Here is a 115,343-nt window from a genome sequence, read left to right on the forward strand (position 1 = left end):
TTCCCACTGGCGGTATCCGCTCGCGCGCCATCAAGCTGACCGAGTACCGCGTGGCGGACGGCAAGGAGGACGATGCTTTCGTCCACGTCACGCTCAAGATCGGAGCGGGCCGCACGCCTGAGGTCAAGAAGGCCGCGTGCGACGCGCTGTTCGAGGCCATCAAGGCACATTTTGCGCAAGCCTTTGCGCGCCGCTATCTGGCGCTGTCGATGGAATTGACCGAGTTCGACGAGGGCGGCAGCTATAAGCACAACAACATCCACGCGCGTTTTCGCAAGGCTTGACCCATGCTCGACACCACGACCATCCAGACGATCGCGCGCCGCTTGCACCAGGCCGAGATCGACCGTAAGCAGATTCGCCAGGTTTCGCTTGAGTACCCCGACATCACCATCGATGACGCCTACGCCATCCAGCGCGAATGGGTCGCGATGAAGCTGGCGGAAGGGCGGCGTCTGAAGGGCCACAAGATCGGATTGACGTCACGCGCCATGCAGCAGTCTTCACAGATCGACGAGCCGGACTATGGTGCGCTGCTCGACGACATGTTCTTTTCCGAGGGAAGCGAGATTCCCGCTAGCCGCTTCATCGTGCCGCGTGTGGAAGTGGAACTTGCCTTCGTCCTCGGTAAACGACTTGAAGGGCCGGAAGTGACGCTGTTCGACGTGTACGACGCGGTGGACCACGTGATACCGGCGCTGGAGATCATCGACGCGCGCTCGCAATCGATCGATCCCGACAGCGGGCGCCCGCGCAAGGTGTTCGACACGATTGCCGACAACGCTGCGAACGCCGGCGTCGTGATGGGTGGCCGTCCCATCCGCATGCGCGATGTGGACCTGCGCTGGGTCAGTGCCATCTTTTCACGCAACGCCGTCATCGAAGAGACAGGCGTGGCAGCCGGCGTGCTGAACCACCCGGCCAACGGTGTCGTCTGGCTGGCCAACAAGCTGGCGCCGCATGGCGTCGCGCTGGAGCCGGGGCAGGTGATCCTTGGAGGATCGTTCACGAGGCCGGTGCCTGCCCGGCCCGGTGATACATTCCATTGCGACTACGGTCCGCTTGGCAGCATTGCCTGTCATTTCGTCTGACCGTCTAACCGTCTAACGCTCAAAGGATGCACTTGCGATGCAACTCCCGGTGAACAACTTCAAGTGCGCGCTGGCCGAGCGCCGGCCGCAGATCGGCCTATGGCTTGCAATGACGCATCCGTACCCGGCGGAGATCGTCGCAGGCGCCGGCTTCGACTGGCTGCTGATCGACAACGAGCATGCACCCAATCAACTGCAATCGACGCTCGCGCAATTGCAGGCGGTTGCGCCGTATGCCTCGCATCCCATCGTGCGGCCAGCCTGGAACGATCCGGTCGAGATCAAGCGGCTGCTGGATATCGGCGCGCAGACGCTGCTCGTGCCGATGGTCCAGAACGCCCACGAGGCGCGTGCGGCGGTGGAAGCCATGCGCTATCCACCGAACGGTATTCGCGGCGTTGGCAGCGCGCTGGCTCGCGCATCGCGCTGGAACCGCGTAGACGATTACCTCCACCAGGCCGACGCACAGATGTGCACGCTGATTCAGGTCGAAACTGCAGAGAGCCTGGAGCATCTCGACGCGATTCTTGCCGTGCAAGGCGTCGACGGCGTCTTCATTGGCCCTGGCGATCTCGCGGCATCCATGGGGCATCTGGGCGCACCGGGGCATCCAGAAGTCCGCAAGACGATCGAAGGCGCAATTCAACGCATCGTTGCGTCCGGCAAGGCGGCGGGCATTCTGTCAGCGGATCAGGCGCAGGCGAAGCATTACCTGTCGCTCGGAGCGACCTTCGTTGCGGTCGGGACGGATGTCACGCTGCTGGCGCGCAGCGCCGAACAACTGGCGCAGGCATTCAGGGGGGAGAACGCTGCCAAGCCGCAGGCCGGCAGCGTGTATTGACGGGCGTTACTCGTCGCCTGTGAAACGCCCCATCGGCGCATGTGTTTCCATGACGTGGATCGACTCGTCGATGGTGGTGTAAAGCGCGTCCAGCCGTGCGCGGCCAAGCTGCGCCTCGATGCGCGCATACTCCGCATCCACTTGTGGCTCCACGTCGGCCAGAAACTGACGGCTCTTGGGCGTGAGCGAAATCACCTGCCGGCGCTGGTCCACCGACGACTTTGTCCGCACGATCATCTCGGACTGTTCCATCGCGGCCAGCATGCGCGTCAGGCTCGGGCTCAGGATCAGGCACGCATCGGCGAGCTGGTTGGGCTCCATGTCGCCGGTATCGTTGAGCGTACGCAGCACGCGCCATTGCTGCTCGGTAATGCCGTGCTCGCGCAGGATCGGCCGAAAGCGCGCCATGAAGGTCTCACGGGCGCGCAGCAGCAGATGTGGGAGATTGCGGTGTTTGAAGGCAGAAGCCATGCGGGGCGCTCCTTATGCGCGGCGCAAAGCGGCGACCACGGGCGTGTGGTCTGATGGCTGCTCCCACGTGCGCGGCACGCGGTCGATATGGCACGACTCGCACAGCTTGGCGAGTTCCGGCGACAGCATGATGTGGTCGATCCGGAGGCCGGCGTTGCGCTTGAAGCCGAACATGCGGTAATCCCACCATGAGAACAGTTTGTCTTCCTGCTCAAACATGCGAAACGCATCGACCAGCCCAGCGCCTTGCATCGCTCGAAACGCCGCCCGCTCTTCCGGCGACACCAGGTTCTGACCCTCCCACTTTTTGGGGTCGTGCACATCGCGGTCTTCGGGAGCGATGTTGAAATCGCCCAGCAGCATCAGTCGCGGGTTTGCTGCCATCTCGCTCGTCAGCCACGCCTGCAGTGCCTCCAGCCAGCGCAGCTTGTAGGCGAACTTGTCGGAATCGAGCGCCTGCCCGTTCGGAATGTAGGCAGAAATCACGCGCACCGGGCCGCCGTCGACGTCGTATGTGGCGGCTACGATGCGCTGCTGCTCGTCGGCAAAACCAGGGATGTTCTTCACCACATCGCGGCCTTCAGGCACCGACGCCTTGCGCGCGAGGATGGCGACACCGTTGTACGTCTTCTGCCCCGTGAACAACGACGCATAGCCGGCGGCGTCCAGCTCGGCCAGGGGGTAACGGTCATCGGGCAGCTTGAGTTCCTGCAGGCAGAGCAGGTCGATCGGCGTGGCGTCGGCTTCGCGCTCGCCCAGCCATTGCAGCACGTGCGGTAGGCGGACCTTCAAAGAGTTAACGTTCCAAGTTGCTACGCGCATGAGGGCTCGGTCCTTGCAAATGGCGACGGCGCACAGTTTGGCGCCGTTCAGGGGTGCGATATTGTGCCATCAAGCGCTGCGGGCTCGAATGAAAAACGCCGCTTCGGCGTTGGCACGAAGCGGCGTTGTCACGGCTGGCGCAGCAGTCCTTACGCGGCTTCCACCATCATGCCGCCATGACGCAGCAGTGCATCGATGCTAGGGGCGCGGCCGCGGAAAGCCGTAAACGATTCGATGGCCGGGCGGCTGCCACCCACGGCCAGCACTTCACGGCGATAGCGTGCGCCGGTTTCCGCATCGAGCACCGAGCCGCCCAGCTTGCTGGCTTCTTCAAACGCCGCGTAGGCATCTGCCGATAGCACCTCGGCCCACTTGTAGCTGTAGTAACCCGCCGCATAGCCACCCGCAAAGATGTGGCTGAACGTGTTCGGCCAGCGCGACAGCTCGGCCTGCGGCACCACGTGGAAGCGATTGTTGATCTGGCGCGACAGCTCCAGCACCGACGTCGTGCCCTTGGGGTCGAAGTCCGTATGCAGGTGCATGTCGAACGTCGAGAACACAATCTGGCGCAGCGTCGCCATGCCGTTCTGGAAGTTCTTCGCGGCCAGCATGCTGTCGTACAGCTTGCGCGGCAGCGGCTCGCCGGAATTCACGTGGCGCGTCATGCGCGAGAGCACTTCCCATTCCCAGCAGAAGTTCTCCATGAACTGCGACGGCAGCTCCACCGCATCCCATTCCACGCCGTTGATGCCCGAGACGCCCAGCTCATCCACCTGTGTGAGCATGTGGTGCAGGCCGTGGCCGAACTCGTGGAAGAGGGTGATCACCTCGTCGTGGGTGAACAGCGCGGGCTTGTTGCCGACCGGGCCGGAGAAGTTGCAGGTGAGGTAGGCCACCGGGGTTTGCACGCCTGCTTCGCCCAGCAGCTTGCGGCCGCGCGCGTCGTCCATCCACGCGCCGCCACGCTTGCCTTCGCGCGCGTACAGGTCGATGTAGAACTGTGCGAGCAATTCGCCCTGGGCAGATTCGACGCGGAAGAAGCGTACGTCCGGGTGCCATACCTCAGCCGCCTCCGGCTGGATCTTCACCGAGAACAGCGTTTGCACGACATTGAACAGGCCATCCAGCACGGCGGGTTCCGGGAAATACTGCTTCACCTCCTGCTCGGAGAATGCGTAGCGTGCCTCGCGCAGCTTTTCCGAGGCGTAGGCCATGTCCCACGGTTCGAGCTTGTCGATGCCGAGCGTGGTTTTGGCAAAGGCCTGCAGCTCTTCCCAATCCTTCTCGGCAAACGGACGGGCGCGGTCGGCCAGCTCACCCAGGAAGCGCAGCACGTCTTCGGGCGAATCGGCCATCTTCGGCACGAGCGACACCTCGCCGAAATTGCGATAGCCGAGCATGTGCGCTTCTTCAGTGCGCAGCGTGAGCTGTTCAGCCATGTTGGCGGTGTTGTCCCATTCGGCCTTGCCGCCGCCGTATTGGGCGCCAAGTTCGGATGCGCGCGTGACGTTGGCTTCGTACAGCGTGCGGCGCAGCGCGCGATCGTCTGCGTATTGCAGCACCGGGAAGTACGACGGGAAATGCAGCGAGAACTTCCAGCCCGTCGCGTCGGGATTGTCGCGTCGAGCCGCTTCCTGTGCCGCCTGCTTGGCGTCGTCGGGCAGGCCGGCGAGCCGCGCTTCATCGTCGATGACGAGCGCGTAGGCGTTGGTCGCATCCAGGACGTGGTCGCTGAACGCCTTGGTCAGTTGCGCCTGCTGCTCCTGAATGGCGGCAAAGCGCGGTTTCTGGTCTTCGGGCAGCTCTGCCCCGCCCAGGCGGAAACCGCGAAGTTCGTTCTCAAGCAGCTTCTTGCGCGCGGGCGACAGCGTGGCGTATTCCGCGCTGTCGGCAATCGACTTGTACTTCTCGAATAGTTCAAGATCCTGACCCAGGCCCGACCAGAATTCGGTCACGCGCGGCAGGTTGGCGGCGTGGGCCTCACGCAGCTCCGGCGTGTCGGCGACGGCGCTCAGGTGGCTGACGATGCCCCAGGCGCGGCCCAGCGGCTCGGTCGCGTCTTCCAGTGCGGTAACGACGGTGTTCCAACTGACAGGCGTGGCCGGGTCTTTGACCTGCGCCACCGCCGAGGCAGCGCGCTCAAGGAGCACGTCGACAGCCGGCGTGATGTGTTCGGGGCGGATGTCCGCAAAGCGCGGCAGACCAGAAAAATCGAGCAGCGGATTGTTGGCCGGGGTGGCAACCTTGGGCGAAATATCGGTCATGGCGGGCTCGGTAGAAAAATTCGGGGGACAAAAAAAGCGTCCGATCCAAGAGGTGGGGACGCTTTTTCCGTTTCCAACTGGATCAGGGTGAAGCTTACGCCGCCAGAGCGGCTCCTTCAGCAGCGCGCTCGGCGGCTTCCAGGGTGTTGATCAGCAGCATGGTGATCGTCATCGGGCCGACACCGCCCGGCACCGGGGTGATGTAGCCAGCGACTTCCTTGACGCCGGCAAAGTCGACGTCGCCGCACAGCTTGCCGGCATCGTCGCGGTTCATGCCCACGTCGATGACGACGGCGCCCGGCTTGACCATGTCGGCGGTGATGATGTTGCGGCGGCCCACGGCGGCCACGATGATGTCGGCCTCACGCGTGTGCGCGGCCAGATCGCGCGTCTTGCTGTTGCAGATGGTGATGGTGGCGCCGGCCTGGAGCAGCAGCATCGCCATCGGCTTGCCGACGATGTTCGAGGCGCCGACCACCACCGCATTGGCGCCGCGCACCGGGTAGTTGATCGATTCCAGCATCTTCATGCAGCCGTATGGCGTGCACGGGCGGAACAGCGGGGCGCCCGTCATCAGCGCGCCGGCATTGGCCACGTGGAAACCATCGACGTCCTTTTCAGGCGCGATGGCTTCGAGCACCTTGTGGCTGTCGATGTGCTTGGGCAGCGGCAATTGGACCAGGATGCCGTGGATGCGCGGGTCGCGGTTCAGCGCGTCGATGCGGCCGAGCAGGTCGGCTTCGGACAGGTCAGCGGGGTAGCGGTCGAAGCTGGACAGGAAGCCGTTGTCTTCGCACGCCTTGATCTTGTTGCGCACATAGACCTGGCTGGCCGGGTCTTCGCCGACGAGGATGACGGCGAGGCCGGGCTGGTGGCCACGCGCGGTCAGGGCGGCGGCGCGTTGTGCGGCCTCGGCGCGGAGTTGTTTGGCAAGCGCGTTGCCGTCAATGAGTTGGGCGGTCATGGCTGGGCGGAGGAGGGAGAGGGCAAACCGCGATTATAAATCGCCGCCTTCCTTCCAGCCGCCCTGATGAACACTTTGCCGTCCCTGCGGCCAATTAGGCGTTGCGCGACAGGGCCAGGCGCAGCAGGTCTGCCACCGTGTTCACGTTGAGCTTTTCCATGATGTTGGCGCGGTGCGCTTCCACCGTCTTGATGGAAATGCCCAGATCGTCGGCAATCTGCTTGTTCAGGCGGCCAGCGACGATGCGCTCCAGGACTTGCTGCTCGCGTGTGGTCAGGCGGCCGAGCAGGTCCTTGGCGGCCTTTTGCTCGCGGGCGACCGAGTCTTCGCTGCGGGCCTTGCTGAGCATGCGTTCAACCAGCTCGCGCAGTTCGGATTCGTCGAACGGCTTTTCAATGAAGTCCACCGCGCCTTTCTTCATGGTCGACACGGCCATCGGCACGTCGCCGTGGCCTGTGACGAAAACGATCGGCATGCGGCTGTTTTCGGCCAGCAGGCGATCCTGCAGTTCGGGGCCGCTCATGCCCTGCATGCGCACGTCGAGGATCAGGCAGCCGACGCCTTCGCCACGTTTGTCGTCGACCAGGAATTCTTCGGCACTGCGATAGGTGCGGACGGTGTAGCCGTTGCCTTCGAGCAGCCACGTCAACGAATCACGCATGGCTTCATCGTCATCGACGACGAACACGGTTTCGTTGCGCGGCGCAACTGCGGCGGGCGTTGTGCTCATGGAGGAGTCCTCGGTCTACGTTCTATGTTTTAAAAACGATTACAGCGGATTCAGCGGCAGGATGATTTTAAACGTACAGCCGATGCCATCGGCGTTGTTTTCTACCCAGAGCCTGCCGAGGTGGGATTCTATGATGGAGCGGCAGATATTCAGCCCCATCCCCATGCCGTCGGATTTTGTACTGAAGAACGGCTCGAACAGCCGCTCCTTGGTGCTGTCGTCCACGCCCGGGCCCTGGTCGATCACTTCGATCAGCACGGAATTTTCCGGGTCGTTGATCAGGTTGGCGTGCAGGCGCAGGACGCTGGCGGCGCGCAGGCGCGGGTGGGCGGCCATGGCTTCGGCGGCATTCTTGAGGAGATTGACGAGCACCTGCTCGATCAGCACCGGATCGACGTACAGATGCGGCAGGTCGCCCGGCAGGCGCGTGAGGATGGTGATGCCGCGCCGAGTGGCCTCCAGTTCGGCCAAGCCCACGGCGTCGGCGACGATGTCGCGCAGGTCGGATTCGCGCCGCTGCGGCTGGCTGCGTTTCACGAAGCCGCGGATGCGCTGGATGATGGTGCCGGCACGCACGGCCTGGGCGGAGGTCTTTTCCAGCACCGGAATCAACTCTTCCGGCGTGCTGCGCCCCGACTTCAGGCGGCCGACCGCACCCATGCAGTAGTTGTTGATAGCAGCGAGCGGCTGGTTCAGTTCGTGAGCGAGCGACGAGGCCATTTCGCCCATCGTCGTCAGACGGCTAGTGAACTGCAGACGCTCTTCGTGCTGGCGCGTCATCTCTTCAGCGGCTTTGCGCACGGTGATGTCGGTGGCGATCTGCATCTGCGCAAGATGGCCGTCGACCCACTGAATGTAGCGGCGCCGCACTTCAAACCATTTCTGCATCGACGGCACGTAGATTTCCCGCGCATCTGCCGCGTGCGGCGTCAGTTCGGAGGCGGGCAGGCCAGCGTAAGCGTCCACCAGGTCGAGCGCATCGCTGGAAACGTCTTCCGTGTTGACGTCGTTGCCGGAGAGCTGCAGGTGGCCGAACGCCTCCCAGCCAAAAAGCTGGCGGTAATAGCGGTTGGCGAACAGCAACTCGGCCTTGTCGGTCGAGAGCACCGACACGGCGGCGTCCAGGCTCTCAAGCACCGTGGTGAAGCGGTCGTGCGCGGCGGCCAGGTCTTCGCGGGCGCGCTTGGGCTCGGTGATGTCCGTGATGGAGCTCATCCACCCCGTGTGCCGGCCGCGTGCATCGATCAGCGGCGAGACGTACATCCGCGCATAGAAACTCGTGCCGTCGCGGCGCATCATGCGCAATTCCATGCCGTTGGCCGGCGCCTTGCCGCGCAGGGTCAGCTCGATGTGCTTCTGCATCTCGCCGATCTCATTGGGCGGCCAATACGGGAACGGCGGCATGCGGCCGACCAATTCGGCCTCCGTCCAGCCGATCATGCGGCAGAACGCGGGGTTCACATAGGTGATGCGGCCGTTGAGGTCGAGCGAGCGCATGCCGATCACCATGGAGTTCTCCATAGCGCGGCGGAACGACGTCTCCGCCAGCAATGCGCGCTGCGCCTCCGAGCGGCGGCTGGTGTGGCGCCATACGCTCCACAGGCTCCAGATCACGAAGCACGACAGGCCGGCCACCAGCCACATCAGCATGTTGTTGGGCAGGTTGGACGGTGCCGGATACGCCTCGGCACGCAGCGACAGCGAATGCCCCGGCGGATCCAGCAGCACTTCATACGACGCGGCGGCCTTGGGCACTGGCCGCAACGAAGTGCTCGCGCGGATCACGTTGTTCTTGTCGACCAGCGAAAACCGATAGCGGTCGGTCAACTCGCCCGGCAGCAGCTGCGTGAGGATGCCCGTGACCGAATACATGGCGCCCACCGTGCCCAGGAATTCGTTGTCGCGCACGATCGGCACTTCCATGAGCATGAAGCTTTCGCCGCGCTCGTTCTGGATGGGGCGGGAATAGACGGCGCGCTGCGTTTCACGGGCGGCGTCGTAGGCAGACTGGATTTCGGGCTCCAGCGGATGGTCGCGCGTTTCGCGCACGCGCGCGGTGAACTCGGAAGTGGCCGGGAACGCCCAGCGCGGGCGGCGCGTGGCATCGAGCCAGTTGATGAAGACGAGTTCAGGGTTCTCGCGCAAGAGCTGGCGGGCGGCATCGCGGTAGGCGCTCGGATCAAGCTGCGCGGCACCGATATCGCGCGCCAGGGCGGCCACTTGATCCTGATTGCTTTGCAGCGACAGGCGCACCTTCTGCTCGGCCCAAGCGGCATCTCGATAGAGGGCATCGCGCTGCTGCTGCACCTCGGTAGCGTGCAACTGATACAGGATGAAAATCATCGCGCCGGCAAACAGGACGATTGCCACCAGCGGGATGAACATGAACCAGTTGGTCGACCACAGCCGCCCCAGGCGCGTCAGCCACAGGCGGCGGGGCATGTTCGGGCGCACGATTTCGTCTGAAGGCAATTCAGACGCGTTTGCGGAAATGGGCGCAGGCGCAGCAGGCGTTGACGGCTCGGGCTTGGTGGCCGGGTCCTGCGAAGCGTGGGAGGGGGCAAGCATGATGGGCGGACGAACGCCGGAATTCTGCGGAGGTAAAGGAGTGGGCATCTGTGCAACTGCGCAAAACTAAGTGTAACGGCAATCAACTTGCGGGTCGCTTGGGGAAACCGCTTGGTGAGCTGTCTGGATCGCTCGAAAAATGCTGCAGTGCAATGTCAAAAGTGGTTTGTTTTGCGTTGCGGCAATATTCCACATTATAAAAAACCATATCGCAATTTGAAAATTCCGCTTGTGCTGCGTTTGCCGGTGCCCATAGAATCAGCGCAAAAGTCGGGGTGGCTCCCTGCGTGCGTGCGGACGCGCGTGGCAGGTGGGGTGCCTCACAAGAGACGCAACTACCGTTACTGCTACCAAGGAGACCGCCATGTCGGCCGTACCAGAACAAGTCCTGGGTGCCACGAGCGCCAGCGACGCTGATCCCCAGGAAACCAAGGAATGGCTGGAGGCGCTGCAAGGCGTCATCGGCGCGGAAGGCCCGCAACGTGCGGCGTTCCTCCTCGACAAGCAGATCGAATACGCACGCATTAACGGCGTGACGTCTCCGCTGCACGCAGAAACCCCCTATATCAATACGATCCCGGTCGAGAACCAGGACCGCATTCCTGGCAACCAGGAAATCGAGCACCGCATTCGCTCGTATACGCGCTGGAACGCCATGGCGATGGTGCTGCGTGCGAACAAGGACACCAACGTCGGCGGCCACATCTCGTCGTTCGCTTCGGCGGCCACGCTGTATGACGTCGGCTACAACCACTTCTGGCATGCCCCGTCGGACAAGCACGGCGGCGACATGGTCTTCGTGCAGGGCCACTCGGCGCCGGGCGTGTATTCGCGCGCCTTCCTGCTGGGCCGTCTGAGCGAGGAACAACTCGACAGCTTCCGTCAGGAAGTCGACGGCAAGGGCATCTCATCGTATCCGCACCCGTGGCTGATGCCGGATTTCTGGCAATTCCCGACCGTGTCGATGGGCCTCGGCCCGATCATGGCGATCTACCAGGCGCGATTCACCAAGTACCTGGCCAGCCGCGGCCTGATCCAGAACTGGGAAAACCGCAAGGTCTGGGCCTTCCTGGGCGATGGCGAAACCGACGAGCCGGAATCGCTGGGCGCGATCGGCATGGCCGGCCGTGAAAAGCTGGACAACCTCGTCTTCGTGATCAACTGCAACCTGCAGCGCCTGGACGGTCCGGTACGCGGTAACGGCAAGATCATTCAAGAACTGGAATCGGAATTCCGCGGCGCTGGCTGGAACGTCATCAAGGTCATCTGGGGCAGCCGCTGGGATCAACTGCTTGCCCGCGACACGAAGGGCCTGCTGATGAGCCGCATGATGGAATGCGTCGACGGCGAATACCAGACCTTCAAGTCGAAGAGCGGCGCTTATGTGCGCGAGTTCTTCTTCAACACGCCGGAGCTCAAGGCCATGGTGGCCGATTGGTCCGACGACGACATCTGGGCGCTGAACCGCGGCGGTCATGATCCGCACAAGATCTACGCGGCGTTCCAATCGGCGAGCAATCACAAGGGCCAGCCGACCGTCATTCTCGCCAAGACCATCAAGGGCTATGGCATGGGTGAGGCCGGCGAAGCGATGAACATCGCCCACCAGCAGAAGAAGATGCCGGTGGACGCTATCCGCAAGCTGCGTGATCGCTTCAACATTCCGGTTGCCGACGACCAGCTCGAGCACGTTCCGTACGTCAAGTTCGAAGAAGGCTCGAAGGAACTCGAATACATGCGCAAGGCTCGCATGGACCTGGGCGGCTACCTGCCGGCTCGCCGCCAGAAGGCCGACGCGCTGCAGATTCCCGCGCTGGCTGCGTTCGACGCGTTGCTCAAGGCCACCGGCGAAGGCCGCGAAGTGTCCACGACGATGGCCTTCGTGCGCATTCTGAACATCCTGCTGAAGGACAAGAACGTCGGTAAGCACGTCGTGCCCATCGTGCCGGATGAGTCGCGTACGTTCGGCATGGAAGGTCTGTTCCGTCAGGTCGGTATCTGGAACCAGGAAGGCCAGAAGTACGTGCCGCAGGATCACGACCAACTGATGTTCTACAAGGAATCGCAGACGGGTCAGGTGCTGCAGGAAGGCATCAACGAAGCTGGTGCCATGTGCGACTGGATTGCTGCCGCCACGTCGTATTCGACGCATGGTGTGGCGATGATCCCGTTCTACATCTACTACTCGATGTTCGGCATCCAGCGTATTGGCGACCTCTGCTGGGCCGCTGGCGACATGCGCTCGCGCGGCTTCCTGCTGGGCGGTACTGCTGGCCGTACCACGCTGAACGGCGAAGGCCTGCAGCACGAAGACGGCCACTCGCACGTGTACCACGCTGCCATCCCGAACTGCATCTCGTATGACCCGACCTTCCAGTACGAACTGGCGGTGGTGATGCAAGACGGCCTGCGTCGCATGTATGTCGAGCAGGAAGACGTCTATTACTACCTGACGGTGATGAACGAAAACTACGAGCACCCCGAAATGCCGGCGGGTGTCGAGGGCGACATCATCAAGGGCATGTACCAGTTCAAGAAGGGCGTCGAAAACAGCAACGCACCGCGCGTGCAACTGCTGGGTTCGGGCACGATCTTCCGTGAAGTGATTGCCGCTGCGGATCTGCTCAAGAAGGACTGGGGCGTCGAATCCGACCTGTGGGGCTGCCCGAGCTTTACCGAGCTGGCCCGCGAAGGTAACGCCATCGCACGCTGGAACCTGCTCAACCCGACCGAGCCGCAACGCGAGTCGCACGTCGAGAAGCTCCTCAAGAACGCACGCGGCCCGGTCATCGCTTCGACCGACTACGTTCGTACTTTTGCCGAGCAGATCCGCGCCTTTGTGCCGCGTCGCTACGTGGTGCTGGGCACCGACGGCTTCGGTCGCTCGGATACCCGCGAGAAGCTGCGTCACTTCTTCGAAGTGGACCGCTACTGGGTGACGGTCGCGTCGCTCAAGGCGCTCGCCGACGAAGGCGTGTTGCCGCGCGAAAAGGTGGCCGAGGCACTGAAGAAGTACAACCTCGATCCGAACAAGCCCAACCCGATGACCGTATAACGGAGCCGCCGGGCGCGTGGGCGTCCGGCCGGGCACCGCCCCGACAGACTTCCCGCAACGTGCATTTGCCTGCACGATGCGGTAGCCTGCGGGGCAACGCGTGTCCGCCGCCGGATGCTCTCGCCGCCAGACCCTCTGGAGACAGAAGAATGAGTCAAGTCGTAGAAATCAAGGTGCCGGACATCGGCGACTACAAAGACGTCCCGGTGATCGAAGTGCTGGTCAAGGCGGGCGATACCGTCAACGCCGAAGATTCGCTGGTTACGCTGGAATCGGACAAGGCGACCATGGACGTGCCCTCGCCCAAGAGCGGCGTCGTCAAGGAAGTGAAGATCAAGGTGGGTGACACCGTGTCGGAAGGCTCGCTGGTGCTGCTGCTCGAAGAGCAGGGCGCTGCCGCCGCGCCCGCCCCGGCGCCTCAAGCGGCACCCGCACCGGCTCCGGCCGCTGCGGCGCCGGCGCCCGCACCTGCCGCACAAGCTCCGGCCCCTGCGCCGGCTGCTGCGGGTGGCGGTACGGTTGAGGTGAAGGTGCCGGACATCGGCGACTACACCGACGTACCGGTCATTGAGATCAGCGTAAAGGTGGGCGACAAGGTTGAAGCCGAGCAGTCGCTGATTACGCTCGAATCCGACAAGGCCACGATGGATGTGCCGTCGCCGGCTGCCGGCACGGTCAAGGAAATCCGCGTGAAGGTTGGCGACGCCGTGTCGCAAGGCACGCTGATCGTCGTGCTGGAAGGCGCTGGCGGTGCCGCCGCTGCGCCCGCACCCGCACAAGCCCCGGCACCCGCACCGGCTGCCGCTGCACCGAGCCCGGCTCCCGCGGCTGCGCCCGCAGCTGCTCCGGCCGCAGCGCCCGCTACGTACACCGCCGACACCGTCGGTACGGTCGGCAAGGCGGCCCACGCCAGCCCCTCGGTGCGCAAGTACGCGCGTGAGCTGGGCGTCAATGTGAATCTCGTGGGCGGTACAGGTCCGAAGAATCGCATCACGCAGGAAGACGTGCAGCGCTACGTCAAGGGTGTGATGAGCGGTCAGGCCGCGGCACCGGGCAAGGCTGCCGCGGGTGCACCGGCCGGCGGTGGCGAGCTGAACCTGCTGCCATGGCCGAAGGTCGACTTCACCAAGTTCGGTCCGGTCGATCCGAAGCCGCTGTCGCGTATCAAGAAGATTTCCGGCGCGAACCTGCACCGCAACTGGGTCATGATTCCGCACGTCACCAACAACGACGAAGCGGACATCACCGAGCTGGAAGCCTTCCGTGTGCAGATGAACAAGGACCACGAAAAGGCCGGCGTGAAATTCACGATGCTGGCGTTCGTGATCAAGGCAGTCGTGGGTGCGCTGAAGAAATTCCCGACCTTCAACGCGAGCCTGGACGGCGACAACCTGGTCTTCAAGCAGTACTTCCACGTCGGCTTTGCGGCCGATACGCCCAACGGGCTCGTGGTGCCGGTGATCCGCGATGCGGACAAGAAGGGCCTGATCGACATCGCCAAGGAAATGGCCGACCTGTCGAAGGCGGCCCGCGAAGGCAAGCTCAAACCGGACCAGATGCAGGGCGGCTGCTTCTCGATTTCGTCGCTGGGTGGTATTGGCGGCACGAACTTCACGCCGATCATCAACGCACCGGAAGTGGCCATCCTTGGCCTGTCGCGTGGTTATCAGAAGCCCGTTTGGGACGGCAAGCAATTCGTGCCGCGCCTGACGCTGCCGCTGTCGCTGTCGTACGATCACCGCGTGATCGACGGCGCGGAGGCTGCACGCTTCAACGCGTATCTGGCCAGCGTGCTGGCGGACTTCCGCCGCGTCAGCCTGTAAGCCCACGCGGGCGCGGCACGCATCTGGCTTCGGGCCTGTGCGTGCCGGCCCGGTTGGGTTTGCAGCGGTCGGCGGACTGGTCAGTGGACTGATGGCGAGGACGACATGACGACGTGCGTGGTGGTCAAGAAAGACGGCGAAGTGGCGATTGCGGCCGATTCACTGGTGACGTTCGGCGATACGCGCCTGGCGCGTGGCTACGAGCAGAACCAGAAGATCTTCCAGGTGGGCGATTCTTTGATCGCGCTGGCGGGCACGACGGCCCACTTCCCGGTCATGCGGAGTCTGCTGGCGGGTCTGGCCGATGAGTGTCGCCTCGGCACGCGTGACGACGTCTTCCGGACCTTCCTCAAGGTGCATGAAAAGCTCAAGGACGAGTATTTCGTCAACACCAAGGAAGACGACGACGACCCCTACGAGTCGTCGCAGATCACCTGTCTGATCGCCAACGCAACCGGCATCTACGGCGTGTATTCGTACCGCGAGGTGTTTGCGTTCGACCGCTTCTGGGGCATCGGTTCGGGGCGCAACTTTGCGCTGGGAGCCATGTCGGCGGTATTTGATATGCCGGGCAAGTCCGCGGCGGACGTTGCACAGGTGGGCGTGTCCGCAGGCGTGGAGTTCGACAAGAGTTCGGGCGGCCCGATCGAGGTGCACACAGTCCGTCTGCAGGATTGAAAAGCGTCAGCGGGCCCAGGCGATGCCGGGTGCCGGCGACAAGAACAAGGAGTCAGGAATGAGCGTGGTGGAAATCAAGGTGCCGGACATCGGCGACTACAAGGACGTGGACGTCATTGAAGTGATGGTGAAGGCGGGCGATGCCGTCACCGTCGATCAGGCGCTGATTACGCTGGAAACCGACAAGGCCACCATGGACGTGCCGTCGGATGTGGCCGGCAAGATCGTCGAAGTCAAGATCAAGGTGGGCGACAAGGTCAGCCAAGGCACGGTGATTGCAACGGCGGAAGCTGGCGCGGCTGCGGCTCCGGCGCCTGCTCAAGCACCGGCTCCGGCCGCTGCACCTGCTGCCGCACCTGCAGCGTCGGCCCCCGCACCGCAAGCTGCCAAGCACGCCGGCGGCGCCGACATCGAATGCGACATGCTCGTCCTGGGCTCCGGCCCGGGCGGCTACTCGGCAGCCTTCCGCAGTGCGGACCTGGGCATGAACACTGTGCTGGTGGAGCGTTTCTCCACGCTTGGCGGCGTTTGCCTGAACGTGGGTTGTATCCCGTCGAAGGCGCTGCTGCACACGGTGGCAGTCATGGACGAAGTCAAGGCCATGGCCGCGCACGGCATTGTCTACAGCGAGCCCACGGTCGATATCAACCAACTGCGCAAGCACAAGGAATCCGTCATCGGCAAGCTGACCGGCGGGCTGGCCGGCATGGCAAAGGCTCGCAAGGTGCAGGTCGTGCGCGGCGTCGGCACGTTCCTCGATCCGAACCATCTGGAAGTCCAGCTGACGGATGGCGCTGGCAAAGCGACCACCGGTGAGAAGAAGGTCATCCGCTTCGCCAAGGCGATCATCGCTGCGGGTAGCGAGGCCGTGAAGCTGCCGTTCATTCCGGAAGATCCGCGCATCGTCGATTCCACCGGCGCGCTGGAGCTGCGCGAAGTGCCGGCCAAGATGCTGGTCATCGGTGGCGGCATCATCGGCCTGGAAATGGCCACGGTGTACAGCACGCTGGGCGCCCGCATCGACGTGGTGGAAATGCTCGACGGCCTGATGCAGGGCGCTGATCGCGACCTCGTCAAGGTGTGGGACAAGATGAATAAGGGTCGCTTCGACAAGGTCATGCTCAAGACCAAGACGGTCGGAGTGGAAGCCAAGCCGGACGGCATCTACGTCAAGTTTGAAGGCGAAGCTGCACCGGCTGAGCCGCAACGCTATGACACGGTGCTGGTGGCCGTGGGTCGTGCTCCGAACGGCAAGCGCATCGGCGCGGAAAAGGCCGGCGTGGCCGTAACCGACCGCGGCTTCATCGAAGTGGACAAGCAGCAGCGCACGAATGTGCCGCACATCTTCGCGATCGGCGACATCGTGGGTCAACCGATGCTGGCACACAAGGCCGTGCACGAAGGCCACGTGGCGGCCGAAGCTGCGCACGGCGAGAAGGCGTATTTCGACGCCAAGCAGATTCCGTCGGTCGCCTATACCGATCCGGAAGTAGCGTGGGCAGGCCTGACCGAAGACCAGTGCAAGGCGCAAGGCATCAAGTACGGCAAGGGCGTGTTCCCCTGGGCTGCATCGGGCCGCGCGATTGCCAACGGCCGTGACGAGGGCTTCACCAAGCTGATCTTCGACGAGGAAACCCACCGCATCATCGGTGGCGGCATCGTTGGAACGCATGCAGGCGATCTCATCGGCGAAATTTGCTTGGCCATCGAGATGGGCGCAGATGCCGTGGATATCGGCAAGACTATCCACCCGCATCCGACGTTGGGTGAATCGGTGGGGATGGCTGCAGAAATCTACGAAGGCGTTTGCACGGACGTGCCGCCCGCCCGTAAGCGCTGAAATGCAATTAACCGTCAGGTTTTAGGAGCCACCCTAAAATCCGGCTGGCAAAAAGGAAGGGCCGCTCGATTGGGCGGCCCTTTTTTTTGGGGGGGCGATGTGGCGGCGCGTCAGTGCCGAGGCTCAGCTGGACGCCGATGCCGACGTAGCAGACGCAGGGCTGCGATCAGGCGGCGCCATATCTGTTGTAACAACCCATGTCGACGGGCACGCCAGACGGCAATTCGTACCTGCAGGGCTTGCCAGGTCGGTGTTGCCTGCAGAGTGGCAACCATGCGCTGCTTCCAAGCCAGGAAGGCGGATTCCCAGCGGGCATACCAAGCGATCGTGTGCAATTGCGGTCGCACGGCGGCATAGATGCGTACACCCAGCCCCGTGCTGACGATTTTCGCTGCGACCAGAACTAAGGTGCCTGCAATGAGATGGCCCCGCGCGAGCACGTAGACGGCCGCCAGCTTGAATGGCAGCAACGCCAGCATAGGCAGGGCAAATGCGCAGAGAGCTTCGATAGGCTCCAGTTCTGCCAACTTTCGCTCCGCTGCTTGGACCCAGGAGTGGGCCACCAAGCGAGCGGTCGCCCGCTGCATGACGTTCCAGATCCACTCTTCTAACAGCAGGATGAGCGCAGCCGCGACGATCAGACTTCGCTTGGCGAGGGATTCGCGAGACATTGGGAAGGGGGAGGGGCGGTGGGCTGCAATACAGAATGGAGCGTCGGCCGCCTGCAAAGTTCGCAATTTGAAGGGCAGAGACGTTTCAGGCGCACATAAAAAACCCGGCCGAAGCCGGGCTAAAGGTACCCACTGATCACCACTGAGGACAGGTTTCGGTAGCGGGACCGAGGAGACAATCTAACGAACACGGTGGAATGGACCGCGGGGCGTGCGTTTCGGTTCCGCGCAAATGCGCGCAAACGACGTGTTTGGAGGAGTGGCTCGATGGCCAAAACAAAACGGGCCTCCCGAGGGAGGCCCGCTTGAACAACCGGGTAACTACGCTAGCCTAGCGCTTAGGCAGCAGTCGTTGCCGACTTCTTGCCGGTAGCAGCGCGCGCTTGGGCCGAAGCTTGGGCGGTTGCCTTGCTGGCGGCGTTGGCAGCAGCGTGGAAGTTGCTTTCAGCCAGTTCCACGGCTTGCTTGGTGGCCTTCTGCACCGAGTCGTAGGCGTTGTTGGCAGCCGACAGAGCCGACTTCACCAGGGCAACTGCCGATTCCGAACCGGCCGGAGCGTTCTTCGACACGTTGTCGACCAGCGCTTGCAGCTTGCGGCTGTTTTCAGCGATTTGCACTTCAGCAGCCTTGCTGAATTCGGTTTGCGTGTCCGAAGCGATTTCGTACAGGTGGCGGCTGTAAGCCAGAACCTTTTCAGCCAGCGGCTGCACAGCGGCGGTTTGCACCGACAGCAGCTCTTGAGCATCCTTAGCGGTCAGCGCCTTCTTGGCGTGTTCGACGTTCTCGGCCAGGGTAGCCTTGACGACTTGCAGGTTCAGCTCGACCAGCTTTTCGACGCCTTCAAATGCCTTGTTGGTCAGGCCGAAGAACGTTTCCAGGTTGGCCTTGTGCGCCGCAGCGATCTGTTCCTGAGTCAGCATGTTGTCTCTCCAAATACAAAGGTGGGTCGGGGAATCAAAATGAAAATTTAGATCGCCCAGATGTACAAAGCATGACGGTCAGCGTCGGGCCTTCCAGGCGACATCGCGATGAATTAGGGATGGTGCATCGCAACAATTTCATTGTTGTTGAATGTCAAACCAGTGTCAAGCGTCCTTTGTGCATCGCACAAAAATCAGAATTCGTTGATTTTTCGTGCACAGGAATTGCGCGACCAACCGTTTGGCGTAATTTTTTGTGGCAGAAAAATGCGCGTCCGTGGTGCAGGTGAAATGCATTTGACCACTTCGGGCGGTAATTCCGTCTCAAAAAACATACGAGTGCAGCGTAGGTTAGGATGCGCCCGAGTGCCATTTTTGTTGCGTTGCGATTTGTTATTCACATGCGGGCCTTCTACACCGACCATTTTGTTTTGCCGCTGCCGCCGGGCCATCGGTTTCCGATGCGCAAATACAGCGACCTGCGGGCACGGGTTTTGGCCGACGTGCCGGGGTTGTCCCTACATGAAGCGCCGCGCGCCGAGGACGACGCGTTGCTGCTGGCGCACACGCCCGAATATGTTGAGGCGGTAAGCGCCGGTCGGCTTGACCCGGTGCGCCAGCGCGAAATCGGCTTTCCCTGGTCGCCGGAAATGGTGGAGCGCAGCCGCCGGTCGGCCGGCGCCACGATGGCCGCGAGCGAGGCCGCGTTGGCGGATGGGATTGCTGTCAACCTGGCGGGCGGGACGCACCACGCCTACGCGGAAAAGGGCGGCGGATTCTGTGTATTTAATGACGCAGCCATTGCCTCGCGCTGGATGCAGCGCCAATCAGGCAGGACGCCGGCGGATTTTCCGGTCGCCATCATTGATCTGGATGTACATCAGGGCAACGGCACGGCGTCGATCCTGCGCGATGACGCCACCGTTTTCACCTTGTCGCTGCACGGCGAGAAAAACTACCCGTTCCGCAAGGAGGCGTCGGACCTGGACGTCGGCCTGCACGATGGCTGCGGCGACGAAGACTATTTGCAAGCGCTGACCGGCGCACTCGACATCCTGGCTGGGCGCTTCAAGCCGCAGTTGATGATCTATCTGGCCGGCGCGGATCCGCACGAGGGCGATCGGCTCGGCCGGCTCAAACTGACGCTGCAGGGCTTGGCCCGGCGCGACCAGGAAGTCTTCGATTTCGCGTATCAACGGCGCATACCGATTGCCGTTACCATGGCGGGCGGCTACGGCAACAATATCGACGATACCGTGGCCGTCCACGCGCAGACCATCGCGCTGGCTGCCCGGCACGCACAGCGTTGGGCGGCTCGCGACGAGGCCGCCGCCGCATCGAATTCTCTTCCGCTTTCCGCATGACCCAAGCGTCTTCCGTCGCGCCAGCCTCAGCGCGTGGCTCTCTGTTTTTTGTCGCCATGCCGTGGCTGTTCGTGCTGATCTGGAGCACGGGCTTTATCGTGGCCAAGTACGGGATGCCGTACGCCGAGCCGATCACGTTCCTGTTTTTACGCTTCGTGGGCGTGCTGGTGTGCCTGCTGCCGCTGGTCTGGCTTGCGCGCGTACCGCTGCCGCGCCACGCCGGAACAGGCGAAACCGACTGGGCGGCCGTCGGCCACATCGCTGTGGCCGGCTTGCTGATGCAATGGGGCTACCTGGCGGGCGTCTGGGCAGCGGTCAAGCTCGGCATGCCGGCAGGCATGACGGCGCTGATCGTCGGCATGCAGCCGATTCTGACTGCGCTGTATGTATCAATGCGCGGCGAGCGTGTGTCGAATCGCCAATGGTTGGGATTGCTCTGCGGCATCGCCGGCGTGGGTCTGGTCGTGGCCAACAAGCTGCATCTGGCGGGCGTCGGCGTGACGACGCTTGCGCTTTGCGTGGGCGCGCTGCTGTCGATCACCGTCGGCACGCTGTATCAAAAGCGCCATTGCCCGGTGTTCGACCTGCGGATGGGGGCGTGCATTCAGTTCGGGGCATCGGCGCTGCTGTGTCTGCCGTTCATGTTTGTGTTTGAGACGCGTGAGGTGCATTGGACGCTGCCGATGATCGGCTCGCTGGTCTGGTCGGTGCTGGCGCTGTCGATTGGGGCGATCTCACTGCTGTTTGTGCTGATCCGCAAAGGCGCGGCCACAAAGGTGACGTCGCTCCTGTATCTCACACCGCCGACGACCGCTGTGATGGCCTGGGCGCTGTTTGGCGAACGTTTTCCGCCGCTCGCCGCGTTGGGCATGGTGATTGCCGCGTGCGGTGTGGCGCTCGTCATCCGCAAGTGACCGAGGCTCAGCGGCTGGCGTATCCTGATCACTTTCCACCGCCACCTGCCCGCTGCCCATGAGCACGCCACGCCAGACGCGCGACGACTATCGCCACTTCCAAACCATCACCACGCGCTGGATGGACAACGACGTCTACGGCCACGTCAACAACGTCGTCTATTACAGCTACTTCGACACCGTGGTGAACGCCTACCTGATTGAGCGGGGCGTGCTGAACCCCGAGCGCAGCGACACCATCGGCCTTGTCATCGAGACGCAATGCAATTACTTCGCGCCGTTGTCGTTTCCCGACCCGGTTGTGGCTGGGCTGCGCGTTGCGCGCCTTGGCAATACGAGCGTGCGCTATGAGGTAGGCTTGTTCCGCGGCGACGCGCAAGAGGCCGCAGCGCAGGGCCATTTCGTGCACGTCTACGTTGACCGCGAAACGCGTCGGCCGGTGGCGCTGCCGGGTGCACTGCGTGCTGTGCTCGAGCCGCTTGCCTCCAATATCACTGCTTGAAATTTTGCGCATCGCCATGACCGACCGACGGTCCACCTCCGCAGAAGTCGAACTTGTCGATCAGGCCATCACGTCGCGTCGGTCTGTTCGCGCGTTCCTGCCTACGCCGGTGGCGCGTGAAGACATCGAATCGATCCTTGATGTCGCGCGCCGTGCGCCGTCAGGCAGCAACACGCAGCCATGGAAGGTGTATGTGCTGACGGGCGAATCGAAGGCGCGCTTGTCCGAATCTGTATTGGCGGCGTATGAACACCCGGAGGCCAATACGCTGCATCGCGAGGAGTATCCGTACTACCCGCGCACATGGATTGATCCGTACCAGAGTCGGCGCCGCAAGGTCGGTTGGGATCTCTATGGCTTGCTCGGCATCGAGCGCGCCAACAAGGAGCGCATGCACGCGCAGCACGCGCGCAACTTCCGCTTCTTCGATGCGCCGGTCGGCATCATCTTCACGATCGACCGGGTGATGGAGCAGGGCAGCTGGCTGGATTACGGCATGTTTCTGGAAGCCGTGATGGTGGGTGCGCGTGCTCGCGGCATCGATACGTGTCCACAGGCTGCTTTCACCCAGTTCCATCGGATCATTGCCGAGCATCTGCGGTTGACCGATGACGAAATGGTCGTCTGCGGTATGTCGATGGGTTACGCGAATCCTGCAGCCATCGAGAACACCCTCGTCACCGAACGTGCACCTGTCTCCGACTTCACTCGCTTCCTCGACTGACGTCGTCATCCCGCCGCAGCCTGCACGCTACAGCGCACATCTTCGCGCAAAGCGAGAATTGGCGGTGAAAAGTCCTCGAATTATGTCAACAGATACGACCGATCCATCGTTAGACTTTGATCTGCGACTCTGCGTATGACGCGCGCGTGTTGTGAGGAAGTGTTGGGGCTGGTTGTAAACCGTGATTGTCGGCATCTGCGACGGAACTCACGGGGTACCTTCAGCGTCCGTTGCTGATTCCGCACCGCACATCATGTGCGGCCTAAGCAACTTTCTTCGCGATTGGAACTTTGCCACAGTAGACAATTGCGTCGAAATGATGACCGAATGATAAGGCTCCAGAGGTCAAACTTTAAGGCCGTGAGCTAAGTCCTTCATCTTGCTAAGAATTTTGTTTTTGCCTACACTTGCGCCATCTCACGCGCGGGTGATCGAACCATGTCACGGTCTGTTTCCTCATTTTTTCGACGTCTCGGCTTTATTTCGCTGATGACCGTCGCGCTCGCCGCCGTCTCCGTCGCTACCGTGGCCAACGCCGCCACGACCGACAAAAAGCCCGCCGCCAGCAAGAAAGCCAAAGTCAAATCCACGGGCAAGACCGTCGTCAATCGCAAGGCCAGCGCCAAAGTCGCGGCTGCGAGCAGCGATGACGTCGCGTCCTCCAAAGTCCGCAAGGTCGTCACCGTCAAAGGCAAGCGCCGTGTGATCATGGTCGAGCGCGGTGCACGTCCGGTGCGCGCAGCCTTTGTGCCGGCGTCCCCGACGCTTGGCGAGGCGATGGGTCTGCGTTCGACGCCCGACGCGCTGGCGCTGCGTTCCTCCGTCGCGCTGGTGATGGACCAGAACAACGGCGAGGTGCTGTTCCAGAAGAATTCGTCGGCCGTGCTGCCGATTGCCTCGATCACGAAGCTGATGACTGCGCTGGTCGTGACCGACGCTCATCAACCGATGGACGAGCTGCTTGAAATCACCGATGAAGATCGCGACTACGAGCGCAACACCGGCTCGCGTCTGCGCTTCGGCACGATGCTCACGCGTGAGGATCTGCTGCTGCTGGCGCTGATGTCGTCGGAAAACCGCGCAGCCTCGGCGCTGGGCCGTAACTATCCGGGCGGTCGTCTGGCATTCGTTGCCGCCATGAACCGCAAGGCGCATGAGCTGGGCATGAACGACACGCACTATGTCGATTCGAACGGCCTGTCTAGCAGCAACGTGTCGAGCGCGCAGGATCTCGCCAAGATTGTGATGGCTGCCTATAAGGTGCCGACCATTCGCCAATTCACGACCACGCCCGAACATACGGTCAATGCCAACGGCCGCACGCTGCACTACGTCAACACCAATCGTCTGGTGCGTGGCGGCGAATGGGATATCGGTCTTCAGAAGACCGGTTTCATCAACGAAGCCGGCCGCTGCCTCGTGATGCAGGCCAACGTGCACGGCCGCAACGTTGTAATGGTGTTCCTGGATTCGGCTGGCAATCTCACACGCTTTGCGGATGCCACACGCGTGCGCAATTGGCTGGAGCGCAATCCGCACATCGAGCCGGCCACGCAAGCTGCTGCGCCGTTGCGGAATGTACCTGTGTCGACGCAGCCCACAACCGTGCTGGCATCGGAGCAGCACGGCGCGTGAGCCTCGGCGTCACCTAACAAAAAAGCGCGTCATCGAACGCGCTTTTTTGTTGGCTAAACCGGCGGCTCACTCTGCGCGTACGGCGTCCTCGTCGTACGTGTAACCCATGCCTTTGGAAATCTGTAGCGCGGTGTCCTTGAGGTTGTCGAGCCAGCTGTCCTGCAAGCGGTCTGCCGGTGCAGACAGCGATAGACCTGCTACCAGCCGCCGCGAATCGTCATAAATACCGGCAGCGATGCAGCGTACGCCGAGTTCCAGCTCTTCGTTGTCGCGTGCGTAGCCGTTGGTGCGCACCCAGTTGAGTTCGCGTTCGAGCTTGGGCAAGTCCGTGATCGAGGTGCGAGTGTGACCAGACAAACCGGTACGCGTGGCATAGGCTCGCACACGGCCGAGTTCGTCTGCAGCCAGGAACAGCTTGCCAACCGAAGTCAAATGCAGCGGCGCGCGGCCACCGATAGCGCGCACCACCTGCATGCCCGAGCGCTCGGAATAGGCGCGCTCGATGTAGACGATCTCATCGCCCTGGCGTACCGAGAGGTTGACGGTCTGGCCGGTCAGACGATGCAGGGCACGCATGGGCGCGAGCGCCGCTTCACGTACCGAGAGGCGTGCCTTGACGAGGTTGCCGAGCTCCAGCAAACGCATGCCGAGCCGGTAGCTGCCCGGGTCGGAGCGATCGACGAAGCGGCAAGCCACCATGTCGTTCAGGATGCGATGCGCGGTCGACGGGTGCAGGCCGGTGCTAGCGGACAGCGCTTTCAGGCTGACCGGATCGGCGTGATCGGCAAGCGCGTCGAGCAGCATCATCATGCGTTCGATGACCTGGATGGACGTCTTGCCGGGGTCCTTGTCTGCTTCTGCCATGGGTGCAGTGGGTTGCGGATGCGATGCAAAATTCTATCCCACGATGTGAAAATGCGCACCATCCCGACGCATGATTCTGTGTATTTTCGAGGGCTTTTTCAGTCGGCCGCAGGCTGTGCTTGGTAGGGCCTCGTGAAGCACACTCACCGCTGACATGAAGAAGTTCTGTGCCTTGAAGTCCGCGTTGGACGGGGCGGCGGGCGCATAATGGCGGCTTCCCGCAGAACACAAGAGACTCCCATGCGCGTAGGTTTGTTCGTCACTTGCCTCATTGATCTGATGCGGCCCGACATCGGGTTTTCGGTGCTCAAGCTGCTGGAAAAGGCTGGCTACGACGTCGTTGTGCCGCCTGCGCAGACCTGCTGCGGCCAGCCCGCCTACAACTCGGGCGATCGGCCGCTGGCGCGCGATCTGGCGGAGAAAACGCTCAAGGAATTCGAACAGTTCGATTACGTCGTCATCCCGTCTGGTTCGTGCGGCGGCATGATTCGCAAGGGCTACGCCGATCTCTTTCGAGACGATCCAGAGCTCGCGGGCCGCTACGAGCGCTTGGCGCCGCGTGTGTATGAGTTAACTGACTTTCTCGTCAACGTGGCGCGTATCGAGACGCTCGATTCCGAATTTCACGGCCACGTGACGTATCACGATTCGTGCTCCGGCCTGCGCGAGTTGGGCGTGAAGGCGCAGCCGCGCGAACTGCTCGGCAAACTGCCGGGTGTGCAGCTGACCGAGATGCCCGCATGCGAAGCGTGCTGCGGTTTCGGCGGCACGTTCTCGATCAAGTACGGCGATATCTCCACTGCCATTGCGGATGAGAAATGCGCCAACATCAAGACCAGCGGCGCGGATGCGGTGGTGCTCGGCGACGTTGGCTGCATGCTCAACATCGAAGGCCGGCTGCGCCGTACGGGCGACACGCAGACGCGCGTGCTGCACATCGCGCAAGTCCTTGCCGGCGACGCGTAAATCGCAACGCCAAGAACACGACGGAGACGCAATCGCATGCAAGTCCGCAGCATGGAATTCAAGGCGCGCGCCGGGCAGAAGCTCGCCGACAAGCGCCTGCAACAGAACCTCACCAAGCTCTCAACCAAGTTCGTCACCGCGCGCGCGGCGGCCATCCAAGACATCGATTTTCCAGCCACGCGTGAAGCGCTGAAGGAGCGCCGCAACCGCGCGCTGGAAAACCTCGACGTCTGGCTCGCCACGTTCGAGGCGGAGGCCACGCGCCGTGGCGCCAAGGTCCTGTTTGCGGAAACCACGGCAGATGCCGCGCGCCTAGTCGCAGAAATCGCCCGCAAGCATGAGGTGAAGAAGGTCATCAAGAGCAAGTCGATGGTGACCGAAGAGATGCGCCTGAACCAGGTGCTCGGCGAGATGGGCGTGCAGAGCATCGAGACCGATCTGGGCGAGTACATCCTGCAGATCAATGACAGCGAGCCGCCGTCGCACATCATTGCGCCGGTGGTGCACAAGGACAAGGAGGAGATTGCTGATCTCTTCGCCAAGACGCACAACAAGCCGCGCCTGACGGACATCCCTGAGATGACGCGCGAGGCCCGCGAAGTGCTGCGGCCGCAGTTTCTGTCCGCTGACATGGGCGTGACCGGTGGCAACTTCATCATTGCCGAGACGGGTTCCGTTGCCGTCGTCACCAATGAGGGCAACGAAGGCATGTGCACGATTCTGCCGCGCGTGCACGTTGCCGTGACGGGCATCGAGAAGGTGCTGCCGACGCTCGAAGATCTGGCCACCGTCATGCGCCTGCTGCCGCGTTCGGCCACGGGGCAGGCGATCTCGAATTATTTCTCGCTGCTCACAGGCCCGCGCGCGCCCGGCGAGAAGGATGGCCCCGAGCATATGTATTTCGTCATCGTCGACGGCGGTCGTAGCGGCCTCATCGGCGGCGACTTCCAGGAGATGCTGCGCTGTATCCGATGCGGCGCGTGCATGAACCATTGCCCGGTCTATCAGAAGATCGGCGGCCATGCGTACGGTTGGGTGTATCCGGGCCCGATGGGCAGCGTGCTGACGCCAAGCTACGTTGGGCTGTCTAACGCGTTGGACCTTCCGCAAGCGGCCACGCTGTGCGGCGAATGCAACCGCGTGTGCCCTGCGTCCATCCCGTTGTCGGATTTGCTGCGCACGCTGCGCGAGAAACAAATGGAGCGCGAACTGCGCCCGCAATCGGAGCGCCTTGGCTTGCGCATGTGGGGCTTCATGGCACGGCGACCGGCACTGTACTCAGCCGGCACCTGGGTTGCCGCACGCGTGCTGCGCTGGATGGGCGGTGACAAGAAGCTGATCCATTCGCTGCCCGTCGGAAAAGGTTGGACCGACACACGTGACATGCCGGCCCCCCCGGGTAAAACGTTCCGCGAGCTGTACCGTGAAAAGAAGGCCCGAGCATGACCACCGCCGAATCCCTCCAGACACTGCGCGACGCGCTTGATCGTCACGCAAAGTCGCCCGACCTGCCGCGCTTGCTCAACCAGTGGCGCGACGATGCCGTGCTCGCGCCGTTGGCGGTCTTGCCGCCGGCGTACGACCAGGTGCGGCGTTCCTTGCTGCAGCGGCTGGACATGGCGGTGTCGTTTGGCGAGGAAAGCTGCTCGTTCTCGCCATCGTCGTTGCTCGCGGAAATGCGGTTGTGGACGGACAAGGCTGAGGCCAAGCTCGCCAGCATGTAATCGAGAGGCGACATGGAACGCGGGATGCGTGCTAGTGTCTGAGAGCTTATTCCCGTGTCAACCCAGGCCATGAATCAGATCGCTCGCGAAATCATGTTGTACGACGCCCAGAAGAAGAGTTCTGGCGTGGCCTATCTCTGGTGGTTTCTGCTGGGCTTCCTCGGGGCGCACCGCTTTTATCTGAAGCGGCCGGGCAGCGGCGTCGCACAGGCCATTGCCAACATCGGGGGCACATGGCTGGCGTTTCGCGACATGGGTAACACTGCTGGCTGGGTGCTGGCCGTCATCGGGGGGCTTTGGGTGCTGGTGGACATGTTCCTGATCCCGGGGATGGTCCGCGCATACAACACTGTGCTCGCCGAGCGGCTTTCGACCGCGCCCTGAGAGGAATCGACCTATGAGCAAAATGACTTGGTGGAAGCGCGCCGCATTGTGGGCGGCAGGTTTGGCTTGCGTGGGCGGCGCCTTGGCAGGTTGTACGACTTCGCGCGATCAATACAGCCAGAGTTCCAATATCAGTACGTATGGTGTGGTCGACGTGGGAATCGAGCGCACGTCGCGCTGATCATTCCGTGGCCGGTGGCGCCACGTCTTCAAACCGCCGCCACTCGCCATTGACGAGCAGTTCCAGCGGCTGGAACAGCGCTTTATAGGCCATCTTCCGACTCTGTTCGATCCAGTAGCCGAGATAGACGTAGGGCAGGTCCAGCGCCTGCGCCTGGGCGATTTGCCACAGGACGTTGTACGTCCCGTAACTGGCCTTTTGCTCGATCGGGTCGTAAAACGTGTAGACAGACGACAACCCATCTTCCAGCACGTCGATCATGCTCACCATGCGCAGCTTGCCCGCCCATGGCGATTCGGGCGGCTCGCGAAACTCCACCAAACGCGAGTTCACCCGGCTCTGCAACAGGAACTGCTCGTACTGATCGCGGCTGTCGTGGTCCATACCACCGCCCGCATGGCGGACCGATTGGTACAGCAGATAGAGCTGATAGTGCTCTTCGACATAGGTGAGCGGTGCCACCAACGCTTCCAGCCCTTGATGCCGCTCGGCGGCGCGGCGTTGCGCTCTCGTCGGTGAATATTGATCAACGACGACGCGGCATGGCGTACATGCATGGCAGTCGTCGCAATGTGGACGGTAGGTGAAGATGCCGCTACGCCGGAAGCCAGCGCGCACGAGCTTCGAATAGACGTCTGCATTGATCAGGTGCGCCGGCGTGGCGACCTGCGAGCGCGCCAAGCGGCCATCGAGATAGCTGCATGCGTAAGGCGCGGTGGCATAGAACTGCAATGCCGAGAGGGGGAGTTCCTTAAGCTTGCTCATTGCGCACGGTCCACCGGCGGAGCACCGATTTGTCGAAGTGCCACGGCACAATGGCCGGCGCGTTGGCCGCCTCCCGCACATGTGCAAGAAACGCCTCGCGCGGCACCGGGGCACCGCCCAGCGACGCCAAATGCTCGGTCTCCTGCTGGCAGTCTATCATCGCGACGCCCCGATCGCCGAGGAAGGCGCACAGCGCCGCCAGCGCGATTTTCGAAGCATCGGTGCGGCGGGCGAACATCGATTCGCCATAGAACATGCGGCCAAGCGCCACGCCGTACAGGCCGCCCACGCGTTGCCCGGCGTGCCACGTCTCGACGCTGTGCGCATAGCCGCGGCGGTGCAGGGCGGTATACGCCTGAATGACATCTTCGGTGATCCACGTGCCATGTTGCCCCGGGCGGGCCGTGGTGGCACAGGCGACCATCGTTTCACGGAAGCCGTGGTCGATACGGATTTCCCAAGCCGGGTCGTCAAGCACGCGGCGCAGCGTCTTGCGAAAGGTAGTTGAGACGCGAAAATCTTCGGGGCGAAGCACCATGCGCGGGTCGGTGCTCCACCACAGCACCGGCTGGCCCTGGGCATACCACGGAAAAATGCCTTGCCGATACGCAATCAGCAGCCGTTGGGGCGATAGCTCTGCGCTGGCGGCCAGTAGCCCCGGCGCTTCAGACTCTGGCCCGAGCGCGCGATCGACCGGCGGGAAGGGATCGTGCGGATCCAGCCAGGCGATCATGATGCAGACAACGTGAGGTAGGCGTTACGGCGTCGTGGCCGGCGTATCGATCGCAGCCGAGCGCATCGGCTTGTAGATGTCGAGCGTGTGGAGGCGGAAGCTGCCGTCGGCCAGTTTGCCCGCCGCGCGGTCGGCAAAGAAGCAACGCAGCGTGTGGATGACAGTCGGGAAGGCCAGATCATCCCAGGGGATATCGGCTTCATTAAAGAGTGCGACTTCCAAGCTTTCTTCCCCCGGCGCGAAATCCAGATCGTTCAGTTTGGCCAGGTAGAACAAGTGCACTTGATGCACATGCGGCACGTTGAGCACCGAGTACAGCTCGCCGATTTCGACATTGGCGCCTGCTTCTTCCTGTGTTTCGCGGTTGGCGGCCTGCGCGGTCGTCTCGCCGATTTCCATGAAGCCTGCTGGCAAGGTCCAGAAGCCGTAGCGGGGTTCAATGGCACGCTTGCACAGGAGGATCTGATCGTTCCAAACGGGCACGGTGCCGACCACGTTGCGCGGATTCACATAGTGAATCGTATTGCAATGGTCGCAAACGTCGCGCAGTCGGTTGTCACCGGCAGGAATGCGCGAGACGACTGACTGGCCGCAGTTGGAACAGAATTTCATGGGGAATCGTCGCGGGTGGAATGTCTCAGTGTATCACCGCGGCGAAGCGTCTCCGCGCGGCGCAGGGTGGGCCGGGAGTATCGACTGAGTTGCACGCAAAACGGTGCGTTAGGAACGTAGAAAAACAAAAAGCCCGCTGTATGCGGGCTTCATGATTCGGCTCAGGTCTTGGAGCGAGCCGTTCTACTTTGGTTGGTTGCGGGGGCAGGATTTGAACCTGCGACCTTCGGGTTATGAGCCCGACGAGCTGCCAGACTGCTCCACCCCGCGTCCGTAGAAACGCATTCGACTTTCTGGCTGGTTGCGGGGGCAGGATTTGAACCTGCGACCTTCGGGTTATGAGCCCGACGAGCTGCCAGACTGCTCCACCCCGCGTCCGTCGAATAAAAAATTATAGCGAGATCCGTGCGGCGATGCAACACTTTTCTCGTGCTGCATGCATTTTGATGGTGCGTGTTGCCCCTGTAATGGGCCGCAAAGGCAGGCGCGGACTGATGTTTGGACACATCGTGCGCGGCCATGTTCGAAAGCGGCGCGCACGGTGCATTGCGGCGTGCTGGCCGTTTACAATGCGGCCCTTCGCGTCCTTCTCTTGATTCCGATCGTGCTCAACGCCCTGTACCCGCTTGCCCGCCCGCTGCTGTTTTCGATGGATCCCGAAGACGCGCATCACTTCACGCTGAACCAACTCAAGCGGGCACACGCGATGGGGCTTTCGGGCTGCATTGGCGGACGCGTAGCCCCGCAGCCGCGCACGGTGATGGGCGTGAAGTTTCCCAATCCCGTCGGGCTGGCTGCTGGCCTGGACAAGGATGGCGCGTATATCGATGCGCTCGGCGCGCTCGGCTTCGGCTTCATTGAAGTTGGCACGGTCACACCGCGCGCGCAGCCGGGCAACCCGCGCCCGCGTATGTTCCGCCTGCCGGCGGCCAACGCGCTCATCAATCGCATGGGTTTCAACAACGGCGGTGTCGATGCGTTTATCAATAACGTAAAGGCGTCGAAGTGGCGCGAGGCGGGCGGCGTGCTCGGCTTGAACATCGGCAAGAACGCCGACACGCCCATCGAGCGCGCTGTCGACGATTACCTGCATTGCCTCGAGCGTGTGTATCCGCATGCGAGCTACGTGACAGTCAACATTTCGTCGCCGAACACGAAAAACCTGCGTCAACTGCAGGGCGCGAGCGAGCTGGACAGCCTGCTCGGTACGCTGCGCGATGCGCAGCAGCGTCTGGCAGATCTGCACAAGCGCTACGTGCCGGTGGCACTGAAGATTGCGCCCGACCTGGATGACGACCAGATTGCCAACGTGGCCGACGCGCTGTTGCGCCACAAGATGGATGGCGTGATTGCGACCAACACCACAATCAGTCGTGAGGCCGTCGCCGGCCTAGCGCATGCGGAAGAGGCGGGCGGACTGTCCGGCCAGCCGGTGCGTGAAGGCTCGACGCGGGTGATTCGCGCATTGCATGGCTTGCTAGGCGATGCAGTGCCCATCATCGGCGTGGGCGGCATCCTCGCTGGCGAGCACGCCCGCGAGAAGGTCGACGCTGGCGCGCAGTTGGTACAGCTGTATACGGGGTTGATCTATCGCGGCCCGGCGCTTGTGGCGGAATGCGCTCGCGCACTCGCGCGGTGACGGACGCGCTCAGCGGCGAAGCAGGAAGATGATGATCGCGCTGGCGGCCACCACCGCGGCTGCCAGGTCGTACGGACCAGCGTAATCGGCCCACACAGTGGGGTCGAGCTGCTGCACGAAGGCCGATTGCGCCCAGGGCAGGATCATGCGCGGAATCGCAAACAATAGGGCGGCCACGACCAGCAGCACAATCAGTGCGGTCAGCGAAGGCTTGGAACGCCCCAAGATGCGAATAGATGAGTGGGGCAAGGCCATCCCCGAGTCAGAAGCGTTGGGCTAGCCGGGCGCTAGCCGCTCAACGTTATTTTGCAATAAAGGTTTGTCAGGCATTTTCCTACAAAGTTCTGTCGGCTGCAGTCCTACTTTCGGCTATGTGCAGCACAGCATGCACGACATGTTGCCAGCGCACCAAGGCGCCCGCCCGGCGCTGCACAATGTGCTTCATTGGGGGATGTGCGTGCCTGGGCAACGTTCTTTCAACCTTGCAGAACGCTTTACCAATATGGCTGTGCATCGTGATGCACTGCGGCAACGAATGCCCGTTTGAGGGGTTGGCGTGCTGGAGGCGGGGAGTACAATCCGCCCTCATTGTGCAATGCACGATTTTTTGAGCGGCTAGCAATTCGGCCGATTTCCAAGTTCATGAGTCAAGCTCTTACAGCAACAGGGTCGCCCCAGACCAACGTGAACCTGCGCGCCATGGTGATTGGTGCCGTGGGTGTGGTGTTCGGAGACATCGGCACCAGCCCGCTGTATTCGCTCAAGGAGTGCTTCAGCCCTGAGCACGGCATTCCTTTCTCCAGCGGGGCGGTGCTGGGCATCATCTCCATGCTGTTTTGGGCGATGGTGATCGTGGTGTCGCTCAAGTACGTGCTCTTCGTCATGCGCGCCGACAACAACGGCGAGGGCGGCATCCTCGCGCTGATGGCGCTATCGCTGCGTACGGCCAATACCAATTCCAAGCGCATGTCGCTGCTGATGATGCTGGGCGTCTTCGGTGCGTGCATGTTCTACGGCGATGCGGTGATCACGCCGGCCATCTCGGTGCTGTCGGCCATGGAAGGTCTGGAGATCGCCGCGCCTGCATTGTCGCCGTTCGTGCTGCCCATCACGATCGTGATCCTGGCGGCGCTGTTCCTGATTCAGCGCAGCGGCACGTCGGTGGTCGGCAAGCTGTTCGGTCCGGTGATGCTGCTGTGGTTTGCCGCGCTGGCCGCGCTGGGCATGATGAATCTGGTGAAGGCGCCGCAGATCCTCGGGGCCGTCAACCCGATGTATGCGATTTCGTTCCTGCACGACCATGCGCTGCAGGCGTTCATCGTGCTGGGCTCGGTGTTCCTCGTGCTGACCGGCGCTGAAGCGCTGTACGCCGACATGGGCCACTTCGGCGCCCGCCCGATCCGCTGGGCGTGGTTCTTCATCGTGGCGCCGAGCCTGTTGCTGAACTACTTCGGCCAAGGCGCGATGCTTTTGACCGATCCGAGCACCATCGAAAACCCGTTCTACCGTTCGGTGCCGGAAGCGCTGCAACTCCCCATGGTGGTGCTTGCTGCAGCGGCAACCGTCATTGCCTCGCAGGCTGTGATTTCGGGCGCGTTCTCGCTGACGAGCCAGGCAATTCAGCTTGGCTTTGTGCCGCGCATGCGCATTCGCTACACCTCGGAAGCCGAGATCGGCCAAATCTACGTGCCGATGGTCAACTGGATGCTGCTGATCCTAGTGGTGGGCGTGGTGCTGGCGTTCAAAAAGTCCGACAATCTGGCCGCCGCCTACGGCATTGCCGTGACCACAACGATGGTCATCACGACAGTGCTGGCGGCAGTGGTGATGCGCTCAGTCTGGCGTTGGCACCCGGTGCTGGTGACGCTTGTCAGCCTCTGTTTCCTGGTGGTCGACATGGCGTTCTTCTCGGCCAACCTCTTGAAGATCCGCGATGGCGGTTGGTTCCCGCTGACGCTGGGCGCCGGTGTGTTCTTCCTGCTGATGACCTGGTACAAGGGCAAGAAACTTCTGCGCGCCCGCAGCTTGGAGGACGGCATCCCGCTCGAGCCGTTCCTGGCCGGATTGCTGGCGCATCCGCCGCATCGTGTCGAGGGCACGGCCGTTTTCCTCACCGGCAATACAGAGTTCGTGCCGGTGTCGTTGCTGCATAACCTGAAGCACAACCGCGTGCTCCACGAGCGCGTGATCTTCATCAGCTTCGTCACGCGCGATATTCCCTACGTGGACGACAAGCACCGCGTGTCCGTGCGCGACTTGGGCAGCGGCATCTACATCGTCAAGGCGGAGTACGGCTTCAAGGAAACGCCGGACGTGTACCGTGTGCTCGAACTGGGTCAACCGCAGATTGGCACGCGCTGCGAGCTGATGGATACGTCGTTCTTTATTGCGCGTGAATCGGTGGTGCCGTCCAAGCTGCCGGGCATGTCGATGTGGCGCGAGCGTCTGTTTGCGTGGATGCATCAGAACGGCGCCAAGCCGTCGGACTTCTTCCACATCCCTGCAAACCGCGTGGTGGAGCTGGGCACGAAGGTCGAGATCTGACCGATCGTATCGCTGCATAACAAGCGGCCCGTGCGAGAGAGACGCACGGGCCGTTTTGTTTGGATGTCAGGCGATGTCCGGGTTAGATCTTCGAGGCATCGCGGTCGCGTTTGTGCACTTCGTGGTTGCGGGCGTGTACGTCGTGGTTGCGATCCTTGACGTCGGCGTGCAGGTCCTTGCGGTCCTGGTGCAAGTCACGGCGGTCGGCGTTGACTTGATGCTGATCTTGAGCGCGTTGCTTGCTCCAGTATTCGGCACCCTTGACGTTGCCATTCGCCAGATCGCGGTCTTCGCGGCGTTGCGCGGTATTGCGCTCGGCGCGTTCGTCAGCCAGGGCAGCCTTGTCTTTGCCGATATCGGCGCGGTCGTGGCGAATGTCGCGGTTATCGTGACGGATGTCACGGTTGTCCTGATGAATCTTCTGATTGTCTTGCTGGACTTGCGTAACAGGCGACACAGGAGCAGGCGGCGTCGTCTGTGCGAAAGCGGCGGTACCGGCAACAGCAAGCAGGGCAGCGATCAGGGTGTGGCTCGTCTTCATGGAGTTTCTCCTCGTGGGTGCCAGGCGGTGTGTGCCTGTGTCTCCATAACGGGCGGAAAAGACGTGGCGCCGACGCGCGAGTGTTAGAAAAGATCCATGCGCGTAAGGACGTGTAACGGGCGCGCACAGCCATGAAAAAACCCGCCGAGTCCGAAAACCGGGCGGGTTCCACTAAACAGAATCTGCGTTAGCGCTTGAGCTTGGCGAAGGCTTCCGCCATGGCGCCGGACGGTTCCGGCGCGCGACGCTGCTGGCCGCCGTGGCGATTGCCGCTACTGCTCGGGCGATCGCCGCCGCCAGCGCGCGCGGGCGCCTGGCCGGGCTCGTCGGACAGGCGCATCGTCAGGCCGATGCGGTTGCGCTTCACGTCCACTTCCATCACCTTGACCTTGACGATCAGGCCCGGCTTGACCACCTCGTGTGGGTCACGCACGAACTTGGTCGACAGCGCCGACACGTGTACCAGTCCATCCTGATGCACGCCGATGTCGATGAACGCGCCAAACGCCGCCACGTTCGTCACCACGCCTTCGAGCACCATGCCGGGCTGCAGATCCTTGATGTCTTCCACGCCGTCCTGGAATGTCGCCGTCTTGAACTCGGGGCGCGGGTCGCGGCCGGGCTTCTCCAGTTCAGAGAGGATGTCGACCACGGTCGGCAGGCCGAACTTCTCGTCGGTGAAGTCGCGAGCGGTCAGGCCGCGCAGCGCCTCGCGGTTGCCGAGCACGTCGCCGATGCCTTTCTTGATGCTGTCCAGGATGCGCTTGACCACCGGATACGCTTCCGGGTGCACCGACGAGCGATCGAGCGGATTGTTGCCGTCATTGATGCGCAGGAAGCCGGCGGCCTGCTCGAACGTCTTGTCGCCCAGGCGCGGTACTTTCTTGAGCGCGTCGCGGTTGTTGAACGCGCCGTTGGCATCACGATATTCGACGATGTTCTTGGCGAGGATCGAGTTCAGCCCCGATACACGCGCCAGCAGCGGGGCGGAGGCCGTGTTCACATCCACGCCGACCGCGTTCACGCAATCCTCGACGATGGCGTCCAGCGCGCGGGCCAGCTCGCGCTGGTTTACGTCGTGCTGATACTGGCCGACGCCGATCGACTTCGGATCGATCTTCACAAGTTCGGCCAGCGGGTCTTGCAGGCGACGCGCGATCGACACCGCGCCACGCAGCGACACGTCCAGCTCCGGGAATTCCTTGGCGGCGAGTTCCGACGCTGAATACACCGACGCGCCGGCCTCGCTCACCACGATCTTGGTCAGCTTCAGCTCCGGCGCGTTACGCATGAGGTCTTGCACCAGCTTGTCGGTCTCGCGGCTTGCTGTGCCGTTGCCGATGGAAACCAGTGCCACGCCGTGCTGTTTGGCCAGACGGGCCATCGTCGCGAGCGAACCGTTCCAGTCGCGGCGCGGTTCGTGCGGGTAGATCGTGGCGGTTTCGAGCAGCTTGCCGGTGTGGTCCACCACTGCGATCTTGCAGCCCGTGCGGATGCCTGGGTCGACGCCCATTACCGCCTTGGGGCCAGCCGGCGCGGCCAGCAGCAGGTCGTGCAGATTGCGACCGAAGATCTTGATCGCTTCGGCTTCAGCGGATTCGCGCAGTTGCGTGAGCAGTTCGGTTTCGATATGCGGCTGGACCTTCACGCGCCAGCACCAGCGGCACACGTCCGACAGCCACTTGTCGGCCGCGCGGCCTTTGTTTTCGATGCCGACATGGCGCGCGATCATGACTTCGCACGGGTGCGGGCTGAGTGCGTCCTGTTCTTCGCCCAAACCGAGCTTGACGAACAGCACGCCCGCGTTGCGGCCGCGGAATAGCGCCAATGCGCGGTGCGACGGTACGTTCCGGATCGGCTCGCTGTATGCGTAGTAATCGCGGAATTTCTCTTCTTCGGCAGTTTCCTTGCCTTCGACCACGGTGGACGAAACCTGGCCTTGGTTCCAGAGGTGGTCGCGCACCTTGCCAAGCAGCTCTGCCGTCTCGCCAAACTGCTCGGAGAGGATGTCGCGCGCGCCGTCCAGCGCGGCCTTCACGTCCGGCACGCCGCCATCGGCAGTCGGATTGCCGTTGACGAACTTGGCGGCTTCGGTTTGAGGGTCGAGCGTCGGGTCGGCCAGCAGTGCCTGGGCCAGCGGCTCCAGGCCGCATTCGCGAGCGATCTGGGCGCGCGTGCGGCGCTTCGGCTTGTAGGGCAGGTAGAGATCTTCCAGCACCTGCTTGGTCTCGGCCGCCTCGATGGCGGTACGCAGGGCATCGGTCAGCTTGCCTTGCTCTTCAATGGAAGCCAGGATGGCCGCGCGGCGGTCTTCCAGTTCGCGCAGGTACAGCAGGCGTTCTTCCAGGTTGCGCAGTTGCGTGTCGTCCAGGTTGTCCGTCACCTCCTTGCGGTAACGCGCAATAAAGGGCACGGTGGCGCCTTCGTCCAGCAGTTGCACGGCGGCGGCAACCTGCTGCGGCCTGACCGCCAGTTCAGTGGCGATGCGGGAGACGATCTTCTGCAACACGGAATCAGTCATTGCTTCCAGAGAGTGCGATGGAAAGCCGCGCATTTTGCCACAACGCGAACCCTGTTCCTGAGCTGAAATCCGTGGCCGCGCGGCGTTTGCCGCACAGGCGCGGTGATAAAATACGCGTTATGCCTACGCTCCTGTTTTCTGCCCGTCGCCGCGCTGTTGCGCGCCGCGTTTCCCGTTTGGTTCTGCCGGCGTCCGTCCTCAGTGCCGCGCTGCTTGCCGCGCCTGTATGGAGCCAGTCTCAGCCGGCCTCTGCGCCAGCCGCTGCGGTGCCCGCCACGCAGCCCGATTTCGGCGCCGAACACGATCGCATCACCAGCGCCAAAGCCTGGGCCGAATACCGCTATGCCCAGGCTGAGCGCGCCTGCTACGACAAGTTTCTCGTCACGCGCTGCATCGACAAGGCCAAGGATGTGCGCCGCACGGAACTCCACACCATCCGCGAACGCGAGTTGGCTTTGGACGAAGCCGAGCGTGCCGACCGCGCAGCTCGCCGCGACCAGGAGCGCGCCATCCGCGACGCTCAGTACAATGCCGAACGCCCCCAGCGCGAAGCCGCCGAGCAGAAGAACCGCACCGATTTCTCGAACAAGCAGGAGCAGCAGCGCCTGAATGAAGCGCAGCGCCAGGCTGAAGCGCCGCAGCGTGCCGCCAACGCGCAGGCCGCGGCCAAGAAACAGGCGGATTACGACGCCAAGCTGAAGGCTGCGCAGGAGCAGGGCGCAGCCAACGCCGCCAAGCGGGCCGAAAGCGCGAAGCAGTTCCAGGAAAAGCAGCAAGACGCCGTGAAGCGCCAGAAAGAACTGGAAGAGCGCCGCGAACAAACCAAGCGCCGCAACGAGCAAAACCAGAACAACACCAGTCCGCTGGGGTTCTAAACTTCAGCCAAGGCCGGGTTTCCGGGAGGAAAGCGATGGACAGCGATCTGAATACGATCTCGCGTCGCATCATTGAATTGCAGATCGAGCACCGCGATCTCGATTTCCTGATCGACCGGCTGGCGGCTACAGCCGATCACGACGAGTTGCAGCTGCGCCGCCTCAAGAAGCGCCGCCTGAAACTCAAGGACACCATCACCCTGCTACAGTTGCAGCTTGAGCCGGACGTGCCGGCTTAGCGCCTGCCCAAAGTTGGTTTGATTTTCATCCCGAGAGGCCGCAATCACGTGCGGCCTCCGTCATTTGACTCCACGGATTCCGCGTTGACTTCGCTTTCCCCGCTGGCCGAGCCGTCGGCTGATTCCGACGCCGATACCAGCGACGCTTCGGCTCCTGCAGCCTCGCTACCTGCCGATGCCCATCATGTCGAGCTGGCGACGCTCTTTGCCGATGACGGCACGCTGGCCAAGGGTATCGATGGCTACCGGCCCCGCAGTGCGCAGCTGACGATGGCGCAGGCCGTTGCCAACGCCATCGAAGCCGCCGATTCGATCATCGTCGAGGCTGGCACGGGCACGGGCAAAACCTACGCGTACCTTGTCCCCGCGATGCTCTGGGGCGGCAAGGTGATCCTGTCCACCGGGACGAAGAACCTTCAGGATCAACTCTTCCTGCGCGACATCCCGACGGTGCGCAAGGCGCTGAATGCGCCGGTGTCGGTGGCGCTGCTCAAGGGGCGCGCCAACTACGTCTGTCATTACCACGTGGAGCGCACGTCGCAGAACGGGCGCCTTTCTTCGCGCCAGGACGCCGCGTGGCTGCGCCAGATCAACCTCTTCCTGAAGACAACGAAAACCGGCGACAAGGCCGAACTTGCCAGCGTGCCCGAGAACGCGCCGGTGTGGAACCTCGTCACGTCCACGCGCGACAATTGCCTGGGTTCGGACTGCGCGTATTACAAAGACTGCTTCGTCATGCGCGCCCGCAAGGAGGCGCAGCAGGCCGACGTGGTGGTGGTCAACCATCACCTGTTCTTCGCAGACGTGATGTTGAAGGACACCGGCATGGCTGAACTGCTGCCCGCTGCCAACACGATCATCTTCGATGAAGCCCATCAGCTGCCCGAAACCGCCACATTGTTCTTTGGCGAAACCATCTCGACGAACCAGATTCTCGAGCTTGCGCGTGACAGCGTGGCCGAGGGCCTTTCGCATGCCCGCGATGCGATGGATTGGGTTGCGATTGCCGCGCCGCTGGAGCGTGCTGCGCGTGATCTGCGCCTAGTGTTCCGCCAGGACGGTTCTCGCCTGTCGATCAAGCAGATCGACAATGATGCGGCACTCGCCAAGCCGTTCTACGAGGTGCTGCCGAAGCTGGAGCAGGCGCTTTCCGACTTTACCGGCGCGCTGGAAGCCCAGGCTGAGCGCGCCGAGACCATCGAGCAATGCCATCGCCGTGCGGTGGCGCTGTGCGAGAAGCTTGAAGCGTGGGCCGATCCCAAACCGCCCAAGGCGCCAAAGAAAGAAGGGGATGACTCGGGCGCGGACAGCGAGAGCGCGGCGCCTGTCGACGAACGGGTGCGCTGGGTCGAGGTGTTTGCCAATTCCGTGCAGTTGCACCTGACACCGTTGTCGATCGCGCCGATTTTTTCGCGCCAACGTGCGGGCCAGCCGCGCGCGTGGGTCTTTACCTCCGCCACGCTTTCGGTGCGCGGCAACTTCACGCACTACGCTGCGCAGTTGGGCTTGGATCGTGATCGCTCGATGACGCTTGACAGCCCGTTCGATTACGCATCGCAAGGCTTGCTTTATGTGCCGCGCGATCTGCCGCAGCCGAGCGATCCGCGCTTTACCGATGCGGTGCTCGACGCTACCTTGCCGCTCATTGAGGCGGCGGGCGGCAAGACGTTCCTGCTATGCACGACGTTGCGCGCGGTGAATCGCGCCGCCGAGCGGTTGTCGGATGAATTCGCCCAACGCGGCTGGGATTTCCCGCTGCTCGTGCAGGGCCAGGCCAGCCGTACGGAATTGCTGGACCGCTTCCGCGCGCTGGGCAACGCCGTGCTGGTCGGCAGCCAGAGCTTTTGGGAAGGCGTGGACGTACGCGGCGAAGCGCTCTCACTGGTCGTGATCGACAAGTTGCCCTTCGCCCCGCCCGATGATCCGGTGCTGAGCGCCCGCATGGAAGCACTGGAGAAAAAGGGGCTGAGCCCGTTTGCCGTGCACCAGTTGCCGCATGCGGTCATTACGCTTAAGCAAGGTGCCGGCCGGCTGATTCGCTCGGAGACCGATCGCGGCGTGCTGATGATTTGCGACCCTCGCTTGGTCGAGAAAAACTACGGTCGCCAGATCTGGCAGAGCCTACCGCCGTTCAAGCGTACGCGCGAAGCCGAGACGGCGGCCGAATTCCTGCGTTCCCTGCGGCCGGATTCGGAGAATCCGCAGTCGATCGAAACGGATGACTGATCCGCACGCACAAACAAAAAGCCCGGCCAATCGACCGGGCTTTTTGCTGTGCTCTTCAAGCCTTGCTTACCACCATTGATACCAGGGCTTGTCTTTCTTGCGCTGGCCGTAGGCGAGGAAGTCGCTCTTCGGGTAGTTCTGCTTGATGATGCGTTCGGTGTCGTCGCGCATGTCTTTCATGCCCAGCGCTTCGTATGACTTCATCATGATGTACAGCGCTTCTTCCACAGCCGGGGCGCGGTCGTAATCCTTGATGGCGTCCTGTGCACGGTTGACGGCGGCAAGGTACGCGCCACGGCGATAGTAGTAGCGCGCGGCGCCCACTTCATGCTCGGCCATCGCATTTACGATGTACTGCATGCGCTGCGTGGCGTCCGGCGTGTACTTGCTGTTTGGGAAACGCGTGATCAGCGTCTTGAACGCGTCGTAGGCAGAGCGCGCGGCCTTCGGGTCGCGCTCGCTCAAGTCTTGGTTCGAGAAGCGGCCAAGCCAGCCCAGGTTGTCGTTGAAGTTGATCAAGCCCTTGAGGTAGTAGGCGTAATCCACGCTGGGGTGATTCGGGTGCAACTGGATGAAGCGATCCACCGCAGCCAGGGCGGCAGCCGTCTCGCCATCCTTGTAGTTGGCGTAGGCGGTTTCGATCTGGGCTTGCTGGGCGTACGGCCCGAACGGATAGCGGCTTTCGAGCTTTTCGTAGTACTTGACCGCCTTGGCGTAGTCGCCGCCGTCGAGCGAATCCTTCGCTTCCGAATATAATTTGTTGGCTGACCAGCCAGCAGTTTCGTCTTGCTGTTCCGGCAGGATGCCGCAGGCCGAGATAGTCAGACATGCAACGCCTGCCACCAACACTGCTCCGATTTGTGCGCGGATTCGACTGCCGATTCGACTGCCAATACGCGCCTGCTTTACGCTCGTGACCGACATGGGCACCTTTTCTGAATGAAAAATCGCATCAAGCATTATAGCCCAAGCCCTGTGTCAGACGACGCACTGGCTGACGTTTCCCTCGCTGCGCCGGAGACGGAAGACGCCCTCGATGATGAGGCGCTCGATTTGCCTGCCGCCGATGCGGCACCGGCGGCCGAGCCGATCATCGTCGAGATTCCCGAAGCCATGCACGGCGAACGCCTGGACAAGGCGCTTGCCAAGCTGCTGCCCGACTATTCGCGCAGCCGCCTGCAGCAATGGATTGACGCAGGTGCGGTGCGCCTGCGGGGTGAAGTCGTGCGCCCGCGTGCGGCCATCTCCGGCGGTGATCGCATCGAAGTCGTCCCGCAACGCGCGGCAGACGAAAGTGCCTTCGTTGCCGAGCCCATCGATCTGGATGTGGTGTACGAAGACGACACGCTGCTCGTCATCAACAAGCCTGCCGGGCTGGTGGTGCATCCGGCGGCCGGCAACTGGAGCGGTACGGTGCTCAACGGCCTGCTGCACCGCTATCCCGACGCGGTGGAGTTGCCGCGCGCCGGTATCGTCCACCGGCTCGACAAGGACACTTCCGGCCTGATGGTGGTCGCCCGCACGCTGCCTGCACAGACGGACCTCGTGCGCCAACTTCAGGCACGTACCGTCAAGCGGACTTATCTCGCACTCGTGTGGGGCGAAACGCCCGAAGAGGCCACGATTGACGCCCCGATCGGCCGCGACCCGCGTGACCGCACGCGCATGGCGATCATCGAGACGGCCAGCGGCAAGCCGGCGCGCACGCATTTCAAGACGCTGAACGTGGTGGACCTCGGGCGGGCGCAGGTATCTCTGGTGCGCTGCCAGCTTGAGACCGGCCGAACCCACCAGATCCGTGTGCATTTTGAATCGGAGGGGCATCCGCTGCTTGGTGACCCGGTCTACACGCGCAATTTCCGCCGTGGCAAGCCGCAGACGATCAAGGCGCCACTACCGGTGCCATTTACGCGGCAGGCGCTGCACGCTGTGCGCCTGGGGCTCGTGCATCCTGCGTCGGGCAAATCGGTGCATTGGGAAGCCGGCGTGCCCGATGATTTCGCCGACCTGCTGGAAGCCCTCGACCTGGATCCCGATGCCGATATCAACTGATTGGATCGTCCCTGACTGGCCAGCCCATCCGCATGTCAAGGCGCTGGCCACGACCCGCCTGGGTGGCGTCAGTGCAGGGCCTTACGGATTGGCCGGCGGCTTGCCCGGTGGCCTGAACCTTGGCCAGCACGTCGGTGATGCGCCCGAAGCCGTTGAACAGAATCGCCGCATCTTGCGTGTAGCGCTACCCGTCGAGCCGACGTGGATGGAGCAAGTACACGGCACCGGCGTGGCGGATCTGGATCAGCTCGTCGGCACATCTGCGCCTGTGGTTGCGGATGCGGCGGTGGCGTCGTGGCGGGATCGCGTCTGCGTGGTCATGACGGCCGATTGCCTGCCTGTCTTGCTGAGCGACGCTCGCGGCGTAACCGTGGGTGCGGCGCATGCGGGCTGGCGCGGTCTATGCGGTGGCGTGATCGAGCGCACGCTGGATGCGATGCTGCAACGGTTGCGCGCCAGCGGCCAGGAAGCCGATCCAACGTGGCTGGCATGGCTGGGGCCGGCCATTGGGCCATCGCGCTTTGAAGTGGGTGCGGAAGTGCGCCAGGCGTTTATCGACGCCGCTCAGCCTGGTGAATTACCTGCCACCCAAGCGGCTTTCGTGGAAGGCGCATCCGCCGGCAAGTTCTTCGCTGACCTGTATGCGCTGGCCCGGCTGCGGCTTGCACGCGTTGGCTGTACCGACGTGTACGGCGGCGGCCTGTGCACCATGACGGACGCCGAGCGCTTCTATTCGTACCGCCGGGAGCGCACCACAGGCCGCATGGCGACGCTGATCTGGCGCGCAGAGTGAGCGCTCAGACGGCGCCGTCGCCTGTGTCGCTGCTCAGTGTTGGGGAGGTGTCCGACTTGTCCTGCGCGGCTTCTTGGGCCTTGCGGCGGCGCCTGCGTGCCGGCGTGCCGACAATCCAGAGGAAGAGCGATAACGGGGCCACGCCGTAGAAGACAAATGTGCCGATGCCGGCAATCCAAGATTGCTCAGTCAAGGACATCATCAGTACGACGTAGAGCCAGGCGATGGCGACGATATACATGAGAAAAAGCGGTGCCCGGCATTGGCGCAATGCGGCAGTCTCGCACGAAATTGCGCAAATTGGACCATAGCCCCGGTTCTGCGCTTAGCCATTCGGTCGGAGTCGTTTTCGGCGAATGTGCCAAAACCCGCGCTGGCTGGGCGTTTCCGGCCGACCATTAACTAACTCCGATTGACAGCCTTGAAACGGCAAGGCAACAATGCCCCGCAATACTACGAGTTGCGCCGCCGTTCCAACCGGAGCGGCGCAATCGTCGGATCGAGGGCACTATGGCATCGCGTCAATCGACATCATCCAAAGCATCTAGCGCCCACACTCAAGCTCCCTGGCAGAGCTTGTCGGACCCTACGCAGTGGGCGGAGCAGTTCAAGCAATGGCAGGCCTTTGCGGGCGCCTTCGCACAACCCGGTGCTGCGGCGCAGGGTCTTGGCCAGTTCAACGGCGCAGCGATGGGCGAAGGCGCGGTTCCCTTCGCGCTGATCCCGCACGATCGGCTGGCCGAAATCCAGCAGAAATATCTCGAAGAGTGGCTCCAGATCTGGCGCCACATGAGCACCGGCGAAAGCGCCGAGGCCGTGGCGCCGTCTGATCGCCGTTTCTCGAACGATGCGTGGCGCAAGAGCCCGCTGTACGGCTACGCCGCTGCGTTCTACGTGCTCAACGCCCGCACCCTGATGGAAATGGCTGACGCCGTGCAAGCTGACGCCAAGACCCGCGAGCGCGTTCGTTTTGCCGTGTCGCAATGGACGGCCGCCATGTCGCCGTCCAACTTCCTTGCGACCAACCCTGAGGCGCAGAAGCATCTGATTGAATCGCGTGGCGAATCCCTGCGTACCGGCATCCTGAACATGCTGCAGGACATGGAGCGCGGCAAGATCTCGCAGACCGACGAAACGGCGTTCGAGATCGGCCGCAATGTCGCCAACAGCGAAGGCGCCGTCGTCTTCGAAAACGACTATTTCCAGCTCATCCAGTACAAGCCGCTGACGGCCAAGGTGCATGCGCGCCCGCTGCTGCTGGTGCCGCCGTGCATCAACAAGTTCTACATCCTGGATCTGCAGCCGGCCAATTCGCTCGTGCGCTATGCGGTGGAGCAGGGCAATACTGTGTTTCTGGTGTCCTGGCGCAATCCGGACGCGAGCATGGCGTCCCGCACGTGGGATGACTACATCGAAGGCGGCGCGATCGAGGCCATCCGTGTGGCGCGCGAAATTTCTGCGCAGGACCAGATCAATGTGCTGGGCTTCTGCGTGGGCGGAACGATCCTCTCGACGGCCCTGGCCGTGCTGGCGGAACGCGGCGAGCATCCGGCGGCAAGCCTGACGCTGCTGACCACGCTGCTCGACTTTACGGACACCGGCATTCTCGACGTATTCGTCGACCAGGCCCAGGTGGAAATGCGTGAGAAGACCATCGGCAGCAATGCGCCGACCGGCCCGGGCCTGCTGCGTGGCGTGGAGCTGGCAAACACGTTCTCGTTCCTGCGTCCGAACGACCTGGTCTGGAACTACGTTGTCGAGAATTATCTGAAGGGCAAGACGCCCGCGCCGTTCGACCTGCTGTATTGGAATGGCGACTCGACCAACCTGCCTGGCCCGTGGTACTGCTGGTACCTGCGCCATACATATCTGCAGAACGACCTCAAAACGCCGGGCAAGCTGAAGGTGAACGGCACGCCGGTGGATTTGGGCAAGATCGACGTGCCGGTCTACATCTACGGATCGCGTGAAGACCACATCGTCCCGTGGAAGTCCGCTTATGGCTCTGTGCCGCTGCTCAAGGGCAAGCGGCGTTTCGTGCTGGGCGCCTCGGGACATATCGCAGGCGTGATCAACCCGCCTGCGGCCAACAAGCGTTCGCACTGGATCAATGCCAAGCTGCCGGATACCGCCGATGCGTGGCTCGAGGGTGCCAAGGAGCATCCGGGCAGTTGGTGGCCCGATTGGTCAACGTGGCTGGCATCACACGCCGGCGCGCAGAAGGCTGCACCCAAGGGCTACGGCAATGCGGATTACCCGGCCATCGAGCCGGCGCCTGGCCGCTACGTCAAACAGAAAGCGTAAGATCGCGCGCATGACCCCCCGTTGCCGTCGCGGCTTCGGCCGCTGACGGCGTCCAACGACCCTCTCTTTCGACAGTGGAAGGTAAGCAAATGACCGATGTTGTGATCGTATCGGCGGTACGCACCGCCGTGGGCAAGTTTGGTGGCTCGTTGGCGAAGATCGCTGCGCCTGAGCTTGGCGCGGCCGTTATCCGCGAAGCGCTGGCGCGCGCCAAGGTGTCACCCGACCAGGTGAGCGAAGTCATCATGGGGCAGGTGCTGACTGCCGGCTCGGGCCAGAATCCGGCGCGTCAGGCCGTCATCAAGGCTGGGCTGCCGAACATGGTGCCCGGCCTGACCATCAACAAGGTGTGCGGCTCGGGCCTGAAGGCCGTGATGCTGGCCGCCAACGCCATTGTGGCGGGCGATGCCGAGATCGTCGTGGCCGGCGGCCAGGAAAACATGTCCGCCGCGCCGCACGTCCTGCCGGGCTCGCGCGATGGTTTCCGCATGGGCGATGCCAAGCTGATCGATTCGATGATTGTGGACGGGCTGTGGGACGTCTACAACCAGTACCACATGGGCATCACGGCCGAGAACGTCGCCAAGGAATACGGCATCACGCGTGAAGCGCAGGACGAGTTTGCCGTGGCATCGCAGAACAAGGCTGAAGCTGCGCAGAAGTCGGGCCGTTTCAATGACGAAATCGTTCCGATCCTGATCCCGCAGCGCAAGGGTGATCCGATTGCCTTTACGCAGGATGAGTTCGTCCGGCATGGCGCCACGCTTGAGTCGATGGCTGGCCTGAAGCCTGCCTTCGACAAGGCCGGCACGGTGACGGCTGCCAATGCCTCGGGTCTGAACGATGGCGCCGCCGCTGTCGTGGTGATGTCGGCCGCGAAGGCGAAGGAGCTGGGTCTGACGCCGCTGGCTACGATCCGTGCGTACGCGAGCGCTGGCCTGGACCCGAAGGTCATGGGCATGGGGCCGGTACCGGCATCGAAGCGCTGCCTGTCGCGCGCCGGCTGGTCGGTGGCCGATCTGGACCTGATGGAGATCAACGAGGCGTTTGCCGCTCAGGCGCTGGCCGTGCATCAGCAAATGGGCTGGGATACGTCCAAGGTCAATGTCAATGGCGGTGCGATTGCGATCGGCCACCCGATCGGCGCGTCGGGCTGCCGCATCCTGGTCACGCTGCTGCACGAAATGCAGAAGCGCGATGCGAAGAAGGGCTTGGCCTCGCTGTGTATCGGCGGCGGCATGGGCGTGGCGCTGGCGGTTGAACGTCCGTAAGTTTTTTGCAGTGGGATTGGCGTGGGGTGGAACGAATACCGCACACGCCAATCCGAGAAACCTGAGCATCCGCTGCCCGGCAAGAGGCCTGGCAGTTCTAACAACAAGGACTAGGAGTGGACATGACCAAACGCATCGCATACGTCACCGGTGGCATGGGCGGTATCGGAACGGCGATTTGCCAGCGCTTGGCGCGCGACGGCTTCACCGTTGTCGCAGGCTGCGGCCCGAACTCGCCGCGCAAGGCGAAATGGCTCGAACAGCAAAAGGCGCTTGGTTTCGACTTCGTGCCGTCGGAAGGCAACGTCGGTGATTGGGAGTCGACCAAGGCCGCGTTCGACAAGGTCAAAGCCGAAGTGGGCGAGGTGGATGTCCTGATCAACAACGCCGGCATCACGCGCGACGTGGTGTTTCGCAAGATGACCCGCGCCGACTGGGATGCGGTGATCGACACCAACCTGACTTCGCTGTTCAACGTGACCAAGCAGGTCATTGACGGCATGGCGGATCGCGGCTGGGGCCGTATCGTCAACATCTCGTCGGTGAACGGCCAGAAGGGGCAGTTTGGTCAGACCAACTACTCCACGGCCAAGGCCGGCTTGCATGGCTTCACGATGGCGCTGGCGCAGGAAGTCGCAACCAAGGGTGTGACGGTCAATACCGTGTCGCCGGGCTATATCGCCACCGATATGGTGAAAGCGATTCGTCAGGATGTGCTCGACAAGATTATTGGCACCATCCCGGTCAAGCGCTTGGGCGAGCCGACGGAGATCGCCTCGATCTGCGCATGGCTGGCATCTGAAGAGTCTGGCTTCTCCACCGGCGCGGACTTCTCCCTCAACGGCGGCCTGCACATGGGCTGACGCTCAATGCCCATGCTGCGGCGATGCTGCAGCATGGGTGCAGCAATTTTTCCCTTGCTTTGCCTGCATGCTGCGATGCTCGATTGCATCGCAGCAGGCTTTTTGCGTCCTCTCCGGACAACTGTCCGAGTGCGTGAGCCGCATCAAAATGCTGCGGGTTTTTACCGGGGGAGGTCGCCTTTTCTTTGCAGGGCGATCCGCATAGAATCCAGTCACGGAGGCGCTCCGCAGGGAGACACGGGGCGTCCGATCATAACCGGATGCATCTGCGCTGCTCTTGAATGCAGCATTCGCACGCAGATCGGAACAGCCGGGCAACCGCGTATTTTGCTGCATCGCTCGGTACAGTCATTTCGCACTGCATCGGCTGCACCGCAGCAGCATCGCCAACACGGAAAGGCACGATGGCCACCAGCAAGAAGGGCACCGAACGGCTGATCAAGAAATATCCCAACCGCCGGCTCTACGATACCCAAACCAGCACGTACATCACGCTGGCAGACGTCAAACAACTCGTGATGGAAACCGAAGAGTTTCGCGTCGTCGACGCGAAATCCGGTGAAGACCTGACCCGCAGCATCCTGCTGCAGATCATCCTGGAAGAGGAAACCGGCGGTGTGCCGATGTTCTCCGGCGCGATGCTCGCTCAGATCATCCGTTTCTATGGCAACGCCATGCAGGGCATGATGGGCACGTACCTGGAAAAGAACATCCAGGCGTTTGTCGACATCCAGAGCAAGCTGGCCGAAAACTCGAAGGATCTGTACAGCGGCAACTCCTTCAACCCTGACATGTGGTCGCAATTCATGAACATGCAGGGGCCAATGATGCAAGGCATGATGAGCAACTACATCGAGCAGAGCAAAAACCTGTTCGTGCAGATGCAGGAGCAGATGCAGAGCCAAGCCAAGAACATGTTCGGGACATTCCCGTTCAACCAGCCGCCCGAAAAGAAGTAAGTTCGGCGGGCTGGTAAAACGAGGCGAATCGCATGGCGGTTCGCCTTTTTTGTTGGGCGCACGCCGGAGCGGGCGGCAAGGTAAAATACCGGTCCTTCAGGTGAGGTGTACGCCTCACCGACGATCCCGCCCCGGTTTCCCCATGTTTGATGTCCGCCCTTGGCCTGCGTGCCGGCTGTCTTCCGTTTTGCCATGAGTCGGCTTTTGCTCGCCCCGATGGAGGGAGTTGCCGATTACGTCATGCGCGACGTGCTGACGCAAGCAGGCGGCTATGACGGATGCGTTTCGGAGTTCGTCCGGGTGACGGGCTCGCTGCTGCCAGCGCGCACGTACGAACGTGAGACGCCCGAGATCCGCAACGGTGGCTATACCGCCAGCGGCACGCCGATGACCATCCAGCTCCTCGGCAGCGATCCGGAATGGCTGGCTCGCAATGCGGCATACGCGGCGACCCTCACGCCGCACGGCATCGACCTCAACTTCGGTTGCCCGGCCAAGGTCGTGAACCGACACGGCGGCGGCGCCATGCTGCTCGCCACGCCGGAAGTGCTGTACGACATCGTGCACGCCGTGCGGGCTGCGGTGCCGGCCAACATTTCGGTGACGGCGAAGATGCGGCTCGGCGTTTCCGATACTTCCCGTGCGATTGACTGTGCGACGGCCCTGGCGGAAGGCGGTGCCGAATCGCTCGTTGTGCATGCCCGCACGCGTGACCACGGCTACCGGCCGCCCGCGCATTGGGACTGGATCGCACGCATCGCCGATGCGGTGAGCATCCCCGTGACCGCCAACGGCGAAGTCTGGACCGTGGCTGATTGGGAGCGCTGCCGGGCCGTCAGCGGCTGCAATGACGTGATGATCGGGCGCGGCGCCGTGTCTGACCCATTCCTGGCTCAGCGCATTCGCGGGCAGATGGATCAAACGCCGTCTGCGGCGGAATGGCCGGTTGTGCTGGGCTATCTCGCCGATTATCTGAAAAAGCTGCATGCTCGCATCTCGGCCAAACATGAGCATGGCCGCGTCAAATTGTGGCTCAGCTATCTGAAGCGGACGTGGCCGCAGGCCTCGGAACTGCACGATGCGATCCGCAGACTGCAAGACGCGCTGGAAATCGAGCGCGTGATTGAACAGATGCAGCTTCGGCTTGGCCGCCCCGGCGCGGCGAACGGTTAAAATACGCAACCGCGCGGCACACCCACGTGCGCAGCGCAAATCCTCTCCCACATCAGGTTGTTCCCATGTCCGACGTCAGTACCCAGAGCCCCAAGGTGGGGTTCGTCAGTCTCGGTTGTCCCAAGGCCTTGGTCGATTCCGAGCAGATCATTACCCAACTGCGCGCGGAGGGGTATGAGATCTCCGGCACGTACGGCGGGGCGGACCTGGTGGTCGTCAACACCTGCGGCTTCATCGACGAGGCTGTGCAGGAAAGCCTGGATGCGATTGGCGAGGCGCTGGCCGAGAACGGCAAGGTGATCGTCACCGGCTGCCTGGGCGCCAAGAAGGACGCCGCTGGCCAGGACATCATCACCAACGTACACCCGAAGGTGCTGGCCGTGACCGGCCCCCACGCGCTGGGTGAAGTGATGGAAGCGGTGCACACGCACCTGCCCAAGCCGCACGACCCGTTCATCGATCTGGTGCCGCCGCAGGGCATCAAGTTGACGCCCAAGCACTACGCGTATCTGAAGATTTCCGAAGGCTGCAACCACCGTTGCAGCTTCTGCATCATCCCGTCGATGCGAGGCGATCTCGTCTCGCGCCCGGTGGCCGAAGTGATGCTGGAGGCGGAAAACCTGCTGAAGGCCGGCGTAAAAGAGCTGCTCGTCATTTCGCAGGACACCAGCGCCTACGGCGTCGACGTCAAATTCCGTATGGGCTTCTGGAACGGCCGTCCGCTGAAGACGCGCATGACCGAGCTGGTCGGCGCGCTTGGCGAGTTGGCGTCGCAGTACGGCGCCTGGGTGCGCCTGCATTACGTGTACCCGTACCCGAGCGTCGATGAGGTGATGCCGCTGATGGCCGAAGGCAAGGTCCTGCCGTATCTGGACGTACCCCTGCAGCACGCCCACCCCGACGTGCTTAAGCGCATGAAGCGCCCGGCCAACGCCGAAAAAACGCTGGACCGCATCCGCGCTTGGCGCGAGGTCTGCCCGGAGTTGACCATCCGCAGCACGTTCATTGCCGGTTTCCCGGGCGAGACAGAAGAAGAGTTCCAGACGCTGCTCGACTTCATCGCCGAGGCCGAGTTGGACCGCGTGGGTTGCTTCGCGTATTCGCCGGTCGAAGGCGCCACCGCCAACGATCTGCCGGGCGCGCTGCCCGATGAGGTGCGCGAGGAGCGCCGCGCGCGCTTTATGGAAGTCGCCGAGCGCGTGTCTGCGCGCCGTCTGCAGCGCAAGGTTGGCAAGTCGCTGCGCGTGCTCGTGGATGAGGTCAATCAGGACGGCGGCATCGGCCGTTCGTCGGCGGACGCGCCCGAGATTGACGGCCTGGTCTATATCGCGCCGCCGTCGAAGCCTTACAAGCGCTACAAGGCGGGCGATTTCGTGTCGGTCAAGATTACCGGCGCGGATGGCCACGACCTGTGGGGCGAAGTCTGACCTACTTAGGTAGTCGTACCTAAATTTTGCGAACGGTCGTGCGTTTATACTGGCCGCCATCCAATTTCGATGGCACAGGAGACAGCAATGGCACGTGAAGTGGTGGTGGTAAGCGGCGTTCGTACCGCAATCGGGACGTTTGGCGGCAGCCTGAAGGATGTGGCGCCATGCGAACTGGGCGCGCTCGTCGTGCGCGAGGCACTGGCCCGCGCCGGCGTGAAGGGCGAGGAAGTCGGCCACGTGGTGTTTGGCCACGTGATCAACACCGAACCGCGCGACATGTATCTCTCGCGTGTGGCTGCGGTGAACGGCGGTGTGTCGGCCGACACCCCCGCATTCAACGTCAACCGCCTTTGCGGCTCGGGCTTGCAGGCTGTGGTGAGCGCCGCGCAAACCGTTCTGCTGGGCGACGCCGACGTTGCCATCGCCGGCGGTGCGGAAAGCATGAGTCGTGCGCCGTACCTTGCGCCCGCCGCCCGCTGGGGTTCGCGCATGGGCGACGCCAAGATGGTCGACATGATGCTGGGCGCGTTGCACGACCCGTTCCACGCGATCCACATGGGAGTGACGGCGGAGAACGTCGCCCGCGAATTCGGCATCAGCCGCGAGCAGCAAGACCAGACTGCGCTGGAATCGCACCAACGTGCATCGCGCGCCATCCAGGCCGGCTACTTCAAGGATCAGATCGTTCCGGTAACGATCAAGTCGCGCAAGGGCGATATCCAGTTCGATACCGATGAGCACGTCCGCCACGACGCGACCATCGACGATATGACCAAGCTGAAGCCGGTCTTCACGAAAGAGAATGGCACGGTCACGGCAGGCAACGCTTCGGGCCTGAATGACGCGGCTGCCGCGCTGGTGCTGATGGAGCGCTCGGAGGCAGAGAAGCGCGGGCTCAAGCCGTTGGCGCGGCTGGTCTCGTACGGCCACGCTGGCGTGGATCCGAAGATCATGGGTATCGGCCCGGTGCCGGCCACGCGCAAGGCGCTGGAGCGCGCAGGCCTGTCGGTCAAGGATCTGGATGTGATCGAAGCCAACGAGGCGTTTGCCGCCCAAGCCTGCGCGGTGACGAAGGAACTCGGCCTCGACCCAGCCAAGGTGAACCCGAACGGTTCGGGCATCTCGCTCGGCCACCCGATCGGCGCAACGGGTGCGCTTATCACGGTCAAGGCGCTGCACGAGCTGCAGCGCATCGGTGGTCGCTACGCGCTGGTGACCATGTGTATTGGTGGAGGACAAGGCATTGCGGCGGTGTTCGAGCGCATCTGAACCCATTTTTTCGATTGAACGCCTGATTTGGCCCACCGGCGCGCTGCTTGCGCTGGTGCTGGCCGCAGGCGTGGCGCCGGTGTCCGCGCAGACGCCGGCCGCCAACAACGGCTACGACGTATCGACCGGCAACACCAACGTGCAGCCAGGTGACCTGGGCCTGAACCGCGCCGTTGCCGATGGCGACAAGCGCCGCGCTCAGGCCAGGAAGGGCGACAACGGGTTCTCTGCCCAGACCGCGCCGCCCCGTTTGCTGCAACCGCAGCCCGACTACGCAAAATATCCCGTCTATACCGGCGTGATCGGCGACATGCCGATCCGCATGCGTCTTGGGCGCAAGGCCGGTGAAATCGACAGCGTCCACGGCGAATACGTTCCGGGCAGCGCGGCGGGCGTGCGCTTGGTGACCGGCGAATATGAAAACGGCGGTTTTCTCATGGAGGAGTCCGATGACGGCACGCACGTCACGGGTACCTGGGAAGGCGCTATCGACGGTCACGGCATTGTGCGAGGCACGTGGACGGACGTCGCCCACGACGGCCATACGCTGCCCTTTGTGCTCCGGCCCGTCGCAGTGGTGGTGATTCCGCCGTACGATGCCACAGCCAACAGCAATGCCGCAGTGCCCGCAACGCCAATGACGCCATTGGTTCCCGCCGCACCGGGTCAGATTGCGCCACCGTCCAGCAATCCGACGCGATCAAGCGCGCACTGGTAAGCAGCAGGAAATTGCTCATACGCCATCAAACAGGAAACCACGTGAACGACGACACCAAGCTCCCGCCGATGTTTCCCGCGACCCAGGCTGTCCATCCGGACTTGCATATCCCGCCAGGCTTCACGGCGTTCTCGCATGCCACGCATCGTGCATCGACGGTGGTGTTCAAGAATCTCGCCGATATGCGTGCCTTCGGCAGCGGCAGCGTGGTGCACTGGCGCTACGGCCTGCATGCCACGCCGACATCCGACACGCTGTGCCAAGCGCTGGCGCAGATCGAAGGCGGCTCGCACGCGCTGCTGCTCCCGTCGGGGCTGGCGGCGATTTCGCTGGTGTATTTCTCGCTCATCAAATCCGGCGACGATGTCCTGATTCCGGACAACGCCTACGGACCGAACCGCGACCATGGCGAGTGGATGGCGCGCCAGTTCGGCATCACCGTGCGTTACTACGACCCGATGATCGGTGCTGGCATTGCCGACCTGATGCGCCACAACACCAAGCTCGTGTGGCTCGAAGCGCCCGGATCCGTAACGATGGAAGTGCCCGACTGCACGGCCATCGCTGAAGTGGCGCGCAAGGCCGGCGCCATCACCGCCATCGACAATACCTGGAGTGGCGGCGTGTATTACCAGCCGTTCGAGCATGGCATCGACATCTCCGTGCAGGCGCTGACCAAGTACCAATCGGGCGGCAGCGATGTGCTCATGGGCGCGGCCATCACCAACGATGAAGCGCTGCACCACAAGCTGCTGGCCACGCGGATGCGCATGGGCTGGGGCGTTTCGGCAGACGATTGCTATTTTGTGCTGCGTGGCCTGCCGAGCCTGCCGACCCGCCTGGCTGCGCACGATGCGCACGCCCGCGAAGTCGCCGAATGGTTGGCAGATCGGCCCGAAGTCGTGCGCGTGCTGCACCCGGCGCTGCCCGATTGTCCGGGTCATGAAAACTGGAAACGCGACTTTACCGGCGCGAGCGGATTGTTCTCGATCGTGCTGCACGACCGCTATTCGCAAGCGCAGATCGATGCCTTTATCGAAGGCCTGCGCTACTTTGCGATCGGCTTTTCGTGGGGCGGGGCGCACAGCTTGGCGCTGCCATACAACATCCCGTCGATGCGCACGGCGACTGCTTGGCCGCCAGCCGATTGGGAGAACGCGGGCGGTTTCGTGCGGCTGTATATCGGGCTGGAAGATCCGCGAGATCTGATTGCGGATTTGAAGCAAGCAATGGAGACGCACCTGCGGGCGGAATAACGCGTTCCCGCAGGTGGGAATTCCCGTAGCGGCTTACTGCTGCGGGAACAGATTCAACAGCCCATCCAGGCCGACCACGTTGAACGCCACGTCCGCCTGCGCCTGCACGATGGGCTTGGCGCGGAACGCGACCGACAGACCGGCCACGCCCATCATCTTCAGATCGTTCGAGCCGTCGCCCATGGCGATGGCGTTGTGTGGCGACACCCCCAGATCCTGGCAGAACGCCTTGAGCGTCTGCGCCTTCACATCCGCATTGACGATCTCGCCCAGCACGCGGCCGGTGAGCTTGCCGTCGACGATCTCCAGCGTGTTGGCGCGCGTGCGGTCCAGGCCCAGGCGCTCCTGCAGGCGCGAGGTGAAGAATTCGAAGCCGCCCGATACCAGCAGCGTGCGGATGCCCAACGCTTGCACGGCCTTGAGCATCTTTTCGGCACCCAGGGATAGCTGCAGGCGCTCGGCGTAGACCCGCTCCAGCACGCTCGCGTCCAGGCCCTTGAGCAGTTCGACGCGGCGCGTCAGGCTTTCGTTGAAATCCTTGATCTCACCCCGCATCGACGCTTCGGTGATGGCCGCCACTTGCGGCTTGAGCCCGCAGAAATCCGCGATCTCATCGATGCACTCGATCGTGATGAGCGTCGAATCCATGTCCATCGCCAGCACGCGGAAATCGCCGAACGTCCATTCGTCGGGAATCCACGCGTAGTCCATCTTCAGGTTGGCGCAGATGGCATCAAGCTGGACGCGCAATTCGCTGGGCAGTTCGTGCACCCATTCGATGGCGGCGACGTTGGGCGCGCGCATCTCGTAGGCGGCGCTGCCGAACAGGCCGCGGACGGATTCAATATCACCGGTGGACAGCGGCGACGGGCTTTGCAGAATGACGGGCATGGAGTGAGAGGAGCGGGGGAGCGGGGCAGTTTCAGCGCTGAAGGAAGCCCGCTATTGTAGCGAACGCCCCGGGCAGAATGCGCCCCACCAAAAGGTGAGGCGTTGCTGTGTAAGCGTTAGGCGGACGCGGTTTCGACCATCAGGCTGCGCGCCACCTTGGCGAGGAAGCGGTCGCACGCGTCGAGTTGGGCGAGTTCGACATATTCGTTGGCCTTGTGCGCCTGTTCGATGTTACCCGGGCCGCACAGCACGGCCGGAATGCCGGCGCGCTGGAAGAGCCCCGCTTCAGTGCCGTAGGCGACTTTGCGCTTGTCGTTGTCTTCCGTCAGCACACGCACAAGCTGCGTGATGGCGGCTTGCTCCGAGGCGTCCAGCGACGGCGCGGCGGCAATCTCGTCAAGTTCGATGCGGGCGTCCGGGTGCTCGCGCTGCATGGCGGGCTCGATGGTTTCGCGCACGTAATGCTCGACGCGTGCGCGGATGGCCGGCGCATCCACGCCCGGCAGGTTGCGGAATTCAAACACCAGCTCGCACAGCGCGGGGATCGTGTTCAGCGCGATACCGCCGTTGATGAGGCCCGTCGATGCCGTGGTGAAGGGCACGTCAAACGCATCGTCGAACGGGCCCTTGGCGCGGAATTCATCGGCCAGGTCGCGCACGAAACAGATGATGCGCGCGGCGTATTCGATGGCGTTCACGCCCTGCGGCGTGAGCGACGAATGTGCGGCGCGGCCGTGCACGCGGCAGCGGTAGGCGTTGATGCCCTTGTGCGCGACGATGGGGCGCATGGCGGTGGGCTCGCCCACGATGCAGCCGGCAGGCCTGATGCCGCGGGCGATCAAATCTTCGATCATGCGCGGAGCGCCCACGCAGCCGACTTCCTCGTCGTACGACAGCGCAAGGTGCACAGGCTCGCGCAGCCTTGCCTGGAGCAGCGACGGCACCAGCGCCAGCGACGAAGCGATGAACCCCTTCATGTCGCACGTGCCACGCCCGTAGAGCTTGCCGTCGCGCACTTCCGGCGCAAATGGGTTGCTGTCCCATTTCTGGCCGTCCACGGGCACCACATCGGTATGGCCCGACAGCACGATGCCGCCTTGCACGCTGCCGTCCGCTGCCGGGATCGTGGCAAACAAGTTGGCCTTGTTGCCATCGTCGTTGTGCGACAGATGCGATTCGAGACCGACGCCGCGCAGGTAGTCGCGCACGGTTTCGATCAGCGCCAGGTTGGAGCCGCGGCTGGTGGTGTCGAAGCTGACGAGCTTGTTCGTCCAGTCGAGGGTGGAGAACGGTGTGGGGGCGGTGCTCATGATGGTGTCCTTGTTCTGATTGGCCGATCCTACTGGATCACGTCAATTGCCGCATGGCGTGGCGAATGGTCTGCGCCAGCGCGCCGAATTCGGCCGGAATGTTTTCGATACGCAGACGATCTTGCCCCGCCAGCTTGATCTGTCGGTTCTTCTGCACGAGATCGATGATCTTGATGGCGTCGACAGGCGGGTTCGGTATGAACTGCAGCGTGACAGCGTTCGTGCCCGTGTCAATCTTGCGGATGCCCAGCGGCGCGGCGGCAATGCGCAGCCGGTGCGTTTCGATGAGCGATTGCGCCTGAGGCGGCAGCTTGCCGAAACGGTCGATCAGCTCTTCCTGGATGTTGTCGATGGTCTCGCCGCTTTCGCAGTTGGCCAGGCGCTTGTACAGCGACAGGCGCTCCTGCACATCGCCGCAATAGTCTTGCGGCAACAGGGCGGGCGTGCCGAGGTTGATCTCGGTTGTGGCCGCAAGCGGCGCCATCAGATCGGGTTCCTTGCCGGCCTTGAGCGACTTCACCGCCTGGTTGAGCATGTCGGTGTAGAGCTGGAAGCCGATCTCGGAAATCTCGCCCGATTGCTTGTCACCCAGCACCTCGCCGGCGCCACGGATTTCCAGATCGTGCATCGCCAAGTAGAAGCCTGCGCCGAGCTCTTCCATCTGCTGAATGGCTTCAAGGCGGCGTTGTGCTTGCTTGGTCAGACCGTCGACGTCATGCACCAGCAGATACGCATACGCTTGGTGGTGCGAGCGCCCGACGCGACCGCGCAATTGATGCAGTTGCGCCAGGCCGAACTTGTCGGCGCGGTGGATCAGGATCGTGTTGGCGGTCGGCACGTCAATGCCGGTCTCGATGATCGTCGTGCACAGCAGGATGTTGGCGCGCTGGGCCACGAAATCGCGCATCACGCGCTCCAGTTCGCGCTCGTGCATCTGGCCGTGGGCGACCACCACGCGCGCTTCTGGAATCAGCTCTTCCAGTTTGGCGCGCTTGTTCTCGATGGTCTCGACCTCGTTGTGCAGGAAATAGACCTGGCCGCCGCGCTTCAACTCGCGCAGGATGGCTTCGCGCAGCACGCCGTCTTCCTCGCGGCGCAGGAACGTCTTGATGGCCAGGCGCTTTTGCGGCGCGGTTGCGATCACCGAGAAATCGCGCAGGCCTTCCAGCGCCATGCCCAGCGTGCGCGGGATCGGCGTGGCCGTCAGCGTGAGCACGTCCACCTCGGCGCGTAATGTTTTGAGCGCTTCTTTCTGGCGCACGCCAAAGCGATGCTCTTCGTCGATGATGACGAGCCCCAGCCGGTTGAACTTCACATCCGGCGAGAGCAGCTTGTGCGTACCGATCACGATGTCGATGGTGCCGGCGTTGATGGCTTCGATCGCGGTGTCGATCTCTTTCTTGTTCTTGAAACGCGAGATCTCGGCAATGCGCACCGGCCAGTCGGCAAAACGGTCGACCAGCGTCTGGTAATGCTGTTCGGCCAGCAGCGTGGTCGGCGCCAGAATGGCAACCTGCTTGCCGCCCATCACTGCAACAAACGCGGCACGCAGCGCGACTTCCGTCTTGCCGAAGCCAACGTCGCCACAGACGAGGCGGTCCATCGGCTTGCCCGACGTCATGTCGCCGATCACCGCTGCGATGGCGGCGGCTTGATCGGGTGTTTCGTCAAAGCCGAAGCTCTCGGCAAAGGTGGCGTAATCCTCGGGCGTGAGCGGGAAAGCGAAGCCCTGACGCAACGCACGTCGCGCGTAGAGGTTCAGCAGTTCGGCCGCTGTATCGCGAATCTGCTGCGCCGCCTTGCGCTTGGCCTTTTCCCATTGGCCTGAACCCAGCGAATGCAGCGGCGCGGTTTCCGGATCGGCGCCCGAGTAGCGCGAGATCACGTGTAACTGATGCACCGGCACGTAAAGCTTGCTGCCCTTGTCGTAGTCGAGGTGCAGGAATTCTTCTTCGCCGTTGCCCATGTCGATGGACACCAGCCCCTGATAGCGGCCGATGCCGTGTTCGCTGTGCACCACCGGATCGCCGATCTTCAACTCAGCCAGATCGCGCACCATCGAGTCGACGGCGGTGGCCTGTTCCTGCTTGCGGCGACCGGCGCGGCGCACGGTTTGCGCGTACAGCTCGGTTTCGGTGATCAGCGCGATGCGTTCGTCGCCGAGGATGAAACCCTGGTACAGCGGCGCCACGCCCAGCACGAACTTGGCATCGCCGCTCATCAGGTCGGCAAAGTCCGCGACGCCTTCAGGATGCAGGCCGCTGGCGGCAAGCATTTGCGCAAGCGTTTCGCGGCGGCCTGCGGATTCGGCGCAGATCATCACGCGGCAATTGCTGCGCATCAGGAACGATTCGAGATTGACGAGCGGGTCTTCTGCGCGGCGGTTGACGGCAACGTTCGGCAACGGCAACGAAAGCGGGGCGTCGCCGGGCTCGGCGCGCAACACCAGACGCGCGTGCGGCTTGGCAGCGACGAAGAACGCCTCTTCATCCAGATACAGCGCCGACGGCTGCAGCAGCGGCCGCTCGCGATCGTGGCGCATGAAGTTGTAGCGCTGCGTGGTGTCGGCCCAGAAGCGGCGCACCGCGCCTTCGATGTCGCCCACGAAGGCAAGATGCGTGGCGCCCGGCAGGTAGTCGAACAGCGTCGCGGTTTCTTCGAAGAACAGCGGCAGGTAATACTCGATGCCGGCGCTGGGCACGCCGTTGCCGATGTCTTTGTAGATGGGCGAGCGAGTCGGGTCGCCTTCGAACACCTCGCGCCAGCGTCCGCGGAAGGCGGTGCGCGAGGCCTCGTCCATCGGAAATTCGCGGCCCGGCAGCAGACGGACTTCGTTCACCGGGTAGAGACTGCGCTGCGTGTCCGGGTCGAACGAACGGATCGTCTCGATTTCGTCGCCAAACAGGTCGAGCCGATATGGCAGCGGTGAGCCCATCGGGAACAAGTCGATCAGACCCCCGCGCACGGAGTATTCGCCCGGGCGCATCACGGCGCTGACGTGCTCGTAGCCGGCCAGCGTGAACTGCGCTTTGAGCGCAGCTTCGTCCAGCTTTTCGCCCTTTTTGAAGAAGAACGTGTAGGCGGCCAGGAATGATGGCGGCGCCACGCGTTGCAGCGCCGTGGAGGCCGGCACGAGGAGGATGTCGCACGCACCGTTCTGCAGGTCATGCAGCGTCGCCAGCCGCTCGGAGATCAAATCCTGGTGCGGCGAGAAATTGTCGTATGGCAGCGTTTCCCAGTCCGGTAGCAGCTTCACGCGCGCCTGCGGGGCAAACCATCGCAGCTCTTCCGCCAGGCGTTGGGCGTCGACGGCATTGGCGCAAACCACCGCCAGCATCGGCACGGCGGCGCGATGCTGCTCCAGGTAGCGCGCAAGCAGCAGGGCGTCGGCCGCGCCCTGCAGGCCGCTGAAGACGAAGCGCGAGCCCGGTTTGACGGCGGGCAGGGCGGAGAACGAAAAATCGGACATGAGGTGTCAGGTTTTGTGGGGCACGACTGCAAGACAAAGCACGACACCCCGCCGGCATGTGCAGGCGGGGTGTCGTGGCGCAGACCGCTATTATAAAATCCGCGGCAGTCGCGCGCTTGGCGAGGGCCAAAAACCACGCAAATGCCGCGCCCACGTTCACATTCCCGCCTGCCATGTCGATTTCCTTCCCCGGCCGACGCCGTTTTGCGCTGATTCCCTCGGCGGGCACCGGCTCGCGTGCCGGCGGTGACCTGCCCAAGCAATATCAGGTGATCGCCGGGCGGCCGATGCTGTGGCACACGGCGCAGGCGTTCCTGGCCAGCCCCGAAATCGACTCCGTGCTTGTGGTGACAACGCCCGGCGCACAACCGCTGGTGCAGCGATTTCCCGACGGTGGTTTTGACGCGCCCGAGCTGGTGGAGGTCGATTGCGGTGGCGATTCGCGCCACGCATCTGTCGCCCACGGGTTGGCGGCGTTGCGAGGTTTGGGTGCGCACGACGACGATTGGGTGCTGGTACATGACGCGGCGCGCCCGGGCCTGACACCGGCCCTGATCGCACGTTTGGTCGCGGCGGTAGAGGCCGAAGGCACGCAAGCTGCGGGGGGCATCCTTGCACTGCCCGTGGCTGACACGCTCAAACGTGCCGATGCAGCACAGCACATCGGCGCGACCGTGCCCCGCGATGGACTGTGGCAAGCGCAGACGCCGCAGATGTTTCCGCTTGGCCAGCTGGAGCGCGCCTTGCGGGAAGCGCTGCTGCAACATCGCATCGTCACCGATGAAGCCAGCGCGATTGAAGCCGCCGGTCACTCGCCGCTGCTTGTGCCGGGGGCGCTGCGCAACTTCAAGGTGACGTATCCCGACGATTTCGCGCTCGCCGAGGCCATCCTCGCGCAGAGCGCACAACCCGACGAGGCATCGCAAGCATGAACTGGATGGACATCCGCATTGGCCAGGGCTACGACGTGCACGCGCTGGTGGAGGGCCGCAAGCTGATCCTGGGCGGCGTGGAGATTCCGCACACCCGCGGCCTGCTCGGCCACTCCGATGCTGACGCGCTGCTGCATGCGATTACCGACGCGCTGTTTGGCGCCGCCGGCCTGGGCGACATCGGCCGGCACTTTCCCGACACCGATCCGGCCTTTGCCGGCGCCGACAGCCGCGCGCTGCTGCGCGAAGCCGTGCGCCGCGTGCACAAGGCCGGCTATGCGGTCGGCAATGTCGACGCCACCGTCATCGCGCAGAAGCCCAAACTCGCGCCGCATGTGCCGGGCATGGTGGCCAACCTCGCAGAGGACTTGGGCATCGCGCCCGAGCGGTGCAACGTCAAGGCCAAGACCAACGAGAAGCTCGGCTTCGAAGGCAAGGAGGAAGGCATCGTCGCGCAGGCCGTGGTGCTGATCTATCGTGCGGAAGGCGCTGATCAGGACTGAGCCCGCAGCGTCGTCGCGTCAAGGCAAACGGCAGCAACGGAGCGATCCGGGCTGCCGTTTTCGTTTGCGGGATCGGCGTGGCTATTCGGCTGCGATGACCTGCGCGGCCGCGTTGATCACGGCCGCGATGCGCCCAACATCGCGCAATTGCTGCGCGCTCATGCCCTGGTGATTCTTCAGCAAGTCGTAGTGCGATTTGATGCAGAAATGGCATTTGCCGATGATGGACGCAGCCAAGGCGTACATCTCGAACCTGCGCTTGTCGACGCCGCCGTTGTTGGCGTAGGCGTTCATGCGTAACTCCGCTTTCTGCTGCGCGAGGTCGGAGTCGTCGGCCATCTCGACGTACGGATACCAGACGTTGTTCATGCCCATCAGGGCAGCGGCGGTCAGCGCGCCGTTCACCTCCTCGGGCGACAGCACCCCGGCATTGCGGATGGCGTCGGTCAGCACTTTGCTCTTCGTGGCAAAAGCGGCCGCTAACGCGACGCCCACCGCGTCATTGCCCTCGAGCGACGAGCGCGCGATCGTGCCGTCCAGGTTCAGACGGATGTCTTTGGCGTAGTCCGGAATGCGCCCCTTGAGTGTCTGCAGAAATTCCATGAATGCCTCCCGTCAGCGAGCACCGAAAAGGAAAGCCCGCAGCAAGGGCGGGCTTCGGCTGAGTAGGGCGCCGCGCGGCCGTTACAGCGTCGAGCCGCCGACTGCGCGGTTGCACGGGCACAGCTCATCCGTCTGCAGGCCATCGAGAATGCGCAGCACTTCGTCCGGATTGCGGCCCACGTTCAGGTTGTTGACCGATACATGCTGGATCACGTTGTCGGGGTCGACGATGAAGGTAGCGCGCAATGCAACGCCGGCCTCGTGCTCGCGTACACCAAGCTGGTCGACCAGCGCGCCGGTCGAATCCGCAAACGACCACTGATTCAGCTTGTTCAGATCTTTGTGCTCGCGGCGCCATGCGAGCTTGACGAATTCATTGTCGGTCGAACCACCGAGCACGATGGTGTCGCGGTCGGCAAAGTCATCGTTCAGTTTGGCGAAGGCAACGATTTCGGTCGGGCAGACAAAGGTGAAGTCCTTCGGATAGAAGAAGATGACTTTCCATTTGCCCGGGAACGAGGTTTCGGTGATGTCTTCGAACGCCGACTCGCCGTTCTCTTCGTGATTGTTGAATCCGGGCTTGACGCCGACGACCTTGAACGGTTCGAGCTTGTCACCAATGGTCTTCATGAGCTTCTCCTGGAGTTGTGTGGCAATGGGTGCGGAACCCAAACGGGGACTTGCAGACACACGCTGACCGGCCGCCCGGAGTCCGATTGGGAAAACGGACGGAGACGAAGAACGCGCAGGCGCGCAGCCTGGCGGCTGGAGTATTGGCGATGAACTCAAAACCGGCCAATTGATATTCTCAACGCCGGCCATAGCGCTGCCTGCCGCCGCACGTTATCGGCGGCGCATGACAGTGGTGGGAAGCAGGGGATATGCCCGGGGGGCGGATCGAGGCGGTGTGCCGGATCAGGCGCGCGCGTAACAGGCGCTCACGAGCAGCCCCGTTTCGGGCGGCGTGCGGTTCTCAAGCACGAGGCGACCGCCGCTGCGCTGCAAGATGCGATTGACGATCGACATGCCCAACCCGGCGCCCTTGGCTTCGCTGCGTGCCGATTCAAGGCGGTAGAACGGCCGCGTGAGCAGCGCAAGCTGATCGGTCGGCACACCCGCACCGCGATCGGCCACGCACAATACAACTTCGTTGCCTTGCAGGAAGGTGCTGACGGTGATCTCCGCGCGATTCGTGCCGGGGGTCTTGCCGTAGCGTCGTGCGTTTTCGATCAGGTTGTCGAGAATGCGCTGCGTTTCCATGCGGTTGCAGCGGGCGATGGCCTCGGGCGCGAGCTTGAGCGTCAGGTCGATATCGTCGTGTGCGGAGTAGACGGGCGCCGTGTCGCGCACGAGTTCGGTCAGGTCCACGTCTTCGAGCATCTCGCCGCTGGGGCGCGCGTAGTCCAGGAACTGGCCGATGATCGCGTCCATCTGTTCGATGTCGGCCACCATCAGTTCGCGCGTTTGCTCGTCGACGGGGCTCATCTCGGTTTCCAGGCGCAGGCGCGTGAGCGGCGTGCGCAGGTCGTGCGAGATGCCGGCCAGCATGACGGCGCGATCGGCCTCAAGCTGTTTGAGGTCGCGCACCATCTGATTGAAGCTATGGTTTGCCTGCGCCACTTCGGTGCCGCCGCCTTCGGGCAGCGCCTTCGGATCATCCCCCGCGCTGATGGCGCGCGCCGTATCGGCCAGGCGCTTGAGCGGCTGGTTTACGCGTGACGTAATGAACGCTGCGCCAAGCACCGACAGCACCAGCGCCGCCATCGACCACCACAGCCACTGCAGCCCAGGCACGTGCTCAAAACGGTCCGGGCTGATGGCGACCCAGTAGTCGTCGCCCTCGATCTGGAAGCTCACCCACACGCCCGGGATGTCGTTGACGGCCGTGGCGATTACCGCGTCGGCGCCAAGCCGGTTGCGGATTTCCTGTTGGACGAGCTGTGTCAGATACGGGTTGGTGTGCGGCTCGCGGTATTCGTCTTCCTTCTCGCGCGGGTAGACCTTGATGCCCTCGTTCTGCACGAGATCGAGCAGCAGGAAGCGGCGTCGCGACGGATCGGAATAGAGCAGCGCCGCCCGCGTGAGCTTGACCACGCTGACCACCTGCATGGCGATCTGCTGAGCGCGCGGTTCACGCTCGAAAATACGGAAGCTCTGGAACCACACGCCCAGAGAGATCGCGATGAGCAATGCGATCAGCATGAAGGTTCGCCAGAACAGCGAACCAAACACACTGATCAGCAGACGCCGCAACGCGGCCGGACGCGGGATGCGCAAGTCGGATGCGGAAAAGAAAGGTTGCTCGGGTGCTTACTTGGCGCCGTCGGGAATGAACACGTAGCCCAGGCCCCACACGGTTTGAATGAAGCGGGGGTTGCTGGCGTCCGGTTCGATCAGCTTGCGCAGGCGCGAAATCTGCACGTCCAGGCTGCGGTCGAACACTTCGTATTCGCGGCCGCGCGCCATTTCCATCAGTTTTTCGCGCGATAGGGGTTGGCGCGGATGGCGTGCGAACACCTTCAGCACGGAGAATTCACCCGTCGTGAGGGTGATCTCTTCGTCGTTTTTCTTGAGCGTGCGCGTGGCCAAATTGAGCACGAAATCGCCAAAGGCGAAGGTTTCGGGCGTCTCTGACGGCGCACCGGGGATCTCCGCCGGACCGCGGCGGCGCAGCACGGCGTGGATGCGGGCGATCAGCTCGCGGGGGTTGAAGGGCTTGGGCAGATAATCGTCCGCGCCCATTTCGAGGCCGACAATGCGGTCGACGTCTTCGCCCTTGGCGGTGAGCATGATGATCGGCGTCTGATCGTTTGCGCCGCGCAGGCGACGGCAGATCGACAAGCCGTCTTCACCCGGCATCATCAGGTCGAGCACGAGCAGATCGAAGCGCTCACGCAGCCAGAGTTTGTTCATGGCCGTGGCGTTTTCTGCCACCAGCACGGTGAAGCCCTGTTCCCCCAGGTAACGGCGCAGCAGGTCGCGTAGGCGAGGGTCGTCGTCGACGACGAGAATCTTTTGACCGGAATTTTCCATGGCGCTTATGGTAACGACAAAAACATGGGCCCAATCAACAACAGGAGGCAGTAAAAGCCCAATTGAAACAGACGGTTACATTATTTACCGAGTCACGCGAACAGTCTGTAGGACGCGCAGCTACACTGCCTTGGCAGTTCCTCGCAACGGTTTGGGGTCTGTTTCCCCCTGCGGAGGGGACTGGCGTGCAATGCGGTTGCCTGTTATCGATTGTCGCGCAATGATGCATGGCGCATCGGTTTCCAGCAACAAAGACGTGGCTTCTCAACTCCCTTTTTCGAATCGCTCAGTGATGTTTCGGCGGCGCGTGGCGCTGTTGACCTGTGTTCTTGCCCTCTGTGCGGCCGGCTCGCAGGCGCACGCGCGCGGTGATCGCGGTGGCTTTGGCGGATTCGGCGGCTTTTTCGGCGGCGGGCATGCGATGCAGGCCGGCGCACAGGAAAAAAGGGGCGGGCAGGGTCCGGCGCGCGGGCATGGCGGCGATGAACGCAGCCGCCGCGCCGCCGCGATGGAAAACCGCCGTGGTGAGAATGCTGATCGTGGGTCTGGGCAACGCAAGCTGTCTCCCGAGGAACGCAAGCAATTGCGTCAGAACATCTATGACGTCACGCGGGATATCTACCACCGTGGCGGCTAGGTAGGGGCCGAGGAAAGGCGCATGAGTCGCTGCCCCGGCAAAGCAGTAGGGTCGTTTCGGGGGACCGACATGCGAATCCGTAGCACCACGATCTTCTTGGCGCTGGCCGCAGCCGGCGCGCTTTCACTGCAGCCCGCGCATGCGGCAACGCAGAACAAGCCGCATCGCCACAGCGCGCAAGCCAAGGCGCCCGCCGCCGACGAGCAGCGCCTGGACCGAGACGATGCGCGCTATTTCCTCACCCGCGTCGGCTTTGCGCCTTCCGAAAGCGAACTCGACGCCTACGCCGGGCTTACGCACCGCGAAGCTGTCGACCGCGTCCTTGCCCAGACGGGCACCGTTGCCACGCAAGCGCCCCCAGCGTGGGTGAACGAGCCGATCATCCCGTACAACAAGCTGCCGGACGAAGACGCCCGCAAGGCGGCACGCCAGAAGAACGCTGCGCACGAGCTGGAGCTGCGCGCGTGGTGGATGGGCGAGATGATCAAGACGCCGTCACCGCTGACCGAGCGCATGACGCTGTTCTGGCACAACCATTTCGTTTCCAGTTCGCAAAAGGTGCCGTTTGCACAGTTGATGTACCGGCAGAACGTGCTGCTGCGGCAGAACGCGGTGGGCAACTTCGGCACGATGCTGCACGCCATCGGTAAAGACCCGGCGATGTTGATTTACCTGGATGGCGCCGAAAGCCGCAAGGGCAAGCCGAACGAGAATTTCGCCCGTGAAGTGATGGAGCTGTTCACGCTGGGAGAAGGGCATTACACCGAGCAGGACATCAAAGAGGCAGCGCGCACCTATACGGGCTGGAGCATCGACCGCGAGCACGATTTCGCCTACATCTGGCGGCCGCAGATTCACGACACGGGCGTGAAGACGGTTTTTGGCCAGAGCGGCGATTACGACGGCGACCAGATGCTCGACATCCTGCTGTCTCGCCCCGAGACGGCCAACTTCATCGTCACCAAGCTGTGGCATGAGTTCGTTTCGCCAGACGTGGACGCGGCACAGGCGCAGCGCGTGGCCGATGCGTTCCGGGCAAGCGGCTACGACATCAAGGTGGCGTTGCGCGAGCTGTTCCTGGCGCCGGCGTTCTGGGCGCCGCAATCGCATGCGACGCTGGTGAAGTCGCCGGTGGAGATGATTGTCGGCACGTTGAAGCAGTTCAATGTGCAGTACACCGACCCGACGCCGTTTGCCATCAAGTCTGCGCAGCTGGGGCAGAACCTGCTGGCCCCGCCCAACGTGAAGGGCTGGCCCGGCGGCGATGCTTGGATCAACTCGACCACGCTGCTGGGGCGCAAGCAGTTTCTTGATCAACTGTTCCGCTCGACGGAGATGAAGGCGCCCCCGGCCAAGCAACAGGCGCAACAGCAGAAGCCCGGCATGATGGTGGCCGCCATGCGCGAAGACCTGAAGCAGGGCGGTGCCGTGCAGGGCCTGGGTCAGGCGCTCAAGGGCATGGGGCAGGAAGGTCGCTTCAAGCTGGCGCAGTCGCAGACGATGGTGTCGTTCAACTCGGACAAATGGCTCGCGCAGTTCGGTGCGGATGGAGATGACCCGCCGCAACTTGCACCGCGCATCTCGATCCAGCGCGCGGTGTTGCCGATCGAGCCGACCGCGCCGATTCCCGTCAAGCTGGCCGGTACGGCGTACCTGCGCACGCTGATGATGGACCCGGCTTTCCAGTTGAAGTAACACCACCGCCGCAGGAGCACACATCATGGAACGTCGCGATTTTCTGAAGGCCGGCGCCATGCTCGGCATGGGTGGCGCAGTACCGGGGATTGTCTTTGCGCAAGGGCAAGACAAGCGCAAGGGCTATGGCAACCTGCTCATCCTCATCGAACTCAAGGGCGGCAACGACGGGCTGAACACCGTGGTGCCGTACACGAGCGCCCAGTACTACGCGCTGCGCCCGCGCATTGCCGTCAAGCGGGAGCAGGTGCTGCAGCTGGATGACCGTTACGGGCTGCATCCGTCTTTGCAGGCAATGATGCCGTTGTGGCAAGCGGGGGAGTTGTCGGTGGTGCAGGGGTTGTCGTATCCGCAGCCGAATCTCTCGCACTTTCGCTCGATCGAGATCTGGGACACGGCCTCGCGCTCCGACCAATACCTGCGCGAAGGCTGGCTGACGCGTGCATTTGCCGCGCGGCCTGTGCCATCATCGTTCGGCGCCGACGGCGTGATCATCGGCAGTGCTGATCTCGGCCCGCTCGACGGCGGCGCACGCGCCGTCGCGCTGGCCAATCCGGATGCGTTCCTCAACGAAGCCAAACTGGCGATGCCTTCTCACGCGATGGGCAACGCCACGCTCGCGCACGTGCTGAAGGTCGAGGCGGACATTGTCAAAGCCGCCGACGGGCTGCGTCCGAAGTCTGGCAAGTTCGCGTTCCGGACGCACTTTCCTGACGGCGGGTTCGGCAACTCGATCAAGGCGGCGATGCAGGTGGTGGCAGCTCCGGGCCATGGCGGTGCGGATGTTGCCGTGGTGTGCCTGTCGCTCGGCAGTTTTGATACCCATACCAACCAGCAGGGCACGCAGGCGAACCTGCTGCGGCAGTTGGGCGAAGGCATCGCTTCGCTCAAGAGCGCGTTGACCGAGCTGGGCCGCTGGAACGACACGCTGATCGTCACGTATTCCGAGTTTGGCCGCCGCCCGCGCGAGAACCTGAACAACGGTACGGATCACGGCACGGCTGCCGCGCATTTCGTGGCCGGTGGCCGCGTCAAGGGCGGGCTGGCCGGGCAGGGGCCAATGCTTGAACGCCTGGACGGCGGCGGCAATCTCGACCCGTCGGTTGATTTCCGGTCGCTTTACGCCACGGTGCTGGAGCGCTGGTGGGGGATGGATTCGCAGCCGGTGCTGGCGGGGCGGTTTGCGCCGCTGGATCTCATCAAAGCCTGATCAACCGCGGATCTGCGTCTTCCAGGCCAGCCACAGCTTGCGCAGTGGCGTCAGGTCCGTGCGCTGCGTGAGCACCTGAAAGCCGTCGGCTTCCACCTCGTCGAGCAGGCGCATGGCCAGCACGCCGCGAATCAGCGCTGAACGCTGCGCGCGCCGATCTTCTGCCGGCAGCGCGGCCAGTGCCTCCTTGTAGGTCGCGCGGGCACGCTCGGCCTGAAATGCCATCAACGGCTTAAAGCCCTCTGCATAGCGGCGGTTGAACAGATCGGCGGCCGGCACGTTGAAGCGCTGCAGTTCGTCTACGGGGATGTAGACGCGGTTGTGGCGCACGTCTTCGCCCAGGTTCCTGACGAAATGAACGAGCTGCTCGGCGAGTGCCATCAGCCGCGCGAATTCAAGCGTGCGCGCATGCGTTTGTCCGGCAATGCGAGCCGTCAGCCGACCTGCCACGCCCGCCACCTGATCGCCGTGGCGGCGCAGATTGGGCCAATCCAGATAGCGGTTCTGCATGGCGTCAGCCTCGACGCCGGCCAGCAATTCGCCCAGGTGCACCGCGCCGATATCGTAAGCGGCCAGATGCGGCTGCAATGCCCTGGCCGCCGGGTGTTCGGGACGACCGTCAAACAGCCGCACCAGCTCTTGCCGCCACCACTGCAGCTTTGATTGCACGACCGCCGGATCGCTCGCATCGCGCACGGCGTCTTCCAGCTCGCGGCGTACGGCTTCCAGGGCGATGGTCGCGCGGCGGCGTTCGGGTGCCAGAAACAATACGCTGTAGTACACGTCGCTGCCGGGCGGGGCCGCTTTGTCGGCGCAGTAATCGTCGGGGGTCACGGAAAGGGCCGTCGTGGTGAGGTTTGAAGCAGGGCGGCCATTCTACAGCGCGTTGCAGTGCAGCATGCCGTAAAGCCTTGCCTGAGCACTTGCCAAGAAAAGTCAATCAGACGCGGCCGTGTCGTTGACCCTGCGCATTGCCGTGGGTATATTACTGACCGGTCAGTTATTTACTGAGAGCGTGTCATGCCAGCGTTGCGTTTGCCGTACCCGCATTCCGACTCCACCGGTTTCTCCGACACGCGGTCTCGGCCGCGCACGCGTTCATTGCCGATGACGACATCGGCCGCCTTGTTGATCGGCGCGGCGCTGCTGGCCGGCTGCAGCAAGGAGGCGCCCAAGGCGCCCGAAGTGCGCCCTGTGCGCACCATGACGGTCACTAGGGAGCAGGGCGCCGGCACGGCCGAGTTCTCAGGCGACGTACGCCCACGCATTGAATCGCGCCTGGGCTTCCGCGTGCCGGGCAAAATCGTCGCCCGCCTGGTGGACGTGGGCGCCACCGTCAAGAAAGGCCAGGTGCTCGCGCGGCTGGACCCGACCGATCTCGCCCTCGCCCAGCAATCGTCCCAGGCTCAGTTGTCCGCCGCCAAGACCGACCGCGATCTGGCCGCGGCGGATCTCAAGCGCTATTCCGAGCTGTTCGCCAAGGGCTTCATCAGCGCGGCCGAACAGCAACGCCATCAAGCCAACTATGACGCCGCCCAGGCTCGCTACGAGCAAGCCGGGGCCGGCTATCGCAACCAGGTGAACCAAGCCGGATATGCCACGCTTGAAGCCGACGCCGATGGCGTGGTGACGGGCGTCGATGCCGAAGTCGGGCAGGTGGTTTCGGCCGGACAGCCGGTCGTGCGCGTGGCGCAGACGGCAGAGAAGGAAGTCGTGGTCGGCATTCCCGAAGACCAGGTCGATACGCTGCGCAAATCGCCCGAGGTGAGCGTCAAGTTGTGGGCGGATCAGTCGCGCAGCATTCCGGCCAAGGTACGCGAGATTGCACCGGCGGCCGACCCGCTCACGCGCACGTACACCGTGAAGATTTCGGTACCGAATCCGCCGCCTGAACTGAGGCTCGGCATGACGGCAGTGGCCACGTTTGTGCGGCCCGGCGGTGGCGCAGACAGCGGCGGCATGGGCGTACGCGTGCCGATCAGCGCGCTGCTGCAGGACCAGGGCAAGAACGTGGTGTGGCTGTACGACGCCGCATCGCAAACGGTAAAACCCGTGCCGGTGACGGTAGGCGCGCCGCGCGACAACGTGCTGCTGGTGACGAGCGGCCTGCAACCCGGCCAAACCATCGTGACCGCTGGCGTGCACCTGCTCAAGGCCGGCCAGAAAGTGATGCCGATGGCGCCGGCCGATCAGCCGTCGGCGCAGTCCGCCATCACGCCGCGCCGGTAAGCCACACCCGGCTTCCGCCCCAACACGCCAACCTTCGCGCGTATGGAACATTCCCGTTTCAACCTGTCACGCTGGGCGCTTGAACATCAGCCGCTCACGCGCTTCTTGCTGGTGGCGCTGTTGCTCGGCGGCATCTTTGCGTATTCCAAGCTGGGGCAGGATGAAGATCCGCCCTTCACCTTCCGCGCGATGGTCGTGCAGGCCTTCTGGCCCGGCGCCACGGCCGAGCAGATGTCGCGCCAGGTGACCGACAAGATTGAGAAGGCGCTGCAGGAAGTGCCGTACGCCTGGAAGATCCGCAGCTACTCCAAGCCAGGCGAAACGCTCGTGACCTTCCAGCTGGCCGACACGTCGCCCGCCAAGGAGACGCAGCAGCTTTGGTACACGGTGCGCAAGAAGGTGGGTGATATCGCGCCCACGTTGCCGCAAGGCGTGCGCGGGCCGTACTTCAATGATGATTTCGGCGACGTGTATGGCTCGATTTATGCGCTGTCCGCCGATGGCTTCACATACCGGCAGCTCAACGACTACGCCGATGCGATCCGCCAGCAATTGCTGCGCGTGCCCAACGTCGCCAAGGTCGAACTGCTGGGCGATCAGGACGAGAAGATCTACATCGAGTTCCAGCAGGCCAAGCTGGCGCAGATGGGGATGGACATCAACAGCATCGCCACGCAGATCAGCCAACAGAACAACATCGGCCCCAGCGGTGTGCTGGTCACGCCGACCGACAACGTGCAGATCCGCCTGTCGGGCCAGTTTTCGGACATCCGCGATCTGGAGAACCTGACGCTGCGCGGCCCTGGCGGCACGACAAACATCCGACTGGGCGACATTGCCACGGTCAAGCACGGCTACGTCGACCCGCCGCACGCCAAGATGCGCTTCAACGGCAAGGAGGTGATCGGTCTGGGCATCTCGATGACCAAGGGCGGCGACATCATCCAGCTCGGCAAGGACTTGCGCGCCACGGTCGACAGGATCCGCGCAAAGCTGCCGGTCGGCATCGAGATGCAGCAAGTGCAGAACCAGCCGAAATCGGTGCAGAGCTCTGTGGGCGAATTCGTGCATGTGCTGATCGAGGCAGTGGTGATCGTGCTGGGCGTGAGTTTTCTCTCGCTCGGCTTGCACACCAAGCCGAAGCTGCGCATTGACGTGTGGCCGGGTCTGGTGGTGGGCCTGACGATCCCGCTGGTGCTGGCGGTGACGTTCCTGTTCATGAACATCTTCGACATCGGGCTGCACAAGATTTCGCTTGGTGCGCTGATCATCGCGCTGGGCCTGCTGGTGGACGACGCGATCATCGCGGTGGAAATGATGGTGCGCAAGCTGGAAGAGGGCTTCTCTAAGATGGAGGCGGCCACCTTCGCGTACACCTCGACCGCCATGCCGATGCTGACCGGCACGCTCATCACCGCCACGGGTTTCCTGCCGGTGGGGCTCGCGCGCTCGACGGTGGGCGAATACACGTTCGGCATCTTTGCGGTGACGGCGCTGGCGCTGGTGCTTTCGTGGTTTGCGGCGGTGGTGTTCGTGCCGTATCTCGGCTTCCTGTTGTTGCGAACCACATCGCATGTGGATGGCGGTGGCCACCATGAGCTATTCGACACGCCGTTCTACAACCGTTTCCGCGGCTGGGTGAACTGGTGCGTGGAGTACCGCAAGACGGTGATCGTCATCACGCTGGTGGCGTTTGGGCTGGGCGTGTTCGGCTTCAAGTATGTCGAGAAGCAGTTCTTCCCCGACTCGAGCCGCCCAGAGCTGATGGTCGAGCTGTGGCTGCCGGAAGGCTCCAGCTTCAACCAGACAGAAGCCGAAGCCAAGCGCTTTGAAGCGCTGATGCGCAAGGAGCAGAACGTCGATAGCGTGACGCTGTTCATCGGCTCCGGCGCGCCGCGCTTTTACTTGCCGCTGGACCAGATTCTTCCGCAGACGAACGTGGCACAGGCCATCGTGATGCCCACTTCGCTGGAGGCGCGCGAGGGCGTGCGGCAACACGTCATCGGGTTGCTCAAGTCGCAATTTCCGCATCTGCGTGGCCGGGTGAAGCTGCTGCCGAACGGGCCGCCGGTGCCGTATCCGGTGCAGTTCCGCGTGATGGGCCCGGATATTGGCGGGGTGCGCAAGATCGCCGATCAGGTGAAGGCCATCATGAGCGCCAACCCGAACACGGTGGGCGTGAACGACAACTGGAACGAGAACGTCAAGGTGCTGCGCCTGGACATCGACCAGGACAAGGCGCGCGCGCTCGGCGTGTCGACCGGTTCCATCTCGCAGGTCACGCAGACGGTGATGTCCGGCGCGCCCATCGCCCAATACCGCGACGGCGACAAGCTGCTCGACATCGTGATGCGTCCGCAGGAGGACGAGCGCAACACGCTCGACGCACTGCAGCGCGTGCAAGTCCCGACCAGCAGTGGCCGTACGGTGCCCCTGACGCAAGTGGCGCGAGTTGGTTTTGCGTGGGAACCCGGTGTGATCTGGCGCGAGAACCGCGACTACGGCATCACCGTGCAATCCGACGTGGTGGACGGCGTGCAGGGCCCGACCGTGACAGCGCAGATCAACCCGCTGCTCGACAAGATTCGCGCTGACTTGCCGCCGGACTATCAGATCAAGATTGCCGGCGCGGAAGAGGAAAGTGCCAACGCGGGTGCGTCCATTGCTGCGCAGATGCCGCTGTGCATCTTCATCATCTTCACGCTGCTGATGCTGCAGCTGCACAGCTTCTCGCGCTCGGTGATGGTGTTCCTGACCGGGCCGCTGGGGCTGATCGGTGCGGCAGCCACGTTGCTGCTGCTGCGTGCGCCGATGGGCTTTGTCGCGCAGCTTGGCATTACCGCGCTGATCGGGATGATCATCCGCAACTCGGTCATTCTGGTGGACCAGATCGAGCAGGATGTGGCGGCCGGCGTCCCAACGTGGAATGCCATCGTCGAGGCAGCCGTGCGTCGGTTCCGGCCGATCATCCTGACCGCTGCGGCGGCGGTGCTTGCAATGATTCCGCTGTCGCGCAGCGTGTTCTGGGGTCCGATGGCCGCCGCCATCATGGGCGGGTTGATCATCGCCACGGTGTTGACGCTGCTGTTCCTGCCCGCACTGTATGCGGCGTGGTTCCGCGTCAAGCGACCCGAGGCGCAGGCGGCGGCACCGGCAGCCTGACGTTTGCGTTCTTTGACAGGTGCTAGGGAGGGGACTCGAACCCCTCTACCACGCCATGCGGGGCGGGGGATGGAAACCCCCGACCGACTGCGATATAATCGCGGGCTTCCTTTCCGGCGCCCCTAGCTAGGGGCGCCGCGATCCATCCGGCGAGGGTGGCGAAATTGGTAGACGCACCAGGTTTAGGTCCTGACGCCAGCAATGGTGTAGGGGTTCGAGTCCCCTCCCTCGCACCAAAACTCCTTTGAAGATCAACGATTTAGATTTTTAGGTCATTAAAAATCTAACCGTTCTCTTGCCAGATTTACACTCCATTTGCCCCATTTTTGGGGGCGGCCTTGAGCCGTTGCGCGTGCGAGGGCAGCATATCCGGCCCGCTGCGAGCCAAGAAAAAAGGGCGACCGACTCGTCGCCCTTTTTTCTTGGTCATCCGCTCGCCAGTTAGCGGGACTTCTTCGCAATATCCTTCGCTGCTTCCTTGACGTCTCCCGCATCCTTGCGCGCTTGGCCGCCAGCCTGCTGAAGGTCGCCCTTCAATTCCCGCGCAGGATTGTTCGTCGCTTTACCCAAGGTCTCGTTGACCTTGCCCTTCATTTTCTCGACAGTACCTTTCACTTGGTCCTTGTTCATGATCCGCTCCTTTGAAAATGCGCCCTTGCGCACTGCGGAGTGGTAGCAGCTGGCGTGCCCGGCGGCCAGAGCGTTACGTGCCCAGTTGCTCTGCGAGCCCGAGAAGTATTCCCTCAGGGCCTCTGATGTAGCACAACCGATAGACGTCGCCATATTGGACGACGTCCCCGACAATGGTGGCGCCGCGTTTCTCGAGCCGGGCGAGCGTATCGTCGATGTCGTCGACGGTGAACATGATCCGCAGATAACCGAGTGCGTTGACAGGCGCGACGCGATGATCGGCGACCACGGGCGGGTTCAGAAAACGGGAAATCTCCACGCGGCTATGACCGTCCGGGGTGCGCATCATGGCGATCTCAACGCGCATGCCGGGCAATCCCGTGACGCCATCTGCCCAGTCTCCCTCGATCGGGGTGCGCCCCTCAAGTTCGAGGCCGAGTTCGGCGAAGAATGCTATGGCGGCATCGATGTCGGCAACGACAATACCGACGTTGTCCATACGCGTCACGGTCATGCGGGTTCCTCGGCTGCAAGTCTGACTGGCCAGCACTTTGCCAGTGTTTCAGTTCTTGGCGCATGGGCAAGCCAAATCATGGGGGATTCGAGTCCCCTCGCGCCGCTCACCTCATTCTGAGATTTGTCCAGACAACGGCACTACGCATCCGGCGTTCCGAGCGCCTTATTGATCCGCAGCGCCACCAGCGTCCCCACCACGCCTGAGAGCAGGTACAGGCTGACCGCTCCGAGCCCGAACAGCGACGACAAACCTAGGGCCACGAGCGGCGCGAATGCCGCACCGAACAGCCATCCAAAATCGGTCGTCAGCGCAGCCCCGGTGTAGCGGAATCGGCTTTCGAAGTTGGACGTCACCACGCCGGCTGCCTGTCCGTACGACAGCCCCAGCAGGCCAAAGCCGACCAGAATGAAGATGTCCTGCCCAGCAACACCGCCATCGAGCAGCCACGGCGCGGCCAGACTGAAGATGCCGATCAGAACTGCCATGGCCGCCAAGGTGGTGCGTCGACCGAAACGGTCTGCGATCACGCCGGAGACCAGCGTACCCACAAACGCAATCGCTGCGCCGATGATCTGGACGGTCAGCACGGCAGGCACGGTTTGTGTCTTGCGCAGCGACACCCATGACAGCGGAAACACGGTGACCAGGTGGAATAGCGCGTAGCTTGCCAACGCGGCAAAGGCGCCCAGGAAGATATTGAAACCCTGGGCGTTCACCATCTGCAAAGTGCTGATGGGTTCCAGATCTTCTTCCTCAAGCAGTTGCGTGTATTCGTGCGTGACCACCAGCCGCAGCCGCGCAAACAGCGCCACCACGTTGATGGCGAAGGCGACGTAGAAGGGGTAGCGCCAGCCCCACTCGATAAATTCCTGAAAGTTCAGGCTGGTGTAGAGGAACAGGAACAGCGCGCCAGCGATGATGAAGCCGGTGGGCGCGCCCAGTTGCCCAACCATGGCGTACCAGCCGCGCTTGTTTTCCGGCGCGTTCAATGCCAGCAGCGATGGCAGGCCGTCCCACGAACCGCCAAAGGCGATGCCCTGCATGAAGCGGAACAGTGCCAGCAGATAGATTGCCGAATGGCCGATCGATGCATACGACGGCAAGAACGCAATGCCCACTGTGGCCGTGCCAAGCAAGAACAACGACGCCGTCAGCTTGGTGCTGCGCCCCCATCGGCGCTGGATCCGCATAAACAGCGCCGTGCCGAAGGGGCGGCCAATGAAGGCGAACGAGAACACCGTGAAGCTGAACAACAGCCCGGCCAGTTCACTCGCAAACGGAAAGTACACCGTAGGGAAAACCAGCACCGAGGCAATGCCATAGACGAAAAAGTCGAAGTACTCCGACGCTCGCCCGATCACGACGCCTATGGCGATCTCTGCCGGTGCAACGTCATGGTGACCTGGTGCCGGAGGTGCAGTGGGCGACGCGCGATGCTGGTGGGTCAGACTTGCCATCGTGGAGTCTCCATCGAGATTTCGGGGGAGGGGGATGTCGTACGGCGATCTAAAAGTCCGTCATCACAAGACCAGAATAGCGCCTAAACTGCAACGACAAGTCGAAAGATCGTTGGGCCATCCCAGCGCGACGTTAACCAAACGCCACTTCCGAGACCCATGCCACGCTTCAATGCAGTAGTGACACCCCTTGGAATTACGGGAAGGTCGCTTTGGCGAGGTGCAGCAATTGCCTTGTTGGTGACCCTAACTGGTTGTAGCAATGCCGTGCTGTTGTCGCCGGCTGGCGACATGGCGGTACGACAGCGGGACTTGATCATCATTGCAACATGCCTGATGTTGCTGATCATCGTGCCCGTGATCTTTCTCACGCTGCTGTTTGCGTGGCGATATCGGGAGAGCGCTGAAAACGCGAACTACAACCCCGATTGGGACCATTCCACCGTGCTGGAGCTGGCCATCTGGGCCGCGCCGCTGCTGATCATCATCACGCTGGGCGCCATCACCTGGGTCAGCACCCATCAACTGGATCCGTATCGGCCGCTAACCAGGCTGGATCAGCACCGTCCGGTGCCCGCCGAGACCAAGCCGCTCACCGTGGAAGTGGTGGCAATGGACTGGAAGTGGCTGTTCGTCTATCCCGAGCAAGGCATTGCCACTGTCAACGAGCTGGCTGCGCCCGTCGACCGCCCGATTGCGTTCCGGATTACGGCTACCACGGTCATGAACGCGTTCTTCGTGCCGTCGCTGGCAGGCATGGTCTATGCGATGCCGGGCATGGAAACGAAGCTTCATGCGGTGATCAACCGGCCCGGCGTGTATGACGGGTTCTCTTCCAACTACAGCGGCGCAGGCTTTTCGCACATGCGGTTCAAGTTCCATGGGCTGTCGAACCAGGACTTTGACCAGTGGGTTCAGCAGGTCAAATCGTCGGGCACGTCGCTGTCGAAGGACACCTACCTGAAGCTGGCCAAGCCCAGCGAGAGCGAACCCGTGCAGCGGTACGCCAGCGTGGCACCAGACCTTTATGACCGCATCCTGAACCGCTGTGTGGATGGCCAGGCATGCCTGGCAGACACCATGGCGAGCAACCGCAACGTGAGGCGCTTCGATCCGTCGGCGGAAATCTGTACCGCCAGCAATACGGCCGATGCCATGCCGATGTTTGCGCCGGATGCGGCCATCAACGATGGTCGAAGGCTGTTGCGGTAGCCGAGGGCCTTGCGTCGATCCGGCCCTTTGCGCTTTTCAGCTCTTTCAGTCCCTCTGACGTTTTTCGCCAACATTGATCGGCCAGAATTGGTCAATACAGGCCCAGGTGACATCCATGCCCGAGCGTTCCGAACTCGCCAACATGATCTTTGGCCGCCTGACGTGGGAGGCCATTCCGTATCACGAGCCCATCCTGCTCGCTACCTTTGCGGTCGTCGCGCTTGGCGGCCTTGTGGTGATCGGAGCGCTGACGTACTTCCGCGTCTGGGGCTACCTCTGGCGTGAATGGTTCACCAGCATCGACCACAAGAAGATCGGCATCATGTACGTCGTGCTGGGCATCGTCATGCTGCTGCGGGGTTTTGCCGATGCCGTGATGATGCGGATCCAGCAGGCGGTGGCGTTTGGCGACAACCTCGGCTACTTGCCGCCGCATCACTACGACCAGATCTTCACCGCGCACGGCGTGATCATGATCTTCTTCGTGGCCATGCCGCTGGTGACGGGGCTGATGAACTTTGTCATGCCGTTGCAGATTGGCGCGCGCGACGTGGCGTTTCCGTTCCTCAACAACTTCAGTTTCTGGATGACCACGGGCGGCGCCATCCTGGTGATGATGTCGTTGTTCGTGGGCGAATTCGCCCGCACCGGCTGGCTGGCCTATCCGCCGCTTTCCGGCATCCTTGCGAGCCCCGACGTGGGCGTCGATTACTACATATGGGCGTTGCAGATAGCAGGCGTCGGGACCGTGCTATCAGGCATCAATTTGCTGGTCACCATCGTCAAGATGCGTGCGCCCGGCATGACGCTGATGCGCATGCCGATCTTCACGTGGACGGCGCTGTGCACTAACGCGCTGATCGTTGCAGCGTTTCCAGTGCTGACGGCCGCTGTGACGCTGCTCGCATTGGACCGCTATGTCGGCACCCATTTCTTTACGGTCGAGCAGGGCGGCAGCGCGATGATGTATGTGAACCTGATCTGGATCTGGGGCCATCCCGAGGTCTACATCCTGGTGCTGCCCGCGTTCGGCATCTTCTCGGAAGTGGTGGCAACGTTTTGCCGCAAGCGCCTGTTCGGCTACGCGTCGATGGTGTACGCGACGGTCGTGATCACCGTGCTGTCTTACCTGGTCTGGCTCCATCACTTCTTCACCATGGGCTCCGGTGCCAGCGTCAACTCGTTCTTCGGGATCACGACGATGATCATCTCGATCCCGACCGGGGCCAAAATCTTCAACTGGCTGTTCACGATGTATCACGGCAAGATCCGCTTCGAGCCGCCGATGCTGTGGACTATCGGGTTCATGGTCACCTTCGTAGTGGGCGGCATGACCGGCGTGCTGCTGGCGGTGCCGCCCGCGGATTTCTCGCTGCACAACAGCCTGTTCCTGATCGCACACTTCCACAACGTGATCATTGGCGGCGTGCTGTTCGGTCTCATGGCAGGCATCACCTACTGGTTCCCCAAGGCATTTGGCTACCGCCTCGTGTCGTCGTGGGGCAAGGCTTCGTTCTGGTTCTGGTTTGTCGGCTTCTATTTCGCGTTCATGCCGCTGTATTGGCTGGGCATGCTTGGGGTGACACGCCGCATGAACCATTTCGATGATCCGTCCTTGCAGATCTGGTTTCAGATCGCTGCGTTTGGCGCGCTGCTGATCGCCATCGGCATCGCCTGCTTCCTGATCCAGCTTGTGGTCAGTTTCCGGCGCCGAGAGGAGCTGCGCGATACGACCGGCGACCCGTGGAACGGCCGCACGCTGGAGTGGTCGACCTCGTCACCGCCGCCGCAGTACAACTTCGCGTTCACGCCGCTCGTACATGACGCCGACGCGTGGTGGCAGATGAAGCAGTACGGCTACCGGCGTCCGCAGGAGGGCTTCAAGCCCATTCACATGCCCAAGGGCACCGCCGCAGGGATCGTGCTCGCGGGGCTGTCCACGGTGTGCGGCTTTGCGCTGATCTGGCATATCTGGTGGCTGGCCATCCTGTCGTTCGGGGCCACGATCGTCTCGGCAATCATTCACACCTTCAACTACAAGCGCGATTACTACATCCCGACGGAAGAGGTGATCCGGACCGAAGCATCGCGCACCCAACTGATGGCAGGCCATGGCTGACACGACCGCACCTTTGCATGTGACCGGCCCCACGGGTACCACCACGGTGGATGACGTACCGCCGGGCGGCTACCAGTTCCACGTCACCGAAGAACCGCATGTGCCAAATGGCACGCTGCTCGGGTTCTGGCTGTACCTGATGAGCGACTGCCTGATATTTGCATGCCTATTTGCCGCGTATGGCGTGTTGGGCCGCGAGTATGCAGGCGGGCCTACCGGGGCAGAGCTGTTCGAGCTGCCACTGGTGGCGCTCAACACATCGTTCCTTCTGCTGTCGTCCATCACCTACGGCTTTGCGATGCTGCAGATGCAGCAGAACAAGGTCTCCGCCATGCAGATCTGGCTGGCCATCACGTGGGTCTTCGGCGCAGCGTTTCTTGCGGTGGAACTTTACGAATTCGCACACCTGATACACGAGGGCGCGGGCCCCGCGCGTAGCGCGTTCCTGACCTCGTTCTTCTCACTGGTCGGCACGCACGGGCTACACGTGACGTTTGGCCTGATCTGGCTGATCGTGCTGATGGTGCAAGTGTCAAAGCACGGGCTGATCACAGCCAACAAGCGCCGGCTGATGTGCCTGTCGATGTTCTGGCACTTTCTGGACGTTGTCTGGATCGGCGTCTTTACCTTCGTCTACCTGATGGGAACGCTGCCATGAGCGCGCAAGATCAAACGATGAACGGACACGGTGATGCCCACGATGGTCATCACCACGAAGAAGAGATCGGACCGCACGCCACGCTGGGCGGCTACCTGACGGGTTTCGTGTTGTCCGTCTTCCTGACGGCGGTTCCGTTCTGGCTGGTGATGGGGAACGTCTTCGACAGATCATCGACCACGGCGGTGGCGATTCTGCTCATCGGCGCGGTGCAGATCGTGGTGCACATGATTTACTTCCTGCACATGAACGCCAAGTCAGAGGGCGGCTGGAACATGCTGTCGCTGATGTTCACGCTGGTGCTGGTGGTCATTACGCTCAGCGGTTCGCTCTGGGTGATGTACCACCTGAACGCGAACATGATGCCGCATATGCGTCCGCCAACGCAGTCGAGCCCCGTCAGCCTGCCGGCCCGAACACAGTAGGACCGTATGCACGTTCCGGAAATCATCGTCACCGATGCGGCGGATGACGAATCGATCCAGGTCATCGGCAAAGGGCTGAACCACTTCAACGATCAACACGTCGGCTATGGCGACCGGCAACCGCTTGCCGTGCTGGTCCGCGATCCGCAGAGCGGCGACGTGGTGGGCGGCGCGAGCGGGCGGACATCGCTGGGGTTGCTATTTCTCGATCTGTTCCATCTGCCCGAGACGTTGCGCGGCATGGGCCTCGGCACCGAGGTGTTGCGCAGGTTTGAAGAAGAGGGGCGCCGCCGCGGTTGCCGCTCGGCGGTGGTCTATACGATCAGCTTTCAGGCACCACAGTTTTACGAACGCAACGGCTGGGTGCGGTTTGGAGAGGTCCCTTGCGACCCGCCCGGTACGAGCCGGATCTTCCTCAGCAAGACGCTGTGAGTTAAGCCCTCAAGGCTTCACGTTCTCTTGCGCAGCGGCTTCGAGGTACTCGAGAAAGCGGCTTGCTACCGGCTCTGCATCGCCCGTGCGTCGTAATGACAGCACGGGCGATTCTTTTTTGCCGCCAGCCAGGGGCACAAAGCTGACGCGTGCGTCGCCGGCGTGCTGTAGCGTCTTGGGCACCAGCGCCACGCCCATGCCGAACCCCACCATCGTCACCACCGTTTGCCACAGCCGTGCCTCGTGACGAATCACGGGGCTGAAACCGGCATCTACGCACAGCGCGATGATCAGGTCGTGATAGTGCGGCGACACGGTGCGCGGAAAGAGGATGAACGGCTCTTGCGCAAGCGCATCCAGCCCCACGCTCTTGCGACGCGCCAGCGCGTGGCCAGCGGGCAAGCAGGCGACGAAGGGTTCCGAGAAGATCGGCGTGGAAACGACTTCGGTGGGAAACGTGCCCCAGTACGCGCAACCCAGGTCGATCTGCTGGCGCTGGATCGCCTGGACCTGCTCGCCGGTGTTCATCTCGCGCAGGATGATTTCCACGGCGGGGTGATCGGCCTCGAAGCGCTCCACCGCGCGTGGCAGGCCGCGATACAGCATCGAATTGACAAAGCCGACACGAAGCCGGCCCGCCAGCCCGTGCGCGGAGCGCTGCGTGATGCGCTCGACTTCCGCCGCTTGCTGCAACAGCTTGCGGGCCTCGTCCAATAGCACTTGGCCGGCGTTGGTAAGCGCCACGCTCTTGTTGGTGCGCGCGAGCAATTGGACGCCCAGTTGATCCTCGAACTTGCGGATGTCGAAACTCAGGGCGGGTTGCGAAATGAACAGCCGTTGCGCCGCACGCCCGAAGTGCAGTTCTTCCGCCACGGCAACGAAGTAGCGCAGCTGTTTCAGGTCCATGGCCGCCTAGTTGAACGATAAGAGATATTTATCGTACCGGATAAAACCTGTATTGGACGATTATCGATGGCGTTTCTATGCTGGCCGGACAAAACAGGAGACAGCGAGGCCCCCGCATGAATGACATCGCTCGCCAGCCGCTTACGACCCATCCGAGCGGCCATCAAAATATCCCCGACAGCCGGGGCATCAATTTCTTTCACGTCGATCCGGACCTCGGGCGTCTCTTGCGCCTGTATCTGGGCGACGCCCGATACCGCGAGCTGGAGCCGCAGCTCAAGTCGCTCGGCCAGCGCGCCTCGGACGAACTCGACGCCTGGGCCATCAGCGCGGATCACAATCCGCCGCAGCTTCGCCACCGCACCCGCCGCGGCGAAGCCTTGCAAAGCATCGACAAGCACCCCGATTACATTGCGCTCGAACGCGTGGCCTATGCCGAGCTTGGTCTCGCATCGATGAGCCATGCCGGCGACGCACCGCCGCCGCTGGTCAAATACGCGCTCACATATCTGTTCGTGCAGGCCGAGTTCGGCCTGTGCTGCCCCGTCAGCATGACGGATTCGCTCACGCGCACGTTGCGCAAGTTCGGCGACGCGGCGTTGGTGGCGCGTTATCTGCCGATGCTGACTTCGCGCGACTTTGATGTGCTGTACCAGGGCGCGATGTTCATGACCGAGCAGGCGGCCGGGTCGGACGTCGCACGCATCGCCACGCGTGCCGCCTTGGAAACCGCGCCCGACGGTACACAAACGTGGCGCCTGTACGGCGACAAATGGTTCTGCTCGAACGCGGATGCCGATCTCGCCATGGTGCTCGCCCGCCCGGACGGGGCACCATCCGGCATCAACGGCTTGGCACTGTTCCTGTTGTCCAAGACGCTGCGCGATGGCTCGCGCAACCACTACCGCATCGTCCGCCTGAAAGACAAGCTGGGCACCCGCTCGATGGCCAGCGGCGAGATCGTGCTTGAGGGCGCCACCGCATACCTGATCGGCGAGATCGGCCGAGGCTTCCACCAGATGGCCGACATGATCAACATGTCGCGCCTATCTAACGGCGTGCGCGCTGCGGGACTGATGCGCCGCGCCACCACCGAAGCGTTGCACATTGCGCGCAACCGCGAAGCCTTTGGCCGCAAGCTGATCGACATGCCGTTGATGCAGCGCCAGCTTCTGAAGATGCTGCTGCCGACGGAGCAGGCGCGGTCGATGTTCATGCAGATCGCGCAACTGATGCCGCTGGCCGATGCAGGCGACGCGCAAGCCGCCAAATGCGTGCGCATCCTGACGCCGCTCATCAAGTTCCGCGCTTGCCGCGATGCGCGCCGCGTGACCGGAGACGCGATGGAGGTGCGCGGCGGCACCGGCTACATCGAAGAGTGGAGCGATGCGCGCCTCGTGCGTGACGCCCATCTGGGCTCTATCTGGGAAGGCACGAGCAACATCGTCGCGCTTGACATTGCACGCGCTGTGAAGCGCGAAGGCGCGTTGGAGCCGTTGCGCGCTTATCTCATCGGCATGCTCGATGGCGTCACGCTGCCGCCGGAGAGCGACGCCTTGCTGCGCGCCACGCTCGATCGCGTATGCCGCGCAATCGCCAAGGTGGCTGAAGACGGCAGCGACGAACTGGTGCGCCAAGTCGGCTCCGCGCTGTATCACATCACCACGGCCATCTTCATGGCGGTGGAAGGCGTGCGTCTGGCGCCGGACCATCGCCGGCTGGCGCTTGCGCATCTGGTGCTGCGTCACAAACTGCTACCGGTCGATCCGCTGGCCTTGCTCGAGAACGATGACGCATTGCTGCTCGATGCACTCGTCAAGCAGCGCGAGGTGTCGTTTGCGCTCGCCGTGCAGGCCTTGCCGACTGGAGACGCGCAATGAGCGCAATCCACGGTGCATTGCACGGCCTGAAGGTCATCGACCTGAGCCGCGTGCTCGGCGGCCCATATTGCACGCAGGCGCTTGCCGATCACGGCGCGCAGGTCATCAAGCTGGAACCGCCGGTCGGCGACGAGACTCGCACCTGGGGCCCGCCGTTCGACGAGAGGGATACCGCCTGGTACTTCAATGGCGTCAACCGCAACAAGCTCGGTATCTCGGTCGACCTGTCGAACGAAGAAGGCCGCGCCGTGCTCTGGCAATTGCTGGAAGACGCCGATGTGCTGGTCGAAAACTTCAAGCCTGGCACGCTCGCCCGCTGGGGCATGGATTTCGAGCGCGACCTGCAGCCGCGCTTTCCGCGCTTGATCCACTGCGCCGTCTCGGGGTTCGGCCCTGACGGCCCGCTCGGTGGGCTACCTGGCTACGACGCCGCCGTCCAGGCCATGGCAGGCCTGATGAGCGTCAATGGTGAACGCGACGGCGGCCCGATGCGCGTCGGCCTGCCGATCGTCGACATGGTGACGGGGCTCAACGCGCTCGCCGGCATCCTGCTTGCGCTGGCCGAGCGCGAGAAGAGCGGCCGCGGGCAATCGATCGATATTGCGCTGTACGACTGCGGTGTGTCGCTGCTGCATCCGCATCTTCCCAACTACTTTGGTTCGGGCAAGGTGCCCCAGCGCAGCGGCAATGCGCACCCGAACATCGCGCCGTACGACAGCTACCAGACCGGTACCGCGCCGATTTTTCTGGCGGTAGGCAACGATCGCCAGTTCGCCAAGCTTTGCACGCATATCGGCGCGGCGGAGCTGGCGCAAGACGCGCGCTTTGCCGACAACCGCAGCCGCTGCGCGCATCGCGCGGAGCTGAAGCACGCGCTGGAAACACAACTGGCGCGCTTCGACTGCGAGACGCTTGCGCAAGACCTGATTCACGGCGGCGTTCCGTGCGGGCCGGTGTTGACGGTCGATGTAGTGGCGCGCCATCCGCATACGCTGCACCGGCAGATGGTGGTGCAGCTGGGTGAGTACCGTGGGACCGGGTCGCCGATCAAGCTGTCGCGCACGCCAGCCACGTATCGCAACGCTCCGCCCGCACTCGGTGCCGATACCGATGCCGTGCTCGCTTCGCTCGGCATTGACGCAGACACCCGTCAGCGCTTGTTCCAGGCCGGCGTACTGAAATGAAATAAGGCAGGTTCACCACAACAAGGCAGACAGCCCAGCAGAGGCTGCGCCAAACCGGCAGTACCACCAAGGAGACAAACATGCCTCACCAGCCTGCGCCCCAGACCGACGCGGCCGCAAACCTGCAACCGCGCCGCGCTGCGGTGGCCGCGTTTATCGGCACCACCATCGAGTGGTACGACTTCTACATCTACGGCCTTGCTGCCGCGCTTGTCTTCGGCAAGGTGTTCTTCTCCAAGACGCTGGACCCGGGCATCGCCACGCTGCTGTCGTTCGTCACGCTGTGGGCCGGTTTTGCGGCGCGGCCCATCGGCGGGATCATCTTTGGCCATCTGGGCGACAAGATTGGCCGCAAGACCACACTCATCATCACGCTCATCCTGATGGGCTTGGCGACGATGGGAATCGGCCTGCTTCCGGGCTATGCGCAGATCGGCATGTGGGCGCCGGTGGGCTTGGTGGTGCTGCGCGTGATCCAGGGCGTGGCCGTGGGCGGCGAGTGGGGCGGTGCGGTGCTGATCGCCAGCGAGAGCGCGCCCAAGCGCAAGAGCATTCTGTACTCGGCGTTTGCACAGCAAGGTTCGCCCACGGGCAACCTGCTGGCGACGCTGGTGTTCTTTGCGCTGAGCGCATTGCCGACACCGCAGTTCATGCTGTGGGGCTGGCGCGTGCCGTTCCTGTTGTCGGCGCTGCTGGTGATTGTCGGCATGATCATCCGCCTGAAGCTGGAAGAGTCGGATGACATGAAGCGCGTGCTGGCGCAGAAGAAGACCGTCAAACTGCCGCTCAAAGACGTGGTGCGTGACCACTGGGGCCTGGTGCTGCTGGGTGCAGGCACGCTGCCGCTCATTCACGTGACGTACCTGAAGAGCAATTTCGCGCTCGCATGGGCGACGAAGGAACTCGGCTACGCGCAGGACACCTTCCTTGGCATCATCGCGATTGCGTTGGTGGTCCAGTTCATCACGCAGCCAATCGGTGCATGGCTGGTTTCGCGCATGGACATGCGTCGAGCCATCTGCCTGATGGTGCTGCCTGAATTCCTGCTCATGCCAGTGATGTTCTTTGCCATCGAGACCAAGGTGTATTGGATTGCGCTGCTCGGCATGTGCCTGGCAACGATTCCGCATTCGATGTTCTACGGTGCCATCGGCGGCATTCTGGCGCGCGTGTTCCCGACGCGCATTCGCTATACGGGGTTGTCGCTGGCGTATCAACTGTGTTCGCTCGTGGTGGGCGGCGGCACGCCCGTGTTCGCACAGTGGATGCTCAACAGCAGCGGCAATATCGTGGGCGTGGCGGTGTCGTCGGCGCTGTATGCGCTGGTGTCGCTGGCGTGCACGCTGGTGCTGCTCAACCGCACGGGCTATCGGGCAGACGAGTTGTCCACCGCCGAACGCGCAGATGCGATGGACCTGGGGCAGGGTGATGCCGATGTCTCCCGGCTGCTCGCGGGCCCTGCGGCCAAGCCGATCGCTGCTGTCTGAGTTGCTGTGGGCACCGTGTCCTACACGAAATGTGCGGTGGCGCACCTGCCGCACGTTCCCTACGATGGCAAGGCGAGCCATACGAAACGGGGAAGCGTGCCATGTCCATCTTTGACGAGAACGAGCATCGCGAAGCCTTCTGGGAAACCGTACGCCAGGCGATTGAGGCGCGCCACCAAGCCGATGAAGCCCGTCGGGCAGGGCGGTTGACTGGGCTGTCAATCGGCCTGTCGGTGGCTGCGCTGGCGGTTGCGCTGATGGCTTGGAGGCGCCGGTCCCCGGAGGATGTGACCTAGCGTCATGTAGCAGCCTGCCGCCGATTCTGAGCACTGCCTTTCGAATTCCCGTTTGCGAAGAGGGTTTTGCGCCCATAAAATGAGAATGATTCTCATTTGTATGGACGCGATGCGTGCGTGTTCTGCGTGCGTCCGGTTAATTTCCGGGAGCCCGCATGCCTGCCGTTCAGCCAGAGCCGCTGTACGACACCGACACGTCCATCGACGCGCTCTATATGCAGCACTGCGATTGGCTTTTTGCGTGGCTGCGCAAAAAGCTCGCGTGCGCGGAAGAAGCGGCGGACGTGTTGCACGACACCTTCATGCGTGTGCTGGCTGCGCCCGACACGCTGAACGAGGTGCGCGAGCCGCGCGCGTACCTGACGACTACCGCCAAGCATTTGATGATCGACCGGGCGCGCCGCCGACGCGTCGAATGCGCATGCCTGGACGAATTGACATTGAGGTCTGCGCAGTTCGCGCATGCGCCGTCGCCGGAGCAACGCCTGGCACAGGCGCAGGCGTTGCAGCACACAAGCGCGATGCTGGAAACGCTGTCGCCCAGTGCGCGCGAGGCAGTGCGGTTGCGCTACATCGAAGGGGAGTCCCATGCGTGCATTGCCGAGCAGCTTGGCAAATCAACGCGCATGGTGCGTAAGTATCTTGTGCAGGCCGTGGAGCGTTGTGCGACATGTGCGATGACCTGATCGAAAGAAATTTCTCCAGCCAGTTCCGCTTTCGCAGTGTGGATCGTCGATGGATGTGGAAACCACATGCATCTTCCAACACACCATGCCAAAGCAAACGAACACAACAACGGTTTTTCCATCCGACACGACTTGCCATACGAGACTGAGCCCAATGGCGCTTGCTGCACGGCTGAGTTGCGCAGTGCTGCTGGCGGGGGTTCTGCCAACGCAAGTGATGGCGCAGAGTACCACCGGCGAAATCAGTGCCACGCTGCCCGCGACCACAGCAGTGGGGCGAGGCGAAACGGCGCAAAGCCTGGGCAAAGGCTTCGTTGCCAAGCAGAGTGCGGCGGGTACGAAGACCGATACGCCGATCATCGAAACGCCGCAATCGATTTCGGTGGTGACGCAGCAGCAACTGGACGACCAGAAGCCGCGCGGCATTTCAGAGGCGCTCAATTACACGTCTGGCGCATTCACCGCACTGGTGGGCGCGTCCAACCGCTACGACTACGTTGCGCTGCGCGGCTTTAGCGACAGCAGTGTGGACAACACCTTGCTCGATGGCCTGCGCCTGATGAGTGACCAGGGCAGTTACAGCTCGTTCCAGGTCGATCCGTATTTCCTCCAGCGCATTGACGTGCTCAAGGGGCCGGGTTCGATCCTGTACGGCCGTGCTTCGCCGGGTGGGGTGGTGGCGCTGACGAGCAAGAAGCCGCTCTTCCAGCCATATCACGAGGTGGAAGTCACGGTGGGCAATCGCAACCGTTTGGAAGGGGCGTTCGATATCTCAGGACCTATCGACCAGAACGGCGTGATGGCCTTTCGCGTGACCGGCCTGGCGCGCGGCATGGACACGCAATTCGAGCACGTGCGCGAACAGCGTTTTGCGATTGCGCCGTCGCTGGCCGTCAATTTCACACCCGATACGCATCTGCTGCTGCAGGCCTATCTGCAGCACGATCCGGAGGGTGGCTATCACAGCGGTGTGCCGGCCGAAGGCAGCCTCTTCCCGCGCAACGGCCGCTACATCTCCCGGTACTTTTTTGATGGCGATCCGACAGTCGAGAAATACCGCCGCACTGAGCGCATGGTTGGTTATCAGTTCGAGCATGCGTTCAATGACCAACTGACGGTGCGCCAGAACTTCCGCTACGTGTTTGGCGATACGCGCCTGCGCCAGATTTACGGCTTCGGTTGGGCCAGTGCGGACGAACTGACGCGCTATTACTCCGGCGCCAAGGAGGCTACGCACGCTTACACGGTCGATAACCAGCTTGAAGGCAAGTTCACCACGGGCGCCGTCAAACATACGATGCTGTTTGGCCTCGATTATCAGAAGCGCCACGTCGATGGCTTCTGGGAATCTGGCAGCGCTGACCCGATCAACGCCTTCAATCCGGTGTATGGCAGCCCCGGCTCGACCGGCGTGACGGCATCGCCCATCGACCGTTGGCTTGAGCAGACTGGCCTGTACTTGCAGGATCAGATTGCAATCGACCGCTGGCGCTTCACGCTCGGCGTGCGCGAAGACCACGCCAAGGCGTCCAATCTGTACGGTACCGGCACGCCCTCGGAGTGGAGCGGCTCGAAGTTCACCAAACGTGCGGGCGTGGTCTATCTGTTCGACAACGGTATCGCACCGTATTTCAGCTACTCGGATGGTTTCAACCCCAGCCTGCGCGCAGACCAGCGGGGCAATCTGCTGCAACCGGCCACAGCCAAGCAGTTCGAGGCGGGTGTGCGTTATCAGCCGAAGGGTTCCAGCACGATGCTGTCGGCGGCGGTGTTCAATCTCGATCAGGAGAACGTGGCGACCAAGCCGGTGGGGCAGATCTACTACGTGCCGAGCGGCAAGATCCGCACGCGCGGCGTCGAACTGGAAGCGCGCACGCAGGTGACGGACACCGTGTCGGTGCTTGCCAACTACACCTTCACCAACATGAAGTTCATCGAGTCGGCAGAGGGTTTCGTGGGCAACACGCCGTATCAGGTGCCGCGCCATATGGCGTCGGCCTGGGTGGACTGGCGCTTCATGCCGGGCTACACCGCCGGCATGGGCTTGCGCTACGTCGGCACAAGCTGGGGCGACAACGCCAACAGCTTCAAGGTGCCGCCGTATACGCTGGTGGATCTGATGTTGCGCGTTGACCTTGCGCGCTGGGATCCGTCGCTCAAGGGTGCCAAGCTGCAATTGTCTGCCAAGAACCTCTTTAATAAGAATTACGTGGCGTCCTGCTTGAGCAACTCCTATTGTTATTGGGGTGATGCGCGCAATGTTATGGCCACCATTTCTTATCAATGGTAATTACATTTTCTTCACACAAGAATTCCATTTTCTGTGTAGTATTGTGACTTAGATTGTTGCTCGGCGATTGGCTTGCATTGCATCGCCGGGCATTTCGAATCTGTTCCCGATATCGCGCTTGCGATATTCATGATCATTCAGCGGCCGGCACGCATCGGCTGTGATCAAAACCCCACCTGAATTCACCCAGCCTAGGCGCGGCCTCAAGCCGCCGGCCGACGGAGGGCGTGCGCGTTCGCTGCGCTCGTCCAGTCGCGTTCCTGGTGCTGTCGTTTGGTAAATGCAGCCTTTGCAAATCAGGAGGTTCAAGCGTGATGAAGTCCGATGTATATGATTTTATTGCAATTGGTTTGGGGCCATTCAATTTAAGTCTGGCTTGTCTGGCGGAGCCGATTGAAGGTCTGAACGGCATATTTTTGGAGCGCGCCGAAGAATTCAATTGGCATCCTGGCATGCTGATTGATAACACCACATTGCAGAATCCATTTCTTGCCGATCTGGTGAGCCTGGCGGACCCGAAAAGCCGCTTCAGCTTCCTGAACTACTGCAAGCAGGAAGGCAAGATCTATTCGTACTACATCCGCGAGAACTTCTATCTGAGCCGCGCGGAATACAACCGCTACTGCAAATGGGTCATCGCGCAACTCCGCAGCGTGCATTTCCACCATGACGTGGACGCGCTGGCCTATGACGCCCAGCGCAGTTGCTATGTCGTCACGGGCTTTCGCGGCGCAGAGCGGGAGCCGTTCGTGCTGCGCGCACGCAAGCTGGTGCTGGGTGTTGGGTCATCCCCGTCGTTTCCCACATGCGTGCCACGCGATGGGCATCGCTATCTGCACACCGCTGACTACATCGACGTGCGGGAGGCGTTGCGCGAAAAACGTTCCATCACCATTGTCGGCAGCGGACAGAGCGCAGCGGAGGTCTATTACGACCTGCTCAAGGAGCGCGACAAATACGACTACAGCCTGGTCTGGATCACGCGCTCGCCGCGCTTCTTCCAGATGGAGAACACCAAGCTGACGCTGGAGATGATCTCTCCGGACTATATCGATTACTTCTTCAACCTGCCGGATGGTCGCAAGGAAAGCATCATCCGCAAGCAGGACAGCCTCTACAAAGGGGTCAACGCGAGCCTGATCAACCAGATCTACGACCTGCTCGACGACAAGCGCAAGACGGGCGCGCTGCGCACGCACCTCATCACCAACTGCGAGTTGCAGGCCTGTCGCCACGATGCCGCGACCGGTACCTACGAGATCGAGTTTCAGCAGCTCGACAGCGGCGCGCGCTATGCACATCGCACGGAAGGGCTCGTGCTTGCCACGGGCTACGAGCAGAACATCCCCGCGTTTATCGATGGCATCCGCCACCGTCTGCGGTGGGACGCCAAGGGTCGATATCAGCTTTCGCGAAACTACGCGGCCGATTTCAACGGCAATGAGGTCTACGTGCAGAACGCCGGCCTGCACACGCATGGTCTGACCAATCCTGACCTCGGCATGAGTTGCTACCGCAACTCCTGCATCATCCGCGAGCTGACAGGAGTGGAGCACTACAAGATCGAGCAGCGCATCGCCATCCAGGACTTTGCGATTCCGGCCACGCCCGATTTCATTCCGCTGGCTGCCAAGGGATCTGCCCAGGAGCACGTGCCGGAAACGGTCGAGGAGACCGTCGGGGTGGCCGCATGACATTGCGCCGCTACATCATTCTGATGACCGCGTTTGCCGTCATCAGCGATGCGATCCTGATTCCGTTCTATCCGCAGTTCTTTGCATCGCGTTATGGGCTCGACAGCCCCGTCCACGTGGGCGCATATGTCGCGGCGATCTCCATCGCGGTGATGTGCACACTGCCGGTCTGGGCTCGCGTAGCCAAGCGCGTCGAGCCGCTGCACCTGCTGGTCTACACGCAGTTTGCGGCGGGGACTTTCAGCCTGCTGAGCGACTGGGCGCCCGACGTGGTGACGTACTGGGTGCTGTCGATGCTGATGTTCATGTGCAAGAGCAGCTACTTGCTGATGTATCCGTACATGATGCGGCTCACTCCCCAGGCACAGCACGCCGCCACGGTGGGCATCCTCTCCGTGGTGGTGCACTTTGGCGCCATCTTCGGCGCGGTGGTGGGCGGTTTCGTTCTGCAGACCTGGGGGCCGCGCGCAAGCATCGTCGCCATGGCGGCGGGCGATTTCTTCCAGATGGGCGTGTGCCTGTATCTGATCCGCAGCGGCAAGATCGTGCCCGTCAACTCGGGAGAGCATGCGCAAGCTTCTGCCGACGAGCCGACTCGCACAAGTTGGCGTGATCGCCTGCCGATCCTGCGCCTGGCATTGGTGATGCTGGTGTTCGACTTCAGCGCGTACCTGATTCGTTCGTTTTTTGCCGTGTACTGGCAGCAGGTATCGGGCAGCGGCAGCGAGTTTGTTTCAGGCTTGGTCTTTGCCATACCGGGAGCGATGGCGATCATGGCGCTGCGCTTGCATGCCCGCATCCGGGCACGCGGCGGTCGGCTGCCCGACCATACGCTGGGCAATTTGCTGCTCGGCGCCGCCGGTTTGCTGCTGCAGGCTGCGCCCGACGCTGCGCTGATCGTTCTGGGTCGCGTCCTTTATGGCTGGGCGCTGTTCCAGATCATCGTCAAGCTCGATGTGAGGCTGTTCCGGCTTTCTACGCCGCAGCGCTATGCGCACGACTACAGCATCACCAATTTCTTCCAGAACCTGGGTGTGCTGCTGTCTTCGTTTGCGGCAGGGGCCATCGTCAACCGCTACGGATTGCACGTGCCGTTCCTGCTGGCGGCCGGGGGCTTTGTACTGACAGCGCTGCTAGATCGCCTGATCCTGAACGTGCCGAGTGCCACGCGTGCGACCGAAGCAGGCAGGGCAGGCGAACCCGCCAACCTGGAGGCGGCCGCCCATGCCAATTGATATGCATGCCATTCATCGGCGCGCCGACGCCAGCCGTGCACCGCACACGGATGCCGGCGGCTACACCTTCCATCTGCTGCGCATTCCAGAAGACATACCGACGCTGCACCGGTGGTTCCTGCCGGAGCGTGCATCGTTCTGGTTGATGCGCGACAAGACCGAAGCCGAGATCGGCCAGATCTATCAAGAGCTGATGGACTCCGGGCATGCCACTGCCTACCTCGTCTGGAAAGCAGGGCGCCCCGTCTTCCTGGCCGAGTGCTACGACCCAGCGCACGACCGCATCCGCGCGTTCTACGACGTGCAGGCCGGCGATTTGGGTATGCACATCTTCATTGGGCCCTCCGATGTGCGCGTGCCGGGTTATACGCGTACGGTGTTCTTCGCGTTGATGCGTTTCATGTTCGAACACCTGGGGGCCGCGCGCATCGTGGTTGAGCCCGACGCCAACAACGAACGTATTCACGCCATCAACCGCGCCGCCGGTTTCGTCTACGACCGCAACGTCGCCTTTACCGAAAAGATCGCCAGCCTCGCTTTCTGCACCCGGCGGGATTTTGAACGGGCTACCGCCCTTACCGCAGCCACCGCTTCACAAGCCAAAGGATTCGCCATGAATGTGACGCTTCAGAACCAGCTTTCCCAGCACCCGGCCCAGGCCGCGGCTCATCTCACGCCAGAAGTCTGGGCGCAGGCCAATCGGCTGCTGCTGCGCAAGGCAATTGCCGAGTATGCGCACGAGATCATCCTCGAACCCGAACACGTGAAAGATGCGGCCAACGGCTTCGCGCTCTGTCAAGTCTTTTCCGACGACGGCAAGGTCTGCTACCAGTTCGAAGCCCAGCGATTGGCACTGCGCCACTGGTTCATCCAGTCGCAGTCAATCCGCCGCCTTGTCGATGGCGTTGAGCAACCGCTTGATGCATTGCAATTCATCATCGAATGTCGCCAGCGCCTCGGTATCCGCGACGACCTGCTGCCCATCTACCTTGACGAAATCAGCAGCACGCTGTTCGGCAGCGCCTACAAGCGCATGAAGGCGGACGCGCCAAGCAGTGCCCAATTGGCCGACGCCACCGACTTCCAGACCATCGAGGTCGCAATGATGGAAGGGCACCCGGGCTTTGTCGCCAACAACGGACGCCTCGGCTTCAACGCCGTCGACTACCAGGCCTATGCGCCGGAAGCCGGCTCCGACATCCGCGTGATCTGGCTGGCCGTGCACAAGGACCACGCCACACCGTCGACGCTGTCCACGCTTGACTATGCGCAGCTGCTGGCCGAAGAGCTGGGGCAGGACACGGTGGACGAGTTCACCCGCCAGGTGGCCGCCAAGGGCGTCGACCCGGCTGACTACCACTTCATGCCCGCGCACCCGTGGCAGTGGTTCAACAAGCTTTCCATTGCATTCGCCGGCTACGTGGCGCAGCGCAAGATCATCTGCCTCGACTACAGCGCGGATCACTACATCGCTCAGCAATCCATCCGCACGTTCTTCAACACGAGCGATCGCACCAAGCGCTATGTGAAAACCTCGCTGTCGATCCTGAACATGGGGTTCATGCGCGGGCTGTCGCCGTATTACATGTCGGGTACGCCCGCCATCAACGAGTTCATCAAGGAGCTGGTGTCGGGCGATGCCTTCCTGCGCGAGAACGGCTTCACGATCCTGCAGGAAGTGGCGGCCATCGGCTTCCGTAACTTCTATTACGAGGCGGCGATTCCAGCAGATACACCGTACAAGAAGATGTTCTCTGCGCTGTGGCGCGAGAACCCGCTGCAACTGCTGCAACCGGGGGAACGCCTGATGACGATGGCCGCATTGCTGCATGTCGACAAGGACGGCGTTGCGCTGATGCCGGAGTTGATCCGGCGTTCTGGCCTGCCGGCACTGGCCTGGGTGCGCCGATACCTGCAGGCGTATCTCACGCCGCTGCTGCATTGCTTCTACGCACACGACTTGAGCTTCATGCCGCATGGCGAAAACCTCATCCTGGTGATGGACAACCACGTGCCCGTGCGCGCCATCATGAAAGACATTGCCGAGGAATCCGCCATCCTGGAAATCAAGGCACGCGAATGGCTGCCCGAGCGGGTGCAACGCCTGGCCGTGGAGGTGCCGGACAACTTCAAACTGCTCGGCATCTTCATTGACGTGTTCGACGGTGTGTTGCGTCACATCAACCACGTGCTCGTGGAAAACGGCTGCTGCAAAGAAGACGGGTTCTGGGGTGCGGTCGCGGATTGCGTGTACGACTACCAGGACGCGCATCCGGAACGCGCCGCCAAGTACGCCCACTACGACATGTTCGTCCCCGAGTTCCTGCATTCGTGCCTGAACCGCCTGCAACTGGGCAACAACGTGCAGATGGTGAATCTGGCGGACCCGGCATCGAGCCTCAAGATGGCCGGCAACCTGGTCAACCCGATCGCCAAGTTCCGCCGCGCGGCGCGGGGGCCTTCCGTGGCGGCCGAAGCAGCGGAAGCGGCTGCATGACGGACGGCATGCGCGCCTTCGTTGAAGACGCCAGCGGGCCGGGCTTCGCCGCGGCGGTAGCCTGGCGGCCATCGCCTGCGCCGGATCTCGCTCGCGTATGGGCAGCGACGCAGCGCGTCCTGCCCAGCCTGCGGGGCGAGCAAGGTGGCGCGGCACCGGCGGGCGCTTTGCGACTCGGAGACGACGATGCATTGCGCGCGCTGTGCGACCACTGGGCGCGCGTGCATCCGGAGGCCGGCGCCCATTACCTCGCCTTGCGGTGCTGGGGACTGGCGATTTGGCAGCCCATCTATCTTTGCGTGATTGCAGTCCATCTGGATGCGCCTGTGCCCAGGCTGTCAGGTCTTGCACAGCCGGTGAAGAACGGTTTTCCGAGCGGCCTGTACTTGCCTGCACAGGTGCCGGTCGAGGGGACGTTCGCTGCGCGAAGGGAAGTCGCCGCCACTGAACTGCGCGCGTTCTGCGCGGCGATGCGTCGTGCGCTGAAACCAATGGTCTCGTTACACGATCGCGCTGCCGACCGCCTGCAAGCCGAATGTGTGCTTGGCGCCCTCATGGCCGTGCGTCCGCATGCGCAGCTGTCCGATGCGGGCCTGGTAGCAGCAGGGGAGGAGTGGCTCGCGCATCTTGGCATCTCCGGTGGTTGCGGCTTCTTTGCCTACCGCGCCCGAGACGGCACGCGCGCGCTTGCTCTCGACCGCAAGGTCTGCTGCCACCATTTCCGCCGTCACGACGGAGAGAAGTGCAGCACGTGTCCGAAGCTCTCGCTGGACGCCCGCATCGCCCGCTTGGTGGCGGAAGCGGGCTGAACGTCCCCGCGCGAGCACATTCCCCCGATACCTGATGGGGCGGACGTGGTTTGGCCCCGCGTCAAACCGCCCGCCACGCCGTGTTGGAGATTCTCCGATGACTGATGTCGGACGCCTGGCGCACGTGATGCCAGCGCATACCCAATTACCCGTCGCCGCGTATTTCGACGAAGCCTTGTTCGAGTGCGAACTCGAAACCATCTTCAAGCATTCCGCCTGCTATGTCGGCAACGAAAAAGCCGTACCCGAATCCGGCGATTGGCGCCGCCTCCCACAGGAAGGCGGCGGCCGCGTGCTGGTTCGCAACGCCGGCGGCGTGGAGTTGATGTCCAACGTCTGCCGGCACCGGCAGGCGCTGATTCTTGGCGGTGAAACGGGCAATGTGCGCGGCCCCGCCAATGCCACCGGCAACTTGCGCACCGCCGGCGGCAATATCGTCTGCCCCTTGCACCGCTGGACCTATACCGACCGCGGCGAGCTGATCGGTGCCCCGCAGTTCCCCAGCAAGCCATGCAAGAACCTGCAGCGCTTTGAACTGCGCAACTGCCATGGCTTGCTGTTCGAAGGCCCCCGCGATCCGGCACGCGACATGGCGCCGCTGTTCGCGCGTCCCGAGTTCGACTTCGGCGACTACGTGCTCGACCACGTGGAAGTCCATCAGTGCAACTACAACTGGAAGACCTTCATCGAGGTTTATCTGGAGGATTACCACGTCGCGCCGTTTCATCCGGGGCTTGGCCACTTCGTCACATGCGACAACCTGGAATGGGAATTCGCCGACTGGTACAGCATGCAGCGTGTCGGCATTCACCAGGCACTCAGTCAGCCGGGCTCGGATGTCTACGGCGCATGGCACGATCGTCTGCTGGACTATCGACGGGGTGCGTCGCCGGACTTTGGCGCGGTCTGGGTCACGTATTTCCCCACGCATATGATCGAGCTGTATCCGCATGTGCTGGTGCTCTCCACGCTGTATCCGAAAGGGCCGCAAAACACGGTCAACGTGGTCGAGTTCTACTACCCGCAAGAGATCGCTGCGTTCGAGCGTGAATTCGTCGAAGCGCAGCGCGCCGCCTACATGGAAACCTGCATCGAGGACGACGAAATTGGCGAGCGCATGGATGCTGGCCGTCGGGCCCTGATGGAGCGCGGCGTGTCGGAAACGGGGCCGTATCAGTCGCCGCTCGAAGACGGCATGCAGCACTTCCACGCGTGGTACCGGCGCGTGATGGGCACATTACCCATCGCCGATGTGTAACGGAGAGCGACTGCTTCAGATCAAGGCGAAAGGGGAGGGCGGCGTTACAATTCGCCGCTTCCTCCCAGGGTGTTTCATGCCACGCGGCCTCGTTCTCGCCACGCCTCAACTCACGTCGGACGGCACACCGTTCTCGGCGCAATACGACGACGTCTATCACAGCTCCGAGGGCGGTCTGGCGCAGGCACATCACGTTTTTCTGGGCGGCAACCGCTTGCCGGCTGCGTGGCAGGGCAAGCACACTTTCACCATCGTTGAAACCGGCTTCGGTCAGGGCCTCAATTTTCTGGCCACGTGGGCTGCATGGCGTGACGATCGGCAGCGTTGTGCGCGGCTCGATTTCGTCTCGATCGAGAAGCATCCGTTCGATCGCGCTGGCTTGTCGATTGTGCATCCGAAGGGCGGCGCGCTGGCCCCGCTGGCCGAGACGCTCCGTCAATCATGGCCGGTGCCTGTGCCCGGTGTGCATCGCCTGGTGTTCGACGACGGCCGCGTCACCCTCACGCTGCTGTTCGGTGATGCGTTGGAGACGCTGCCGCAACTCTCGTGCGCCGCCGACGCGTTCTATCTCGACGGATTCTCTCCCGCCAAGAACCCTGACCTGTGGCAGCCGCGCGTGTTCAAGCAGCTCGCGCGGGTCGCTCGCGCCGGCGCCACATTGGCTACATACACGGCCGCAGGATTCGTGCGACGCGGCTTGCAGGAGGCCGGCTTCGAGGTGCAGAAGGCGCCTGGTTTCGGTTCCAAACGCGACATGACCGTCGCGCAATTCCCAACCCATTGGCGCACAAGGCGCGGGCCGGCTGAAGCGCCCGCCTGGAGCCAGCATCACGCCATCGTGCTTGGCGCCGGGCTTGCGGGCTGCTCTGTTGCCGAACGGCTCGCATCGCGCGGCTGGCGCATCACGCTCATCGACGAAAGCGATGGCCCCGCGCGCGGCACGTCGGCGCATCGCGCAGCGGCCATGCACCCGCATGTGTCCATCGACGACAGCGTGCTCTCGCGCCTCTCGCGCGTCGGCAACTTGCTCGCTCGCCGCCATTGGGATGCACTCGATCGCGCCGGCTTCGCCACAGGTTTCCAACCCACCGGTGTGCTCCAACTCGCCGAACACGCCGACGACGCCGTCGAGCAGCAACGCATCGTGCAAGCACTCGGCTATCCGGCCGATTACATCGATTGGCTCAATGTGGACGAAGCCGCCCGGCGTGTCGGTGCCGGCGTGCCGCAGGGCGGCTGGTGGTTTGCGCAAGCCGGCTGGGTCGCGCCCCCCGATGTTTGCCGCGCCAATCTGGCCGCTGCTGGCGCCGCAGTCGATGCGCGTTGGAATACGCGCGTCGAATCGCTGCGCCAACATGGCGATCAATGGCATGCGCTGGATTCCCAAGGCGAGGTGATCGCGAGCGCGCCGGTCGTCGTTCTCGCCAACAGTCTTGGTGCCGCACGCCTGGCTCCGCTCACATCTGCGTCGCTCAAGCCAGTGCGCGGTCAACTTACCGATGTGCCCCTGAGCAGTTTGGACGCCGGTGCGGCGTGGCCGAAGGCCGTCGTCTGCGGCGATGGCTACTTGCTGCCCGCCGAATCGGGTGCGGAGACGGTGCGTACAGGCTCGTCGTTCCAGCCGGGTGAATCCGATCTGGCCGAGCGCATTGCCGATCACGCGGCCAATCTCGGGCGGCTGGCCCGGTTGCAGCCACAGCAATCGGGCGCGCTGGCGACGCTCAATCCCTCAGCACTGCATGGTTATGTTGGTGTGCGGTGCGTCTCCGCAAATCGGTTGCCGTTGATCGGCCCACTGGTGGATGAGGCGGCGGCCATGGCGTCCGGCTTTCGTTTGCGCGGTCCGCATGCACAACTGCCTCGCCTCGCCGGGCTGTATGCGGCGCTTGCGTATGGCTCGCGCGGGCTCACATGGTCGGTGCTGGGGGCGGAGCTGCTCGCGGCCCAGATCGACGGTGGTCCGCTGCCGCTTGAATCCGATCTGGCCGCGGCACTTGATCCTGGCCGCTTCACCCTGCGGGCATTGCAGCATCGACGCGCGCAGGAGCAGGGCGCCGCACCCGCGGAAAACGAAATCGCGGGACCGCTGGATTAACGCGCCGTTTGAAGGGTTTTCCAAGCGTTCTGACCCAAAAAAGCAGGGCCGCCGAACGTTCCATGCCATAATATGCGTTTTGCGTTTGCCAGCCTGAACGCGCCCGTTGTGCCGCGCATCGTGCATTGAAGCGGCCCTCGCGCCGCATTCCTGCAAGCCCGGCAAGACCAAGAACTTTGAACCACGGCTGCTGCTGGCGCTGCGCCGTTCGACGCAACCATTTTCTGAATCTGGAATTACGACCATGTCGACTATCGAAAACCTCGGCAAGCTTGATCGCAAAGTGACCCTGGCTGTCCCGAAGGCCGAAGTGGAGCAAGAGAAGCAAAGCCGTCTGGCGCGTCTGTCCAAGACCGTCAAGATGTCCGGCTTCCGCCCGGGCAAGGTCCCGATGAAGATGGTCGAGAAGCAATACGGCCAGCAAGTCGAATTCGAAGTTCGCTACGACAAGGCTGCCCGTCAGTTCTTCGACATCACGAATGAGCAAGGCGTGAAGGTTGCCGGCCAACCGCGCTTCGAGCTGAAGACCGAAGGCGTGGCCGATGATCAAGTCGCGTTCGATGCCACCTTCGAGGTGTATCCGGAAGTCAAGCTCGGCGATCTGGCTGGCGCGGAACTGACCCGCACCAAGACCGAAATCACCGATGCCGAGATCGACAAGACCCTCGACATCCTGCGCAAGCAACGCGTGCACTATCACCCGCGCGGCGAAGCCGGCGAGCATGGCGACGGCGGTGCGGCTGTTGCCCAAGACGGCGATCGCGTGACGGTCGATTTCGTCGGCACGATCGATGGCGTGGAATTCGCTGGTGGCAAGGCTGAAGGTTTCAGCTTTGTGCTGGGCGAAGGCCGCATGCTGCCTGAGTTCGAACAAGCCACGCTGGGCCTGAAGCAAGGCGAGTCCAAGAAGTTCCCGCTGGCGTTCCCCGAGGATTACCACGGCAAGGACGTTGCCGGTAAGACGGCTGAATTCACCGTCACGCTCAAGCAAGTCGAGTGGGCACACCTGCCGGAAGTCAACGAAGCCTTTGCGCAATCGCTGGGCATCGCCGACGGCAACCTCGACAAGATGCGCGCCGACATCCGCGAAAACCTCGAGCGTGAAGTCAAGCGTCGCACGCACGCTCTGCTCAAGGACCAAGTCATGGAAGCGCTGCTGAAAGTGGCAGAGCTGGACGTGCCGAAGTCGCTGGTCGAGCAAGACCAAGAGCGTCTGGTCGAAATGGCCCGTCGCGACCTCGAGTCGCGCGGCATGCCGAACGCCAAGAACATGCCGATCCCCGCCGAGATGTTCACGCAGCAAGCTGAGCGTCGCGTGAAGCTTGGCCTGGTGCTGGCCGAAGTCGTGAAGGCCAACGGCCTGGAAGCCAAGCCCGAGCAGATCAAGGCCGAGATCGAAGAGTTCGCAAAGAGCTACGAAGATCCGAAGGAAGTCATCCGCTGGTACTACGGTGACCAACAGCGCTTGGCTGAGATGGAAGCCTACGTGCTCGAAAACAACGTGGTAAATTTTGTGTGCGACAAGGCCAAGGTCACTGACAAGGCTGTGTCGTTCGAAGAGCTGACCGCCACTCCGGCGCAAGGCTGATTCGATCGATAGAGTTTCCGAAATAAGCACCGGAGAACCGCATGATCCGCAATGAACTGATCGACCAACTTGCTCGCACCCAGGCCTCCGCGCTCGAAACGCAGGGGCTCGGTCTGGTGCCGATGGTGGTCGAGCAGTCTGGCCGCGGCGAGCGCGCCTACGACATCTACTCGCGCCTGCTCAAGGAACGAGTGATTTTCATGGTGGGCGAGGTCAACGACCAGACTGCCAACCTCGTGGTGGCACAGTTGCTGTTCCTGGAAAGTGAGAATCCGGACAAGGACATCTCGCTCTACATCAATTCGCCGGGCGGTTCAGTGTCGTCCGGTCTGGCGATGTACGACACGATGCAGTTCATTAAGCCGGACGTGTCCACGCTGTGCATGGGCATGGCGGCTAGCATGGGCGCGTTCCTGCTGGCAGCTGGTGCGAAGGGCAAGCGTCTCGCCTTGCCGAACTCGCGCATCATGATTCACCAGCCGCTGGGTGGTGCACGCGGCCAAGCCTCGGACATCGAGATTCAGGCCCGCGAGATTCTGTACCTGCGTGAGCGCCTGAACACTGTGCTTTCGGAAGCGACCGGTCAGCCAGTCGACAAGATCGCCCGCGATACGGACCGCGACAACTTCATGAGCAGCGAGCAGGCCAAGGAATACGGCCTGATCGATCAGGTCATCGCCAAGCGCTGAAGTGTCGAAGTCATGCGTCGATGTGCGCGGTAGGCGGGGTTGCCGGTGCGTTCTACGGCACACCGGTTAACCGCACTAAACATGTCAAGCGGTGTCAAAAACGAGGCCTCGCGCCTCGTTTTTGCTTTGAACAACACCTGCGGATCGTCGCCAGATAATTTGGCGTATGATGCTGCCAAGAACTACTGGTAATCGTTATGGCGGACAAGAAAGGCTCGACTGGCGAAAAGCTGCTGTACTGCTCGTTTTGCGGCAAGAGCCAGCATGAGGTCAAGAAACTGATTGCCGGCCCCTCGGTCTTCATCTGCGATGAATGTATCGACCTGTGCAACGAGATCATCCGGGACGAAGCTGCCATCTCCGAAAAAGAGGGTGGTCTGGCGGTCAAGTCCGATCTGCCCACACCGCATGAAATTCGCCAGAGCCTGGACCAATATGTGATCGGTCAGGAGCAGGCCAAGAAGATCTTGGCTGTGGCGGTGTACAACCATTACAAGCGTTTGAAGCACCTCGGCAAGAAGGACGATGTCGAGCTGTCCAAGAGCAACATCCTGCTCATCGGGCCGACTGGCTCGGGCAAGACCCTGCTCGCTCAAACGCTGGCGCGTCTGTTGAACGTGCCGTTCGTCATCGCCGACGCCACTACGCTGACCGAAGCCGGTTACGTGGGCGAGGATGTCGAAAACATCATCCAAAAGCTGCTGCAGAATTGCAATTACGAGGTGGACAAGGCCCAGCGCGGCATCGTCTACATCGACGAGATCGACAAGATTTCGCGCAAGTCTGACAACCCTTCCATCACCCGGGACGTTTCTGGGGAAGGCGTCCAGCAAGCTCTGCTGAAGCTGGTCGAAGGAACGATGGCGTCGGTGCCTCCGCAAGGTGGTCGCAAGCATCCGAACCAGGACTTTCTGCAGGTGGATACGACCAACATCCTGTTCATCTGCGGCGGCGCGTTCGATGGTCTGGAAAAGATCATCATGCAGCGCTCTGACAAGACCGGTATTGGTTTTGGTGCAGAGGTGCAGAGCAAGGAAGAGCGCGACGTCAGCGAAGTGCTGCCGCAAGTCGAGCCGGAAGACCTCATCAAGTTCGGTCTGATTCCCGAATTGATCGGCCGTCTGCCCGTGGTGGCGACGCTGGCCAAGCTCGACGAGGCTGCCTTGATGGAAATCCTGGTCGAGCCCAAGAATGCAATCGTCAAGCAGTACCAGAAGCTGCTGGCAATGGAAGGGGTGGAGCTGGAAATTCGTCCGAGCGCGCTGACGGCAATCGCCCGCAAGGCGATCAAGCGCAAGACGGGGGCGCGCGGTTTGCGTTCCATTGTCGAGCACGCTTTGATGGATGTGATGTATGACCTCCCCAACCACAAGGGTGTGCAAAAGGTGGTGATCGATGAAAGTACGATCTCCGACGAAGGCAAGCCCTTGCTGATTTACGAAGAGCAACCCAAGGTTGCAGGTTCCAACTGACGCGAATGCCCGGCCGGGATGCGCCGTATGCGTCCCATGCAGGAAGCCGTTCGCTCGCGAGCGGCTTTTTTTGCTTCGGGAAACCGGGTCGGCATGCGACTTGCAGCAGCGGTCTTGTAAAACCGTCGCTGTGCCCAATTTAGCCCTTACATGACTTTCTGGGGAAAATAATGTCCGGAACCCAACTTTTACCCGCTGAGCAGATTCGCCTGCCGCTGTTGCCGCTGCGTGACGTGGTGGTGTTTCCGCACATGGTGATTCCGCTGTTCGTGGGGCGCCCCAAATCCATCAAGGCGCTGGAAGCTGCGATGGAGGCGGGCAAGAGCATCATGCTCGTGGCGCAAAAGACCGCCGCCAAGGACGAGCCGACCGACAAGGATCTGTATGATGTCGGCTGTATCGCCAACATTCTGCAGATGCTGAAGCTGCCGGACGGCACCGTGAAGGTGCTGGTCGAGGGCACGCAGCGCGCCAATATCCTGTCCGTCACCGACGACGAATCGCACTTCTTCTGCGAAGCCGTGCCCGTCGGCCCGGAACCTACAGAATCGGCTGAGACCGAGGCGCTGCGTCGCGCCATCGTGTCGCAGTTCGATCAGTACGTGAAGCTGAACAAGAAGATCCCGCCCGAGATCCTGACTTCGCTGTCGGGCATCGATGAGCCGGGTCGCCTGGCCGACACCATCGCCGCGCATCTGCCGATCAAGCTCGAGCAGAAGCAGAAGATTCTCGAGATGTTCAACGTGACCGAACGTCTTGAGAGCCTGCTGTCGCAACTCGAGGGCGAGATTGACATCCTGCAGGTCGAAAAGCGCATCCGCGGCCGCGTCAAGCGCCAGATGGAGAAGAGCCAGCGCGAGTACTACCTGAACGAGCAGGTCAAGGCCATCCAGAAGGAACTGGGCGAAGGCGAAGAAGGCGCTGATCTCGAAGAGCTGGACAAGAAGATCAAGGCCGCCCGCATGCCGAAGGAGGCCAAGAAGAAGGCCGAGTCCGAGTTCAAGAAGCTCAAGCTGATGTCGCCGATGTCGGCCGAGGCAACGGTCGTGCGCAACTACATCGACACGTTGGTCGGTCTGCCGTGGCGCAAGAAGAGCAAGGTCAACAACGACCTGTCGAATGCCGAGCAGGTGCTGGATCAAGATCACTACGGTCTGGAGAAGGTCAAGGAACGCATCCTTGAGTACCTCGCAGTGCAACAGCGCGTCGACAAGCTGAAGGCGCCGATCCTCTGCCTCGTGGGACCGCCGGGTGTCGGTAAGACCTCGCTCGGGCAGTCGGTTGCGCGTGCAACGAACCGCAAGTTCGTGCGCATGGCGCTGGGTGGCGTGCGTGACGAGGCCGAGATTCGCGGTCACCGCCGTACGTACATTGGGTCGATGCCGGGCAAGATCCTGCAGAGCCTGACGAAGGTTGGCGTGCGCAACCCGCTGTTCCTGCTCGACGAAATCGACAAGATGGGTGCGGATTTCCGCGGCGACCCGTCGTCTGCCCTGCTCGAAGTGCTGGACCCGGAACAGAACCACACGTTCCAGGACCACTACATCGAGGTGGACTTCGACTTGTCGGACGTGATGTTCGTGGCGACGTCGAACTCGTTGAACATTCCGGCGCCGTTGCTGGACCGGATGGAAGTGATTCGCCTGTCGGGCTACACGGAAGACGAAAAGGTCAACATCGCCCGCCGCTACTTGCTGCCCAAGCAGATCAAGAACAATGGTCTGAAGGAAGGCGAAATCGAGGTGACCGAAGCCGCGCTGCGCGACATCATCCGTTACTACACGCGGGAAGCCGGCGTGCGTTCGCTGGAGCGTGAGGTCTCGAAGATCTGCCGCAAGGTCGTCAAGCAGCTGCTGCTGAAGAAGGAAGCCAGTACGTCCGTGAAGGTCGATTCAGACAATCTGGACAAATTCCTTGGCGTGCGTCGCTTCGATTTCGGTCTGGCCGGCAAGGAAGACCAGGTTGGCCAAGTGACCGGTTTGGCATGGACCGAAGTGGGCGGCGATCTGCTGACCATCGAAGCCGCGCTGATGCCGGGCAAGGGCAACATCACCCGCACGGGTTCGCTGGGCGACGTGATGAAGGAGTCGGTTGAGGCTGCGCGCTCGGTGGTACGTTCGCGATCCGCTCGGCTGGGTATCAAGGATGAGATGTTCGAGAAGCGCGACATCCACATCCACGTGCCCGAAGGTGCGACGCCCAAGGACGGCCCGTCGGCAGGTATTGCGATGACGACGGCGCTGGTGTCGGTGCTGACCGGTATTCCGGTGCGTGCTGATGTGGCGATGACCGGCGAAATCACCCTGCGCGGCGAGGTGCTGCCAATTGGCGGTTTGAAGGAAAAGCTGCTGGCTGCTCACCGCGGCGGCATCAAGCTGGCGCTGATTCCGGAAGAGAACGTCAAGGACTTGGCGGACATTCCGGACAACGTGAAGAACAGCATCGAGATTCAGCCGGTGCGCTGGATCGACAAGGTGCTGGAACTCGCGCTGGTGCGCAAGCCGGAGCCGCTGCCGGAAGAAGAAGCCAAGCCGGCACCCGCCAAGGGCGACGACGGCAAGTCGCAGGAAATGGTGCATCACTGACACCTTAGCCTGTCAAAGTTGAGCAAGGGCCCGACATGTTCGGGCCCTTTTTCTTTGCGCAGGCTGCGACGTGTGGCGCACCGTTCTTCGCCTTGACACGTCGATTGGCGGCCACTTTAATGAATCCACACTAGCGGGTGTTCGGGGAGGTGGCGCGATGAACAAAACAGATCTCATCGACCATGTGGCGGCGCAAACTGACATGTCAAAAGCCGCGGCGGGGCGCGCCATTGACGCGCTGATCGACGGTATCAAGGATGCGTTGTGCGACGGTGGGTCAGTCACGCTGGTCGGCTTCGGTACGTTCCTGGTCGGCAAGCGATCTTCGCGTAATGGACGCAATCCACGTACGGGCGCGGCCATCACGATCGAAGGCGGTAAAGTTGCGAAATTCAAACCTGGCAAAGCTCTAAAAGATGCGCTAAACTAGCGGGCTTTGGTGCTCGTGGGTGACAACACGGGCGCCGGACAGTCCGGCTCACGCCGGCAGTACGAACGGGTGCTTAGCTCAGTTGGTAGAGCAGCGCCCTTACAAGGCGCGGGTCGGGAGTTCGAGCCTCTCAGCACCCACCATCGTTCGTATTGCCGCTCTTGCGTCGGGTGGTCCGACCCAATCTGGAGCGGTAGTTCAGTCGGTTAGAATACCGGCCTGTCACGCCGGGGGTCGCGGGTTCGAGTCCCGTCCGCTCCGCCAAAATCCTGTACAAAGGCCCGATTCGTTCGGGCCTTTGTCTTTTCAGCGGTGAATGCGTTGCAGGTCATGCTTGCACGCCGTGCCGCGATTGTCCGGAATGTCGGCGGCACCTGATAGAATCGCCGGATTTTCCATCTTCCATTCACCTCCGGTCCAGCATGCTTGATTTCGTACGTACGCATCGGCGCTTGATGTTTCTGGTGCTGCTGATTCTGGTGTTCCCGTCGTTCGTGTTCTTCGGTGTGCAGAGTTATTCGAGCTTCATGGACAGCTCGCATGACGCCGCCAAGGTCGACGGCAAGGTCATCTCCACCAACGAAGTCGACGCGCGCGTGCGCGAGCAGACAGAGCGTCTGCGCCAGATGCTTGGAGCGCAATATGATCCGCGCCAGTTCGAAGGTCCGCAGATGCGCCGCGATGTGCTCGACGGCATCATCCAGCAACGCGTGTTGGCAAATGAGGTCGTGCATGCGAACCTGACCATCTCGAACGAGAAGATTCGCGACACGATCCTGCAGATTCCGGCCGTGGCAGCGCTGCGCAAGCCGGATGGCTCCTTCGACCAGGAAGCCTACGTGCGACTGCTTGCAGCGCAGAACATGACGCCCGAGCAGTTGGAAGGCAACCTGCGTTTTGAGCTGTCGCAGCAACAGATTCCGCAATCGATCGTCTCGTCGGCGTTCGTGCCGAAGTCGCTGGTGGACCGCCTCATCCAGGTACGCGATCAGCAACGTGAAGTTCAGGCGCTGCTGTTTAAGCCGGCCGACTACGCTGCGAAAGTCAACGTGGATGACAAGGCCATCCAGGCTTACTACGACGCGCACCAGCAGGAATTCTCTGTGCCGGAGCAAGTCAAGGCCGAGTATGTCGTGTTCTCGGGCGAAGACATGATGAAGCAGATTCCGGTCACGCCTGAGCAGATCAAGGAGTACTACGATCAGAACGCCGCGCGCTTCAAGACGCAGGAAGAACGCCGCGCCGCTCACATCCTGATCAAGCTGCCGGACAACGCCAAACCCGCCGACAAGGAAGCCGCCAAGAAGAAGGCTGAAGAATTGCTTGCCGAGGTGCGCAAGAACCCCGCGAGCTTTGCCGAGCTGGCCAAGAAGTACTCGGGCGATCCGGGTTCGGCCGCGCAGGGCGGCGAGTTGGGCTTCCTGGGCAAGGGCGCGACCGTGCCGCCGTTCGAGAGCGCGCTGTTTGCCCTCAAGCAGCCGGGCGACATCAGTGACGTGGTCCAAAGCGATTTCGGTTTCCACATCATCAAGCTGGAAGAAGTGAAGGGCGGTGGCGTGCAGCCGTTGGAGGCCGTCAAGCCGGAGCTTGAACGCGAACTGCGTACGCAACTCGCCAACAAGAAGTATTCGGAGCTGGCTGACGCGTTCTCCAACACGGTGGAAGACCAGTCCGACAGCCTGAAGCCGGTCGCAGACAAGCTCAAGCTGCAGATTCAGACGGCCGACAACGTGACCCGCACGCCGAGCCCGGCGCAGTCCGGCAGCCCGATCGGCAATGACAAGGTGCTCAAGGCGCTGTTTGCTGACGACGTGATCAAGAACCACCGCAATACGGCTGCCATCCAGGTGGGGCCGACCACGCTGGTTGCGGCGCGTGCGGCGGAGTATCGTCCGGCCACGGTCAAGAAGCTGGCCGACGTGCGTGAGCAGGTCAAGGCCAAGGTGATCGCCGAGCAAGCGGCTGCGCTGGCCAAGAAGGCTGGCGAAGAGAAACTGGCCGCAGTGAAGCAGAGCAACAGCGCCGATGGCTTCAGCGCAGCACAGACGGTCTCGCGCCAGCAGGCACAGGGCACATCGCCCGCTGCACTGACGGCAATCTTGCGTGCTGATGCGACCAAGCTTCCGGTCACCATCGGCGTGGACCTCGGTGCCCAGGGCTACGCGCTGTATCGCATCAACAAGGTGCTGCCGCCAGCCAATGTGGATGAGGCGCGCCGTGCCGCCGATGCGCAGCAACTGGCTCAGGCCGCTGGCCAGACCGAGTTCAACGCTTACTACGAAGCACTGAAGGCGCGCTCGAAGGTGAAGATCAACAGCAGCGTGATTGACGCCAGCAAACCTGCCAATACGGCAGAGGACTGATACGGCGCGCTGCAGGTAGCCTGACGAAAAAGCCCCCTCTATAACGAGGGGGCTTTTTCTTTGCGTACTTTTTTGAGGGGGGGCTAGTCCAGTGACTTGCCGATGCGTGCGAGGCGCGGCATATACAAGTGGTCCGGATCGAACGACAGTGCCATGTGGGAAGCGCGGGCGATCAGGTTCTTGCGCGGTACGAGGCCGAAGTAGCGGGAGTCTCGGCTGTTGTCGCGGTTGTCGCCCAGCATGAGGTAGTGGTCTTGAGGGACGGTGATGGGGCCGAAGCTGCGCAACGCTTGCACTTCCGGCAAGACCATCACGGTGTGCTCGCGGCCGGGCAGCGCTTCGGACCAGAGTTCGTGTGGCAGCGTCGCTGTCGCTTGGGGCAACGCTCCCGGTGCGACGTCCGGCAATGGGGTATAGGCGATGCGCTGGTGATTGATGTAGAGCGCTTCGCCGCGCATTTCAACGACATCGCCAGGTAGACCGATCAGCCGCTTGACGAGTTTCGTGCCATCTTCCGGCGAGGAAAAGACAACGACATCACCACGTCGAGGTTCGCTGCCGCGCTTGAGCCAGATGGTGGTGGCCGGCACACGCACACCGTAAGCCAGCCGGTTCATCAAGATGTAGTCGCCCTCGATGAGGGTAGGGTTCATTGATCCGCTGGGCACGACTGACCAGTCGGCAATGCAGGCGCGGAAGGCAAAGAGCAACGACATGCCGACCAGGAACCGCTTGTTGTCGCGCGCTGCACGCAGCCCGTTTGCCAGAAGCTTCATGGTGTCCGCCTGTGTGAGATGTGGCCGCGCCCGACTTAAGAATCCGATGCGCTGATGGCGCAAGGCGGTGCGGCAGAACAGTCATCTTCCGACCCGGGCTTTGAGAAGAGGTTCCAGTTTGGGCCACACGCTATCGAGCATCGTCGGCTGCGCCGCGGCAATGGGGTGGATGCGGTCTTCCTGGAACCAGTCTGGCCGCTGCGCAACGCCTTCGAGCAGGAATGGCACCAGCGGCAGCTTGTACTGCTGCGCCAGCTTGCCGAACATGGCGAAGAAGCGCTCGCTGTAATCCGGGCCGTAGTTGGGCGGGATGCGCATGCCCACCAGCAGCACCTTCGCGCCTGCGGCTTGCGATGCTTCGATCATGGCCTTCATGTTGGCTTCGCTGGAAGCGAGCGAGAGGCCGCGCAGCGCATCGTTGCCACCCAGTTCTAGAATCACGACAGAGGGCTTTTCGCGTGCCAGCACGGCGGGCAGGCGTGAGCGCCCGCCGGCCGTGGTGTCGCCGCTGATGCTTGCATTGGCGACGCTATAATCGGGCTTCCGTTCTTTGAGGCGCTTGTCGAGCAACGCGACCCAGCCTGTGCCTTGCGCAAGGCCGTATCCCGCCGACAGGCTGTCACCCAGCACCACCACGCGATGCGATGCCGGCGCGCCTTGTGCTGCAGCCGTCTGCGCGAGTGGCAGCATGCCGAACACTGTGCAGCCAAGCGCTGCTACAAGTGACTTCACGCTGCGTCTTCTACTACCTACCAGTCCAATCATGTCGTCTTCCGCTACCTGGGTGATTGAAGTCGATTCGCTGCACAAGACTGTGCGCGATGCCACCGGTGAGTTGCCTATTCTGAGCGATGTTGCCTTCCGTGTGGAAAGGGGCGAGACACTGGCGATTGTTGGCGCTTCCGGCTCGGGCAAATCGACGCTGCTTGGGTTGCTCGCAGGCCTGGACTTGCCGACGTCGGGTTCGGTCAAGCTGCTGGGCAACGACCTGTTCAAGTTGGATGAGGATGGCCGTGCGGGCGTGCGCGGCAGTCACGTGGGCTTTGTCTTCCAATCCTTTCAGCTGCTGCCCCATCTGACGGCGCTTGAGAACGTGATGCTGCCGCTCGAGTTGCAGGGCGATATCAGCACCGCCGAGATGCGTCGTCGTGCCACGGTTCTGCTGGAGCGCGTCGGCCTGGGCGCGCGGCTGTCGCACTATCCGAAGACGCTGTCCGGTGGCGAGCAGCAGCGCGTGGCCCTGGCACGCGCGTTTGTGACCGAACCCGACATTCTCTTTGCCGACGAGCCGACCGGCAGTCTCGATACCGCCACGGGCGAGGCCGTTATTGCGTTGATGTTTGAACTCAACCGCAGTGCCGGCTCCACGCTGGTGCTGGTGACGCACGACCGCTCCGTTGCAGCGCGTTGCAGCCGCATTCTCACCATCGAAGCCGGGCACCTTGTCGGCGACGAGACCGTCACCGAACTCTGAACGTTTGCGTCAGAGTGCGGCTTTGGCGCGGCGGATCAGCGCCGCCGTCGAGGCATCATGCGCCACAGAGGCGGGCGCGCCTTCCAGCTCTGCCTGGATCGGCTTGGCGAGTTTCTTGCCGAGCTCCACGCCCCACTGATCGAACGAGTTGATGTTCCAGACCGCGCCCTGCACGAAGGTGCGGTGCTCGGCGCAGGCGATGAGCGCGCCGAATGACGCGGCGTCGAGCCGCTCCATCAGGATGGTCGTGCTTGGGCGATTGCCTTCGAACACCATATGCGGCACCAACGCTTCGTCGGTGATGCCGCCCGCGCGGACCTCATCGGCGGTGCGGCCGAGCAGGAGCGCCTCGCCCTGCGCGAAGCAATTGGCGAGCAGTTTGGCGTGGTGGCCGGGCAGGCTGCGCACTGGCTCGAGCGTGGTGATGAAATCCACCGGCACGATCTGCGAGCCTTGGTGGATCAGCTGGAAATACGCATGCTGCCCGTTGGTCCCAGCCGTGCCCCAGACGATGGGGCCGGTGTCGGTATCGATGGCTGCGCCGGTGCGCTGGACGGATTTGCCGTTGCTCTCCATCTCCAGCTGTTGCATGAAGTCCGTCAGCAGCTCCAGTGGCGCACAGTAAGGCACGGTACAGGCACTCGCCGCGTCGAAAAAGCCGCGATACCAGACCGACAACATCCCGAGAATCAGCGGCAAATTTTGGCGCGGCGCGGCCGTGGCGAAGTGGCGGTCCATCGCGCGTGCGCCGTCGAGCATCGCTTCAAATTGCTGCGGCCCGATCGCCAGCACGATCGACAGGCCCACTGCCGACCAGAGCGAGAACCGTCCGCCAACCCAATCCCAGAACGTGAACATGTTGTCCGGGTCGATGCCGAACTGGACGACAGCCTCGCGGTTGGTGGAGACGGCGACAAAGTGGTGCTTGAGCTGGTCTTCCCCCACACCATGCTCGACAAACCAGCGGCGCATGCTGTGCGCGTTGGCCATCGTCTCGAGCGTGGTGAACGTCTTCGAACAGACGATGGCGAGCGTGGTGTCCGGATTCAGATGGTCCAGCGTTTCGGCCAAGTCCGTGCCGTCGACGTTGGAGACAAAATGCACGCGCACCTGCGGCACGGCAAGGTGGTCGAGCGCGCGGCACACCATGCGCGGGCCGAGGTCCGAACCACCAATGCCGATGTTGACGATGTCCGTGATGCGCTGGCCGGAATGGCCCGTCCATGCGCCGCTATGCACGCGGTTTGCGAAGTCACGCATCTGCGCCCGAACGCGCAGCACTTCGGGCATGACGGGTTCGCCGTCGGCACGATAGTCGTCTTCCGCTTGTCCGCGCAGGGCCATGTGGAGGACGGAGCGGTGCTCGGTGTTGTTGATGCGGTCGCCGCGCAGCATGGCGTCGCGCAGCGTGAGCACGCCGGCCTCGTCGGCCAGTTGCAGCAGCAGGGCGAGCGTGTCGGAGGTGATGCGGTTTTTTGAGTAGTCGACCGTCAGGCCAGCCGCTTCCAGCGTGAAGGCGCGTACCCGTTCCTCGGCGTCCGGCGCAGCAAACCAGTCGCGCATATGTGTCGCGCGAATCGATTCAGCATGTTGCGTCAGGGACTGCCAGGCGGGTAGGGCTGTGGGCATACGGCGTGATGTGACGTGAGGTTGGTGCGGGAAAGCGAATGCGCAGTATAACGGCGCTGTATGACGGCTTTCTATCGGCGAACGTCCGACGCCAGCAGGGCGTTGAGCGCACGTCGTGCCGGCGCGCATAGCTCGCTTGCGTGCAAGCCGATGGGGCCGACGCCCGCTTGGACGAGATCGTCAGCGGCGCGACCGTGCAGCCACACGGCCGCGAGTGCGGCTTCGCGCGCACCCATGCCTTGCGCAAGCAATGCGCCGATCATGCCGGTCAACACATCGCCCGTACCACCAGTTGCGAGGCCGCCGTTGCCGGTTGGGTTGATGGCCGGCGAGAAGCCCGGCGCCGCGATGAGCGTGCCCGAGCCTTTGAGCACGACCACCGCACCTGTCCGATTGACGAGCGCCTTGGCGGCGGCCAGCCGATCGTGCTGCACGGCGTGCGCATCGGTATGCAACAGGCGCGCGGCTTCCAGCGGATGCGGTGTCAGTACCAGCGGGACACCGCTTCCGGCCAGTTGTGTGAGGCGCGCGAGCAGGGCCGGCGTTTTCGCAAACAGGTTGAGTGCATCGGCATCGAACACGGCCGGCGTGCGCGCGGAGAGCATGCGATCCAGGAGATGTTCGAGCGCAGCTTCTGACTCTTTGCCGGTGCCCATGCCCGGGCCCACGGCGAGCGCCTGCATGCCGCCCAGATCGAGGGCGCCCCAGGTGTGCAGCATCAATTCAGGTTGCGCGGGGTCGACACGCGGTGCATCGGTGGCAAGCGAGACCACGTGCACCTTGCCAGCGCCTAGATAGAGCGCACCGCGCGCCGACAGCAGCGGCGCTCCGACCATACCGGCCGCCCCTCCCACGATTGCCGCACTGCCGTATGTGCCTTTGTGGCCGTTATGCCGGCGGCGCGGCACGTGCGCGAGCCAGCGTGACGGTGTGTTGACGAACGCGTCCGCTTCGATCACGCCGTCATAAGCGGTCTGCACGGCTTGCAGGTCGGCCAGCGCAATGTCGCCGGAGGTGTCGCGGCCATCCCCCGTCAGCAAGCCCTGCTTGACGGCGAGAAAGGTGATGGTGGCGCGCGCCTGGATAACGGGCGAATCTGGGGCGGGCGGCTGCCCCGTATCGCCGTTCAACCCCGAGGGAATGTCCAGTGCGTACACCGGCAGGCCGCTGGCGTTGATGGTGTCGACCAGCGCCGCATGCAATCCCGTCAGCGGCCGCGCAAGTCCAATACCAAAGAGGCCATCGACGATGGCGGCGGTGGCCGCCGGTACTGAAGCCGTCGCGTGCAGACGTTCGATGGGGACATTGGCGGCACAAGCCTCCGTCCAGGCTCGGCGCGCATCGTCGGGCAGTTTGGCTGGATCTGCGGCAAGCCACACCGTGACGGCACGCCCCGCCAGATGTAGCACCGTCGCCGCCACGAGCGCATCGCCGCCGTTGTTGCCTGGGCCGGCAACGAGCAGCACGTGCCCATGTGGCGTGCGTGTCTGCAGCCAATCGGCGGCAGCTTCGCCCGCGCGCGCCATCAGGGTGAAGGGTTCGAGAGTTCGATACGCAGCCGTTTCCAATGCGCGGATGCCGGCCGTGCCGAAGAGCAGGTCGGCGCCGGTGTGTGCGGCCAGGGCACCGTTGATCAGGATTTCGCGCCAGGCAGGGTGTGAGGACATGGCAACTACGCTTTCCACTGTGCAGACATGACGATCTATTCTCTTACAATAGCCCGCGTTTCCGGTCCTTTCCCAGCCCGTTGCAATGTCCAAATCGCCGACCACCCCGAAAGCTGATCTGCCGCAATCCGCAGCCAATGAAGACGCAGGCAAGGGCGGGCCGATCGTGTCTTCGTCGCACCTGGTGTCGGCGCGCAGCCCGGAACTGTCGGAATTCGAGTTTGCGCTCAACACCGCCTACAACGCCTACAACCGCTGGTGCGTGCGCTGCATGGCAGCCGCCGGTGTGCGCGACCTGACCTTCCTCGATGTGCTGGTGGTGCACCACGTCAACCACCGCGGCCGCGCCAAGCGCCTGGCCGACATCTGCTTCGTGCTGAACGTGGAAGACACCCACCTGGTCACGTATTCCCTCAAGAAACTGCAAGGGATGGACCTGGTGGAAGGCAC

At 62.7% G+C, this 115,343-nt stretch carries 98 protein-coding genes, 5 tRNA genes and 1 pseudogene (2 of these 104 cut by a window edge); 69 read left to right on the forward strand and 35 right to left on the reverse strand.

Annotated features, from left to right (window positions below):
* The 3 genes in view from NG898_RS05805 to hpaI are tightly spaced (at most 37 nt apart) and all read left to right on the forward strand, a layout consistent with a single transcriptional unit that may run on beyond the window.
* Positions 1-284, forward strand: the 3' portion of a protein-coding gene (locus NG898_RS05805) for a 5-carboxymethyl-2-hydroxymuconate Delta-isomerase (RefSeq protein ID WP_252691455.1). Its footprint begins 106 nt before the window's first position; the window shows 284 of its 390 coding nt (coding positions 107-390); its start codon lies off the left edge, out of view; its stop codon occupies positions 282-284.
* Positions 285-287: 3 nt separating this feature from the next.
* Positions 288-1,091 carry a 2-oxo-hept-4-ene-1,7-dioate hydratase gene (hpaH, locus tag NG898_RS05810; RefSeq protein WP_252691456.1) on the forward strand — a complete coding sequence of 268 codons (804 nt, stop codon included), beginning with the start codon at positions 288-290 and terminating at the stop codon, positions 1,089-1,091.
* A 37-nt stretch (positions 1,092-1,128) separates the two neighbouring features.
* Positions 1,129-1,932 carry a 4-hydroxy-2-oxoheptanedioate aldolase gene (gene hpaI, locus NG898_RS05815; RefSeq protein ID WP_252691457.1) on the forward strand — a complete coding sequence of 268 codons (804 nt, stop codon included), beginning with the start codon at positions 1,129-1,131 and terminating at the stop codon, positions 1,930-1,932.
* A gap of 6 nt (positions 1,933-1,938) precedes the next feature.
* On the opposite strand, the gene hpaR is transcribed toward hpaI, so the two are convergent.
* The 6 genes from hpaR to NG898_RS05845 all read right to left on the reverse strand — a co-directional run bounded on the left by hpaR (position 1,939) and on the right by NG898_RS05845 (position 9,751).
* Positions 1,939-2,403 carry a homoprotocatechuate degradation operon regulator HpaR gene (gene hpaR, locus NG898_RS05820; RefSeq protein WP_252691458.1) on the reverse strand — a complete coding sequence of 155 codons (465 nt, stop codon included), beginning with the start codon at positions 2,401-2,403 and terminating at the stop codon, positions 1,939-1,941.
* A 12-nt stretch (positions 2,404-2,415) separates the two neighbouring features.
* Positions 2,416-3,225 carry an exodeoxyribonuclease III gene (gene xth / locus NG898_RS05825; protein WP_252691459.1) on the reverse strand — a complete coding sequence of 270 codons (810 nt, stop codon included), beginning with the start codon at positions 3,223-3,225 and terminating at the stop codon, positions 2,416-2,418.
* A gap of 149 nt (positions 3,226-3,374) precedes the next feature.
* Entirely contained in the window at positions 3,375-5,489 is a 2,115-nt protein-coding gene (locus NG898_RS05830; RefSeq protein WP_252691460.1) for a M3 family metallopeptidase, read from the reverse strand.
* Positions 5,490-5,583: 94 nt separating this feature from the next.
* Complete coding sequence (gene folD, locus NG898_RS05835) at positions 5,584-6,453, reverse strand: bifunctional methylenetetrahydrofolate dehydrogenase/methenyltetrahydrofolate cyclohydrolase FolD (protein WP_009240794.1); 870 nt, start codon at positions 6,451-6,453, stop codon at positions 5,584-5,586.
* A gap of 94 nt (positions 6,454-6,547) precedes the next feature.
* On the reverse strand, positions 6,548-7,183 hold the full coding sequence (locus NG898_RS05840) for a response regulator transcription factor (RefSeq protein WP_024975528.1): 636 nt from the start codon (positions 7,181-7,183) through the stop codon (positions 6,548-6,550).
* A gap of 39 nt (positions 7,184-7,222) precedes the next feature.
* Positions 7,223-9,751 carry a PAS domain S-box protein gene (locus tag NG898_RS05845; protein WP_252691461.1) on the reverse strand — a complete coding sequence of 843 codons (2,529 nt, stop codon included), beginning with the start codon at positions 9,749-9,751 and terminating at the stop codon, positions 7,223-7,225.
* Positions 9,752-10,115: 364 nt separating this feature from the next.
* Here NG898_RS05845 and aceE point away from each other — a divergent pair, with 364 nt between their 5' ends.
* The 4 genes from aceE (at position 10,116) to lpdA (ending at position 17,147) form a co-directional block, all read left to right on the forward strand.
* Positions 10,116-12,806, forward strand: a complete 2,691-nt coding sequence (gene aceE, locus NG898_RS05850) for a pyruvate dehydrogenase (acetyl-transferring), homodimeric type (protein ID WP_252691462.1) — start codon at positions 10,116-10,118, stop codon at positions 12,804-12,806.
* 149 nt (positions 12,807-12,955) lie between these two features.
* Positions 12,956-14,629, forward strand: a complete 1,674-nt coding sequence (gene aceF, locus NG898_RS05855; RefSeq protein WP_252691463.1) for a dihydrolipoyllysine-residue acetyltransferase — start codon at positions 12,956-12,958, stop codon at positions 14,627-14,629.
* Positions 14,630-14,734: 105 nt separating this feature from the next.
* Positions 14,735-15,307 carry an Ntn hydrolase family protein gene (locus NG898_RS05860; protein WP_252691464.1) on the forward strand — a complete coding sequence of 191 codons (573 nt, stop codon included), beginning with the start codon at positions 14,735-14,737 and terminating at the stop codon, positions 15,305-15,307.
* A gap of 58 nt (positions 15,308-15,365) precedes the next feature.
* Positions 15,366-17,147, forward strand: coding sequence for a dihydrolipoyl dehydrogenase (gene lpdA, locus NG898_RS05865; protein ID WP_252691465.1), 1,782 nt, complete (start codon positions 15,366-15,368; stop codon positions 17,145-17,147).
* Positions 17,148-17,257: 110 nt separating this feature from the next.
* Here lpdA and NG898_RS05870 read toward each other — a convergent pair whose 3' ends face one another.
* Both NG898_RS05870 and NG898_RS05875 read right to left on the reverse strand, forming a co-directional pair.
* A complete protein-coding gene (locus tag NG898_RS05870) occupies positions 17,258-17,818 on the reverse strand; it encodes a hypothetical protein (RefSeq protein ID WP_252691466.1) in 561 nt (186 codons plus the stop codon).
* 338 nt (positions 17,819-18,156) lie between these two features.
* Positions 18,157-18,738 (reverse strand): phasin family protein, encoded by a 582-nt coding sequence (locus NG898_RS05875; protein WP_024975535.1) that lies wholly within the window; start codon positions 18,736-18,738, stop codon positions 18,157-18,159.
* A 356-nt stretch (positions 18,739-19,094) separates the two neighbouring features.
* Here NG898_RS05875 and NG898_RS05880 point away from each other — a divergent pair, with 356 nt between their 5' ends.
* From NG898_RS05880 to pbpG, 5 genes are all read left to right on the forward strand, one after another.
* Positions 19,095-20,102, forward strand: a complete 1,008-nt coding sequence (locus NG898_RS05880; protein ID WP_252691467.1) for a histone deacetylase family protein — start codon at positions 19,095-19,097, stop codon at positions 20,100-20,102.
* Entirely contained in the window at positions 20,099-21,016 is a 918-nt protein-coding gene (locus tag NG898_RS05885; RefSeq protein ID WP_252691468.1) for a DMT family transporter, read from the forward strand. The genes NG898_RS05880 and NG898_RS05885 overlap by 4 nt, the downstream gene beginning before the upstream one ends.
* Before the next feature lie 58 nt (positions 21,017-21,074).
* Complete coding sequence (locus NG898_RS05890; RefSeq protein WP_252691469.1) at positions 21,075-21,518, forward strand: acyl-CoA thioesterase; 444 nt, start codon at positions 21,075-21,077, stop codon at positions 21,516-21,518.
* A gap of 16 nt (positions 21,519-21,534) precedes the next feature.
* Entirely contained in the window at positions 21,535-22,242 is a 708-nt protein-coding gene (locus NG898_RS05895; RefSeq protein ID WP_252691470.1) for a nitroreductase, read from the forward strand.
* A 438-nt stretch (positions 22,243-22,680) separates the two neighbouring features.
* On the forward strand, positions 22,681-23,877 hold the full coding sequence (gene pbpG, locus NG898_RS05900; RefSeq protein WP_252691471.1) for a D-alanyl-D-alanine endopeptidase: 1,197 nt from the start codon (positions 22,681-22,683) through the stop codon (positions 23,875-23,877).
* A 66-nt stretch (positions 23,878-23,943) separates the two neighbouring features.
* On the opposite strand, the gene NG898_RS05905 is transcribed toward pbpG, so the two are convergent.
* Complete coding sequence (locus NG898_RS05905; RefSeq protein WP_092970144.1) at positions 23,944-24,741, reverse strand: IclR family transcriptional regulator; 798 nt, start codon at positions 24,739-24,741, stop codon at positions 23,944-23,946.
* A 240-nt stretch (positions 24,742-24,981) separates the two neighbouring features.
* Between NG898_RS05905 and NG898_RS05910 the strand changes: the two genes are divergently transcribed.
* From NG898_RS05910 to NG898_RS05930, 5 genes are all read left to right on the forward strand, one after another.
* On the forward strand, positions 24,982-25,707 hold the full coding sequence (locus NG898_RS05910; RefSeq protein ID WP_252691472.1) for a (Fe-S)-binding protein: 726 nt from the start codon (positions 24,982-24,984) through the stop codon (positions 25,705-25,707).
* Positions 25,708-25,743: 36 nt separating this feature from the next.
* Entirely contained in the window at positions 25,744-27,153 is a 1,410-nt protein-coding gene (locus NG898_RS05915) for a LutB/LldF family L-lactate oxidation iron-sulfur protein (protein WP_252691473.1), read from the forward strand.
* Positions 27,150-27,431 carry a hypothetical protein gene (locus NG898_RS05920; protein WP_252691474.1) on the forward strand — a complete coding sequence of 94 codons (282 nt, stop codon included), beginning with the start codon at positions 27,150-27,152 and terminating at the stop codon, positions 27,429-27,431. The genes NG898_RS05915 and NG898_RS05920 overlap by 4 nt, the downstream gene beginning before the upstream one ends.
* A gap of 69 nt (positions 27,432-27,500) precedes the next feature.
* Positions 27,501-27,815, forward strand: coding sequence for a TM2 domain-containing protein (locus NG898_RS05925; protein WP_252691475.1), 315 nt, complete (start codon positions 27,501-27,503; stop codon positions 27,813-27,815).
* A gap of 13 nt (positions 27,816-27,828) precedes the next feature.
* Positions 27,829-27,996 (forward strand): hypothetical protein, encoded by a 168-nt coding sequence (locus NG898_RS05930; RefSeq protein WP_252691476.1) that lies wholly within the window; start codon positions 27,829-27,831, stop codon positions 27,994-27,996.
* Here the strand turns inward: NG898_RS05930 and NG898_RS05935 are convergent, their stop codons facing one another.
* The 5 genes from NG898_RS05935 to NG898_RS05955 all read right to left on the reverse strand — a co-directional run bounded on the left by NG898_RS05935 (position 27,997) and on the right by NG898_RS05955 (position 30,481).
* Positions 27,997-28,761 (reverse strand): arginyltransferase, encoded by a 765-nt coding sequence (locus NG898_RS05935; protein ID WP_252691477.1) that lies wholly within the window; start codon positions 28,759-28,761, stop codon positions 27,997-27,999.
* Complete coding sequence (gene aat / locus NG898_RS05940; RefSeq protein ID WP_252691478.1) at positions 28,748-29,494, reverse strand: leucyl/phenylalanyl-tRNA--protein transferase; 747 nt, start codon at positions 29,492-29,494, stop codon at positions 28,748-28,750. Before aat ends, NG898_RS05935 begins: the two co-directional genes overlap by 14 nt.
* 24 nt (positions 29,495-29,518) lie before the next feature.
* Positions 29,519-30,106 (reverse strand): NUDIX hydrolase, encoded by a 588-nt coding sequence (locus tag NG898_RS05945; RefSeq protein ID WP_092970156.1) that lies wholly within the window; start codon positions 30,104-30,106, stop codon positions 29,519-29,521.
* A 193-nt stretch (positions 30,107-30,299) separates the two neighbouring features.
* Positions 30,300-30,376, reverse strand: a tRNA-Met gene (locus NG898_RS05950).
* 28 nt (positions 30,377-30,404) lie between these two features.
* Positions 30,405-30,481: transfer RNA gene (locus NG898_RS05955), tRNA-Met, on the reverse strand.
* 229 nt (positions 30,482-30,710) lie between these two features.
* Here NG898_RS05955 and NG898_RS05960 point away from each other — a divergent pair.
* Positions 30,711-31,745, forward strand: a complete 1,035-nt coding sequence (locus tag NG898_RS05960; protein ID WP_252691479.1) for a quinone-dependent dihydroorotate dehydrogenase — start codon at positions 30,711-30,713, stop codon at positions 31,743-31,745.
* Between the two features lie 9 nt (positions 31,746-31,754).
* Here the strand turns inward: NG898_RS05960 and NG898_RS05965 are convergent, their stop codons facing one another.
* The gene (locus NG898_RS05965) at positions 31,755-31,994 is read right to left on the reverse strand and encodes a hypothetical protein (RefSeq protein WP_313903643.1); all 240 of its coding nucleotides are present in this window, start codon (positions 31,992-31,994) and stop codon (positions 31,755-31,757) included.
* 393 nt (positions 31,995-32,387) lie between these two features.
* On the opposite strand from NG898_RS05965, the gene NG898_RS05970 reads away from it, so the two are divergent.
* Positions 32,388-34,289: a potassium transporter Kup gene (locus NG898_RS05970; RefSeq protein ID WP_252691481.1), complete on the forward strand. Its 1,902-nt coding sequence runs from the start codon at positions 32,388-32,390 to the stop codon at positions 34,287-34,289.
* An 82-nt stretch (positions 34,290-34,371) separates the two neighbouring features.
* Here NG898_RS05970 and NG898_RS05975 read toward each other — a convergent pair whose 3' ends face one another.
* Positions 34,372-34,830 carry a hypothetical protein gene (locus tag NG898_RS05975; RefSeq protein ID WP_252691482.1) on the reverse strand — a complete coding sequence of 153 codons (459 nt, stop codon included), beginning with the start codon at positions 34,828-34,830 and terminating at the stop codon, positions 34,372-34,374.
* 187 nt (positions 34,831-35,017) lie between these two features.
* Positions 35,018-37,351 carry a Tex family protein gene (locus NG898_RS05980; RefSeq protein ID WP_252691483.1) on the reverse strand — a complete coding sequence of 778 codons (2,334 nt, stop codon included), beginning with the start codon at positions 37,349-37,351 and terminating at the stop codon, positions 35,018-35,020.
* 110 nt (positions 37,352-37,461) lie between these two features.
* Between NG898_RS05980 and NG898_RS05985 the strand changes: the two genes are divergently transcribed.
* The 3 genes from NG898_RS05985 (at position 37,462) to NG898_RS05995 (ending at position 40,691) form a co-directional block, all read left to right on the forward strand.
* Positions 37,462-38,226, forward strand: a complete 765-nt coding sequence (locus tag NG898_RS05985) for a hypothetical protein (protein ID WP_252691624.1) — start codon at positions 37,462-37,464, stop codon at positions 38,224-38,226.
* 35 nt (positions 38,227-38,261) lie between these two features.
* A complete protein-coding gene (locus tag NG898_RS05990) occupies positions 38,262-38,465 on the forward strand; it encodes a DUF465 domain-containing protein (protein ID WP_027681294.1) in 204 nt (67 codons plus the stop codon).
* Between the two features lie 84 nt (positions 38,466-38,549).
* Positions 38,550-40,691, forward strand: coding sequence for a DNA repair helicase YoaA (locus tag NG898_RS05995; protein ID WP_252691484.1), 2,142 nt, complete (start codon positions 38,550-38,552; stop codon positions 40,689-40,691).
* Positions 40,692-40,757: 66 nt separating this feature from the next.
* Here the strand turns inward: NG898_RS05995 and NG898_RS06000 are convergent, their stop codons facing one another.
* Positions 40,758-41,615: an outer membrane protein assembly factor BamD gene (locus tag NG898_RS06000; RefSeq protein ID WP_252691485.1), complete on the reverse strand. Its 858-nt coding sequence runs from the start codon at positions 41,613-41,615 to the stop codon at positions 40,758-40,760.
* Between the two features lie 15 nt (positions 41,616-41,630).
* Here NG898_RS06000 and NG898_RS06005 point away from each other — a divergent pair, with 15 nt between their 5' ends.
* Positions 41,631-42,743: an RluA family pseudouridine synthase gene (locus tag NG898_RS06005; protein ID WP_252691486.1), complete on the forward strand. Its 1,113-nt coding sequence runs from the start codon at positions 41,631-41,633 to the stop codon at positions 42,741-42,743.
* Positions 42,727-43,536, forward strand: coding sequence for a peptidoglycan editing factor PgeF (gene pgeF, locus NG898_RS06010; RefSeq protein ID WP_252691487.1), 810 nt, complete (start codon positions 42,727-42,729; stop codon positions 43,534-43,536). Before NG898_RS06005 ends, pgeF begins: the two co-directional genes overlap by 17 nt.
* 4 nt (positions 43,537-43,540) lie before the next feature.
* On the opposite strand, the gene NG898_RS06015 is transcribed toward pgeF, so the two are convergent.
* Positions 43,541-43,777, reverse strand: coding sequence for a hypothetical protein (locus tag NG898_RS06015; protein WP_252691488.1), 237 nt, complete (start codon positions 43,775-43,777; stop codon positions 43,541-43,543).
* Between the two features lie 269 nt (positions 43,778-44,046).
* Between NG898_RS06015 and phaC the strand changes: the two genes are divergently transcribed.
* The 9 genes from phaC (at position 44,047) to NG898_RS06060 (ending at position 54,779) form a co-directional block, all read left to right on the forward strand.
* A complete protein-coding gene (gene phaC / locus NG898_RS06020) occupies positions 44,047-45,840 on the forward strand; it encodes a class I poly(R)-hydroxyalkanoic acid synthase (RefSeq protein ID WP_252691489.1) in 1,794 nt (597 codons plus the stop codon).
* An 89-nt stretch (positions 45,841-45,929) separates the two neighbouring features.
* On the forward strand, positions 45,930-47,111 hold the full coding sequence (locus NG898_RS06025) for an acetyl-CoA C-acetyltransferase (protein WP_252691490.1): 1,182 nt from the start codon (positions 45,930-45,932) through the stop codon (positions 47,109-47,111).
* A 122-nt stretch (positions 47,112-47,233) separates the two neighbouring features.
* Positions 47,234-47,974, forward strand: coding sequence for a 3-ketoacyl-ACP reductase (locus tag NG898_RS06030; protein WP_024975562.1), 741 nt, complete (start codon positions 47,234-47,236; stop codon positions 47,972-47,974).
* Positions 47,975-48,378: 404 nt separating this feature from the next.
* Positions 48,379-48,933 carry a polyhydroxyalkanoate synthesis repressor PhaR gene (gene phaR, locus NG898_RS06035; protein ID WP_024975563.1) on the forward strand — a complete coding sequence of 185 codons (555 nt, stop codon included), beginning with the start codon at positions 48,379-48,381 and terminating at the stop codon, positions 48,931-48,933.
* A gap of 192 nt (positions 48,934-49,125) precedes the next feature.
* Positions 49,126-50,106, forward strand: a complete 981-nt coding sequence (locus NG898_RS06040) for a tRNA dihydrouridine synthase (RefSeq protein WP_252691491.1) — start codon at positions 49,126-49,128, stop codon at positions 50,104-50,106.
* 65 nt (positions 50,107-50,171) lie between these two features.
* Positions 50,172-51,533, forward strand: a complete 1,362-nt coding sequence (rimO, locus tag NG898_RS06045; protein ID WP_024975565.1) for a 30S ribosomal protein S12 methylthiotransferase RimO — start codon at positions 50,172-50,174, stop codon at positions 51,531-51,533.
* A gap of 87 nt (positions 51,534-51,620) precedes the next feature.
* Positions 51,621-52,805, forward strand: coding sequence for a beta-ketothiolase BktB (bktB, locus tag NG898_RS06050; RefSeq protein ID WP_252691492.1), 1,185 nt, complete (start codon positions 51,621-51,623; stop codon positions 52,803-52,805).
* Positions 52,780-53,523: a hypothetical protein gene (locus NG898_RS06055; RefSeq protein WP_252691493.1), complete on the forward strand. Its 744-nt coding sequence runs from the start codon at positions 52,780-52,782 to the stop codon at positions 53,521-53,523. The genes bktB and NG898_RS06055 overlap by 26 nt, the downstream gene beginning before the upstream one ends.
* Positions 53,524-53,564: 41 nt before the next feature.
* Positions 53,565-54,779, forward strand: a complete 1,215-nt coding sequence (locus NG898_RS06060; RefSeq protein ID WP_252691494.1) for a cystathionine beta-lyase — start codon at positions 53,565-53,567, stop codon at positions 54,777-54,779.
* Positions 54,780-54,812: 33 nt separating this feature from the next.
* Here the strand turns inward: NG898_RS06060 and serB are convergent, their stop codons facing one another.
* From serB to mfd, 3 genes are all read right to left on the reverse strand, one after another.
* The gene (gene serB / locus NG898_RS06065) at positions 54,813-55,670 is read right to left on the reverse strand and encodes a phosphoserine phosphatase SerB (RefSeq protein WP_252691495.1); all 858 of its coding nucleotides are present in this window, start codon (positions 55,668-55,670) and stop codon (positions 54,813-54,815) included.
* A 116-nt stretch (positions 55,671-55,786) separates the two neighbouring features.
* Positions 55,787-56,980 (reverse strand): acetylornithine deacetylase, encoded by a 1,194-nt coding sequence (argE, locus tag NG898_RS06070; protein WP_252691496.1) that lies wholly within the window; start codon positions 56,978-56,980, stop codon positions 55,787-55,789.
* Positions 56,981-57,017: 37 nt separating this feature from the next.
* Positions 57,018-60,449, reverse strand: a complete 3,432-nt coding sequence (gene mfd / locus NG898_RS06075; protein WP_252691497.1) for a transcription-repair coupling factor — start codon at positions 60,447-60,449, stop codon at positions 57,018-57,020.
* Between the two features lie 173 nt (positions 60,450-60,622).
* Here mfd and ispD point away from each other — a divergent pair, with 173 nt between their 5' ends.
* Together ispD and ispF are read left to right on the forward strand one after the other, a co-directional pair.
* On the forward strand, positions 60,623-61,381 hold the full coding sequence (gene ispD, locus NG898_RS06080; RefSeq protein ID WP_252691498.1) for a 2-C-methyl-D-erythritol 4-phosphate cytidylyltransferase: 759 nt from the start codon (positions 60,623-60,625) through the stop codon (positions 61,379-61,381).
* A complete protein-coding gene (gene ispF / locus NG898_RS06085; protein ID WP_252691499.1) occupies positions 61,378-61,884 on the forward strand; it encodes a 2-C-methyl-D-erythritol 2,4-cyclodiphosphate synthase in 507 nt (168 codons plus the stop codon). Before ispD ends, ispF begins: the two co-directional genes overlap by 4 nt.
* Before the next feature lie 81 nt (positions 61,885-61,965).
* On the opposite strand, the gene NG898_RS06090 is transcribed toward ispF, so the two are convergent.
* From NG898_RS06090 to ompR, 4 genes are all read right to left on the reverse strand, one after another.
* Positions 61,966-62,487 carry a carboxymuconolactone decarboxylase family protein gene (locus NG898_RS06090; RefSeq protein ID WP_252691500.1) on the reverse strand — a complete coding sequence of 174 codons (522 nt, stop codon included), beginning with the start codon at positions 62,485-62,487 and terminating at the stop codon, positions 61,966-61,968.
* A gap of 81 nt (positions 62,488-62,568) precedes the next feature.
* Positions 62,569-63,117 carry a peroxiredoxin gene (locus NG898_RS06095; RefSeq protein ID WP_027681312.1) on the reverse strand — a complete coding sequence of 183 codons (549 nt, stop codon included), beginning with the start codon at positions 63,115-63,117 and terminating at the stop codon, positions 62,569-62,571.
* A gap of 285 nt (positions 63,118-63,402) precedes the next feature.
* A complete protein-coding gene (locus NG898_RS06100) occupies positions 63,403-64,764 on the reverse strand; it encodes an ATP-binding protein (RefSeq protein WP_232042906.1) in 1,362 nt (453 codons plus the stop codon).
* Between the two features lie 33 nt (positions 64,765-64,797).
* Positions 64,798-65,520, reverse strand: coding sequence for an osmolarity response regulator transcription factor OmpR (gene ompR / locus NG898_RS06105; RefSeq protein WP_004627064.1), 723 nt, complete (start codon positions 65,518-65,520; stop codon positions 64,798-64,800).
* A 190-nt stretch (positions 65,521-65,710) separates the two neighbouring features.
* Here ompR and NG898_RS06110 point away from each other — a divergent pair, with 190 nt between their 5' ends.
* The 3 genes from NG898_RS06110 (at position 65,711) to NG898_RS06120 (ending at position 69,062) form a co-directional block, all read left to right on the forward strand.
* Entirely contained in the window at positions 65,711-66,157 is a 447-nt protein-coding gene (locus NG898_RS06110) for a hypothetical protein (protein WP_252691501.1), read from the forward strand.
* 69 nt (positions 66,158-66,226) lie between these two features.
* Positions 66,227-67,852 carry a DUF1800 domain-containing protein gene (locus tag NG898_RS06115; RefSeq protein WP_252691502.1) on the forward strand — a complete coding sequence of 542 codons (1,626 nt, stop codon included), beginning with the start codon at positions 66,227-66,229 and terminating at the stop codon, positions 67,850-67,852.
* A gap of 25 nt (positions 67,853-67,877) precedes the next feature.
* Positions 67,878-69,062, forward strand: a complete 1,185-nt coding sequence (locus NG898_RS06120) for a DUF1501 domain-containing protein (RefSeq protein WP_252691503.1) — start codon at positions 67,878-67,880, stop codon at positions 69,060-69,062.
* On the opposite strand, the gene hpnD is transcribed toward NG898_RS06120, so the two are convergent.
* A complete protein-coding gene (gene hpnD, locus NG898_RS06125; protein WP_252691504.1) occupies positions 69,063-69,896 on the reverse strand; it encodes a presqualene diphosphate synthase HpnD in 834 nt (277 codons plus the stop codon).
* A gap of 186 nt (positions 69,897-70,082) precedes the next feature.
* Between hpnD and NG898_RS06130 the strand changes: the two genes are divergently transcribed.
* The 3 genes from NG898_RS06130 to NG898_RS06140 all read left to right on the forward strand — a co-directional run bounded on the left by NG898_RS06130 (position 70,083) and on the right by NG898_RS06140 (position 74,689).
* The gene (locus tag NG898_RS06130) at positions 70,083-71,291 is read left to right on the forward strand and encodes an efflux RND transporter periplasmic adaptor subunit (RefSeq protein ID WP_252691505.1); all 1,209 of its coding nucleotides are present in this window, start codon (positions 70,083-70,085) and stop codon (positions 71,289-71,291) included.
* Positions 71,292-71,333: 42 nt separating this feature from the next.
* A complete protein-coding gene (locus NG898_RS06135; protein WP_252691506.1) occupies positions 71,334-74,453 on the forward strand; it encodes an efflux RND transporter permease subunit in 3,120 nt (1,039 codons plus the stop codon).
* Positions 74,454-74,602: 149 nt separating this feature from the next.
* Positions 74,603-74,689, forward strand: a tRNA-Leu gene (locus NG898_RS06140).
* 205 nt (positions 74,690-74,894) lie between these two features.
* On the opposite strand, the gene NG898_RS06145 is transcribed toward NG898_RS06140, so the two are convergent.
* The 3 genes from NG898_RS06145 to NG898_RS06155 all read right to left on the reverse strand — a co-directional run bounded on the left by NG898_RS06145 (position 74,895) and on the right by NG898_RS06155 (position 77,057).
* Positions 74,895-75,083, reverse strand: coding sequence for a CsbD family protein (locus tag NG898_RS06145; protein WP_252691507.1), 189 nt, complete (start codon positions 75,081-75,083; stop codon positions 74,895-74,897).
* Between the two features lie 73 nt (positions 75,084-75,156).
* Entirely contained in the window at positions 75,157-75,597 is a 441-nt protein-coding gene (locus NG898_RS06150) for a VOC family protein (protein ID WP_252691508.1), read from the reverse strand.
* Between the two features lie 140 nt (positions 75,598-75,737).
* Complete coding sequence (locus NG898_RS06155; protein ID WP_252691509.1) at positions 75,738-77,057, reverse strand: MFS transporter; 1,320 nt, start codon at positions 77,055-77,057, stop codon at positions 75,738-75,740.
* A 159-nt stretch (positions 77,058-77,216) separates the two neighbouring features.
* Between NG898_RS06155 and cyoA the strand changes: the two genes are divergently transcribed.
* The 5 genes from cyoA (at position 77,217) to NG898_RS06180 (ending at position 81,903) form a co-directional block, all read left to right on the forward strand.
* Positions 77,217-78,269 (forward strand): ubiquinol oxidase subunit II, encoded by a 1,053-nt coding sequence (gene cyoA, locus NG898_RS06160; protein WP_252691510.1) that lies wholly within the window; start codon positions 77,217-77,219, stop codon positions 78,267-78,269.
* Positions 78,270-78,384: 115 nt separating this feature from the next.
* Entirely contained in the window at positions 78,385-80,388 is a 2,004-nt protein-coding gene (gene cyoB, locus NG898_RS06165) for a cytochrome o ubiquinol oxidase subunit I (RefSeq protein ID WP_252691511.1), read from the forward strand.
* A complete protein-coding gene (gene cyoC, locus NG898_RS06170) occupies positions 80,381-81,046 on the forward strand; it encodes a cytochrome o ubiquinol oxidase subunit III (RefSeq protein WP_252691512.1) in 666 nt (221 codons plus the stop codon). Before cyoB ends, cyoC begins: the two co-directional genes overlap by 8 nt.
* Positions 81,043-81,471, forward strand: a complete 429-nt coding sequence (gene cyoD, locus NG898_RS06175; RefSeq protein ID WP_252691513.1) for a cytochrome o ubiquinol oxidase subunit IV — start codon at positions 81,043-81,045, stop codon at positions 81,469-81,471. Before cyoC ends, cyoD begins: the two co-directional genes overlap by 4 nt.
* Positions 81,472-81,477: 6 nt before the next feature.
* The gene (locus tag NG898_RS06180; RefSeq protein ID WP_252691514.1) at positions 81,478-81,903 is read left to right on the forward strand and encodes a GNAT family N-acetyltransferase; all 426 of its coding nucleotides are present in this window, start codon (positions 81,478-81,480) and stop codon (positions 81,901-81,903) included.
* Positions 81,904-81,912: 9 nt separating this feature from the next.
* Here the strand turns inward: NG898_RS06180 and NG898_RS06185 are convergent, their stop codons facing one another.
* The gene (locus tag NG898_RS06185; protein ID WP_252691515.1) at positions 81,913-82,809 is read right to left on the reverse strand and encodes a LysR family transcriptional regulator; all 897 of its coding nucleotides are present in this window, start codon (positions 82,807-82,809) and stop codon (positions 81,913-81,915) included.
* A 116-nt stretch (positions 82,810-82,925) separates the two neighbouring features.
* Here NG898_RS06185 and NG898_RS06190 point away from each other — a divergent pair, with 116 nt between their 5' ends.
* The 21 genes and pseudogenes from NG898_RS06190 to NG898_RS06290 all read left to right on the forward strand — a co-directional run bounded on the left by NG898_RS06190 (position 82,926) and on the right by NG898_RS06290 (position 109,347).
* The gene (locus NG898_RS06190) at positions 82,926-84,689 is read left to right on the forward strand and encodes an acyl-CoA dehydrogenase family protein (protein WP_252691516.1); all 1,764 of its coding nucleotides are present in this window, start codon (positions 82,926-82,928) and stop codon (positions 84,687-84,689) included.
* Positions 84,686-85,873 carry a CaiB/BaiF CoA transferase family protein gene (locus NG898_RS06195; RefSeq protein ID WP_252691517.1) on the forward strand — a complete coding sequence of 396 codons (1,188 nt, stop codon included), beginning with the start codon at positions 84,686-84,688 and terminating at the stop codon, positions 85,871-85,873. The genes NG898_RS06190 and NG898_RS06195 overlap by 4 nt, the downstream gene beginning before the upstream one ends.
* A gap of 80 nt (positions 85,874-85,953) precedes the next feature.
* The gene (locus NG898_RS06200; protein ID WP_252691518.1) at positions 85,954-87,360 is read left to right on the forward strand and encodes an MFS transporter; all 1,407 of its coding nucleotides are present in this window, start codon (positions 85,954-85,956) and stop codon (positions 87,358-87,360) included.
* A gap of 101 nt (positions 87,361-87,461) precedes the next feature.
* Positions 87,462-87,656: a hypothetical protein gene (locus NG898_RS06205; RefSeq protein ID WP_252691519.1), complete on the forward strand. Its 195-nt coding sequence runs from the start codon at positions 87,462-87,464 to the stop codon at positions 87,654-87,656.
* A 155-nt stretch (positions 87,657-87,811) separates the two neighbouring features.
* The gene (locus NG898_RS06210; RefSeq protein ID WP_252691520.1) at positions 87,812-88,342 is read left to right on the forward strand and encodes a sigma-70 family RNA polymerase sigma factor; all 531 of its coding nucleotides are present in this window, start codon (positions 87,812-87,814) and stop codon (positions 88,340-88,342) included.
* A gap of 154 nt (positions 88,343-88,496) precedes the next feature.
* The gene (locus NG898_RS06215; protein WP_252691521.1) at positions 88,497-90,632 is read left to right on the forward strand and encodes a TonB-dependent siderophore receptor; all 2,136 of its coding nucleotides are present in this window, start codon (positions 88,497-88,499) and stop codon (positions 90,630-90,632) included.
* Positions 90,633-90,946: 314 nt separating this feature from the next.
* Complete coding sequence (locus NG898_RS06220; RefSeq protein WP_252691522.1) at positions 90,947-92,326, forward strand: lysine N(6)-hydroxylase/L-ornithine N(5)-oxygenase family protein; 1,380 nt, start codon at positions 90,947-90,949, stop codon at positions 92,324-92,326.
* On the forward strand, positions 92,323-93,561 hold the full coding sequence (locus NG898_RS06225) for an MFS transporter (RefSeq protein ID WP_252691523.1): 1,239 nt from the start codon (positions 92,323-92,325) through the stop codon (positions 93,559-93,561). Before NG898_RS06220 ends, NG898_RS06225 begins: the two co-directional genes overlap by 4 nt.
* Position 93,562: 1 nt before the next feature.
* Positions 93,563-94,063, forward strand: a pseudogene (locus tag NG898_RS26075) (GNAT family N-acetyltransferase); the annotation flags it as partial.
* 111 nt (positions 94,064-94,174) lie between these two features.
* Entirely contained in the window at positions 94,175-96,058 is a 1,884-nt protein-coding gene (locus NG898_RS06235) for an IucA/IucC family protein (RefSeq protein WP_252691625.1), read from the forward strand.
* Positions 96,055-96,867, forward strand: coding sequence for a siderophore ferric iron reductase (locus tag NG898_RS06240; protein ID WP_252691524.1), 813 nt, complete (start codon positions 96,055-96,057; stop codon positions 96,865-96,867). The genes NG898_RS06235 and NG898_RS06240 overlap by 4 nt, the downstream gene beginning before the upstream one ends.
* Positions 96,868-96,964: 97 nt before the next feature.
* Positions 96,965-98,125, forward strand: a complete 1,161-nt coding sequence (locus NG898_RS06245) for an aromatic ring-hydroxylating oxygenase subunit alpha (RefSeq protein ID WP_252691525.1) — start codon at positions 96,965-96,967, stop codon at positions 98,123-98,125.
* Between the two features lie 76 nt (positions 98,126-98,201).
* The gene (mnmC, locus tag NG898_RS06250) at positions 98,202-100,220 is read left to right on the forward strand and encodes a bifunctional tRNA (5-methylaminomethyl-2-thiouridine)(34)-methyltransferase MnmC2/FAD-dependent 5-carboxymethylaminomethyl-2-thiouridine(34) oxidoreductase MnmC1 (protein WP_252691526.1); all 2,019 of its coding nucleotides are present in this window, start codon (positions 98,202-98,204) and stop codon (positions 100,218-100,220) included.
* A gap of 244 nt (positions 100,221-100,464) precedes the next feature.
* Positions 100,465-101,808, forward strand: a complete 1,344-nt coding sequence (tig, locus tag NG898_RS06255) for a trigger factor (RefSeq protein ID WP_092970246.1) — start codon at positions 100,465-100,467, stop codon at positions 101,806-101,808.
* Positions 101,809-101,849: 41 nt separating this feature from the next.
* Positions 101,850-102,497, forward strand: coding sequence for an ATP-dependent Clp endopeptidase proteolytic subunit ClpP (clpP, locus tag NG898_RS06260; RefSeq protein ID WP_024975598.1), 648 nt, complete (start codon positions 101,850-101,852; stop codon positions 102,495-102,497).
* Positions 102,498-102,694: 197 nt separating this feature from the next.
* Entirely contained in the window at positions 102,695-103,969 is a 1,275-nt protein-coding gene (clpX, locus tag NG898_RS06265; RefSeq protein ID WP_009238059.1) for an ATP-dependent Clp protease ATP-binding subunit ClpX, read from the forward strand.
* A gap of 170 nt (positions 103,970-104,139) precedes the next feature.
* Complete coding sequence (lon, locus tag NG898_RS06270) at positions 104,140-106,554, forward strand: endopeptidase La (RefSeq protein WP_252691527.1); 2,415 nt, start codon at positions 104,140-104,142, stop codon at positions 106,552-106,554.
* Positions 106,555-106,657: 103 nt separating this feature from the next.
* Positions 106,658-106,984, forward strand: a complete 327-nt coding sequence (locus tag NG898_RS06275) for an HU family DNA-binding protein (RefSeq protein WP_392397905.1) — start codon at positions 106,658-106,660, stop codon at positions 106,982-106,984.
* 67 nt (positions 106,985-107,051) lie between these two features.
* A tRNA-Val gene (locus NG898_RS06280) sits at positions 107,052-107,127 on the forward strand.
* Between the two features lie 44 nt (positions 107,128-107,171).
* Positions 107,172-107,248: transfer RNA gene (locus tag NG898_RS06285), tRNA-Asp, on the forward strand.
* A gap of 158 nt (positions 107,249-107,406) precedes the next feature.
* A complete protein-coding gene (locus NG898_RS06290; RefSeq protein WP_252691528.1) occupies positions 107,407-109,347 on the forward strand; it encodes a SurA N-terminal domain-containing protein in 1,941 nt (646 codons plus the stop codon).
* 83 nt (positions 109,348-109,430) lie between these two features.
* Here the strand turns inward: NG898_RS06290 and lepB are convergent, their stop codons facing one another.
* Positions 109,431-110,123: a signal peptidase I gene (gene lepB / locus NG898_RS06295; RefSeq protein ID WP_252691529.1), complete on the reverse strand. Its 693-nt coding sequence runs from the start codon at positions 110,121-110,123 to the stop codon at positions 109,431-109,433.
* 81 nt (positions 110,124-110,204) lie between these two features.
* Positions 110,205-110,813 (reverse strand): arylesterase, encoded by a 609-nt coding sequence (locus NG898_RS06300; RefSeq protein WP_289812985.1) that lies wholly within the window; start codon positions 110,811-110,813, stop codon positions 110,205-110,207.
* Between the two features lie 73 nt (positions 110,814-110,886).
* Here NG898_RS06300 and NG898_RS06305 point away from each other — a divergent pair, with 73 nt between their 5' ends.
* Complete coding sequence (locus NG898_RS06305; protein WP_252691531.1) at positions 110,887-111,597, forward strand: ABC transporter ATP-binding protein; 711 nt, start codon at positions 110,887-110,889, stop codon at positions 111,595-111,597.
* A gap of 9 nt (positions 111,598-111,606) precedes the next feature.
* On the opposite strand, the gene pgi is transcribed toward NG898_RS06305, so the two are convergent.
* Both pgi and NG898_RS06315 read right to left on the reverse strand, forming a co-directional pair.
* Entirely contained in the window at positions 111,607-113,226 is a 1,620-nt protein-coding gene (gene pgi, locus NG898_RS06310; RefSeq protein WP_252691532.1) for a glucose-6-phosphate isomerase, read from the reverse strand.
* Between the two features lie 71 nt (positions 113,227-113,297).
* On the reverse strand, positions 113,298-114,893 hold the full coding sequence (locus NG898_RS06315; protein ID WP_252691533.1) for an NAD(P)H-hydrate dehydratase: 1,596 nt from the start codon (positions 114,891-114,893) through the stop codon (positions 113,298-113,300).
* Positions 114,894-114,978: 85 nt separating this feature from the next.
* On the opposite strand from NG898_RS06315, the gene NG898_RS06320 reads away from it, so the two are divergent.
* Positions 114,979-115,343: the 5' portion of a winged helix DNA-binding protein gene (locus tag NG898_RS06320; RefSeq protein ID WP_004626997.1), read on the forward strand. Its footprint extends 205 nt past the window's final position; only the first 365 of its 570 coding nucleotides appear in the window; it begins with the start codon at positions 114,979-114,981; the stop codon falls past the right edge of the window.

The organism is Ralstonia mojiangensis (genome assembly GCF_023955645.1).
Classification (GTDB): Bacteria; Pseudomonadota; Gammaproteobacteria; order Burkholderiales; family Burkholderiaceae; genus Ralstonia; species Ralstonia mojiangensis.

Bases quoted from the DNA above. Each gene is read 5' to 3' on its own strand.
- hpaH (WP_252691456.1), top strand. From the start codon at position 288: ATGCTCGACACCACGACCATCCAGACGATCGCGCGCCGCTTGCACCAG.
- hpaI (WP_252691457.1), top strand. From the start codon at position 1,129: ATGCAACTCCCGGTGAACAACTTCAAGTGCGCGCTGGCCGAGCGCCGG.
- hpaR (WP_252691458.1), bottom strand. From the start codon at position 2,403: ATGGCTTCTGCCTTCAAACACCGCAATCTCCCACATCTGCTGCTGCGC.
- xth (WP_252691459.1), bottom strand. From the start codon at position 3,225: ATGCGCGTAGCAACTTGGAACGTTAACTCTTTGAAGGTCCGCCTACCG.
- NG898_RS05830 (WP_252691460.1), bottom strand. From the start codon at position 5,489: ATGACCGATATTTCGCCCAAGGTTGCCACCCCGGCCAACAATCCGCTG.
- folD (WP_009240794.1), bottom strand. From the start codon at position 6,453: ATGACCGCCCAACTCATTGACGGCAACGCGCTTGCCAAACAACTCCGC.
- NG898_RS05840 (WP_024975528.1), bottom strand. From the start codon at position 7,183: ATGAGCACAACGCCCGCCGCAGTTGCGCCGCGCAACGAAACCGTGTTC.
- NG898_RS05845 (WP_252691461.1), bottom strand. From the start codon at position 9,751: ATGCTTGCCCCCTCCCACGCTTCGCAGGACCCGGCCACCAAGCCCGAG.
- aceE (WP_252691462.1), top strand. From the start codon at position 10,116: ATGTCGGCCGTACCAGAACAAGTCCTGGGTGCCACGAGCGCCAGCGAC.
- aceF (WP_252691463.1), top strand. From the start codon at position 12,956: ATGAGTCAAGTCGTAGAAATCAAGGTGCCGGACATCGGCGACTACAAA.
- NG898_RS05860 (WP_252691464.1), top strand. From the start codon at position 14,735: ATGACGACGTGCGTGGTGGTCAAGAAAGACGGCGAAGTGGCGATTGCG.
- lpdA (WP_252691465.1), top strand. From the start codon at position 15,366: ATGAGCGTGGTGGAAATCAAGGTGCCGGACATCGGCGACTACAAGGAC.
- NG898_RS05870 (WP_252691466.1), bottom strand. From the start codon at position 17,818: ATGTCTCGCGAATCCCTCGCCAAGCGAAGTCTGATCGTCGCGGCTGCG.
- NG898_RS05875 (WP_024975535.1), bottom strand. From the start codon at position 18,738: ATGCTGACTCAGGAACAGATCGCTGCGGCGCACAAGGCCAACCTGGAA.
- NG898_RS05880 (WP_252691467.1), top strand. From the start codon at position 19,095: ATGCGCCCGAGTGCCATTTTTGTTGCGTTGCGATTTGTTATTCACATG.
- NG898_RS05885 (WP_252691468.1), top strand. From the start codon at position 20,099: ATGACCCAAGCGTCTTCCGTCGCGCCAGCCTCAGCGCGTGGCTCTCTG.
- NG898_RS05890 (WP_252691469.1), top strand. From the start codon at position 21,075: ATGAGCACGCCACGCCAGACGCGCGACGACTATCGCCACTTCCAAACC.
- NG898_RS05895 (WP_252691470.1), top strand. From the start codon at position 21,535: ATGACCGACCGACGGTCCACCTCCGCAGAAGTCGAACTTGTCGATCAG.
- pbpG (WP_252691471.1), top strand. From the start codon at position 22,681: ATGTCACGGTCTGTTTCCTCATTTTTTCGACGTCTCGGCTTTATTTCG.
- NG898_RS05905 (WP_092970144.1), bottom strand. From the start codon at position 24,741: ATGGCAGAAGCAGACAAGGACCCCGGCAAGACGTCCATCCAGGTCATC.
- NG898_RS05910 (WP_252691472.1), top strand. From the start codon at position 24,982: ATGCGCGTAGGTTTGTTCGTCACTTGCCTCATTGATCTGATGCGGCCC.
- NG898_RS05915 (WP_252691473.1), top strand. From the start codon at position 25,744: ATGCAAGTCCGCAGCATGGAATTCAAGGCGCGCGCCGGGCAGAAGCTC.
- NG898_RS05920 (WP_252691474.1), top strand. From the start codon at position 27,150: ATGACCACCGCCGAATCCCTCCAGACACTGCGCGACGCGCTTGATCGT.
- NG898_RS05925 (WP_252691475.1), top strand. From the start codon at position 27,501: ATGAATCAGATCGCTCGCGAAATCATGTTGTACGACGCCCAGAAGAAG.
- NG898_RS05930 (WP_252691476.1), top strand. From the start codon at position 27,829: ATGAGCAAAATGACTTGGTGGAAGCGCGCCGCATTGTGGGCGGCAGGT.
- NG898_RS05935 (WP_252691477.1), bottom strand. From the start codon at position 28,761: ATGAGCAAGCTTAAGGAACTCCCCCTCTCGGCATTGCAGTTCTATGCC.
- aat (WP_252691478.1), bottom strand. From the start codon at position 29,494: ATGATCGCCTGGCTGGATCCGCACGATCCCTTCCCGCCGGTCGATCGC.
- NG898_RS05945 (WP_092970156.1), bottom strand. From the start codon at position 30,106: ATGAAATTCTGTTCCAACTGCGGCCAGTCAGTCGTCTCGCGCATTCCT.
- NG898_RS05970 (WP_252691481.1), top strand. From the start codon at position 32,388: ATGAGTCAAGCTCTTACAGCAACAGGGTCGCCCCAGACCAACGTGAAC.
- NG898_RS05975 (WP_252691482.1), bottom strand. From the start codon at position 34,830: ATGAAGACGAGCCACACCCTGATCGCTGCCCTGCTTGCTGTTGCCGGT.
- NG898_RS05980 (WP_252691483.1), bottom strand. From the start codon at position 37,351: ATGACTGATTCCGTGTTGCAGAAGATCGTCTCCCGCATCGCCACTGAA.
- NG898_RS05990 (WP_027681294.1), top strand. From the start codon at position 38,262: ATGGACAGCGATCTGAATACGATCTCGCGTCGCATCATTGAATTGCAG.
- NG898_RS06000 (WP_252691485.1), bottom strand. From the start codon at position 41,615: ATGTCGGTCACGAGCGTAAAGCAGGCGCGTATTGGCAGTCGAATCGGC.
- NG898_RS06005 (WP_252691486.1), top strand. From the start codon at position 41,631: ATGAAAAATCGCATCAAGCATTATAGCCCAAGCCCTGTGTCAGACGAC.
- pgeF (WP_252691487.1), top strand. From the start codon at position 42,727: ATGCCGATATCAACTGATTGGATCGTCCCTGACTGGCCAGCCCATCCG.
- NG898_RS06015 (WP_252691488.1), bottom strand. From the start codon at position 43,777: ATGTATATCGTCGCCATCGCCTGGCTCTACGTCGTACTGATGATGTCC.
- phaC (WP_252691489.1), top strand. From the start codon at position 44,047: ATGGCATCGCGTCAATCGACATCATCCAAAGCATCTAGCGCCCACACT.
- NG898_RS06025 (WP_252691490.1), top strand. From the start codon at position 45,930: ATGACCGATGTTGTGATCGTATCGGCGGTACGCACCGCCGTGGGCAAG.
- NG898_RS06030 (WP_024975562.1), top strand. From the start codon at position 47,234: ATGACCAAACGCATCGCATACGTCACCGGTGGCATGGGCGGTATCGGA.
- phaR (WP_024975563.1), top strand. From the start codon at position 48,379: ATGGCCACCAGCAAGAAGGGCACCGAACGGCTGATCAAGAAATATCCC.
- NG898_RS06040 (WP_252691491.1), top strand. From the start codon at position 49,126: ATGAGTCGGCTTTTGCTCGCCCCGATGGAGGGAGTTGCCGATTACGTC.
- rimO (WP_024975565.1), top strand. From the start codon at position 50,172: ATGTCCGACGTCAGTACCCAGAGCCCCAAGGTGGGGTTCGTCAGTCTC.
- bktB (WP_252691492.1), top strand. From the start codon at position 51,621: ATGGCACGTGAAGTGGTGGTGGTAAGCGGCGTTCGTACCGCAATCGGG.
- serB (WP_252691495.1), bottom strand. From the start codon at position 55,670: ATGCCCGTCATTCTGCAAAGCCCGTCGCCGCTGTCCACCGGTGATATT.
- argE (WP_252691496.1), bottom strand. From the start codon at position 56,980: ATGAGCACCGCCCCCACACCGTTCTCCACCCTCGACTGGACGAACAAG.
- mfd (WP_252691497.1), bottom strand. From the start codon at position 60,449: ATGTCCGATTTTTCGTTCTCCGCCCTGCCCGCCGTCAAACCGGGCTCG.
- ispD (WP_252691498.1), top strand. From the start codon at position 60,623: ATGTCGATTTCCTTCCCCGGCCGACGCCGTTTTGCGCTGATTCCCTCG.
- ispF (WP_252691499.1), top strand. From the start codon at position 61,378: ATGAACTGGATGGACATCCGCATTGGCCAGGGCTACGACGTGCACGCG.
- NG898_RS06090 (WP_252691500.1), bottom strand. From the start codon at position 62,487: ATGGAATTTCTGCAGACACTCAAGGGGCGCATTCCGGACTACGCCAAA.
- NG898_RS06095 (WP_027681312.1), bottom strand. From the start codon at position 63,117: ATGAAGACCATTGGTGACAAGCTCGAACCGTTCAAGGTCGTCGGCGTC.
- ompR (WP_004627064.1), bottom strand. From the start codon at position 65,520: ATGGAAAATTCCGGTCAAAAGATTCTCGTCGTCGACGACGACCCTCGC.
- NG898_RS06110 (WP_252691501.1), top strand. From the start codon at position 65,711: ATGCGGTTGCCTGTTATCGATTGTCGCGCAATGATGCATGGCGCATCG.
- NG898_RS06115 (WP_252691502.1), top strand. From the start codon at position 66,227: ATGCGAATCCGTAGCACCACGATCTTCTTGGCGCTGGCCGCAGCCGGC.
- NG898_RS06120 (WP_252691503.1), top strand. From the start codon at position 67,878: ATGGAACGTCGCGATTTTCTGAAGGCCGGCGCCATGCTCGGCATGGGT.
- NG898_RS06130 (WP_252691505.1), top strand. From the start codon at position 70,083: ATGCCAGCGTTGCGTTTGCCGTACCCGCATTCCGACTCCACCGGTTTC.
- NG898_RS06135 (WP_252691506.1), top strand. From the start codon at position 71,334: ATGGAACATTCCCGTTTCAACCTGTCACGCTGGGCGCTTGAACATCAG.
- NG898_RS06145 (WP_252691507.1), bottom strand. From the start codon at position 75,083: ATGAACAAGGACCAAGTGAAAGGTACTGTCGAGAAAATGAAGGGCAAG.
- NG898_RS06150 (WP_252691508.1), bottom strand. From the start codon at position 75,597: ATGACCGTGACGCGTATGGACAACGTCGGTATTGTCGTTGCCGACATC.
- NG898_RS06155 (WP_252691509.1), bottom strand. From the start codon at position 77,057: ATGGCAAGTCTGACCCACCAGCATCGCGCGTCGCCCACTGCACCTCCG.
- cyoA (WP_252691510.1), top strand. From the start codon at position 77,217: ATGCCACGCTTCAATGCAGTAGTGACACCCCTTGGAATTACGGGAAGG.
- cyoB (WP_252691511.1), top strand. From the start codon at position 78,385: ATGCCCGAGCGTTCCGAACTCGCCAACATGATCTTTGGCCGCCTGACG.
- cyoC (WP_252691512.1), top strand. From the start codon at position 80,381: ATGGCTGACACGACCGCACCTTTGCATGTGACCGGCCCCACGGGTACC.
- cyoD (WP_252691513.1), top strand. From the start codon at position 81,043: ATGAGCGCGCAAGATCAAACGATGAACGGACACGGTGATGCCCACGAT.
- NG898_RS06180 (WP_252691514.1), top strand. From the start codon at position 81,478: ATGCACGTTCCGGAAATCATCGTCACCGATGCGGCGGATGACGAATCG.
- NG898_RS06185 (WP_252691515.1), bottom strand. From the start codon at position 82,809: ATGGACCTGAAACAGCTGCGCTACTTCGTTGCCGTGGCGGAAGAACTG.
- NG898_RS06190 (WP_252691516.1), top strand. From the start codon at position 82,926: ATGAATGACATCGCTCGCCAGCCGCTTACGACCCATCCGAGCGGCCAT.
- NG898_RS06195 (WP_252691517.1), top strand. From the start codon at position 84,686: ATGAGCGCAATCCACGGTGCATTGCACGGCCTGAAGGTCATCGACCTG.
- NG898_RS06200 (WP_252691518.1), top strand. From the start codon at position 85,954: ATGCCTCACCAGCCTGCGCCCCAGACCGACGCGGCCGCAAACCTGCAA.
- NG898_RS06205 (WP_252691519.1), top strand. From the start codon at position 87,462: ATGTCCATCTTTGACGAGAACGAGCATCGCGAAGCCTTCTGGGAAACC.
- NG898_RS06210 (WP_252691520.1), top strand. From the start codon at position 87,812: ATGCCTGCCGTTCAGCCAGAGCCGCTGTACGACACCGACACGTCCATC.
- NG898_RS06215 (WP_252691521.1), top strand. From the start codon at position 88,497: ATGGCGCTTGCTGCACGGCTGAGTTGCGCAGTGCTGCTGGCGGGGGTT.
- NG898_RS06220 (WP_252691522.1), top strand. From the start codon at position 90,947: ATGAAGTCCGATGTATATGATTTTATTGCAATTGGTTTGGGGCCATTC.
- NG898_RS06225 (WP_252691523.1), top strand. From the start codon at position 92,323: ATGACATTGCGCCGCTACATCATTCTGATGACCGCGTTTGCCGTCATC.
- NG898_RS06235 (WP_252691625.1), top strand. From the start codon at position 94,175: ATGAATGTGACGCTTCAGAACCAGCTTTCCCAGCACCCGGCCCAGGCC.
- NG898_RS06240 (WP_252691524.1), top strand. From the start codon at position 96,055: ATGACGGACGGCATGCGCGCCTTCGTTGAAGACGCCAGCGGGCCGGGC.
- NG898_RS06245 (WP_252691525.1), top strand. From the start codon at position 96,965: ATGACTGATGTCGGACGCCTGGCGCACGTGATGCCAGCGCATACCCAA.
- mnmC (WP_252691526.1), top strand. From the start codon at position 98,202: ATGCCACGCGGCCTCGTTCTCGCCACGCCTCAACTCACGTCGGACGGC.
- tig (WP_092970246.1), top strand. From the start codon at position 100,465: ATGTCGACTATCGAAAACCTCGGCAAGCTTGATCGCAAAGTGACCCTG.
- clpP (WP_024975598.1), top strand. From the start codon at position 101,850: ATGATCCGCAATGAACTGATCGACCAACTTGCTCGCACCCAGGCCTCC.
- clpX (WP_009238059.1), top strand. From the start codon at position 102,695: ATGGCGGACAAGAAAGGCTCGACTGGCGAAAAGCTGCTGTACTGCTCG.
- lon (WP_252691527.1), top strand. From the start codon at position 104,140: ATGTCCGGAACCCAACTTTTACCCGCTGAGCAGATTCGCCTGCCGCTG.
- NG898_RS06290 (WP_252691528.1), top strand. From the start codon at position 107,407: ATGCTTGATTTCGTACGTACGCATCGGCGCTTGATGTTTCTGGTGCTG.
- lepB (WP_252691529.1), bottom strand. From the start codon at position 110,123: ATGAAGCTTCTGGCAAACGGGCTGCGTGCAGCGCGCGACAACAAGCGG.
- NG898_RS06300 (WP_289812985.1), bottom strand. From the start codon at position 110,813: ATGCTGCCACTCGCGCAGACGGCTGCAGCACAAGGCGCGCCGGCATCG.
- NG898_RS06305 (WP_252691531.1), top strand. From the start codon at position 110,887: ATGTCGTCTTCCGCTACCTGGGTGATTGAAGTCGATTCGCTGCACAAG.
- pgi (WP_252691532.1), bottom strand. From the start codon at position 113,226: ATGCCCACAGCCCTACCCGCCTGGCAGTCCCTGACGCAACATGCTGAA.
- NG898_RS06315 (WP_252691533.1), bottom strand. From the start codon at position 114,893: ATGTCCTCACACCCTGCCTGGCGCGAAATCCTGATCAACGGTGCCCTG.